General features: G+C 35.6%; 93 protein-coding genes (2 of these 93 cut by a window edge). 53 read left to right on the top strand and 40 right to left on the bottom strand.

Annotated elements, in window-relative coordinates; all coding sequences use genetic code 11:
• The 3 genes from B9Y84_RS10845 to B9Y84_RS10835 form a co-directional block, all read right to left on the bottom strand.
• Positions 1-537 carry the 5' portion of a sterol desaturase family protein gene (locus B9Y84_RS10845; protein WP_085517123.1) on the bottom strand. It extends 90 nt beyond the left edge of the window, so the window shows 537 of its 627 coding nt (coding positions 1-537); its start codon is at positions 535-537; the stop codon falls past the left edge of the window.
• 90 nt (positions 538-627) lie between these two features.
• Positions 628-1,770, bottom strand: coding sequence for an N-acetyl-alpha-D-glucosaminyl L-malate synthase BshA (gene bshA, locus B9Y84_RS10840; RefSeq protein ID WP_085517122.1), 1,143 nt, complete (start codon positions 1,768-1,770; stop codon positions 628-630).
• An 88-nt stretch (positions 1,771-1,858) separates the two neighbouring features.
• Positions 1,859-4,810, bottom strand: coding sequence for a serine hydrolase domain-containing protein (locus B9Y84_RS10835; RefSeq protein ID WP_085517121.1), 2,952 nt, complete (start codon positions 4,808-4,810; stop codon positions 1,859-1,861).
• A gap of 194 nt (positions 4,811-5,004) precedes the next feature.
• Here B9Y84_RS10835 and B9Y84_RS10830 point away from each other — a divergent pair, with 194 nt between their 5' ends.
• The 4 genes from B9Y84_RS10830 to B9Y84_RS10815 all read left to right on the top strand — a co-directional run bounded on the left by B9Y84_RS10830 (position 5,005) and on the right by B9Y84_RS10815 (position 9,029).
• Positions 5,005-5,328: a hypothetical protein gene (locus tag B9Y84_RS10830; protein WP_139828009.1), complete on the top strand. Its 324-nt coding sequence runs from the start codon at positions 5,005-5,007 to the stop codon at positions 5,326-5,328.
• Positions 5,329-5,413: 85 nt separating this feature from the next.
• Positions 5,414-7,261, top strand: a complete 1,848-nt coding sequence (mutL, locus tag B9Y84_RS10825; protein ID WP_085517119.1) for a DNA mismatch repair endonuclease MutL — start codon at positions 5,414-5,416, stop codon at positions 7,259-7,261.
• 140 nt (positions 7,262-7,401) lie between these two features.
• Positions 7,402-8,118: a rhomboid family intramembrane serine protease gene (locus tag B9Y84_RS10820; RefSeq protein WP_317043238.1), complete on the top strand. Its 717-nt coding sequence runs from the start codon at positions 7,402-7,404 to the stop codon at positions 8,116-8,118.
• Positions 8,119-8,123: 5 nt separating this feature from the next.
• Positions 8,124-9,029 carry a rhomboid family protein gene (locus B9Y84_RS10815; protein WP_085517117.1) on the top strand — a complete coding sequence of 302 codons (906 nt, stop codon included), beginning with the start codon at positions 8,124-8,126 and terminating at the stop codon, positions 9,027-9,029.
• Between the two features lie 176 nt (positions 9,030-9,205).
• Here B9Y84_RS10815 and B9Y84_RS10810 read toward each other — a convergent pair whose 3' ends face one another.
• From B9Y84_RS10810 to B9Y84_RS10795, 4 genes are all read right to left on the bottom strand, one after another.
• The gene (locus B9Y84_RS10810) at positions 9,206-10,030 is read right to left on the bottom strand and encodes an anti-sigma factor (protein WP_085517116.1); all 825 of its coding nucleotides are present in this window, start codon (positions 10,028-10,030) and stop codon (positions 9,206-9,208) included.
• A complete protein-coding gene (locus tag B9Y84_RS10805; RefSeq protein WP_262494120.1) occupies positions 10,027-10,494 on the bottom strand; it encodes an RNA polymerase sigma factor in 468 nt (155 codons plus the stop codon). Before B9Y84_RS10805 ends, B9Y84_RS10810 begins: the two co-directional genes overlap by 4 nt.
• Positions 10,495-10,733: 239 nt before the next feature.
• The gene (lpdA, locus tag B9Y84_RS10800) at positions 10,734-12,125 is read right to left on the bottom strand and encodes a dihydrolipoyl dehydrogenase (RefSeq protein ID WP_085517114.1); all 1,392 of its coding nucleotides are present in this window, start codon (positions 12,123-12,125) and stop codon (positions 10,734-10,736) included.
• Positions 12,126-12,187: 62 nt separating this feature from the next.
• Positions 12,188-13,351, bottom strand: a complete 1,164-nt coding sequence (locus B9Y84_RS10795; protein ID WP_085517113.1) for a hypothetical protein — start codon at positions 13,349-13,351, stop codon at positions 12,188-12,190.
• Between the two features lie 60 nt (positions 13,352-13,411).
• Here B9Y84_RS10795 and fabG point away from each other — a divergent pair, with 60 nt between their 5' ends.
• The 3 genes from fabG to B9Y84_RS10780 all read left to right on the top strand — a co-directional run bounded on the left by fabG (position 13,412) and on the right by B9Y84_RS10780 (position 17,011).
• Positions 13,412-14,164, top strand: a complete 753-nt coding sequence (fabG, locus tag B9Y84_RS10790) for a 3-oxoacyl-[acyl-carrier-protein] reductase (protein WP_085517112.1) — start codon at positions 13,412-13,414, stop codon at positions 14,162-14,164.
• A 262-nt stretch (positions 14,165-14,426) separates the two neighbouring features.
• The gene (locus B9Y84_RS10785) at positions 14,427-14,921 is read left to right on the top strand and encodes a hypothetical protein (protein WP_085517111.1); all 495 of its coding nucleotides are present in this window, start codon (positions 14,427-14,429) and stop codon (positions 14,919-14,921) included.
• Positions 14,922-14,968: 47 nt separating this feature from the next.
• Positions 14,969-17,011, top strand: a complete 2,043-nt coding sequence (locus tag B9Y84_RS10780) for a CHU_0125 family OmpA-like outer membrane integrity protein (RefSeq protein WP_085517110.1) — start codon at positions 14,969-14,971, stop codon at positions 17,009-17,011.
• A gap of 324 nt (positions 17,012-17,335) precedes the next feature.
• Here B9Y84_RS10780 and B9Y84_RS10775 read toward each other — a convergent pair whose 3' ends face one another.
• A complete protein-coding gene (locus B9Y84_RS10775; protein WP_176223773.1) occupies positions 17,336-18,454 on the bottom strand; it encodes a T9SS type A sorting domain-containing protein in 1,119 nt (372 codons plus the stop codon).
• A 283-nt stretch (positions 18,455-18,737) separates the two neighbouring features.
• Here B9Y84_RS10775 and B9Y84_RS10770 point away from each other — a divergent pair, with 283 nt between their 5' ends.
• From B9Y84_RS10770 to B9Y84_RS10675, 20 genes are all read left to right on the top strand, one after another.
• On the top strand, positions 18,738-19,523 hold the full coding sequence (locus B9Y84_RS10770) for an enoyl-CoA hydratase/isomerase family protein (protein WP_085517108.1): 786 nt from the start codon (positions 18,738-18,740) through the stop codon (positions 19,521-19,523).
• Positions 19,524-19,671: 148 nt separating this feature from the next.
• Positions 19,672-21,150: a lipopolysaccharide biosynthesis protein gene (locus tag B9Y84_RS10765; protein WP_085517107.1), complete on the top strand. Its 1,479-nt coding sequence runs from the start codon at positions 19,672-19,674 to the stop codon at positions 21,148-21,150.
• Between the two features lie 25 nt (positions 21,151-21,175).
• On the top strand, positions 21,176-21,607 hold the full coding sequence (dut, locus tag B9Y84_RS10760; protein WP_085517106.1) for a dUTP diphosphatase: 432 nt from the start codon (positions 21,176-21,178) through the stop codon (positions 21,605-21,607).
• A gap of 187 nt (positions 21,608-21,794) precedes the next feature.
• Positions 21,795-22,805, top strand: coding sequence for a sugar phosphate nucleotidyltransferase (locus tag B9Y84_RS10755; RefSeq protein WP_085517105.1), 1,011 nt, complete (start codon positions 21,795-21,797; stop codon positions 22,803-22,805).
• A gap of 59 nt (positions 22,806-22,864) precedes the next feature.
• Positions 22,865-24,571: a tetratricopeptide repeat protein gene (locus tag B9Y84_RS10750; RefSeq protein ID WP_085517104.1), complete on the top strand. Its 1,707-nt coding sequence runs from the start codon at positions 22,865-22,867 to the stop codon at positions 24,569-24,571.
• Positions 24,555-25,301 (top strand): lipoprotein insertase outer membrane protein LolB1, encoded by a 747-nt coding sequence (locus tag B9Y84_RS10745; RefSeq protein WP_085517103.1) that lies wholly within the window; start codon positions 24,555-24,557, stop codon positions 25,299-25,301. The genes B9Y84_RS10750 and B9Y84_RS10745 overlap by 17 nt, the downstream gene beginning before the upstream one ends.
• Positions 25,291-26,496 (top strand): murein hydrolase activator EnvC family protein, encoded by a 1,206-nt coding sequence (locus B9Y84_RS10740; protein WP_085517102.1) that lies wholly within the window; start codon positions 25,291-25,293, stop codon positions 26,494-26,496. The genes B9Y84_RS10745 and B9Y84_RS10740 overlap by 11 nt, the downstream gene beginning before the upstream one ends.
• A 139-nt stretch (positions 26,497-26,635) precedes the next feature.
• The gene (locus B9Y84_RS10735) at positions 26,636-26,878 is read left to right on the top strand and encodes a Sec-independent protein translocase subunit TatA/TatB (RefSeq protein WP_013455447.1); all 243 of its coding nucleotides are present in this window, start codon (positions 26,636-26,638) and stop codon (positions 26,876-26,878) included.
• Between the two features lie 2 nt (positions 26,879-26,880).
• Positions 26,881-28,305: an Asp-tRNA(Asn)/Glu-tRNA(Gln) amidotransferase subunit GatA gene (gene gatA / locus B9Y84_RS10730; RefSeq protein ID WP_085517101.1), complete on the top strand. Its 1,425-nt coding sequence runs from the start codon at positions 26,881-26,883 to the stop codon at positions 28,303-28,305.
• A gap of 18 nt (positions 28,306-28,323) precedes the next feature.
• Entirely contained in the window at positions 28,324-29,808 is a 1,485-nt protein-coding gene (locus B9Y84_RS10725; protein ID WP_085517100.1) for a lytic transglycosylase domain-containing protein, read from the top strand.
• Positions 29,809-29,818: 10 nt separating this feature from the next.
• Positions 29,819-30,925, top strand: coding sequence for a DUF4837 family protein (locus B9Y84_RS10720; RefSeq protein ID WP_176223772.1), 1,107 nt, complete (start codon positions 29,819-29,821; stop codon positions 30,923-30,925).
• A gap of 135 nt (positions 30,926-31,060) precedes the next feature.
• Positions 31,061-33,340 (top strand): NADP-dependent malic enzyme, encoded by a 2,280-nt coding sequence (locus tag B9Y84_RS10715; RefSeq protein ID WP_085517508.1) that lies wholly within the window; start codon positions 31,061-31,063, stop codon positions 33,338-33,340.
• Positions 33,337-33,930 (top strand): Holliday junction branch migration protein RuvA, encoded by a 594-nt coding sequence (gene ruvA / locus B9Y84_RS10710; protein WP_085517098.1) that lies wholly within the window; start codon positions 33,337-33,339, stop codon positions 33,928-33,930. Before B9Y84_RS10715 ends, ruvA begins: the two co-directional genes overlap by 4 nt.
• 121 nt (positions 33,931-34,051) lie before the next feature.
• Positions 34,052-41,092: a T9SS outer membrane translocon Sov/SprA gene (gene sov, locus B9Y84_RS10705; protein WP_245830851.1), complete on the top strand. Its 7,041-nt coding sequence runs from the start codon at positions 34,052-34,054 to the stop codon at positions 41,090-41,092.
• Positions 41,093-41,166: 74 nt separating this feature from the next.
• The gene (gene gcvH, locus B9Y84_RS10700; RefSeq protein ID WP_085517096.1) at positions 41,167-41,547 is read left to right on the top strand and encodes a glycine cleavage system protein GcvH; all 381 of its coding nucleotides are present in this window, start codon (positions 41,167-41,169) and stop codon (positions 41,545-41,547) included.
• A gap of 41 nt (positions 41,548-41,588) precedes the next feature.
• Positions 41,589-41,921, top strand: a complete 333-nt coding sequence (locus B9Y84_RS10695; RefSeq protein ID WP_085517506.1) for a VanZ family protein — start codon at positions 41,589-41,591, stop codon at positions 41,919-41,921.
• An 84-nt stretch (positions 41,922-42,005) separates the two neighbouring features.
• Positions 42,006-42,686 carry an energy transducer TonB gene (locus B9Y84_RS10690; RefSeq protein WP_085517095.1) on the top strand — a complete coding sequence of 227 codons (681 nt, stop codon included), beginning with the start codon at positions 42,006-42,008 and terminating at the stop codon, positions 42,684-42,686.
• Between the two features lie 158 nt (positions 42,687-42,844).
• Positions 42,845-44,173 carry a DNA recombination protein RmuC gene (gene rmuC, locus B9Y84_RS10685; RefSeq protein WP_085517094.1) on the top strand — a complete coding sequence of 443 codons (1,329 nt, stop codon included), beginning with the start codon at positions 42,845-42,847 and terminating at the stop codon, positions 44,171-44,173.
• A 29-nt stretch (positions 44,174-44,202) separates the two neighbouring features.
• Positions 44,203-44,982, top strand: a complete 780-nt coding sequence (locus B9Y84_RS10680; protein ID WP_085517093.1) for a peptidase associated/transthyretin-like domain-containing protein — start codon at positions 44,203-44,205, stop codon at positions 44,980-44,982.
• A 76-nt stretch (positions 44,983-45,058) separates the two neighbouring features.
• Positions 45,059-45,817 (top strand): carboxypeptidase-like regulatory domain-containing protein, encoded by a 759-nt coding sequence (locus tag B9Y84_RS10675; protein ID WP_085517092.1) that lies wholly within the window; start codon positions 45,059-45,061, stop codon positions 45,815-45,817.
• Between the two features lie 30 nt (positions 45,818-45,847).
• Here the strand turns inward: B9Y84_RS10675 and B9Y84_RS10670 are convergent, their stop codons facing one another.
• The 4 genes from B9Y84_RS10670 to recQ all read right to left on the bottom strand — a co-directional run bounded on the left by B9Y84_RS10670 (position 45,848) and on the right by recQ (position 51,346).
• Positions 45,848-46,318, bottom strand: a complete 471-nt coding sequence (locus tag B9Y84_RS10670; RefSeq protein WP_085517091.1) for a gliding motility lipoprotein GldH — start codon at positions 46,316-46,318, stop codon at positions 45,848-45,850.
• Complete coding sequence (locus B9Y84_RS10665; RefSeq protein WP_085517090.1) at positions 46,315-47,559, bottom strand: PSP1 domain-containing protein; 1,245 nt, start codon at positions 47,557-47,559, stop codon at positions 46,315-46,317. The genes B9Y84_RS10670 and B9Y84_RS10665 overlap by 4 nt, the downstream gene beginning before the upstream one ends.
• Before the next feature lie 220 nt (positions 47,560-47,779).
• Positions 47,780-49,069 (bottom strand): phosphoribosylamine--glycine ligase, encoded by a 1,290-nt coding sequence (gene purD / locus B9Y84_RS10660; RefSeq protein ID WP_085517089.1) that lies wholly within the window; start codon positions 49,067-49,069, stop codon positions 47,780-47,782.
• 99 nt (positions 49,070-49,168) lie between these two features.
• Positions 49,169-51,346, bottom strand: a complete 2,178-nt coding sequence (gene recQ, locus B9Y84_RS10655; protein ID WP_085517088.1) for a DNA helicase RecQ — start codon at positions 51,344-51,346, stop codon at positions 49,169-49,171.
• A 398-nt stretch (positions 51,347-51,744) separates the two neighbouring features.
• Here recQ and B9Y84_RS10650 point away from each other — a divergent pair, with 398 nt between their 5' ends.
• Positions 51,745-52,818 (top strand): mannose-1-phosphate guanylyltransferase, encoded by a 1,074-nt coding sequence (locus tag B9Y84_RS10650; RefSeq protein WP_085517087.1) that lies wholly within the window; start codon positions 51,745-51,747, stop codon positions 52,816-52,818.
• Positions 52,819-53,131: 313 nt separating this feature from the next.
• Here B9Y84_RS10650 and B9Y84_RS10645 read toward each other — a convergent pair whose 3' ends face one another.
• On the bottom strand, positions 53,132-53,860 hold the full coding sequence (locus B9Y84_RS10645) for a VIT1/CCC1 transporter family protein (RefSeq protein WP_085517086.1): 729 nt from the start codon (positions 53,858-53,860) through the stop codon (positions 53,132-53,134).
• Between the two features lie 379 nt (positions 53,861-54,239).
• On the opposite strand from B9Y84_RS10645, the gene B9Y84_RS10640 reads away from it, so the two are divergent.
• The 4 genes from B9Y84_RS10640 (at position 54,240) to queG (ending at position 58,911) form a co-directional block, all read left to right on the top strand.
• Positions 54,240-54,629, top strand: coding sequence for a BlaI/MecI/CopY family transcriptional regulator (locus tag B9Y84_RS10640; RefSeq protein ID WP_085517085.1), 390 nt, complete (start codon positions 54,240-54,242; stop codon positions 54,627-54,629).
• On the top strand, positions 54,626-56,776 hold the full coding sequence (locus B9Y84_RS10635) for a M56 family metallopeptidase (protein ID WP_085517084.1): 2,151 nt from the start codon (positions 54,626-54,628) through the stop codon (positions 56,774-56,776). The genes B9Y84_RS10640 and B9Y84_RS10635 overlap by 4 nt, the downstream gene beginning before the upstream one ends.
• A 177-nt stretch (positions 56,777-56,953) precedes the next feature.
• Positions 56,954-57,982 (top strand): Holliday junction branch migration DNA helicase RuvB, encoded by a 1,029-nt coding sequence (gene ruvB / locus B9Y84_RS10630; protein WP_085517083.1) that lies wholly within the window; start codon positions 56,954-56,956, stop codon positions 57,980-57,982.
• The gene (gene queG, locus B9Y84_RS10625) at positions 57,982-58,911 is read left to right on the top strand and encodes a tRNA epoxyqueuosine(34) reductase QueG (protein WP_085517082.1); all 930 of its coding nucleotides are present in this window, start codon (positions 57,982-57,984) and stop codon (positions 58,909-58,911) included. The genes ruvB and queG overlap by 1 nt, the downstream gene beginning before the upstream one ends.
• A gap of 1 nt (position 58,912) precedes the next feature.
• On the opposite strand, the gene B9Y84_RS10620 is transcribed toward queG, so the two are convergent.
• Positions 58,913-59,518 (bottom strand): hypothetical protein, encoded by a 606-nt coding sequence (locus B9Y84_RS10620; protein WP_085517081.1) that lies wholly within the window; start codon positions 59,516-59,518, stop codon positions 58,913-58,915.
• Between the two features lie 285 nt (positions 59,519-59,803).
• The gene (locus B9Y84_RS10615; RefSeq protein WP_085517080.1) at positions 59,804-60,994 is read right to left on the bottom strand and encodes an exo-beta-N-acetylmuramidase NamZ family protein; all 1,191 of its coding nucleotides are present in this window, start codon (positions 60,992-60,994) and stop codon (positions 59,804-59,806) included.
• Between the two features lie 22 nt (positions 60,995-61,016).
• On the opposite strand from B9Y84_RS10615, the gene B9Y84_RS10610 reads away from it, so the two are divergent.
• Positions 61,017-62,234, top strand: a complete 1,218-nt coding sequence (locus tag B9Y84_RS10610) for an ABC transporter permease (protein WP_085517079.1) — start codon at positions 61,017-61,019, stop codon at positions 62,232-62,234.
• A 324-nt stretch (positions 62,235-62,558) separates the two neighbouring features.
• Positions 62,559-66,860, top strand: coding sequence for a DNA polymerase III subunit alpha (dnaE, locus tag B9Y84_RS10605; RefSeq protein ID WP_085517078.1), 4,302 nt, complete (start codon positions 62,559-62,561; stop codon positions 66,858-66,860).
• Here dnaE and B9Y84_RS10600 read toward each other — a convergent pair.
• The gene (locus tag B9Y84_RS10600) at positions 66,857-67,489 is read right to left on the bottom strand and encodes a hypothetical protein (RefSeq protein WP_085517077.1); all 633 of its coding nucleotides are present in this window, start codon (positions 67,487-67,489) and stop codon (positions 66,857-66,859) included. The genes dnaE and B9Y84_RS10600 overlap by 4 nt on opposite strands.
• A gap of 143 nt (positions 67,490-67,632) precedes the next feature.
• Entirely contained in the window at positions 67,633-68,025 is a 393-nt protein-coding gene (locus B9Y84_RS10595; protein WP_176223770.1) for an Hsp20 family protein, read from the bottom strand.
• A gap of 191 nt (positions 68,026-68,216) precedes the next feature.
• Between B9Y84_RS10595 and B9Y84_RS10590 the strand changes: the two genes are divergently transcribed.
• From B9Y84_RS10590 to B9Y84_RS10570, 5 genes are read left to right on the top strand one after another with little or no spacing between them, the layout of a single operon-like run.
• The gene (locus B9Y84_RS10590) at positions 68,217-68,906 is read left to right on the top strand and encodes a glycosyltransferase family 2 protein (RefSeq protein WP_085517075.1); all 690 of its coding nucleotides are present in this window, start codon (positions 68,217-68,219) and stop codon (positions 68,904-68,906) included.
• Positions 68,907-68,908: 2 nt separating this feature from the next.
• The gene (locus tag B9Y84_RS10585) at positions 68,909-70,384 is read left to right on the top strand and encodes a cellulose synthase family protein (RefSeq protein ID WP_085517074.1); all 1,476 of its coding nucleotides are present in this window, start codon (positions 68,909-68,911) and stop codon (positions 70,382-70,384) included.
• A 1-nt stretch (position 70,385) separates the two neighbouring features.
• Positions 70,386-71,684 (top strand): MptA/MptB family glycosyltransferase, encoded by a 1,299-nt coding sequence (locus B9Y84_RS10580; protein WP_085517073.1) that lies wholly within the window; start codon positions 70,386-70,388, stop codon positions 71,682-71,684.
• 16 nt (positions 71,685-71,700) lie between these two features.
• A complete protein-coding gene (locus B9Y84_RS10575; RefSeq protein ID WP_245830850.1) occupies positions 71,701-72,186 on the top strand; it encodes a rhodanese-like domain-containing protein in 486 nt (161 codons plus the stop codon).
• Entirely contained in the window at positions 72,179-72,802 is a 624-nt protein-coding gene (locus B9Y84_RS10570; protein WP_085517071.1) for a TIGR04282 family arsenosugar biosynthesis glycosyltransferase, read from the top strand. The genes B9Y84_RS10575 and B9Y84_RS10570 overlap by 8 nt, the downstream gene beginning before the upstream one ends.
• 88 nt (positions 72,803-72,890) lie before the next feature.
• Here the strand turns inward: B9Y84_RS10570 and tsf are convergent, their stop codons facing one another.
• From tsf to rfaD, 7 genes are all read right to left on the bottom strand, one after another.
• Complete coding sequence (tsf, locus tag B9Y84_RS10565) at positions 72,891-73,721, bottom strand: translation elongation factor Ts (RefSeq protein ID WP_085517070.1); 831 nt, start codon at positions 73,719-73,721, stop codon at positions 72,891-72,893.
• A gap of 120 nt (positions 73,722-73,841) precedes the next feature.
• On the bottom strand, positions 73,842-74,636 hold the full coding sequence (gene rpsB, locus B9Y84_RS10560; protein ID WP_085517069.1) for a 30S ribosomal protein S2: 795 nt from the start codon (positions 74,634-74,636) through the stop codon (positions 73,842-73,844).
• Positions 74,637-74,669: 33 nt separating this feature from the next.
• Positions 74,670-75,056, bottom strand: coding sequence for a 30S ribosomal protein S9 (gene rpsI / locus B9Y84_RS10555; RefSeq protein ID WP_085517068.1), 387 nt, complete (start codon positions 75,054-75,056; stop codon positions 74,670-74,672).
• An 11-nt stretch (positions 75,057-75,067) separates the two neighbouring features.
• Positions 75,068-75,511, bottom strand: coding sequence for a 50S ribosomal protein L13 (gene rplM / locus B9Y84_RS10550; protein WP_013455484.1), 444 nt, complete (start codon positions 75,509-75,511; stop codon positions 75,068-75,070).
• 382 nt (positions 75,512-75,893) lie between these two features.
• Positions 75,894-77,048 (bottom strand): BamA/TamA family outer membrane protein, encoded by a 1,155-nt coding sequence (locus B9Y84_RS10545; RefSeq protein ID WP_085517067.1) that lies wholly within the window; start codon positions 77,046-77,048, stop codon positions 75,894-75,896.
• A gap of 123 nt (positions 77,049-77,171) precedes the next feature.
• Positions 77,172-77,993 (bottom strand): mechanosensitive ion channel family protein, encoded by an 822-nt coding sequence (locus tag B9Y84_RS10540; RefSeq protein WP_085517066.1) that lies wholly within the window; start codon positions 77,991-77,993, stop codon positions 77,172-77,174.
• Positions 77,994-78,073: 80 nt separating this feature from the next.
• A complete protein-coding gene (rfaD, locus tag B9Y84_RS10535) occupies positions 78,074-79,027 on the bottom strand; it encodes an ADP-glyceromanno-heptose 6-epimerase (RefSeq protein ID WP_085517065.1) in 954 nt (317 codons plus the stop codon).
• Positions 79,028-79,118: 91 nt separating this feature from the next.
• On the opposite strand from rfaD, the gene B9Y84_RS10530 reads away from it, so the two are divergent.
• The 3 genes from B9Y84_RS10530 (at position 79,119) to B9Y84_RS10520 (ending at position 81,329) form a co-directional block, all read left to right on the top strand.
• On the top strand, positions 79,119-79,535 hold the full coding sequence (locus B9Y84_RS10530) for a 6-pyruvoyl trahydropterin synthase family protein (protein WP_085517064.1): 417 nt from the start codon (positions 79,119-79,121) through the stop codon (positions 79,533-79,535).
• Between the two features lie 100 nt (positions 79,536-79,635).
• Complete coding sequence (gene dnaX, locus B9Y84_RS10525) at positions 79,636-80,745, top strand: DNA polymerase III subunit gamma/tau (protein WP_085517063.1); 1,110 nt, start codon at positions 79,636-79,638, stop codon at positions 80,743-80,745.
• Positions 80,746-80,942: 197 nt separating this feature from the next.
• The gene (locus tag B9Y84_RS10520) at positions 80,943-81,329 is read left to right on the top strand and encodes a hypothetical protein (RefSeq protein ID WP_085517062.1); all 387 of its coding nucleotides are present in this window, start codon (positions 80,943-80,945) and stop codon (positions 81,327-81,329) included.
• Here the strand turns inward: B9Y84_RS10520 and B9Y84_RS10515 are convergent.
• From B9Y84_RS10515 to B9Y84_RS10490, 6 genes are all read right to left on the bottom strand, one after another.
• A complete protein-coding gene (locus B9Y84_RS10515; RefSeq protein WP_139828007.1) occupies positions 81,323-82,096 on the bottom strand; it encodes a CPBP family intramembrane glutamic endopeptidase in 774 nt (257 codons plus the stop codon). The two genes, B9Y84_RS10520 and B9Y84_RS10515, sit on opposite strands and share 7 nt — an antisense overlap.
• Before the next feature lie 162 nt (positions 82,097-82,258).
• Entirely contained in the window at positions 82,259-83,155 is an 897-nt protein-coding gene (locus B9Y84_RS10510) for a DUF3078 domain-containing protein (protein WP_085517060.1), read from the bottom strand.
• A gap of 32 nt (positions 83,156-83,187) precedes the next feature.
• Entirely contained in the window at positions 83,188-83,604 is a 417-nt protein-coding gene (locus B9Y84_RS10505; protein ID WP_085517059.1) for a response regulator, read from the bottom strand.
• 168 nt (positions 83,605-83,772) lie between these two features.
• A complete protein-coding gene (locus tag B9Y84_RS10500; protein ID WP_085517058.1) occupies positions 83,773-85,815 on the bottom strand; it encodes a lytic transglycosylase domain-containing protein in 2,043 nt (680 codons plus the stop codon).
• Entirely contained in the window at positions 85,812-86,456 is a 645-nt protein-coding gene (locus B9Y84_RS10495; protein ID WP_085517057.1) for an O-methyltransferase, read from the bottom strand. The genes B9Y84_RS10500 and B9Y84_RS10495 overlap by 4 nt, the downstream gene beginning before the upstream one ends.
• A gap of 2 nt (positions 86,457-86,458) precedes the next feature.
• A complete protein-coding gene (locus tag B9Y84_RS10490) occupies positions 86,459-87,697 on the bottom strand; it encodes a M16 family metallopeptidase (protein WP_085517056.1) in 1,239 nt (412 codons plus the stop codon).
• Between the two features lie 120 nt (positions 87,698-87,817).
• On the opposite strand from B9Y84_RS10490, the gene B9Y84_RS10485 reads away from it, so the two are divergent.
• Entirely contained in the window at positions 87,818-88,951 is a 1,134-nt protein-coding gene (locus B9Y84_RS10485; RefSeq protein ID WP_085517055.1) for a glycosyltransferase family 4 protein, read from the top strand.
• 163 nt (positions 88,952-89,114) lie between these two features.
• Here B9Y84_RS10485 and B9Y84_RS10480 read toward each other — a convergent pair whose 3' ends face one another.
• From B9Y84_RS10480 to B9Y84_RS10470, 3 genes are read right to left on the bottom strand one after another with little or no spacing between them, the layout of a single operon-like run.
• Positions 89,115-90,110, bottom strand: a complete 996-nt coding sequence (locus tag B9Y84_RS10480) for a polysaccharide deacetylase family protein (protein WP_085517054.1) — start codon at positions 90,108-90,110, stop codon at positions 89,115-89,117.
• 2 nt (positions 90,111-90,112) lie between these two features.
• The gene (locus B9Y84_RS10475) at positions 90,113-91,318 is read right to left on the bottom strand and encodes a glycosyltransferase (protein WP_085517053.1); all 1,206 of its coding nucleotides are present in this window, start codon (positions 91,316-91,318) and stop codon (positions 90,113-90,115) included.
• 18 nt (positions 91,319-91,336) lie between these two features.
• Entirely contained in the window at positions 91,337-93,760 is a 2,424-nt protein-coding gene (locus B9Y84_RS10470; RefSeq protein WP_085517052.1) for a glycoside hydrolase family 31 protein, read from the bottom strand.
• A gap of 329 nt (positions 93,761-94,089) precedes the next feature.
• Between B9Y84_RS10470 and B9Y84_RS10465 the strand changes: the two genes are divergently transcribed.
• The gene (locus B9Y84_RS10465; protein WP_085517051.1) at positions 94,090-95,913 is read left to right on the top strand and encodes a glycosyltransferase; all 1,824 of its coding nucleotides are present in this window, start codon (positions 94,090-94,092) and stop codon (positions 95,911-95,913) included.
• Positions 95,914-95,931: 18 nt separating this feature from the next.
• On the top strand, positions 95,932-97,437 hold the full coding sequence (locus B9Y84_RS10460; RefSeq protein WP_085517050.1) for a DUF4301 family protein: 1,506 nt from the start codon (positions 95,932-95,934) through the stop codon (positions 97,435-97,437).
• 41 nt (positions 97,438-97,478) lie between these two features.
• Here the strand turns inward: B9Y84_RS10460 and B9Y84_RS10455 are convergent, their stop codons facing one another.
• Positions 97,479-98,717 carry a BaiN/RdsA family NAD(P)/FAD-dependent oxidoreductase gene (locus B9Y84_RS10455; RefSeq protein WP_085517049.1) on the bottom strand — a complete coding sequence of 413 codons (1,239 nt, stop codon included), beginning with the start codon at positions 98,715-98,717 and terminating at the stop codon, positions 97,479-97,481.
• A gap of 6 nt (positions 98,718-98,723) precedes the next feature.
• Complete coding sequence (gene pgi, locus B9Y84_RS10450; RefSeq protein ID WP_085517048.1) at positions 98,724-100,376, bottom strand: glucose-6-phosphate isomerase; 1,653 nt, start codon at positions 100,374-100,376, stop codon at positions 98,724-98,726.
• A 646-nt stretch (positions 100,377-101,022) separates the two neighbouring features.
• Between pgi and B9Y84_RS10445 the strand changes: the two genes are divergently transcribed.
• The 5 genes from B9Y84_RS10445 to B9Y84_RS10425 all read left to right on the top strand — a co-directional run bounded on the left by B9Y84_RS10445 (position 101,023) and on the right by B9Y84_RS10425 (position 106,249).
• Positions 101,023-101,724 (top strand): 3'-5' exonuclease, encoded by a 702-nt coding sequence (locus B9Y84_RS10445; RefSeq protein ID WP_085517047.1) that lies wholly within the window; start codon positions 101,023-101,025, stop codon positions 101,722-101,724.
• 58 nt (positions 101,725-101,782) lie between these two features.
• The gene (gene rnr / locus B9Y84_RS10440) at positions 101,783-103,966 is read left to right on the top strand and encodes a ribonuclease R (RefSeq protein WP_085517046.1); all 2,184 of its coding nucleotides are present in this window, start codon (positions 101,783-101,785) and stop codon (positions 103,964-103,966) included.
• 118 nt (positions 103,967-104,084) lie between these two features.
• Entirely contained in the window at positions 104,085-105,182 is a 1,098-nt protein-coding gene (gene hisB, locus B9Y84_RS10435) for a bifunctional histidinol-phosphatase/imidazoleglycerol-phosphate dehydratase HisB (RefSeq protein WP_085517045.1), read from the top strand.
• Between the two features lie 399 nt (positions 105,183-105,581).
• A complete protein-coding gene (locus B9Y84_RS10430; protein ID WP_085517044.1) occupies positions 105,582-105,839 on the top strand; it encodes a DUF6364 family protein in 258 nt (85 codons plus the stop codon).
• Entirely contained in the window at positions 105,836-106,249 is a 414-nt protein-coding gene (locus B9Y84_RS10425) for a type II toxin-antitoxin system VapC family toxin (RefSeq protein WP_085517043.1), read from the top strand. Before B9Y84_RS10430 ends, B9Y84_RS10425 begins: the two co-directional genes overlap by 4 nt.
• On the opposite strand, the gene B9Y84_RS10420 is transcribed toward B9Y84_RS10425, so the two are convergent.
• The 5 genes from B9Y84_RS10420 to B9Y84_RS10400 all read right to left on the bottom strand — a co-directional run bounded on the left by B9Y84_RS10420 (position 106,250) and on the right by B9Y84_RS10400 (position 113,370).
• Positions 106,250-108,430 (bottom strand): GAF domain-containing protein, encoded by a 2,181-nt coding sequence (locus tag B9Y84_RS10420; RefSeq protein ID WP_085517042.1) that lies wholly within the window; start codon positions 108,428-108,430, stop codon positions 106,250-106,252.
• A 149-nt stretch (positions 108,431-108,579) separates the two neighbouring features.
• Positions 108,580-108,948: a CoA-binding protein gene (locus B9Y84_RS10415; protein WP_085517041.1), complete on the bottom strand. Its 369-nt coding sequence runs from the start codon at positions 108,946-108,948 to the stop codon at positions 108,580-108,582.
• Positions 108,945-110,519, bottom strand: coding sequence for an NAD(P)/FAD-dependent oxidoreductase (locus B9Y84_RS10410; protein WP_085517040.1), 1,575 nt, complete (start codon positions 110,517-110,519; stop codon positions 108,945-108,947). Before B9Y84_RS10410 ends, B9Y84_RS10415 begins: the two co-directional genes overlap by 4 nt.
• 18 nt (positions 110,520-110,537) lie before the next feature.
• Positions 110,538-112,373, bottom strand: a complete 1,836-nt coding sequence (locus B9Y84_RS10405; RefSeq protein WP_085517039.1) for a toxin-antitoxin system YwqK family antitoxin — start codon at positions 112,371-112,373, stop codon at positions 110,538-110,540.
• Between the two features lies 1 nt (position 112,374).
• Positions 112,375-113,370, bottom strand: a complete 996-nt coding sequence (locus tag B9Y84_RS10400; protein ID WP_085517038.1) for a tryptophan 2,3-dioxygenase family protein — start codon at positions 113,368-113,370, stop codon at positions 112,375-112,377.
• Between the two features lie 222 nt (positions 113,371-113,592).
• Here B9Y84_RS10400 and B9Y84_RS10395 point away from each other — a divergent pair, with 222 nt between their 5' ends.
• From B9Y84_RS10395 to B9Y84_RS10385, 3 genes are all read left to right on the top strand, one after another.
• Positions 113,593-114,780, top strand: coding sequence for an acyl-CoA dehydrogenase family protein (locus tag B9Y84_RS10395; protein ID WP_085517037.1), 1,188 nt, complete (start codon positions 113,593-113,595; stop codon positions 114,778-114,780).
• A 26-nt stretch (positions 114,781-114,806) separates the two neighbouring features.
• Positions 114,807-115,094, top strand: a complete 288-nt coding sequence (locus B9Y84_RS10390; RefSeq protein WP_085517036.1) for a sll1863 family stress response protein — start codon at positions 114,807-114,809, stop codon at positions 115,092-115,094.
• 187 nt (positions 115,095-115,281) lie between these two features.
• On the top strand, positions 115,282-115,343 hold the 5' end (the start) of the coding sequence (locus B9Y84_RS10385) for a mechanosensitive ion channel family protein (protein ID WP_085517035.1). 1,015 nt of this gene lie beyond the right edge of the window; only the first 62 of its 1,077 coding nucleotides appear in the window; the start codon lies at positions 115,282-115,284; the stop codon falls past the right edge of the window.

Raw genomic sequence — 115,343 nt, 5'->3', positions numbered from 1 at the left:
GATGCTATGATATATCCATAACCATTTCAGAAAGTTTTTCGGTGGCTGATAGGCGTGAATAGCATAGTGAACAAAAGCATAAACTAAATATCCAATTAAGAATCCAGGTACAAGAGCAAAGGCATATTCTTGAAGGAATAGCCAAAATACTCCAAAAATTATACTGCTGATTAAAATAGCACCAGCGGGAGGCATCACAATTCTGTCTTTGTCTTTTGGATATTCATGATGAATACCATGAAAGGTGTAGGTTACCCATCTCTTCCATTTTTTATCGTCATCCATATGGAAAATGTAGCGATGTATGAAATATTCGCCCAAGGTCCAACTAAAGAAACCCAAAGTAAACAGAATTGTAAAAGTTGTAACCTCAAGATTAAATTGAGTAAAAGCAAGATAAGCAAGGTAGGTTGAAATAATTGCTAAAATGCTTAGAGGTACTGAAAAATGACTCCTTGTTAATTTTTCTAGTATCGGGTTCTCAAATAGTTTTTTCGTACCCGATCTTTTAACGTCTTTTTCGTGTGTTATATCCATAATCAATAAAAGTGACAATTTTAAAAAGTTGTTCTTCGATTAACTATGGCTTTTTAACGACTACTTACTGGATTTGTTCAACGAATTCTATTATGATGCTCTTTCAGCTAATTCTTTTTTCAGAATTTTATCATAGAAATTCTCATACAAAGGTAGAATATTTGTAATGTCAAACTTCTTTGCTCTTTCCAATGCAGCAGTTTTAAACCGATCTAAATTCTCATCAGCTAAAATATACAAAGCTTTCTCAGTCATGTCTTTAACATCTCCTACATTGCAAGTAAATCCTGTTTCCCCGTCTATGTTTAACTCAGGAATTCCGCCAGCATTAGAAGAAAGAACCGGAACTTCACACGACATGGCTTCCAGCGCAGCCAAGCCAAAGCTCTCTTTTTCGGAAGGCATCAAAAATAAATCACTCACAGATAATACTTCTTCTACTGCTTCCATTTTCCCTAAAAAACGGATGTCTTCGCATGTACCTAATTCACGACAGAGCTTTTCCATTTTTATTCTCTCTGGACCGTCTCCCACTAATAAGAGTTTGGCTGGGATTATTTTGCGAACGTTATTGAAGACATGAATAACATCTTCCACTCGTTTCACTTTTCTAAAATTGGATGTATGTACTAATAACTTTTCTCCATTGGGACAAATAGCGGTCTTGAAATGTTCTTTCTTCTGTCTTTTAAATCTGTTGAGATCTATGAAATTAGGAATTACCTCTATATGTTGATAGATATCAAAGTGCTCTAAAGTATCTTTCTTCAAATCTTCTGATACTGCAGTAACGCCATCTGATTTATTAATACTGAATGTGACCACTGGTTCGTAGGAGGGGTCTTTTCCTACCAAGGTTATATCAGTCCCGTGCAAGGTAGTTACGACTGGAATATTTATGTTTTTTTCTTTCAGTATCTGTTTTGCCATATAGGCAGCTGAAGCATGTGGAATTGCATAATGTACATGCAATAAATCCAATTTTTCATGCTGAGCAACATCGACCATTTTGCTGGCTAAAGCCAACTCATAGGGTGGGTATTGAAACAATGGATAGGTTCTAATATCTACCTCGTGATAAAAAAGATTTTCATTGAAAAAATCCAAGCGGGTAGGCTGTGAATAGGTGATAAAATGTACATTATGACCATTCTTAGCTAGTGCTTTCCCCAATTCTGTAGCTACAACACCGCTTCCACCAAAAGTTGGATAGCAAACAATACCTATATTCATTTATTTGTTATTAAATAGTAATTTTATTATTAGATGGATTTTAAAACGTAATGGTCTGTCGTAATGTTTAAAAAATTGGATTGGCTTGTTAATTCACATAATCTTCTTGCTTTGATTCGTATTCGAAAATAGATTGATAAATGAGGTCCATTATTCTTGTACGTATATTAGAAGAGATCAATTTTCGATTGCCGGCATCTGGATAAACTCGATTGGAAAGGAAAATATAAACTAGCCCAAATTCTGGATCAGCCCAGGCGGCTGTGCCAGTAAATCCTGTATGACCAAAAGTTAAAGGAGAGGCGTAGTGAGAGGTCGGAGAGGGTCCATCTTTTTCTACAGGTTTGTCCCAACCTAGTCCTCGCCTATTTTCATCAAATTGCTTTCTGGTAAAGTAAGGAACGGTTCCTTTGCTAAAGTATCTGACACCTCCGTAAGTACCATCCCATAAGTTCATTTGCATTAAGATGGCTAAATCTTTGGCGTTACTGAACAAACCGGCATGGCCTGCAACTCCACCTACCATAGCAGCACCTTGATCATGGACCCAGCCTTTGATGAGATCATTTCTAAATACTAAATCATTTTCTGTTGGGGCAATTTGATTTTCAGGAAATCTGCACAAAGGAAGAAAACCCATCGTGCTCATGCCCATAGGTTTATAGAAGTTCTCATTTAAAAACTCTTCATAACTCATATTCATCATGCGCTCGCTTATTTTTTGCATGATGTAATAGCCCATATCAGAATAGCGATAACTATAATTTTTTTGCCACCTAGGCTTCTCCAACAATTCCGAATCGATCACCCACTGCCAGATTGAATCTCCCAATACTTGATGACCATAAAGGCCTGAGGCTAATTGATTGGGATAGAGAGATGCTTCATGATTTTGGTATAAGGGTGTTTTCAGGCCAAACATGTCATGTGTTTGTCTCCAAAATGGAACATAAGGAATTAGGCCTGCTTGGTGAGTCAAAATATTACGTAAAGTCATATTTTGTTTATTACTTTTCTTAAGCTCAGGGAGATAATTACTGATTTTTTTGTCCAAATCAATAATTCCTCTATCGTACAAAAACATAATACTTTGCAATGTAGCTGTGACTTTGGTAATGGAAGCAAGGTCATAGATGGTTTCATCTTCAACTTTAGAGTACTTGTGGTAAGTCTGATAACCAAAGTTTTTTTCGTAAACGATTTGCCCATCTTTAGCAACCAATATTTGACCACCAGGAGTGGCTTCCGTGTTAATAGCTTCTTCTGCAATAGCATCAATTTCAGCTAATATTTTAGGATCCATACCGACATCAAGAGGATTGCTGTAACCAAATCTATTTAAAGTTTTGGTGGTGATTCCAGTGCCAACCTTCATCTCCTTTGCTACAGAAACAGGTAATTTACCTTTTGTTGGTTTTGCTCCAAAGATCATTTGAGGGGCTAGTTTTTGAGTGATATCATTGTCTTCATACATCATCAGAATATGAGAAAATGATTGCAAATATTTTAAACTGTAAGCGTTACCAAAAACTGTTAGAATGACATTTGCTTGTTCAGAAAGATTTTGCAGAAACAGCAAGTCTTCCGATTTTAAACCAAATCTTTTAGAGGCAGAGTTATTCATTCCATGCAAGCCTACTATGACGGTTTCATATTGCTTTAACTGATTCATAAGTTGACTATAGTCGCCGAGATCCATATTTTGCTTAGGGAGATTATAGTGAGTGAAGTCAGCGTATTTATCTAAATACTGCTGGAAAATGCTATTTTGATCTCCTCTTAATGAGAGAGAAGCAAAATTGGTGGTGTCTAGGATATGGATCGGCAAAAAATCCTGACCATTTTTCGCTAATGTAGCCGCTTCTGAGTATAGTTTTTCATTTAAAATCTGAGCTTTAGTCGAATTAAGTTTTTGATGGATATTCTCAGCATTTAAATTTTCAAATCCTTTATGCAGCCCTAATTTATACTTGGCATGCAGAATCTTTTTCACGCTTTCTTCTAACCTTTCTTCAGCTATTTCTTTATTCTTAATAGCTTCTTTTATCATTTTGATGGCGTTTGGGACATTCATTGGGAAAAGTAAAACATCATTTCCCGCTTTAAATGCTAATAAATCAGTTTCTCCCGGGGCATAAAAATCACTGACACCTTTCATATTTAAGGCGTCAGTAAATATCAACCCATCAAAGCCCAGTTCTTCTTTTAGGAGATTTGTTACCACATTTTTCGATAAAGTAGTAGCCTTATTGGGAGTATCGTCATAAGCAGGAATATGCAGATGGGCAACCATCATACTATTGACCTCATTTTCAATTAACTTTTTGAAGGGATATAGTTCTATTTCGTCTAGCCTTTCTGTACTGTGATTAATAACAGGTAAAGTCATGTGGGAATCAGAATCAGTATCCCCATGCCCTGGGAAGTGTTTTGCATTTGCTAAAAGGCCATTGTCTTGCATTCCTTTCATATAGGCCACGCCTTTTTGTGCTACATTTTCTTTATCCTCTCCAAACGAACGATATCCAATCACAGGGTTTTTAATGTTGTTATTGACATCAACTACAGGCGCGAAATTCACGTGAACGCCAATCAATTTTGCTTGACGAGCAATCTCAGCGCCTAGTTGATAGATGTAATTATTATCTTGGATAGCCCCTAAAGTCATTTGTTTAGGAAAGTTCATGGTGCTGTCCAGACGCATGCCTAAACCCCACTCTGCATCCATCCCTATCCATAAAGGGATCTTTGATTTAGCTTGCAGCTCATTAGTTATATTGATTTCCCTGCCAGGCCCACCTTGGAAAAATATCAAACCACCAATGTGATAATTTTCTATCAAAAGGGATAAGTTTTCAGTATGCTGTTGATCTTTATTGGAATAGGCGGCCACCATAAAAAGCTGTCCAATTTTCTCTTCCTGACTCATTTCATTATAGGTTTTATTAACCCATTGCGGAAAGGACCTTTCTTGTCCAAGCGAAATGACATTTATTGAAAAAATAAGGAGATTTGTTATGAATAAAACTTTTTTGAACATGTGGCAGTTTTGAATTTATGATAAAAGCTAAATTAACATTAAGTTTGTTTCTAAGAAAAATGAATGCTGTAAGTTTGAATATAACTGCTAATTTGTTAAATTAATTTGAAACCATATCAACAGTTCTCAATTTAAACTTACATAACGAGATGTTCGTTCTTTTATTCATCAATTTTAAATAAGTGACTATGAAAATGCCATCTATATTTAGAATACCAGGCCATCAAAGGTTTGAAATTCAACCAAGATATTACGATCCTGTAAAAGAGGATATGGAAAAAAGAACCAATAGGATTAAGCAGGAATTGAAAAATGAAAGAAACGGAGTAAATGCTGAAAGCATCAGAGAGGCATATAAAACCAGAAGAATTTCAAATCGCTCTGCAGATTTATTTCAGTTTTTAATGATTTTGATTGTGGGCTTATCCATCGGGGGATATTTAATGTACGGAGCAAATGTTTATTTTGCTTTGCTATTGCTGGTTCCTTTATATATTTTCTTGAGGAGAAGAAAATAATATTTAATTCAAGTTTGCTTAATATCTGCTGATGCTTTTGAAAGCATTTTCGAATTCAAATTTTGGAATCTATAGTTTTAATTAAATGTTCGATATAATACAGTTATTGCCTGATGCAATTGCTAATCAAATTGCTGCAGGAGAGGTAGTCCAAAGACCTGCTTCTGTAGTGAAGGAATTACTAGAGAATTCTATTGATGCAGGGAGCAGTAAAATAAAATTAGTGGTAAAAGATGCTGGAAAGCAATTGATTCAAGTGATTGATGATGGTTTAGGGATGTCAGAAACAGATGCTAGAATGTGTTTTGAACGGCATGCTACTTCTAAAATCAGAAAATCAGATGACTTATTTGCTTTAAAGACTATGGGTTTCAGGGGTGAAGCTATGGCTTCAATTGCAGCGGTTGCTCAAGTAGAGCTTAAAACCAAAACTGCTGATGCAGAGCTAGGCGTCTTGCTTCAAGTAGAGGCCTCAGAAGTTAAAACGCAATCGCACACTGCACATACTGGTGGAACTACTATTTCAGTTAAGAATCTTTTTTATAACGTACCGGCAAGGCGTAATTTCCTAAAATCAAATCCGGTGGAGATGCGTCATATCATTGACGAATTCCATAGAATAGCTCTAGCTAATCCCCACGTGGCTTTTAGTCTGCATCAAAATGATATGGATGTATATCAATTGAATGCAGGAAAGTTGAGTCAACGGATAGTAGGTTTGTTTGGGAAGAATTATCAAGAACAGTTAGTGGCTTGCGAAGAAACCACTGATCAATTAAAAATATACGGTTACATTGGAAAGCCGGAATTTGCTAAGAAAACGCGTGGAGAACAGTTTTTCTTTGTAAACAATCGTTACATCAAAAGCGGCTATTTGCATCATGCCGTGGTGAATGGATTTGAAGGTTTATTAGCCAAGGAAGCTCATCCTTTTTACGTTTTGTGCCTAGAAATAGATCCCAAAAGAATTGATGTAAATGTTCATCCCACTAAAACGGAAATTAAGTTTGATGACGAGCGAATGGTTTATGGTATCTTAGCTGCGGCAATTCGTCAAGCACTAGGCGCCCACAATGTAGCACCAGCATTGGATTTTGATAGTGATGTAAATTTCAGTTTTAATGCGCCTAAACGAAATAGAGTTGATGAATTCTCGACAAAAGCTGCTAACTATCAAAAGTTCAGACAACCGAAAGATAATGATGGAGAATGGGATAAGATTTTGTCTAATTTTCAAGAGTTAAGCGATAAAATAAGCAGTGAGGAAGATAAGGAGGCATTCATTGATGATACGCAGCAGTCAATGACCTTTGGAAGTGCAATCAATGAGACAAGTCAAAGTTCCTCTGCACCAAATGAGCGTGTAGAAGCAAAAACAAGTATTTTCCAGATTCATCAAAAGTATATTGCCACTCAAGTTAAGTCAGGCTTAATGCTAGTTGATCAACAAGCAGCCCATGAAAGGATCTTATTTGAGAAGTTCAATCGTCATTTGCAAAATAGTGACGGGAGTTCTCAACAATTTCTGTTTCCTGAGCAAGTACAGTTATCAGCTCCAGACTACGCATTAGTGATGGATATGGAGGAGGAATTGAAAGCATTAGGCTTCGTGATATCATCTTTCGGCAAAGATACAGTGGTGATTAATGGGGCGCCCACAGAATTAACTGATACTTCAGTGAAATCCGTTTTTGAGGGGCTTATAGATCAATTTAAACATAATAAAAATGTTTTAAGTGTATCTAAAAATGAAAATATTGCTCGTTCTTTGGCAAAAAGATCAGCTATTAGGGCAGGGCATAAATTGAACGGAGAAGAAATGAATGCACTAATTGATAAATTGTTTGCTTGTCAAAATCCCAATTACGCGCCCTCCGGTAATTCAACTTTTATTATTTTTGACCTCAATAGAATCGCAAGCTTTTTTAATTAGATAGGTTTTATTAGCCTTCTCAGCAGGTATTATACTTATTATTTAAATTTATAGATTAAAGATTTATGTTCGCCAGACTTACACCAGTAGTTAAAAACCTATTAATAATAAATATAGCTTTATTGCTTATTCCCTCATTCATGAATTTTGAATTGGCTCAATATTTTGGGTTACGCTATATCTTTGCAGATTCCTTCCAACCTTTTCAATTCATCACCTATATGTTTTTACATTCAGGTTTTGGTCATTTGCTAGGGAATATGTTTGCCCTATTCATTTTTGGACCGATGTTAGAGCGATTCTGGGGGTCGAAAAGATTCTTTATATTCTACATGGTAACAGGTGTGGGTGCTGGAATTCTTTATGGGGTTGTGAATTTCATTGAAATGCAACAATTAGAAAGCGCTGCAGAACAATACATTGAGAATCCGAATTATGAAAGCTTTGTTTCTTTCATCCAAGAAAATGCGAACTATGCCTACAGGCAATGGTATGATTTTATTGATGCATACGGAGAAAATCCTGGGAGTCAGCAATACATTGATGGAAGTATTCAGAGGGTAAAAGAAGTGGTGCGTTTTCAAGGAAACGTTCCTTTAATTGGAGCTTCCGGTGCAGTATTCGGAATTTTATTTGCATTCGGTTTCCTGTTTCCTAATACGGAATTATTTTTACTATTCCCACCCATTCCCATCAAAGCTAAATACCTTGTAACCTTCTACGGATTATATGAGTTATATGCAGGCATACAGAATGTTCCGGGAGATAATGTCGCACATTATGCCCATTTGGGAGGGATGTTAATAGCATTTATTCTGTTAAAGATTTGGCAGAAGAATAATAGAAGATTTTATTAAAGAAGATGGCAGGATTTTTCGATGAGTTAAAACAAAATTTTAAAAGACCTAATAATGCATTGAACCAGTTGATTATTATCAATGCTGTGGTTTTTGTAGGCTTGGGTTTATTAGCCTTGATAGGTAAATTTTCTGGAGTAGAAGGTTTATATGCTATAGTGGATGCCCAATTCACGATTCCGCCCGATTTGGAGCGATTTATTTATAGACCGTGGACAATAATAACGTATACCTTTTCTCATGCAGGCTTCTTTCATATTTTAATGAATATGTTGGTTCTTTATTGGTTTGGTATGTTAATATCCCAATATTTAGGAAGTGCTAAATTGGTTAACTTATACGTGCTGGGAGGCTTAGCTGGAGCAGTAGTATTTATATTAGCGTATAATTTGATTCCTTTTTTAGCGGATAGAACTACTAATGGTATGGTTGGAGCATCCGCTGCAGTTTATGCAGTAGCTACCGCTTCTGCAACCTTACTACCCGACCACAGATTTCATTTGATTTTCATTGGTCCAGTGAAGATTAAATATATTGTGGCAGTCTATATAATTTTATCCCTTTTGAATTCAGCAGGTCCTAATGCAGGTGGTAATTTAGCCCATTTGGGAGGCGCAGGTATTGGTTTTTTATATATCCGGGGTTTACAGGCAGGTACAGACTTCGGCCTCTGGATTCAAAGAACATTAGGTTTTATTCAAAGTATTTTTAGATCTAAACCTAAGATTAAAGTTACGTACAAAAAGAAACAAACTGCTGGAGCAAGTCATAGCAGTAGTAAATCCTCATCAGCATCTTCAGTCACTGAGCAAGAAGAAATTGATAGAATCTTGGATAAAATCTCTGAGAAGGGTTATGAGAGCTTAAGCAAGGATGAAAAGCAAAAGCTTTTTAATGCAAGTAAGAAGTGATTTGTAATTAATAATTACGAATTAGTAATTAGGACATTCCAATTTATAGAAAGCTTTTGTCGTTTATGATTAGCTCGTACTTAAATTTATAATTTAAAAAAGACTGATAAATTTAAAATGGAAGACAATGTCTGATAAAACTGCCACTTCGTAATTCTTAATTTCCAAATTAGTAATTAAATCTGCCCGATCACATACATTTTTTCCATGGTGGGATTCTCGCTTCCGCCTCTCGGTTCTAGCGTAACAGCGAAGGCTGAGGCCTCGTCTGTAGCTTTCATTTTCAATAAGCTTGTCATATCACCAGCTACATCAAATACTCCCATATCTACCGGTTTTCCATCTACTATTGCCCATAGCTGGTATTGATTGTCTATCTGATTAGATGGCATCTTTTTAGCATTCAAGAAGACCTCATTCGTTTTTTTATTCCAATGTACAAATGCCTGAGCCTCTGGTGCTATGTCTAAACCCTTCATCGGCACAGTTTCTATACCAGGCTGTCTGAGAATTTCTACATTCTGTGCATACTGATCCATTTGGTTTTTTACCACATTGTATTGCTGAGCCATGGTTTGGTTTTGAGCCATAATATTGGATAACTTTGCTTCTGTTTCTTGCCATTGATTATAATAATAGGCACTTAACACTATTCCAATTGTAGCTATTACACTAGCTGCTGCTGAAAGATATGGATATATAGAAAAGGATTTTGTTTCCTTCTTAATTTCTTTTTCAATCAGTTGATTAGAATCAACTTTATCAGATTCTATGTCTATACCCAATTCTTCAAAAAGGGTGTTTTTAGATAGGGCAGGAGGTGTAATGCTTCCTTTCTGACCTAAAGCAAATAATGTTTCTTCGGCCTCGTCTAATGCTTTTCTTACTTCCTCATGCTCATCAGCATACTGCAGTAATTGCTTTGTTTCAGCTTCGTTAAGCTGTCCCATAACAAAAGCTTCTATTACTCCTGACGATATGTATGCTTCTATTTTACTCACAATAACAATTCTCTTAATGTACGCATAGCTGTTCTGGCGCGTGTCTTGACAGTTCCCAAAGGGATATCAAATTCTTCGGCAATTTCAGTTTGCGTATAGCCTTTAAAATACATTTGATCAATTACAAATCTAAGTTCACCTGAAAGTTTATCTAAAACTTTTTCTAAACCTATACCATCTATTGATAGCTCAGTAGAATTTGCATTGTCAATGGTATGTACGTTGTCTGAGACTGAATCGGTTTTCCCTGTTTTCTTTATTTCTTTGGATCTAAGCTTGTCAATGGAAGCATTTCTACTAATATTGACCAGCCAAGTATATAAACGCCCTTTTTCTGCATTGTAGGCGTGAATATTTTTCCAAGCTTTTATAAAAACATCATGTAATACTTCTTGAGCAACCTCATCTGATTTAACTATTCTCACAATAACTCCATAGATAGCAGCACTGTAATTATCGTACAGATATTCAAAAGCATTAGCTTTTTGAGCTTTGAGTTCTTTTATGAGAACCTCTTCTGATATTTTTATTGCCTGTGCTATAGTCTTAAATTTCGTTTGCTAAATAAATGATATTAAATCAATAAAAAAAGCTGCTAAGTAAATTCAACTAATTAAATCTGCTTAACAGCTTTTTGTTTTATTTTCTGAAGATTTTTATCCCCTGCACTGTGTCAAGCTGAGGCTTGTGACATAAAATACCACTAAATATGAATCACTTCATCGTAAGCGGCAGCTGCAGCTTCCATAATAGCTTCACTCATTGTTGGGTGAGGATGAACTGTTTTGATTAGTTCATGACCAGTGGTTTCCAGTTTTCGTACTGCCACGATTTCAGCTATCATTTCTGTTACGTTAGCACCTATCATATGGGCTCCTAATAGCTCTCCATATTTTGCATCGAAAACTAATTTCACAAAACCATCCTTAGCACCGGCAGCACTCGCTTTTCCTGAAGCTGAAAATGGAAATTTACCCACTTTCAAGTCGTAACCGGCTTCTTTAGCTTGCTTTTCAGTATATCCAACGGATGCAATCTCAGGGCTGCAATAAGTACAACCAGGTATGTTTTTATAATCCAAAGGCTCAGGGTTCTCACCAGCGATTTTTTCGACACAAATAATACCTTCAGCTGAAGCAACATGAGCTAATGCAGGGCCGTGCACAATATCACCAATTGCATAAACGCCATCAACATTAGTCTTGTAAAAATCATCTACTAATATTTTACCTTTATCGGTTGAAACGCCAACATCTTCTAGACCAATTCCTTCTAAGTTGGTAGCAATACCCACTGCTGATAGTACTATATCACAATCTAATTTCTCCTCACCCTTCTTAGTTTTTACTGTTACTTTGCAACCACTGCCTTTGGTGTCAACAGAAGTTACTTCAGCGCTAGTCATGATATTGATGCCAGCTTTTTTATAGGTTTTGGCCAATGCTTTAGAAACTTCTTCGTCTTCAACAGGGACAATTCTATCCATATATTCAACGATTGTCACTTCAGTACCGATGGCATTATATAGATAGGCAAACTCAACTCCGATAGCACCTGAGCCTACCACTACCATTTTCTTTGGTTGCTTTTCAAGGCTCATTCCTTTTCTATATTCAATTACTTTTTTACCATCAATCGGAAGGTTTGGCAATTCCTTAGCTCTTCCTCCTGTGGCTATTATAACACTGTCAGCAGAATATTCGGTTTTTTTACCATCATGTTCTACCTCTACTTTTTTACCTGATTTTAATTTACCAAAACCATCAATTACGTCAATTTTGTTTTTCTTCATCAAGAATTGAACACCTTTGCTCATGCCATTCGCTACATCACGGCTTCTTTTAATCATATTGGTGAAATCAACTTTAGCATCTTTTACAGTGATCCCGTAATCTTCAGCATGGCTGATGTATTCAAATACGTTGGCGCTTTTGATAAGTGCTTTAGTAGGGATACATCCCCAGTTCAAGCATATGCCGCCTAAACTTTCTTTTTCAACTATAGCTACTTTTTTGCCTAATTGAGAGGCACGGATTGCGGCTACATAACCACCCGGACCAGAGCCCACTACTATAATGTCATATTTTGATGCCATAATATCTATTTATTAAATTTTGGATTCGTTTCGATTCGTTGACAAATTTAATGGAAAACGGTCTAGAAAAAAATTTTAGCTGACTTAGGATTGTGAATACTTCTATAATTCCACTGAGCTACATTTTGTACCGTTCTGGCAATGTTATACAATAAAAGTAAAGCCAAAAGTGTAGAAATTATTATTTTGATTCGTTTCGAATGGAATTTAGACAAAGCTTCTTTGGATAGTAGGACTATCTGTAAAATTATAAATGGAAAAACAGGGGCTAAAAACCTCCCTGTTTCACTTGTTTCAAATTTAGGCATAGCCATAAAAAAAATAATATAGCTCGAAAAAATTATCAATGGGAAGGTTTTTGGATTGCGAACAAAAACCAGCGTTAAAATAGTGAGTCCAAAAGTTAGTAGTATCCACGGGGGAGTGTCTGCTTGGATTGGAATGAAGAACCTTATGATTTCTACAGAGTATGTTTCTAGATTGGGAATAAAGTCAACTATGAAGTGGCGATCTGAGAAATCGTAATCTTCTGTTTGATGTATTTTATGGTAGCTGTTCCATACAATGTTTGGAGCCACAATCAGAAGATTAATCAAAGCCGATGTAAATAAAAATTTCCAATTTCGATCTTTTAGAAAAATAACAAAACAATAAAGGGAGAGTCCGAATATTATAAAGACGCCTGCATTTCTCTGCAAGCACATTAAAGTCAATAATATAGAAGAGATTAGCAAATTATAATTTTTGTTCTTGGCTTGGCTCCATTTCTCGTAATAGAATAAGCCTGAAAAAAGTAAGAAAGTAAAAATTGTCTCAGACCATAGGAAACTGCTTATCAAATATGGATACACACTTAGAATGAAGATTGCTAAGCTGATGATTACTAGGTGTTTTGGGTATAAGTGTTTGAAAAACAGGTAGATAAAGAACAAAGAGGACAGGAAGCAGATAACATGAATTATATGGTAAGTTGTTTCATTGAAAAAGCTCAAAACAATTGGAAATAGTGGAGGCCAAAAGACATAAGCACCCCCATCCCATGCGAGAAAAACTTTTTCAGATTGAAAACTCCTCGAGGCAGCCCAATAGTGAAAGGAATCTGAAGTCCATATTAGACCACCAAAAGTACTATAAACATGAATGCCAAATGCAAGCAGTAATAGCCCGCCAACAATTTGCCATTCATATTGATCAGTGATAGTTTTTGCTTCTATTTTACCTTTCATTTTCTAAATTAGCTTATTCCTTGTAATTTTAGGCTTTTTAGAATCAACTACAAACCCATTATGACAAAACTATTAGAAGGAAAGACTGCACTCATCACAGGTGCTTCAAAAGGAATAGGCAAGGCCATTGCTCAAAAATATGCTGAACAAGGCGCTAATGTAGCTTTTACTTTTTTATCAAGTGTAGAAAAAGGTCAAGCGCTAGAAAAGGAATTATCTGATGCGTATGGAGTAAAAGTGAAAGGCTATCGTTCTGATGCCTCAGATTTCAAAGCTGCTGAAGAATTGATAGCCGAAGTAGTTTCAGATTTCGGAAGCTTAGATGTTTTGGTGAATAATGCGGGCATCACTAAAGATAATTTGTTGATGCGTATGACGGAAGAAATGTGGGATGATGTCATCAATATTAATTTGAAATCATGCTTTAATACAGTAAAAGCTGCAAATCGTACCTTTATGAAGCAGAAGAGTGGTTCAATCATTAATATGACCTCCGTTGTAGGGATAAAAGGTAATCCAGGTCAGGCAAATTATTCAGCTTCAAAAGCAGGTATTATCGGTTTTACCAAATCTGTTGCACTGGAATTAGGGTCTAGAAATATACGATCAAATGCTGTAGCACCTGGATTTATTGAGACTGAAATGACAGATGCCTTGGATGAGAAGACAGTTCAAGGATGGAGAGATGCAATTCCATTGAAAAGAGGCGGTACACCGGAAGATGTTGCTGATCTATGTGTATTCCTGGGTTCTGATATGTCTTCTTATATAACAGGACAAGTATTTCAAGTGGATGGAGGGATGTTAACTTAATTCTTGTTTAACAACTTCAATATACCTGCTAGGATTCTTTACTTAAATTATTGAGACAATTGGTCTTGATCAAAATGTAACTGGGTAGCTCCTGGCAGGTTTGAACTCCACTAGCATCTGCAAGTGAGTAAATTGTATTGTAAATTGTCCTTTACTTTCCTGCGAACTTATTAACTTTCGCATCCGTTTAGCAGAGAAAATAATTAGGCGTTTTGAGTTGAAGCGCTGCATAGGCAATTACTTCTTTTTTAATACTAAAATTATGTATACTAATTTTAAAGATCTTGATGCAAGTTCTAGACTTTGGGTTTATCAAGCCAATAGAGCTTTTAATGAAAATGAAAAGCAATTTATTTTAGAAAATGGAAAATCCTTTGTAGAGACATGGACAGCTCACAATAAAGAGCTCAACGCATCCATAGAAATAAGATATGATCAATTTATCATTTTGGCAGTAGATGAAACAAATGCTTCTGCTACAGGATGTTCAATTGATAAGTCGGTTCATTTTATTAAAGCATTAGAAAATGAGCTGAAAATTAACTTACTTGAGAAAAGTAAAGTTGCTTTCTTAAAAAATGACGAAGTGATTTTAGAAAGTTTGTCGTCCATTAAAAGCAAAGTGGAGTCAGACGAAATCTCGGCTGATCTATTAACTTTTAATAATATGGTTTCTGATAAAAATCAATTTGAATCAAATTGGTTGATACCGGCTAGTGAAAGCTGGATGGGGAGATTTTTTAAAACAAAAGTATGATCTTACTATTTTTTTCGTTTTAGTACTTAGATTTTAAATCTGAATCATTGAAAAATTTATCATTAATAATAATTGGTTTCCTTCTCTTGTTCAATTCATGTTCTGTTTACAAAAAAGCAGAAAAGAAATTTGAGAAAGGGGAGTTTAACTCCGCAATCAATTTTTACAAGCAAGCAGTAGAGAAAAATGATAATGCCGCTCAAGCATTATTTTATACTGCTGAGTCTTACCGTCTTTCTAATCGCTTGGAAATAGCAGCACCTTATTACGAAGCTGCTATTGAATCTGGTTATCAGGAGGATGAAGTTTTTTACAATTATGCTTTAGCCCTAAAGGCAAATTCAGATTATAAAAATGCCAAAGAAGTTCTTGAGAGCTACCTACTGAAAGCTAATAATCCAGAGATAAAGCGTTTGGCTGAATTTCAGCTAAAGAATTTATATAACATTGACGAAATTCTTGAAGATCAGACTTTTTATACGGTAAAGAACTTAAAAGATATTAATACATCTGCTGCAGAATATGCTCCTTTCTTTCATGATGGTGAGCTGTATTTTACCTCAACTCGTGATGAGGATGGAAGGGTCTACAAAGCGACAGGAGATAATTTTTCTGATATTTATAAAGTTGATTCGAAAGGTGCAAATGTTGATACCACAGAGATTGAGAAACTCCCTTCTATTATAAACTGGACCGATGCAAATGAAGGTTCCGTAGCAATTGATGGTAGAGGTAGGACCATGGTTTTTGCCAGAGGAAATACGGGGAAAAGAAAAGGCCTAAATGATGTTAACTTATACATAACCCGATATAGAAATGGTAATTGGTCCGAACCGGAATTGATGAGGATTAATGACCCAAATGCATGGAATTCTACTCCTGCATTTAGTGAAGATGGGCGGACCTTGTATTTCTCTTCAACGCGAGAAGGAGGTTTTGGAGGAGTTGATTTATATTCTGCAACCGTTAATAGTAGAGGGCAATGGGGAAATGTAAGAAATTTAGGAGATAAAATTAATACTCCTGAAGATGAAATGTTTCCGTCTGCTTCTCAAGATGGAAAACTGTACTTTTCTTCAAACGGACACCCCGGATTAGGGAAACTTGATATCTTTGTTGCTGAACGAAAGGGAGGAGATATTACCATTTCTCATTTGGGCAAACCTATGAATTCCAATAAAGATGATTTTGCGGTTTTTATGTATTCTCCTGACCGTGGGTTCTTTTCTAGCGACCGGCCTGGTGGTGAAGGGCGGGATGATATTTATACGTTTAAAAATGAGGATCCAAATTTAAAAATTGTAAACTATTTCTTGGCAGGTGTTACCACCACAAATAATTCCAATGATGAAGAAGTAATTTTGCCAGGTGCAAATGTCAGAATTTTTTCTCAGGATAGTGTTTTGCTAGGCGAGATTTTGACAGGGCAAGACGGTAAGTTTAACTTTCGTGTTTCTGAGGAAGAAGACTATTTTATCATTGCAGAGAAAGATAATTACTTCACCACAAGAAAGACTTTCTCCACCAAAGGTAAATCATTAGATAAGTCTAAGCTAGATGCACTTATTACTAACAAAGTATTTGAAACGGAGATTTTGCTAGAAGAAATTATTTTAGACAAAGCATTTGAACTTGAAAATATTTACTATGACTTTGATTCCGCAAATATTCGTGCAGATGCGGCTATTGAGCTTGATAAATTGGTGACTATCCTCGAAGACAATCCACCGATTAAAATAGAATTAAGTTCTCATACTGATGCCAGAGGAGATGCAGCTTATAATCAAGAATTATCAAAAAGAAGAGCAGAGTCAGCCGTTGCTTATATTATTTCTCAAGGAATTGATCCATCCAGAATTAGAGCTAGGGGTTACGGGGAGAGTCAATTGATTATTCAAGACGCAAAGACCGAAGAGGAACACGAAACCAACCGTAGAACAGAATTCAAAGTAACTGAATACGATAAAGAAATAGCTAGAAGGATTAGAGAGCAAGAAGAAGCTCAATTTAAAAAAGGCACAGTAGAAGTAGAAATTAAAGAGGAGAAAGAAGTACCAGAAGCCTCAACGGATGAGTTTGATTTTAATTAAAGCCACCTGACCCCCAAAGGGGGAATTTTCTCACAGATTATACTTATTTATTTTAATGTGATACAGAATATTCCTGAGTCACATTATTTTGCTCTTTTCATTTGAAAGTAAAGATGCTGTGTCATTTTACTGGTCCGCGAAATCCATGCGTGTTCCCCCTTTGGGGGTTAGGGGGCTAAAAAAAGCCCCACATTTCTGCGAGGCTAGCCCTATTGTTGCATGATGATGAATTTTAATTATTTAAGTCGAGCTCCTTCAGTTTCATATTAAGCAGCACTAGTATTTCCGCGACCATTCCCCGCCAGTTGGTGGCGGACTAGGGGGCTACTGAACTATCACTCTAATATTCTCTTGCAAGCCATTATGGTTTACCCTCAAAATATACATGCCAGACTTCAGTTTCTGATTGACTTGGAGAGTTCCATTTGTATCAAAATTTCTAAATTCTTGGACTTTAATACCGTTTAGATCGAATAAACCAATATAAGCCAGATCCTCTCTAAATTCAGTTGGTACTTGAATTTTTAAATTAGAAACATTTTTTATTGGATTAGGTGAAACTGCAAGTTTCCCTTCAAAACCAACTTCAATTTTTACAACAGGTGAATATTCAAATGAAGCATCAATATCTACAGCTTTCAATCTGTAATAGATTATGCCAAACGCAGTATTTCTGTCAGTGAAATCATAATGCACATCCGAATTACTTTCACCTATGCCCTGTACCAAGCCAATCTGCTTCCATTTATTTTGATCTAGAGAACGTTCAACCTCAAAGTGGGAAAAGTTTTCTTCCTTGGCTGTAACCCAATTTAGATCTATATTTTGCTTTGATTTTGAAGCATTGAAGGATTTTAGTTCGATTGGTAAAGTAGCATTTGTCACTCCTAATTCATTAACAAGGTAATCTGCCAATGCCTGATCATTATCAACCATATCTTGAGCATTTCCTGGAGTAGTTCCTGCATAATTACTTCCACCACCTGTGCCTAGATTATTTGTTCCTAGAATATAAAAATCACCGCTATTTGAAATATTGGTATTGTTACCGGTAGATGCGGAACCAACTACTACCAATTTACCACTAGACGAAACATTTATATTGTTATTCGATTCCAAGTCGCCAAGCACAATTAATATACTTGAACCTCGAATGGTTAGAACAGTGTTGTTTTTGAAAATAAGATCACCTGTAACTATCAAAGTATCAGTGTCATCTGTACTATTATTTAGAGTAATGTTTACGTTTTGGTCAAAATCAAGATTACCAGTTCTAGTCACAGTACCGTTAATGGTAAGGTTGATGTTTTTAAGGCCAGAGGTTCCTGGTGCATTGCTTCCATTCCAAGTTGAATTGGCTGTCCAAGCTCCAGATTGCTCATCAAAACTTGATTGGCTGAAAGCCGGAAAGCTTATCAATAATAAAAATAAAATCTTTTTCATAATCATTAAATTAGATATGCAAATATACGAGATATTCGTATCGCTAGATGTTATTCAATCAGGGAAAACCCTATTTTTCTTACATGTTATGCCTATTATACGATCACTCAATGGTTTTTGGGTGTCAAGCATTCATGGCTTCCGTTAAATCGCTGGATTTGGTCGATAAAGCTTCTCAGAACTGAGTTTTAGTTATATGGATGTTATCATTAAAACAAATAGCCCTTTGTGATTGGCTCTGCATGCGCTATATTTGCAAGCTAAAAGAAACTAGAATTCATTTATGGCTGATTTTGAAAACCTACAACTGGCGAATGATAATGGTGTTTTAACCGTCACCATCAACAGAGCCGAAAAACTAAATGCCTTAAATATCGCCACTATAGAAGAATTGCGTGAAGCTTTCCAAGATATTTATGATAATCCTGAAGTAAAGTCTGTCATCATCACAGGTGCTGGTGAAAAGGCTTTCGTGGCTGGAGCGGATATTTCTGAAATATCAGAACTCAATGAAATGAATGGCAGGAAGTTTTCTGAAAATGGTCAGGAAGTTTTTGAAATGATTGAAAAATGCCACAAACCTGTATTAGCAGCAGTCAATGGCTTTGCTTTAGGAGGAGGTTGCGAACTAGCTATGGCTTGTCATATGCGAATAGCGACTCCAAACGCAAAATTTGGTCAACCGGAAGTGAACTTGGGTATTATCCCGGGTTATGGCGGAACGCAAAGATTGACGCAATTAATAGGAAAAGGAAAAGCCTTGGAATTAATGATGACGGCTGATTTTATAGGAGCTGAAGAGGCGAAAAGTCTTGGTTTAGTGAATCATATAGCCGAAAATCGAGAAGAATTGATGACTTTAGCGAATTCTATCCTAAGCAAAATCAACAGTAAAGCACCCTTAGCAATTGGGATGGTCATCGATAGCGTAAATGCGTATTACACAGGCGAAGAAAATGGCTATCAAACGGAAGCCAACAGCTTTGCAGCATGTTGCAAATCGGAAGATTTTAAAGAAGGTACCAAAGCCTTTTTAGAAAAAAGAGCTGCTGAGTTTAAAGGAGAGTGATTAATTAATAATTAGTAATTTTTTAATTAGTAATTATAAAGAATATGGTAAATAGGGAGTTAAATTATCGTTTTGGTAGTCATCTCCCTATTTTTAATCTCTGTCTCTCAACTTCCTTCTTCCAACTTCAAGCTTCCAACTTCGCTCCATGAACCCACTAAAAAAATTAGCATCTGAAGCCGGTTTATATGGATTGCCAAGCATTTTGGGCAGATTGCTAAACTATTTGTTGGTTACTCTTCATACAGCCGTCTTTATTCCCGAACAGTTTGGAAGTATAGGTCAATTATATGCTTACGCTGCTTTTTTAAATATCATTTACACCTATGGCATGGAAACGGCTTATTTCCGTTTTACCACCAAAGAAAAGTCTGAAAATTATTATGAATCTGCTTTTTCTTCAATTCTTTTAACCTCTATCATATTTAGTGGCGGTATTTTTATTTTAGCCGAAGAAATCATAGAGATTCTTGAATTATCTGTTGAAACATACATTGTCCGCTACCTTGCTGTCATCTTTTTTGTTGATGCTATAGTGGCAATTCCGCTTGCAAAACTCCGATTAGCACACAAAGCAAAAAAGTTTGCAGTTACCAGAATGAGCAGTATTGTATTTAGTATATTGTTCAATTTACTATTTCTTGTACTTTTCCCTTTTTTGGCAAAAGCGGGCATTATGGATTGGGATACCCAAAAACCATACGATATAGGTTATGTCTTTTTAGCCAATCTATTAGGCAATGCCTCAATGGTATTGATTTTATATAAAGAAATATTCTTTTCCAGGATACGACTTGATTGGACTAAGACTAAAAGGATGTTGATTTATGCTTATCCAATTCTCCTGATGGGTTTAGCTGGAATGGCAGTTGATCAATTGGATAAAGTGATTTTTGAATATCTATTGCCTTCAAACTTTTATACAGACACTACTGCAAAAGCGGCTTTAGGTATTTATTTTGCGACTTTCAAGTTAAGTGTATTTATGGCTTTGGCTATTCAGGCCTTCCGTTATGCAGGTGAACCATTCTTTTTTAGTCAGGCAGAAGATAAGAAAGCTCCAGAGCTGTTTGCAAAAGTACTTTATTATTTTGTTGCTTTATGTTTATTGATTTGGGTAGGAGTAAGTCTCAATGCAGATTTAATAGGTCGAATATTTTTGAGGGGTGAGGCATACAGAGAAGCATTGTTTTTGGTACCAATTCTATTATTAGGTAAATTATTTTTCGGGATTTATATCAACCTTAGTATTTGGTTTAAAATAACGGATAAAACGTATTATGGTGTTTACATCAGTTTGGTAGGTGGCGGGGTCGCATTGTTTGGGAATATTTTGCTGATTCCTGTTTTAGGTTATACAGGTGCTGCTTTAACTTCAGTCTTAGCTTATTTCAGTATGATGATTTATTGCTATTTTGCTGGTCAAAGACATTTTTATATCCCATATCCTACTGGTAAAATATTCTTAAATGTACTGATAGCGGGAACCTTAATTACTGTATTCTTCTACCTCAAACCAACATCAAACATTTGGAACTACACCTTGGGAATCGTCATTAGTCTTCTGTATGCTGGCTTAATGTTTTTATATGAGCGGAAAAGGATTTTTTCCGATAAATTAAAATGATACTTTTGAGTTTGAAAAATAAATTATGCAAGTTAAAGTTATAAATAAGTCAAAGAATGAATTACCAGCTTATCAAACGGATGGTGCCGCAGGCTTGGATTTAAGAGCAGATTTACCTGATCCCATTAATTTGAAGCCAATGGAACGAATCTTAGTCCCAACCGGCTTATTTTTGGAATTACCTCTTGGTTATGAAGCTCAAATTCGGCCAAGAAGTGGATTGGCTTTTAAACACGGAATTACGGTTTTGAATAGTCCTGGCACAATTGATGCTGATTACAGAGGAGAGATTAAGATTTTATTAGTGAATTTGTCCGATAAGCCTTTTTTAATTGAATCAAGTGAAAGAGTTGCGCAGATGGTAATTTCCAAACATGAACAGATAGAATGGAAAACAGTGGGACGCTTGGAAGATTCTGAGCGAAGTGCTGGTGGTTTTGGGAGTACGGGGAAATAGAGCCCCCTAACACCCAAAGGGGGAAAGTCGCATGGATGTAATGAAGTAGAAATCTTAAATAAATCCTTGCTTTTTGTAGTAACTTATGGCGAAAATTTAAATAGATAAAAGGTCAAATTAAAAAACTAATGTTCCTCCGTGAATATTTTCCCTTAGGGGGATAGGGGGCTATAAAAATATAAATATTATGAATATCATCATTCCAATGGCAGGCATGGGTAAACGCATGCGTCCACATACATTAACAGTACCGAAACCATTAGTCCCCATAGCAGGAAAACCAATTGTCCAACGATTAGTAGAGGACATCGCAAAAGTTTGCGGCAGTGATGTAGATCAAATTGGATTTATTATCAAGTCTTCTTTTGGAAAAGAAATTGAAAGCAGTTTGTTGAAAATTGCGGAATCTGTTGGAGCCAAAGGTTCAATTCATTATCAGGAAGAAGCATTAGGTACTGCTCACGCGATAATGTGCGCTAAAAATCTATTGGATGGAAATACTGTAGTAGCTTTTGCAGATACTCTTTTTAAGGCCGATTTCAAATTAGATACTTCAGAAGAAGGTATTATCTGGACACAAAAAGTGGATGATCCTTCTGCTTTTGGTGTGGTGAAAGTGAATGATGAAAATATTATTACTGATTTCATAGAAAAGCCGAAAACACCGGTCTCTAACTTAGCTATTATTGGTATTTACTATTTCCAAAAAGGCGAGGATTTAAGAAAGGAACTTCAATATCTTTTAGATCATGATATAAAGGATGCGGGTGGAGAATTCCAAATCACAGTGGCACTCGAGAATATGAAAGCGAAGGGCGTAAAATTACGACCTGGGACGGTTACAGAATGGTTGGACTGTGGGAATAAAGATGCTACAGTGTATACAAATCAACGATATCTGGAGTTTTTAAAAGGGCAAGAACTAATTAGCAAATCTGCAAAAATAGAGAATACTGTTATTATACCGCCAGTTTATTTGGGTGAAAATGTTAGTGTTAAGAACTCTGTGATAGGTCCACACGTTTCCATTGGAGAAGAAACAGAGGTCGAAAATAGCAGAATAAGTAATAGTATTATTCAAACAAATTCCGTGATATCTGAAGCACAAATTAAAAACAGTATGTTAGGAAATTTTGTATTGTATGAAGGTTCAGCTAAAGATTTGAGTATAGGTGATTATAATAAGGTGACAGAATAATAGTGAGAAGCGATTTGAACAACATTTTTAAAATAATTTTAATATCCTGTTTCTTCTGGATGCAAGGGGTTTTGCTTATTGCACAGACGCCTGAAACTCCTATGCAAGAGGATATTTTGCCTGATGCAGATCCTTTGAAGGTTGATCGTTTTAATGTAGAGTTCTTATTAGTCGAGGGGATGCATTTCCTAGCTATTGATAATCAGGCTAAAGCATTAGATAGTTTTATCAAGGCACACCAAATAATGCCTGAAAATGCTGCTGTAAATTTTAAAATAGCGAAGATTCTGCATCAAAGCTCCGATTCTGATCAAGCCCTGTTTTACATCAGTAAAGCCACAGAAAAAGAAAAGGAAAATTATTATTATCAAGCGCTAAAAGCAGAGATTTTAACAGATAAAGGTGACCTAAAGAACGCAATTTCCACTTATGAAGATCTGTATCGTTTTTCTGAGGACGCACCAGATGACTACCTGCTAGAACTGGCAGCCTTATATCTTTATAGCGATAATCCAGATATGGCTTTAGAAACGTACGATAGAATTGAAAAAAGATTAGGAATACTAGAGGAGGTTAGCACTCAAAAGCAGAAAATATATTTAAAGCAAAATAAGCTGAAAGAAGCAATAGCGGAGGGCAAAAGATTAGTAGAGGCTTATCCTAAAATAAGTGAATATGCCGTTTCAGTAGCTCAAATATTAGTTTCAAATAATAAAAATGAAGAGGCTCTTAATTACTTGAAAAATTATTTAGAAGAGCATCCTAACCAAGCTTTGGTTGAAATGGAGTTAGCCAAATTGTATAGACAATCCAATGAGACTATCCTTGCCTTAAAGCATTTTGAGAAAGCTTTTCAATCCGAGGAAATCCCGCTCGAAGCCAAGTTGAATAATTTTGTAGCCCTTATTCAAAAACTTTCGCAAGGAGATGAAGTAGAAAAACTCAAAGCCTTGGGAAGCAGTATTTTAGAAATTCATTCCACTGATGCCAATGCCTTTGCTGCTAATGGTGATTTGTACTTTGCACTTAATCAAAAAGATAGCGCTAAATATTTTTATGAAAAGGCAGTGACGTTGAATGGAGATAATCTTCAACTCTGGCAAAACTTATTGTCCCTTGAGATGGAAAATAAAAAGTATAAAAAGGTGGTTAAGTATGCTGATGAGGCTATTTCCTATTTCCCTAATCAGCCAGTACTTTATTTGTACGCAGGTTCCGCTCATTTTGCAATGAATGATTTTAAGAAGGCGATTATGTTTTGGAAGCAAGGCAAATCTATAGTTTACGGAAATGATAGAATGAAAAGTAGTTTTGCAGCGCAATTAGCAGATGCCTATCATGCTGATAAGCAATATGAAGAAGCTTTTAGAACCTACGAAGAAGCTATAAAATCTAATCCTTTAAATTATTTTGCCATTAATAACTACGCATATTATTTGTCATTGCAAAAGAGGGATTTAGAACGAGCGAAGGAATTGTCTTCTAAAATGGTAAAAGCTAATCCAGATAATGCTACTTTTTTAGATACTTACGGGTGGGTGTTGTTCCAGAAGGAAGAATATCAGGAAGCGCTAAAGTATTTAGAGAAGGCGGTTCAAAATCAATCGTCTGCTACCATAATAGAGCATTATGCTGATGCCCTATACAAAACGGGTCAGAAAGAAAAAGCATTAGAACAGTGGAAGAAGGCTAAGTCTTTAGGAGGAGCTTCTGAATTAATTGATAAAAAAATATCCGAAAAAAAATATTATGATGCGTCTATTTAGTGTGTTGATTTGTTGTGTAGTGTTGATTTTCTCTTCATGTGGTAAGAAATTACTACCTACCTCTAGTATAGAGGAAGAATACGCTCTAGAGAAATTTGATTTTGAATATTTGCAAGCTAAGTCAAAAATTCGATTCAGCTCATCGGATCGAAATTTAAGTTCTAGTGCGAGTATTCGGATGAAGAAGGACAGTGTAATATGGATTTCTGTTTCGCCAGTTTTTGGTATTGAAGCAGCAAGAGGTTATATTAGTCAAGACACTATTGTTTTTATGGATAGAGTGAATAAGGACGTTTATAGGTACAATTACGAGTCTTTAAGTAATGCGCTCAATTTTGAAATAGATTTCCAAATGGTTCAATCAATTATTTTGGGGAATCAAGTTTTTGATTTCCAGCGAGAAGATAATTTCTCTAAGAGATCAGGTGAACTTAAAATTGATCAAAAAAGGGGTAGATTTGAATTGGAAACATTTGCTTCTTCTAAAAACAGGAAAGTGAAAAATGTTAAAGTTCGTGAAATCCCTGATGGAAATAGAATGGAAATTATTTTTTCAGAGTTTAACATAGTGGCAAGTCAAGCATTTCCTTTTAGAACCAATGTTGAAATTCTTTCAAAAGGGACTAAAGGAGAAGAATCTACACAGATAGAAATTAATCATTCGAAAGTTGAAGTAGGCGATAGCCCAATGTCTTTCCCTTTTAGCGTACCGGGTAAGTATGAGAATTAGTATTTTTCATATAAGTCTATTTTTTTTCTTGTTCGCACTGGGACACTTGGCTAGTGCCCAGAAATCAAGAGAAGAACTCGAGAAAGAAAAAAAGGAAAATCTCGAAAAAATTAGTCAAGCTGAAAAGATTCTCAATCAAACAACGTCCAAAAAGAGGGCAACAATCGGTCAATTGAATGCGCTAAATTATAAAATTGATGCCCAGCAGTCCTTAACAAACTCTATTTCAAATGAGCTTAACTTGTTAAATCAAAAGTTGAATGAGATTGGCAGCATCATTAATTCTATGGAAAGCGACCTAGATAAAATGAAAACAGAGTACGCCAGCATGATTTATGCTACTCAAAAAAGCAATCAATCATTAAGTAAACTAGCCTATATTTTTGCTTCAGCATCTTTTTATGAGATGTTCATGAGACTTAAATATATGGAGTATTATGGAAAAATGCGGAGGCAGCAAGCTGCTCAAATTGAGATTATAAGAGATTTATTGATCGGCCAAAAAGAAAGCGTAGAAAAGGTGAGGATGGAAAAAAGCACTTTGTTGCAAGAACAAATTTTCCGGAATAGAGAGTTAAATAAATTGAAACAGCAGCAGAGTAGCCTGGTTGCAGAGCTGAATACAAGGGAAAAACAGGTCAAAAGTGAAATCGAAGACAGAAAAAAAGCTGTTGATAATTTAGAGAAAATTATAGCGGAATTAATAAAGAAAGAAATAGAGAAAAGTTCAAAAGGGACTTCTTCTACTAAATTTGCGCTTACTCCTGAAGCAAAAGAGCTATCTGATTCCTTTGCTGGTAACAGAAATAAATTATTCTGGCCTGTGAATTCTGGTTTCATTTCTCAAAAATTCGGGACGCATCCCCATCCTGTTTATAAAAATATTCAAGTTAATAATGATGGTATCGATATTCAAACCAATGAAAATGAAGCTATAAGAGCAGTTTTTGCAGGAGAAGTTAGAAATGTTGCTTTCATACCGGGCATGAATAACGTAGTGATGGTGCAACATGGTGAATATTTCACTGTTTACGCCAGACTTAAAGATGTCAAGGTTAAGAAAGGAGATAAAATAACTGCTAAGGAGACTTTGGGTATAGTGTATACAGATAATGATGGTACCTCAGAAATCCAATTTCAAGTTTGGAAAAATAACCAGAAGCTGAATCCTGAGCAGTGGCTGTTTAAGAAGTAATTAATTTTTGCTGCAGTTAACTGAACTATTTCTATTATCTTAACCTTTCTCATAATAGGTATTTAATTTTTTGATCAGTGATTGCTTAGGCAATCAAATATTATTTAACTTTACAATCACATTTATAATACAATAAGCAATGAACACAGTATTTGCATTTTTAGGAGGATTAGGAGGATGGGAAATTCTTCTGATCATGTTAGTGATTTTAATATTTTTTGGTGCTAAAAGAATTCCGGATCTAGCAAGAGGTTTAGGTAAAGGCATCAGAGAATTTAAAGATGCTACCACAGAAATTAAAGATAATATAGAAGATGGAGGGACAAAGAACACAACCTCTAAAACAGATAGCACTGAAAGTAGCAATACTAAAGACCAATAAAATTGGAGTCCTATCACAGTCTAAAACAACTTCAGCATCAGTTGAAGCAAGAGAAGTATACCCTAAAGTCAGTTGTTGAGCATTATTTAAAGCAAATTAATGAACAGAAGCATCTTAATGTATTTTTAGATGTTTACGAAACTGAAGCTTTAATCAAAGCCGAGAATCTTCAAGAGAAGTTAGAAGCTGGAAAGCCATTAGGTAAACTTTTCGGCTTAGTGATAGGCATCAAAGATGTTTTGGTGCAAAAAGGTCGAGAAGTCAGGTCTGCTTCTCGAATATTAGAAGGTTTCGAATCCCAATTTTCAGGAACTGCAGTTCAAAGATTGTTAGATGAAGATGCTATTATCATTGGAGCTCAAAATTGTGATGAATTTGCAATGGGCTCTTCTAATGAGAATTCTGCTTATGGACCTACTTTAAATGCTACCGATAATTCAAGGGTGCCAGGGGGCTCATCAGGAGCATCGGCAGTAGCAGTTCAAGCAGGACTTTGTATGGCTTCTTTGGGAACTGATACAGGTGGTTCCGTTAGACAGCCTGCCGCTTTTTGTGGTGTAGTAGGTATCAAACCTACTTATTCCAGAGTTTCTCGATATGGATTAATAGCTTTTGCTTCCTCCTTTGATTGCATCGGAGTATTTTCCACTGTCATTGAAGATAATGCTCTTATTTTGGAAGTGATAGCCGGGCATGATGACTATGATAGCACCGTTTCCACAGAAGAAGTCCCACTTTATGCAGAAAGCCTTCAAGTCAACAAAAAAATGAAGGTTGCATACATTAAGGAGACATTAGAAAATGAGGCTTTACAAACAGAAATCAAAGAGGCTACAGTATCAAAATTAGAATGGTTGAAAGGGCAAGGTCATCAAGTTGAAGAGGTTAGATTTCCTCATTTAGATTACGTATTGCCTACTTATTACATTCTCACAACTGCAGAAGCAAGTACTAACTTATCGCGTTTTGATGGTGTGCGCTATGGATACAGAGCACCTGAAGCTTATAATATGGAAAGTATGTATAAGCTTTCGCGCACCAATGGTTTTGGAGAAGAAGTGAAACGCAGAATTATGCTGGGCACATTCGTCCTTTCAGCGAGCTATTTTGATGCCTACTATACCAAAGCACAAAAAGTACGAAGGATCATTAGAGATGAAACTCGCAATATGTTGTCGAAATATGATTTCATTGTGATGCCTACTACACCAAGCACTGCATTTCCATTAGGTGGCAAAAGAGATAATCCCGCTGAAATGTACTTAGAAGACATTTTTACCGTTCAAGCTAATGTGAGTGGTATTCCGGCAATTTCAATTCCAAATGGCACAGATGCGCAAAATTTGCCGATTGGCTTACAAATTATGACTGATGTATTCAAAGAGAGCGAATTATATGCATTTGCAGACTATTTGATGAAAGCATAATGATTATATTTACTAATTATGAGAACGATATTGAAAATCATTTTGACTTTAGGATTGTATTGGGTTTGTGCTATTTCACCTATACATGCTCAAGAAATTGATTCTCTACCTGAAACCGTTTCACCTGATACTTTTTCGATCAGCTTGCCAAGAGGCTTTAACTTTTTTGCAAAAGATACCACAGAACTGGAATTGGTTCGTTTTTCTCATCAGTATGAATTTATTCCCGAATATGAGGAGGAAACAATTAAACAAAGATTATCTCAAATAGAGAATGAAATTCCACTGACCTATAATCCGATTGTCAATTCATTTATCAGCTATTTTACGGTTACAGATAGAGATTATACTAGGAAAGTTGCAAGATTGCAGACGAAATATTTCCCTATGATAGAGCGATATTTGAAAAAGTATAATTTGCCAGATGAGTTGAAATATTTAGCAATCGTAGAGTCAGGACTAAATCCAAAGGCAAAGTCTCCGGCAGGTGCTGTGGGATTATGGCAATTTATGCCCCTTACGGGAAGAGTAGACTATGGGCTATCAGAAAACTGGTATCTAGATGAAAAAATGGATATGGAGAAATCTACTGATGCGGCATGCCGGTATTTGACCTTTCTCTACAAATATTTTTACAATGATTGGCCCTTAGCTTTAGCAGCATACAATACAGGCCCAGGCAACGTCCGAAAAGCGATCAGAAGAAGTGGATATAAAAAGAATTTCTGGGAAATTTATCCTTATCTATACAGAGAAACAAGGTCTTATGTGCCTCAATTTATTGCTATTATGTATAGTATGAATTATTTAGAAGAGCATAATTTCTTTATAGAAGAATTTGAGTATATGCCTGATTATGAAATGGTTTCTATCAATAGCTTTTTAAGTTTGCCATTATTTGCTGAACATTCCGGAATTTGTTTGGAGACTTTAAATGATTTAAATCCCGAGCTTAAACGTGGTGTTGTATCTGATAATCATCATATGTATCAATTAAGAATTCCTGCTGATCAGAAGGATTTCATTTCCGAAAATATGGATGAAATTATGCGATTTGCTAGTCAAGGAGAGGAACATTTTAATAGGTTAGCTAAAAATGAGGTAGGTAGTACCTACGGAAGGCAAAAGTTGACTTACAAAGTGAGGTCGGGTGATGTACTAGGTAAAATAGCAGAGACTTACAAAGTTAGAATTGCGGATTTAAAGCAATGGAATAATATTAGTGGAACTGTGATTAGGGTTGGACAACCATTAAATATTTGGATAGCAGATGATTTTTATGATGATGTAAATAAAAAACTTACAGCTATAAGTCAGCAGGGTGTATCTAACCAGAATGTGGCATTGAAAACAGGTGAGTATAGAGTTCAGAATGGGGATACGCTTTGGGAAATCTCCCGAAAATTTGAAGGCTTAACGGTAGAAAAGTTGAAAAAATTAAATAATTTGGAGGGAAATGGAATAAAACCAGGTCAGATTCTGAAAATTAATGAAAATTCATAAAACTAACACAATGTTAAAATTCAATAAATTATACATTTTATCGATATTTATATGCGTCTCTATTTTTTCAGTTTCGTGTGAGGATGAACGAAAAGGAGGAGATCAAGCGAAAGATTCAAATGCTAATTTGCAACAAGCGAGGGGCGAATCGGGAGAAGTTATTTTGGTCATTCCTCCTAGTCTGTGGGAAAGCGAACTGGGAAATTTACTAAGAGAAGTTTTTACTTCTAACGTAAAAGTACTCCCTCAAGATGAAAGATTATATGATTTAAAGCCTGTAGACCCCAGTAAATTTAATAGTATATTTAAAGCATCCCAGAACCTGATGTTCGTTGCGACTTTAGATAATCAAAAACCAGAGGGAAAATACATGAAGAGATATTTCACTGAGAATTCCCTAAATCAAATTGAGAAAAATCCAAGTTTGTTTTCCTTCAATCAAGAGGATGTTTATGCAAAAGGCCAAGAAGTACTTTACCTTTTTGGAAGAAATGAAGAAGAGTTAATTAAGAATATTCAAGAAAATAGATCTGGAATTAAGGAGTTTTTCAATGATAAAGAAGCTGAGCGACTTGTCTCATCATTCAAAAAAAGTGCTCAAAAAGGCATTATGAATTACATTCAAGATTCATTGAATCTGGAGCTAGTAGTGCCTTATGGATATGAAATTGCAGTAAAAGAAGATAACTTTCTTTGGTTAAGGGAATTAGATTCCAAGGAAGAGTATAATCTTTGGATTGTTAAGATGCCTTACAAAGATGAATCAGTATTCAATCCTGAAAATATTAAGGAGCTCAGGAATTCATTAGGTGAGAGATATATCACGGATAAAGATGTTGCAGATTTGCATTTAACTAGCCAAGATGAAAAGGAATTCGTCATTGATACAATAAATTTAAATAGCCAATACGCGCTGCAAATTAAAGGACTTTGGAAGTACTCCGATAATTCTAGAGGAGGCGCATTTGTAAGTTATCTTTTTGCAAATGAAGAAGCTGGTGATTTGTATTATGTTGAGGGATATTTAGATGCGCCCGGTGAAGCAAAGCGTGAACCTATGCGCAGACTGAAAGCTATTTTAGGAACTGCCAAGCTTCCTAAAAATATTAATGACTAGACATTAAAAAAACAACTTTTGCCTGTTGTTTACTCTAGTCTTTTCTAAATTTACCCTTATATTAAAATTTTTTCAAGCGAGAGAATTGTAGCAATTGTCTCGTTGATGCTATTCATAAATTTTTACAGAGTTATTATGCCAAAAAAAGTTCGCAGACAAGATGCATTAAATTATCATATGCAAGGCACCCCAGGGAAAATTGAGGTGGTGCCCACTAAAATGTTAAGCTCTCAATCGGACTTGGCATTAGCCTATTCTCCAGGAGTAGCAGAGCCTTGTAAAGAGATTGAAAAAGATAAAGAGAATGCCTATAAATACACAGCTAAAGGAAATTTGGTTGGAGTTATTTCTAATGGTACGGCTGTTTTGGGACTAGGAGATATTGGGCCAGATGCATCCAAACCAGTTATGGAAGGTAAAGGTGTATTATTCAAAAAATTTGCAGGAATTGATGTTTTCGATATAGAAATACAAGAGAAGGATCCTAAGAAACTGATCGAAATCATTAAATCACTTGAGCCAACTTTTGGAGGGATTAACTTAGAAGATATCAAGGCACCAGAATGTTTTGAAGTGGAAACCGCATTGAAACAGCAGATGAATATCCCGGTAATGCATGATGATCAACATGGTACGGCTATTATTTCAAGTGCCGCTTTATTGAATGCTCTGGAATTGGTAGATAAAAAGATTGAGGATGTAAAGATTGTAGTACTAGGCGCAGGTGCTGCCGCCATTTCATGTAGTAAGCTTTATAATTCTTTGGGAGCTAAGCTTGAAAACATCTATATGTTTGATAGAAAGGGATTATTGACTAAAGATAGGGATGATTTAAGTGAAACAGGTAGGTTTTTTGCTTCAGCAAATACTGAAATTAAAGACATAATGGATGCCATGAAAGGAGCGGATGTCTTTTTAGGTCTATCTGCTGGAAATGTCATCAATAAGAAACATATAAAAGCTATGGCAGATAACCCAATTGTCTTTGCTTTAGCAAATCCTGACCCTGAGATCCCTTATGCTGAGGCGATGGCAGCGCGAAAGGATATCATTATGGCTACTGGTAGATCCGATCATCCTAATCAAGTTAATAATGTCATAGGATTCCCTTATATCTTTAGAGGTGCGTTAGATGTAAGAGCCACAGCGATTAATGAAGAAATGAAATTAGCAGCTGCTTATGCAATTGCTGAACTAGCTAAGCAGCCCGTTCCCGAATTGATTAATAAAGCTTACGATGATCAAAAAATTGTTTTTGGTAGAGAATACCTAATTCCGAAACCTCTTGATCCTCGCTTAATTACAACGATTTCACCTGCTGTTGCAAATGCTGCAATGAAATCAGGTGTGGCCAAAACTAATATCAGGGATTGGGCACAATATGATGTTGATCTTCAAAAAAGAATTGGTGTAGATCAGAAATTGATGAATAGAATACTCACCAAAGCCAAGAAAGATCCTAAAAGAGTGGTGTTTTCAGAAGCAGACAATGCTAATATTCTGAAGGCTGTTCAAATGGTTATTGATGAGGGAATTGCTGTGCCGATTTTGTTAGGCAACAGAGAAAAAATAGAAGCACTGATTGAAACGCACCAATTGGATTTAGGTGGTGTAGACATAATTGATAACTTCCTTGATGATCAAAAGCGGAACGATTTTGGGAAAGTGCTCTATGAGAAAAGAAAAAGAAAGGGAGTTACGCAATATGAGGCAGTAAAATTAATGCGTGATCGGAATTACTTTGGCAGTATGATGGTAGAACTAGGGGAAGCTGATGCCATGATTTCCGGTCTTACAAAGGACTACCCTAAAACTATTCGACCTGCATTAGAAATTATTGGAGCAGAAGAAGGTAAGAGAGTTGCAGGGATGTATATCTTATTGACTAAAAAAGGCACTTTCTTTTTCTCGGACACTACGGTTAATACTAATCCAACCGTTGATGAATTAGTTGAAATTATTGGACTAACTGCAAGAGGAGCTAAAGTTTTTGGATTCGAACCAAGAATGGCCGTGCTATCCTATTCTAATTTTGGTAGCAGTAAAGGTGAAATTCCTGAAAAGACTGCAAAAGCCAGGCAAATAGCTAAAGAGCGATGGCCAGATCTAATTATAGATGGAGATATTCAAGCAAACATTGCTGTTAATGAAGAGCTATTAAAAGAAACATATCCTTTTAGTGAGTTAGCTGAAAAAGGAGCCAATACTTTTATATTTCCAAATTTATCATCCGGTAATATTGCCTATAAATTATTAATGGAACTGGGAAATGCTGAGGCAATAGGACCAATATTATTGGGTATGAATAAACCAGTGCATATTTTACAACTAGGTAGTTCTATTAGAGAAATAGTTAATATGGTAGCCATTTCTGTCGTAGATGCCCAAAATCATCAGATCCAGTCAAATTTATGATTTCTTATTTAAAAGGATTTTTAGTTGAACTAGAGCCTACTCACCTCATCATAGAAGTTGGGGGAGTAGGGTATCATGTCAATATTCCCTTATCCACTTTTGATGCTTTTAAAAGTCAGAAGGAGATTAAAGTTTTGACTCATTTTCACGTCAAAGAAGATGCCCAAACACTATACGGGTTTTATTTGCCTGAGGAGAGAACAGTATTTTTAGATTTAGTAGGAATTTCTGGAATTGGCCCTTCAACTGCAATTGGAATGTTATCTGCTATGAATCCCCATGAAATTAAATCGGCAATAGTAGCTGAAAACGTAAAGCAAATTCAATCGATTAAAGGAATTGGAGGAAAAACAGCTCAAAGGGTTATTTTAGAGCTTAAAGATAAGTATAAAAAAGAAGGATTAATTTCAGAATCTAGCCAATCTTCTGTAGTTTCAAACAATAGCCTACGAAACGAAGCGTTATCTGCTTTGATAAATTTGGGGTTTGCTAAAAATTCTGCTGAGAAGGTTATTGATAAGATATTGCAAGCTAATCAAGAAAATATTACTTTAGAGCAATTAATTAAGCAAGCCTTGAAATCAGCCTAAACTAAATTGTATTTTGCAAAGTAGAAGCTTTCAACTTCTTTTACGGGTAGTTTTTATTTTTTCCCTTTCTATTGGGGGGCATCAAAACCTATTCTCAAAAAGTAACGAGAATGTTTTTGAAATGTTTCAGCAAGTTCAGCAATCTCAGGATACCGTCAAATCAAAAACAGATAGTATCAAAGCTGACAGTTTACGAAAATACCAACCCAGCAGAAGACCCACCTATCAGGTTCAAGATAGATATGGCGATCCCTTTTCGAATGATTTAGGTAATAGCCCTTTATTATTGGAAGATCCTGCAGCATTAAATCTTAATGTAGAAATTGATACAGGCTTTAATTATTCCATATATGAAACTATAGGAGATATCGATTTTCGACCTACTTCATCAATGTCATATGATGAATTTTCAAATTACCAAGATGATAGAATTTTAAAGGAATATTGGAGAGAGCGTTCCTTAGGATTAGATGGGGAAAGTGCCGTCAGTGGTCGATCGTTGATTCCTCCTTTATACGTCAGCCCTGTATTTGATCGACTTTTTGGAGGAAGCTTTGTAGAATTAATACCAAACGGATTCATTACCTTAGATTTTGGAGGACGATTTACAAGGAATGAAAACCCCAATCTCCCAGTTCAGCAACAACGCTACTCAAGCTTTGAATTTGATCAGCAAATTAATATGAACGCTGTCGGTAAGGTCGGAGAAAAACTTGCAGTTACTGCTAATTTTGCTAATAATAATTCTTTTGATTTTCAGAACGATTTGAAAGTAGAATACACTGGTTATGAAGAAGAGATACTAAAGAAAATCGAAATTGGTAATGTAAGTATGCCAGTTAATAATTCCTTGATGTCAGGTGCACAAAACCTTTTTGGTGTGAAAACGCAAATGCAGTTTGGTCATTTATTTGTCACCAGTGTAGCTTCTACTCAAAGGGGAAAAGCAGAAAGCGTAAAAGTAGAAGGAGGCTCTCAAAGGCAGGAGTTTGAAGTAAGATCCTCTGATTATGATGAAAATAGGCATTTCTTTTTAGGTCACTTTTTTAGAAATAATTATGAGAGATGGTTGAATGGGCTTCCTCGAGTTAATTCTAGTTTAGATATAAGAAGAGTTGAGGTTTACATCTTAAATAGGACTGCAAATACCCAAAATTTACGATCAATAGCTGCTTTTATGGATTTAGGAGAAGCTAATCCTAACAATATCAATCAAAGTCAATTTTTAGAATCTGGTGTTTCTAATAATAATCCCACAGATAACGATGCTAACAGCTTGTGGGGTGAAATTAACAATTACAATAAGAATTACGATGTTTTCCTTAATTCACTAGAAACTTCTAGTCCATCCTTGTCTCGCACAGTTGATTATGAAATTATTAATGTTGCAAGGAAGCTAGATGCAACAGAGTATAATTTTAATAAAGAATTGGGCTATGTTTCGTTAAGGAGACAGCTTCAGAATGATGAGATGTTAGCAGTAGCATATGAATATACTTATAATGGTCAACGTTATCAAGTGGGTGAAATGGCAGAAAACTATGGTAGTAGATCTGATGATGCCGTTGTTTTGTTAAAGTTGCTAAGGCCTTCGAAGATTAACGTTGATGTTCCAACTTGGGATTTGATGATGAAGAATATTTATAATCTTCAGGGAAATCAGATTAGTCAGGAAGGTTTTCAATTAAGAATAATCTACAGAGATGATAGAACAGGCCAGGATAACCCAAGTTTGCATGAGAGTTCATTACGAGACATTCCTTTGCTTCGAGTATTTAACCTGGATAGCTTAAATCAAAATAATGATCCGCAACCAGATGGAAACTTTGATTATATCAATGGACTTACGATTAATCAGCAGGAAGGTAAAATCATATTTCCCGTATTAGAGCCATTTGGAAGCAGTTTAGATCAGCAATTTAGACCAGATGAGCAGACTTTTAAAAGTAAATATGTTTTTAATACTTTGTATGAATCAACCAAGAATGATGCACAACAGCTCACTTCTAAGGATAAATTCTTTATAAAAGGTCAATATGAAAGCGGATCATCTACTGAAATCGCATTGCCTGGTTTAAATATTGCAGAAAACTCAGTAAGGGTTAGTGCTGGCGGAACTCCTCTTCAAGAAGGGATTGATTACAGAGTAGATTATAATCTAGGAAGAGTGATTATTTTGAATGACGGAATTTTGAGTTCAGGTAGAGATCTAGATATAGATTTTGAAACTGAAGACATGTTCAATTTTCAGTCTAAAACATTGATTGGAACTAGGTTTGATTACGTTGTTAGCGATAAAATTAATATTGGAGCCACAGTGCTTCGCCATACACAACGGCCTTTAGGGGTCTCACGATATACGATTGGCTCTGAACCTTCGAGCAACACAAAATGGGGACTTGATTTAAATTATAGTGATGAAGTGCCGTTTTTAACGAAGATGGTTGATTTGATTCCATTTATTGATACCAAAGCCCCATCTTCCCTAACCCTGAGAGGAGAATTTGCTCAGTTAATACCTGGTACGAGTAGTCAAGTAGACGGGCAAGGAACGGCTTATTTAGATGACTTTGAACAATCGGTTACGGTGAATAATCTAGGTAGTGATTTTGTTAGTTGGAGTTTGGCATCCCCTCCAAAGACCGAAGACAATCGGTTCATGGGACAGGGAAAGTATGGTGAAAATAAAAAGCGAGCCAAATTAGCATGGTACAATATTGATAATACAATTTATCAAACTACAGGTCAAAATCTACCGGAAATTTCTGAGTCAGCAAAGCAAAATCACTACGGTAGAAGTGTTGCTATTCAAGAAATTTATAAAAATCGGGATAGAAATATTGGTATAAATCTTCAACAAACATTTGACATGGCTTACTTTCCAGAGGAAAGAGGGATGTATAACTTTAACAGTGACTTGACTTCCGATGGTTTGTTAAAGACTCCAAGACAAAATTGGGGTGGAATTACCCGTGCTATCACTTCTGAGGTCGATTTTGATAAAAATAATATTGAGTATATAGAGTTTTGGTTACTAGATCCGTTCATTGAAACAGAACGAGGAGTTGTAGATGATGGCTCGGAAGATGCTACTAATAATACCACAGGGGGGAAGCTTTTCTTTAATCTAGGCAGTGTCTCAGAAGATATTTTGCCTGATAATAAGCTAGCTTATGAAAATGGGTTGCCTGCCAATTATGATAATGCAGCAGAAGTAGATATTACGGATCAAGGGCGAGTCCCTTCAAATTCTCCTATAACAGATGTATTTTCAACTGATCCTAGTGCAAGAGCTAATCAAGACGTAGGACTGGATGGAATTAGAAACGATTTGGAAGGTGAATTCTATAGCGATTTTGTAAACGAAATAAATTCAAGTGCTGCTATCTCTCAAGAGGCAAAAGATAGAATATTGAGCGATGTAGCAGCCGATAACTTCAGGTATTTTCTTGGAGACGAATTTGATGAGCGAGAAGCTCCTATCATAGAACGCTATAAAAACTTTAGTAATATGGAGGGGAACACTCCGGCAGAATCAGGTGGAGAGAATTTTAATCCTTCTGGAAGCAGATATCCTGATTCGGAGGATTTGAATAACGATAAAACAGTATCAACCTTAGAGGAGTATTATGAATATGAGGTACCTTTGACAACCAGTAACCTGAATGTATCTAGCAATCCCTATATAGTGGATGAGGTAACTGCTTCCGGTGAAAATGAAAATGTAAAATGGTATTTATTTCGAATTCCGGTAAGAAATCCGACAAGAACTCAAGGTGATATACAAGGATTTAAAACCATCCGATATGTAAGAACTATTTTGACAGATTTTGAACAGCCGGTAGTTTTAAGAATGGCAGATTTCCGCTTGGTAGGTTCTCAATGGCGTAGATATGATGGATCCCTGTCGAGGACAGGAATAATTGAAACACCTGAACAGAAACCTTCTAACCTGGTGATTTCTGCAGTGAGTATAGAGGCCAATTCAGAAAACGGCCCTGGTAAAGTGCCTTATGTTTTACCACCGGGAATTACGCGGGACCAAGATATAGCAGCGGTAGCCAATCCGGTGCGTCAAAATGAAAAATCTATTCAATTATGTGTAGAAGATTTGGAGGAAGGAAAAGCAGTAGCAGCCTTTAAAAATGTGAATTTCGATTTAGTCAATTATAACACTTTGAAATTGTTTTTACATGCTCAAGGTGCAAATGTCAATGATGATGCGGTGACAGCTTTTGTAAGGCTAGGTACTGATTTTGATGATAATTATTATGAAATTGAAATTCCTCTTAAAATCACACCTTATCAAACTACTGATCCGAGAGATATTTGGCCATTGGAAAATGAAATTGATTTGGATATCAACAGACTTTATGAATTAAAATCAAGAAGAAATCGCGTGTTGGGTAACCAAAATATTCTATTACCTTATTCTGAGCAGTTTGGTAAATATACACTGACTGTGAGGGGGAGACCAGATATGAGTTCTTTACAAACTATGATGGTGGGGATTCGAAATCCGGATGGTGGAACGACACTACCTCAAGATGTTTGCGTTTGGGCTAATGAAATGCGAGTGACCGATTTTGATCAAACCAATGGTTGGGCTGCTAATGCCACAATAAATGCCAAACTAGCTGATTTTGCTAATATTACTATGGGGACTAATTATTCTACAGTTGGCTTTGGTGGAATTGAACAAAATATTGCGCAAAGATCTCGGGAAACTATTCAAGCTTATGATATCTCTGCAAATTTTAGTTTAGGAAAATTTTTTGGGGACGAGTCAGGAATTAAAATCCCAACATATTTAGGCTATCAAACTTTCACATCAACCCCATTTTTTGATCCAAGAGATCCTGATATTCCTCTAGTTGCTGCGTTGCAAAGCTTTGAAACAGTCGAAGAGGCAGAAGCTTACAGAAATTTAGTGATTGATCAGGAAGTAAGAAGAAGTATCAATTTTACAAACGTCAGAAAAGAACGCAAACAGAGCGATAAACTCGTCTTACCTTTTGCTATTTCTAATTTTGATTTTACATATGCGTATAGTGATATTAATAGGAGTAACTTACAAACGGCAGTTTTTGAAACACGGAATTACAAAGGCGCAGTAGGTTACAATTACGGATTTCCTAATGCCAGTATTGCACCTCTTAAGAAAGCTAGTTTTTTAAATTCTCCTTATTTGCAATTAATTCAAGATATTAATATTAATCCTTTGCCTTCAACTTTTGGGGTACGTGCTGATTTGGATAGGAGTTACGTGAAAACTCAGTTGAGAAATGACAGACTGGGAATTGAAGGGATAGAACCTCAATTCCAGAAGGCTTTTACGTTAAATAGGAGTTATAACTTAGATTGGAATTTAACAGAGAATCTAAATGTAAACTATTCTGCAAGAGCATTTTCTATAATTGATGAAGAGGCGGGAGAAATAAATACAGAAGCTAAGAGAGATAGTATATTGACTAATCTTCAGAATTTAGGGAGAATGAAGAATTTTGACCAGAGCGTTGTAACGGGATATCAAATACCTTTAGGAAAGATTCCTTTTACAGATTGGGTTTCTGCTGAGGCTCGTTATAAAGTTGATTTTAACTGGACTTCGGGTTCTTTAAATCAGATTGACACTTTAGGTCACTTGATTCAAAACAGTAGTGAATGGGGATTGAATTCGCGATTGGATATGAATAAGCTCTACAATAAGGTAAAAATTCTGAATAGAATTAATAACCCACCACGACTAAGGGCTAATGAACAAGATACCACCTGGACTCAACCAGGGGCACCGATAGTGAAAGGGTTTCTTAAACTACTCATGTCATTGAAAAACGTCACCGGTAGTTATTCCGAACGGGGAGGTACCTTACTACCAGGTTTTAGAAATAGAGCCTATCTTTTTGGTTTAGATTCCTCTTTAACAGCTCCTGGTCTACCTTTCATTCTAGGAAGTCAAGACCCCAATATTCGATACAGAGCTGCAGAAAACAATTGGTTAGCTAGGTCAAACTCACAATCAAATTTTTATACACAATCCATTACAAAAACGCTTGATCTGAAAGCAACGCTTGAACCAGCAAAAGATTTAAGTATCCAGTTGGATGTTAATAGGACCATAAATGAAAATTATAGTGAGTTATTCAGGTTTAGTGATCAGGAGGATGCTTTTGTAAATCTGACACCAACACGAAGTGGGAATTATATAATGAGCTACAATATGATCAATACATCATTTGTAGCAACTGATGAAAATAATTCTCCTCTATTTGAAGAGGTCCGTCAAAACAGAGAAATACTAAGACAAAGATTATCTGCTAATAATCCGAATGGGGGTGAATATCAAATCAATCACCAAGATGTTTTGATTCCTTCTTTTTTAGCAGCTTACTCAGGGACGTCCCCTAATGAAATTAAAACTAATCCATTTCCGAAATTACCATTACCTAATTGGAGAGTCGATTATAAGGGACTATCTAATATTAAAGCAGTTAAGGAAGTTTTCCCGAGTGTAAGTTTAAGTCACGCCTACGTATCTACTTTGACTATTAATAATTACATTAATAATGCTTTTTACAACGCGGAGAGTCAAATAAACCTGAATAACAACATAGAAAATTATCCATTACCATCCGTTGTTTCTGACAGTGGATTTTACTTGCCAGTTTATACAATAGGTCAAGTGCTAATTTCTGAACGCTTCTCACCCTTGATTGGTGTAAGCTTAAGAAGTTCAGGAAGATTAACTGCAAAATTCGAATACAAAAAGGAAAGGAATGTCGCTCTAAGTACTGAAACATCTCAAATCACAGATCAGAAAAGTAATGATATAGTAATTGATATCGGTTTTACGGACCCAAATTTTACGCTACCCTTCAAAGTAAAAGGAAGGACGGTATCATTAGATAATGACTTAACCATGCAGTTAAGTATAACTGTAAGGGATACAGAAGTGGTTCAACGTACTCTAGACGATGGACGAAATGTTTTGGTGGATGGTACAATAAACTTCCAACTTCGCCCGACAGTAAATTATACAGTTAATGATAGGCTAAACCTGAACTTTTATTTCCAAAGAAACTTCAATGAACCCAGGGTTCAGAACTCATTTCCAACCACAAATACGTCCTTTGGTGTACAAGTTCGCTTTGGATTGCAATAATTATTTTTGCATCCGAAAAAAGAATGTAATTTTGGAGAAATATTAATCAGTAGCCATTTTAAAATTAAATAAGAATGAATATTCCTGACAATTTAAAGTACACCAAAGATCACGAATGGGTGAGGGTAGAAGGTGATGAAGCCTATATCGGTATAACAGATTTTGCACAGCGTGAGCTAGGTGACATCGTCTATGTAGAAGTAGAAACGGTTGATGAAGAAATAGATGAAGGTGAAGTTTTCGGTACGGTAGAGGCTGTGAAAACAGTTTCAGATTTGTTTATGCCGGTGGGAGGAACAGTCTTAGAGTTTAATGAGTCTTTAGAAGATGCACCTGAGTCTGTAAATGATGATCCTTATGATAAAGGATGGATGATAAAACTGAAACTTTCCGACCCTTCATCTGTAGATAAGTTGTTGTCGGCAGAAGAGTATAAAGAATTGATAGGCGAGTAGTAATGTTTCTCAGGTATAATCTGTTTGGAATTATCTGGTTCTTGCTCATTTTACTATTGGGCCTAACGCCAGGTGAATCAATGCCTGTCACAAATGTTTGGGAAATCTTAAGTTTTGATAAAATCGCCCATTTCTTTGTTTTTGCAGTATTGTGCTTCCTTTTTATTCTGGGTTTTTCTAAACAATATACCTTCTTGTTTTTTCGATTTTATGCTGTGCCTTTAGCAATCGGGCTCAGTATAGGATATGGGTTGATCATAGAAATTGGGCAAACCTTTATTCCAGATCGTGGTCTTGAACCACTAGACATTCTTGCAAATACGATTGGAGTTTTTGCAGGATGGTTTGTATTTTATGTGATTTATAAAATTTAAATTCAAATTTTTCAAAAAGATTATAAGTATAATTTGAATTTAATTCATTAAATAATAGTTTTACTATCTAAACGATGTTTAATTATGGAACTTAAAAAGAATCCGAAAGCTGACATCAACAAAAAGTCAACGCTTTTTTTGAACATAGGATTGGTTATATCCATATCCTTGGTGTTTTTTGCTTTTGAGTACAAATTTTATGATGATGGGCCGGCCATGGACTTAGGTACGGTGACTGATGACATGGAGGATATCATGGAGATTCCACCAACGGAGCAACCACCGCCACCGCCACCAAAAGTAAAACTTCCTGAAATCATTGAGATACCTGATGAAGAAGAAATTGAAGAAGATATCGAGCTTGATTTAGATATGGATATGAATCAGGATGATGCAATTGAAGATATAGTCTTTGAAGATGAAGGTGAAGAAGAGGAAGTAGACAAGGTTTTCCAGATTGTAGAGCAACAAGCTGAGCCTTCTGGGGGTATCCAAGCATTCTATGATTATGTTGCTAACCAATTATCCGATAAGTATCCAAGACAAGCACAAAGAATGGGTATAGAAGGGGTAGTTTATGTGCAGTTCGTAATCGAGAGAGATGGTTCCTTAACAGACGTAACTGCTGTTAAAGGTATAGGTGGAGGTTGTGATGAAGTAGCTGTTGAAGTAGTGAAAAACTCTCCTAAATGGACACCAGGTAGACAGAGAGGTAGAGCTGTACGATCTCAAAGGGTAATTCCTATAAGATTCGTATTGAATTAATAGAACTTTTACATATTTACATATACATATGAAAGAAAGCCGGTTTATCCGGCTTTTTTTATGCCCTCTTCAAAATACTTTTCAGGATTTATGGAAATCTATCTTTTTGAATCTTTAATTTTGTTTTTTCTTAAGAGCATCTTTATAATAGTAATATCATGGAAATCATAGCAGTAGTGGTCGGATTAGTAGTTGGAGGTATTTTGGCTTACTTCATTCTTAAATCTCAAAATAGTAATGGAGGAGAATTAGCTGTTTTAAAAGATGAAAAGCAACAGGCTCTAACTGAGCTTAGCGTAGCAAAAAGTCAGAAGGATAGCCTATTAGGAGAGTTAAAAGAAGAAAAAAATGCGCATTCTCAGGAACGAGAAAAGAATGTTCAGTTAAATAGACAATTATCTACCGTTGAGTCTGATTATAAAAACCTTAAAATTAAATTAGAAGAACATAAAACTGAATTAGCAGAATTGCAACAGCAATTTAAAAACGAATTCAAAAATTTGGCTCAAGAGATCTTTGAAGAAAAGAGTAAAAAATTCACAGAACAGAATAAAACAAATATTGGGGAATTGCTAAATCCGCTACGGGAAAAGATAGATAAATTTGAAGAAAAAGTAGAGAAAAGCAATAAAGAAAATCTAATTTGGAATAGCGCATTAAAGGAGCAGATCACTTCCTTGAAAGAATTAAATCTTCAAATAACAAAAGAAGCCGAGAACTTAACAAGAGCTCTAAAAGGGGATTCTAAATCACAAGGAAATTGGGGGGAGATGCAGTTAGAAGCCATCTTAGAAAAGGTAGGGTTGCAAAAGGGAGTACATTACGAGAAGGAGAAAAATTATAAGAATGAGGAGGGAGATAACCAGCGACTAGATTACATCATCAAAATGCCAGATGATAAATATTTAGTTTTAGATTCAAAGGTTTCTTTAACTGCATATAGCAATTACTTTGATGCTGAAGATGATGAAAAGCAAAGTCGCTTTCTAAAGAATCATCTTGATAGTATTTATTCCCACATAAAAACATTGGGAGATAAAAACTACCAGAATCTTTATGATATTAATCAACCGGATTACGTATTAATGTTTATTGCAAATGAGCCTGCATTAACAATTGCGCTGAAAGAAGATCAAAGTTTGTATGAGAAAGCACTGGATAAAAATATAGTATTGGTTTCTACAACCACCCTGATGGCTACTCTTAGGACGATTTCCTATATTTGGAAACAAGATTTACAAAATAAAAATGCGATTGAAATTGCAACTCAGGCAGGGGCTCTTTATGATAAATTCACCAATTTCACAGATGATTTGCTTAAGGTTGGTAATAATCTTAAAACTACGCAAAATAGTTATTCAGATGCAATGAAGAAGCTTTATGACGGTAAGGGCAACCTAGTAAGAAGGACTGAGATCCTTAGAGAACTGGGGGCTAAAACCACCAAAAATATTGATAAGAGATTGTTAGATAGGTCAGCTGAGTAATATTGAAAAAGTAAGTACGTTTGTTTTAAATGCGTATTTATTATCTGTCAACCTTATTATTGATTATTCATTTTTCTTCCTTCTGTCAAAATCATATTGAAGGTGTAGTTTATTCTTCTGAGAATTATAAGCCAATTGCTGGAGCGCATCTATTAAATGTTGCGAATGATGAGGTAGATTTTAGCTCCGAGGAAGGGAAGTTTAGAATATTAGGTAAAGTTGGCGACACTTTGAGAATTACTTTTGTAGGGTTTAAATCAGAGTTTAGAATTATTGAGAAGATAGATTTTCAATCTATTTTATTAACTCCTGAAATAATTCAATTGGATGAAATACAGGTTTATAATTTACCTAAGGATGAACATGAGTTTAAGAGAGAAGTAGTTAAGATGGGAGTGCTTGAAATTGATTCCTTTATTCCGTTTGGAGTAACTCCTGGTAAACCAAAAGGGGAAATACCAAAATTGTATGAGAGGGGAACAAATTTGAAATTTGGAGCTAATGAAAAGTTTTGGCCTACATTAACTCTTCCGATGTCCTATTTTACTAAGAAGTTTAGTAAAAGACATAAAGCAAAACGTGATTATTATGAAGTGAAAGCAGCAAAGGATCAGCAGATCTTAAGCAGCAAAAAGTTCAATAAAGCAATAGTGACCAAACTAACTGGATTCAAAGGTGAAGAATTAATGAAATTTATGAGTTTTATGAAGCTAACTAGTGATTACATAGCCGAATCTACAGATTATGAAATAGCCAAAAAGATAATAGATTTGCATAAAAAGTATAGCGTAAAGTCAGAAATGGAATGAACTTAAACTAAGTTTTTGACATTTCTTAAATAATTCTATATACTAACAATTCGAATTTGAACGTTTTTACTGTAATATGAAGACATTTCTCTTATTCATATTTTTAATTTTCTCCACCTTTGGTTTGCATGCTCAAAGCCTAAAAGGTGAAGTCACTTCCAGCGAAGATGGATTGCCGATAGATGGAGTGCATTTGGTGAATACAACAGCAAATAATATGGCTGTTTCTGATGAGAATGGTCGCTTTATGCTGGTTGCCAATAAAGGAGATACCATAATTGCTTCCAATATTAATTTTAATACCAAGCAGTTCGTTATCAATGATGAACAGTTTTTGAGTCTCACTTTAAATCCTGCTATGATTCAACTAGATGAAGTTAGAGTGAGTAATATGCCTGATACTGAAGCTGAATTCCGAAAAAAAATTATTGACATGGGAGAGGTTGAAAATGAAACTTTTGTTCCTTTTGGAATGACCCCAAACAAATCACAAGGGAGTATTCCTAAAAACTATGATCCTGATTATACTAAATCATTAGCTTATGCCATTAATAAACCAGTTTCATTTATTGTAAAGAAGCTTAGTAAGAAGCACAAAAATAAAGTGAAATATTATCAGACGGTAGCTAATCAGGGGAACGTAATCGCCAACAATAAAAAGTATAATTCGGAAATTGTTACTGAGTTGACTGGTTTGAAAGGAGATGATTTAGTTCATTTTATGCAGTATTTGGATCTTGATCCAGCTTTTATCAAAAGATCTAGCGAATATGAAATTGCTGCCAGAATTTTGAAAGGATATGAAACTTTCAAATCTGAAAACCAAAAAGGTTAGTACTAAACGATTGCGAAACCTATGCTGACTTTATTGCTCCTTGATTTGCTCAATTCGAATTCCAGCAGAAATCATTCCTTCTAGTTCCATTTCTCTCATATATTGCTTTAGTTCTATCGTATATTTTCCTTTTGCTGGAAAAAACATAGAATCAACCAGTGACAGTTGATGAGCATAAATATCACTTTGCTTGTTTCCATAAGGTTTTCCTGTTTTAGCTTCAAACAACTTAATATTTAATAATTTATCTTCCATCACATAAGTAGAATCTCGCACTTGGTATTTTATATATAAATTTCTATAAGGATAATCCATAGTGTTTCTGAGATTCAATTTAATTTGATAGGGTAGCTCAATGCTGTCGATTTCTATATTAAATTCAGCGGATTCTTCCATATTCCAGCTCCGATCTTGGAAATCATAATTATCCTCAAAGTACCGTTCTTCAGTGCAGCTACTAATAAAGAACATCAGAAAAATTACACTACATACTACCCTCATTGATCTTTCTTATTATTTGGATTGCTTTTATTTTTATTAAACCTTTTTTTATTTTTTGGCTTCTTAGCGTTGCCCTGTGGCTTTCCTTTATTTTCGGGATTCGGTACTTTGTCCGCTTTTATTTTTTTTGGATTGAATTTACCGCTCTTTTTCTTTTTCTTATTCGGTTTAGAAAACTTGCGATCTAACTTTATAAGATCACTATTAATCTGGACTGAATCTTCAATTTCGAGCACATCTTCCATTAAAGTATCAGGCTTTTCACCTTGCTTATTTAGCGCTATTATTTCAGCAACTCTTTCCACTTTAACAGGATGCCAGATGTTGTCTTCTGAATAGCTAAACCACATTATTTTTCGGAAAATATCAGTTTTTTGTAAAGCTAAACTTCCTTTTTTGGTCTGAATAGGCTTTTCAACATCAGGAATTCCACTTAATGCTTCCATATAAGTGTCCAATTCGTAATTTAAACAGCATTTCAATCTCCCGCACTGGCCTGAAAGCTTGCTAGGGTTTAAGGATAAATTTTGATATCGAGCTGCACTAGTGGAAACACTTTTGAAATCAGTTAACCAGGTGCTACAGCATAATTCTCTTCCGCAGCTACCGATTCCACCAATTCTCCCAGCTTCCTGTCTGAGCGATATTTGGCGCATTTCAACTCTTATTTTGAATTCTCCTGCCAGTTTCTTAATCAATTCACGAAAATCTACTCGTTCCTCTGCAGAGTAATAGAAAGTAGCTTTTGAATTATCAGCTTGAAACTCAACATCCGAAAGCTTCATCTTTAATTTAAGCTCCTGAATGACTTCCCTCGCTCGATACATGGTCGGCATCTCCCTGTTTTGAACTTCATGCCATTTTTCGAGGTCCTTATCTGTTGCGATACGATATACGGCCTTTATTTCATCGTCATTCTTAATTTTTTTCTTTTGCATTTGCAAACGAACTAATTCTCCTTGCATTGAAATATATCCAATATGATGGCCATTAGGCACATCTACCACAACAGCATCTCCAGTAACTAAATCAAGATTATGAATATTTCTAAAAAACTCCTTTCTTCCTCCTTTAAATTTAATTTCTACTATATCGAAATTATCATAATTTGGGAAATCCATATTTGACAACCAGTCGAAAGAATTCATTTTATTGCATCCACCTGTGCTACAACCACCATTGTTTTGACAACCTGTCGTAGTCCCCTCTTTATTTTTAGTTCCGCATGATGAGCATCCCATAGTATATCTTATTTAAAGCCGTACTTATTTACAGCATTTTACAATTGATTTAAATGAATACCAATGCCCCAAAAGAAAAGTAGGGGGATATTCACTTGATCTTATTTTCGCAAGAATTGCAAGCCTGCCACTTTTAACTTTCTATCGCTAGAAGAGATGCCATTATAGGTCTAATGAGCCCCTGGCTATAAAGCGAACTTGAATTCCAACATTAATTTGGTCACTGACTATCTAAAGCCAATAAATCTTGGCCAATATCTTTTCTATAATAGAGATCCTCCCAGCATACCTTGTTCGCTCCTGCATAAGCATTTTTCAAGGCCATGTCTAATGTGTCTCCCATTCCTGTAATAGCTAACACTCTGCCTCCGGCCGTTATTACTTCATTATTTTCATCTGCAGTTCCTGCGTGATATATTTTCGCATGTACTACATCGTCTAGGCCTTTGATAATTTTCCCTTTTTCGTACTTTTCGGGATAGCCACCTGCTACCAAAACAATCGTAGCTGCAGTTTGATCGCTAATTATAAAGTCCTCCTGTTTTAGACTTTTTGTACTCATACTTTTAAAAATAGATAAAAGATCACTTTTGAGTCTTGGTAATACTACTTGTGTTTCAGGATCTCCCATTCTCACGTTGTATTCAATGACATAAGGCTCTCCGGCAACATTCATCAAACCTATGAAAATAAAACCCTGGTAATCTATTTTATCAGTTTGTAGGCCTTTAATAGTAGGTTTAATAACCTTAGCCTCTACTTTTTCCATGAAACGAGCATCAGCAAATTTCACAGGAGAAACTGCTCCCATGCCGCCAGTATTTAATCCCGTATCTCCTTCACCTATTCTTTTATAATCCTTTGCTGCTGGTAATATTTTATAATTTTTTCCATCAGTTAAGACAAAAACAGATAATTCAATTCCAGATAAAAACTCTTCTATTACTACTTTTTCACTAGCAGCTCCAAATTTCTCATCTTGAAGCATTTCAGTTAGGCTCTGCTCTGCAGTTCGTAAATTCTCACAAATAACAACTCCTTTACCACCTGCCAGACCATCTGCTTTTAATACATAAGGAGGGGTCAGCGTTTTGAGGTAGGATAAACCTTCTTTTAAGGTAGATTTGGTAAAGGTGGAGTAAGCTGCTGTGGGAATATTATGTCGGTGCATAAAACTCTTAGCAAATTCTTTACTGCCTTCCAATTGAGCACCTACTTTTCCTGGGCCAATGATCTGTATTTGATTTAATTTGGAATCTGTAGCAAAAAAGTCTCTAATTCCTGCTACGAGGGGTGCTTCCGGCCCAACGACAATCATTTCAATAGTGTTTTTTAAACAGAAATCAGCTATGCTTTTGAAATCGGTAGGCGATATATTTACGTTTTTAGCTATCTTAGCTGTTCCTGCATTTCCAGGAGCAACAAATAGGTTTTCGCAATTAGGACTTTCTAATATTTTTTCTGAAAAAACATACTCTCTGCCTCCAGAGCCTAGTATTAATATATTCATTTAATTTAGTCAATTTGATTCATTTCCTTTTGAGAAAATGCAGTTTATATAAAGTAAAATTAATGAAAATAATGACTGCGATTAAAGCAGTCATCAGAATTAGTTTGCATAGGTCGATAAAAACTTAATCCGCATAAGTCGTAAGTCTTCTTCACTAAATTCCTCTTCAAATTCATCCATTGCATCATCTATGCTATCAGATTCTGCTGAAAGAAAGTAATCCATAATTTCTTCCTGCTTTTCATCATCGATAATTTGATTCAAGTAGTAATTCAGGTTCAATCTTGTTCCAGAATAGCAAATATGCTCTATTTCATCAATTAATTCTTCAAATGAAATATCCTTCATTTCAGCAATTTCTTCCAAGTCAATTTTCTTGTCCACTTGTTGGATGATGAAAATTTTCATTTTGGATTTGTTGACAGATGATTTCACCATTACATCAGCAGCAGTAATAATATCATTTTCATCAACATACTCCTTAATCAACTCCATGAAAGGCTTTCCAAACTTCTGTACTTTTCCTAGCCCCACTCCGTTAACAGCGGCCATTTCCTCATTTGTTGTTGGGTAGGTGGTGGCCATTTCCTCTAGTGAAGGATCCTGAAAAATAACGTAGGGTGGTAAGTTTTTTGATTTAGCAACCTTTTTCCGTAAGGCCTTAAGCTGTGAATAAAGGGTTTCATCAAACGCTTTAGCAGAGACGGAATCTTTTTCTATCTGATCTTCATCCCCATCATCCGTATAAATGTGATTAACAGTAAACTGAATATCAGTCGGTTTTTTTAGAAACGCTTCTCCAGCATCATTAATTTTTAGAACGCCAATATTCTCGATATCTTTTGATAGATACCCATATAGCATTGTTTGTCGAATGACTGATTTCCAAAACTCAGGATCTTGATCCGCTCCCACGCCATGTACATCCAACTTATTGTGGTCATAGCTGGTCACATACTGATCTTTCGACCCTCTAATCACGTTTACCAAATGGTTTATCCCAAATCTTTGCTTTGTAAGTTTAACAGTCTTTAACACTGTTATCATTTCGTCTTTGGCTTCAAATTTTTCTTTCGGATGCTTGCAATTATCACATTTCCCACAATAATCGTCAAATTCTTCACCAAAATAATGAAGTAATTGTTTTCTTCTGCAGACGGAAGATTCTGCGTAAGAAGACATTTCTTCTAACAGGAGCTTAGCGTTCTCCTTTTCCGTAACAGGCTTATCTTTATTAAATTTCTCAAGTTTAAGAATGTCGTTATAGCTGTAAAACATTAAACAATCTCCCACTAATCCATCTCTTCCAGCTCTTCCTGTTTCTTGGTAGTAGCCTTCAACAGATTTCGGAGTGTCATAATGAATTACAAACCGAACATCTGGTTTATCTATTCCCATACCAAAGGCAATAGTCGCAACAATGATATCAGTATCTTCATTTAAGAAGTCATCTTGATTCTTCATGCGAGTAGCACTTTCTAAACCAGCGTGATAAGGAGCTGCATTAAAACCATTTACATTCAAGAATTCAGCAATTTCCTCTACTTTTTTTCTGCTCAAACAGTAGATTACACCACATTTTCCTTTTCTTTCGTTCAAAAATCGGATGAGCTGTTTCTTGGCCTGATTTTTTGGTCGAACTTCGTAATAAAGATTTTCTCTATTAAAAGAGGATTTAAATACGTTAGCCTCTTCCATATTCAGGTTTTTCTGAATATCTAGTTGCACCTTTGGTGTCGCGGTGGCCGTAAGTGCTATAATAGGTATATTGGATATTTGCTGTAATATAGATTTTATTCGCCTATATTCTGGTCGGAAATCATGACCCCATTCTGAAATGCAATGTGCTTCATCTATTGCAGCAAATGAGATATTAGCTTGTTTTAAGAATTCAACATTTTCCTCTTTTGTCAGAGACTCAGGGGCTACGTAGAGAAGCTTTAAGTTGCCACTCATGACTTCTTTTTTTACCCGTTTGGTTTCTGTTTTAGTTAATGTTGAATTTAAAAAGGCAGCATTTACTCCTAGTGCCACTAACGTATCCACTTGGTTTTTCATTAAAGCAATCAAAGGAGATACGACCAATGCAGTCCCCTCTCTTGAAATTGCAGGTAACTGGTAACAAAGGGATTTTCCAGCGCCCGTAGGCATGATCACAAAGGTATTTTTACCGTTTATTAGGTTTTGCATAATCAATTCTTGATTTCCTCTGAATTGATTATATCCAAATACCTCTTTTAATTTATCTTTTAAAGTAGCTTCTTGCTCTTCTATCATCACGTTAGCACAAATTGCTTAATTATAAACTTATTTATTCAATCTCATGTCAAATTTAATGGCTATTCATGAGATACTTTGAATTTAGTAAAAAATATTAAAAGGATTGTCCTAAAATCTTTATTTATATAATGTATTTAGTGTAAGAATATTATCGTTTAAGTGTAATTTCTATTAGAGACGAGTGGTATTTATTTAGCAGGGTATTTTTTGCTAGAGCTGAATATGCAATTATGTTTTCCAGTCCAGCATTAATTTTGCATTTTTGAACCCTGAAATTCCCTGTATAACTTTTGTATGAAGGGGGGCGTTAATTATTGAATATATTCTTTACATACTATTAAAGAGGATTTTTTTAATTCGAGCTTTTTTTTAAAGTGCTCGGAACCGTAAAACTTATGAATCAAAATAACTATGTGATAATCATGGCTGGAGGAACGGGTACTCGTCTCTGGCCAGTTAGTACTTCCAAAAGACCCAAACAATTTCATGATTTATTAGGCTTAGGCAAATCCTTGCTGCAAATGACCTATGAAAGGTTTCTGGCAAAATTCCCTAAAGAAAACATTTATATAGTTACAAATAAGGAATATGAAGGCTTGATTGAAGAGCAAATTGAAGGAATTGACAGTCAGCAATTGCTTCTAGAACCTTACAAGCGGAATACTGCACCATGCATAGCATATGCAGCCTACAAGATTGCTAGTAAGAATCCTGAAGCCTCTATGGTAATTGCACCCGCAGATCATTTAATCCTTAAAGAGGATATTTTCCATCAGTCCATTGCAGTGGCTCTAGACAGTGCTTCTAAAAAAGACCAATTGATAACTTTAGGTATGCATCCTAATAGGCCTGAAACGGGCTATGGATATATTCAATATATTCCTGATTCTGCTACCATTAAAAAAGTGAAAACTTTTACTGAGAAACCAGAGATTGGATTAGCACAAAAATTTATTGAAAGTGGAGATTTTGTTTGGAATGCAGGTATTTTTATTTGGTCAGCCAAAAGCATTATTAAAGCTTATGAAGAGTATCTGCCAGATTTAGCAGAAATATTTGCAGATGGAAAGTCTCAATATTTTAGTGTAAATGAAAATCTATTTGTGAATAAAGCTTATACTCAATGTGTTAATATTTCCATTGATTTTGGCATAATGGAAAAGGCTGAAAATGTTTTTGTCTTATTAACCGATATAGGCTGGTCAGATTTAGGAAACTGGGAAAGTTTGCATGAAATAAGGGAGAAGGATGATCAAGATAATGTTTTACCTAAAAATGTCATGAGTTTTAATGCAACAGGAAATATCGTAACTACTGATAAGAGTGATTTAGTTGTTATTCAAGATTTACATGATTTTCTGGTAGCCGAGCAAGATGGTGTTATTTTAATTTGTAGGAAAAATGCTGAGAAAGAAATAAAAGAAATTGTAAATGTGGTAAAAGCTGAAAAAGGAGATAGTTTCGTATAAACTCCTTTTGTAAGCTCACTTTACAGAAGTACATGACTGCACATTAAGGATGCTAGCGCATTTTTTAAGGGAGCTTTTATTTCCGTGTATTCCACTTTGGGAAGTTATTATTCCTGATCGTACTCATCTTCATAGCAAACTTTGCTTTTAAAGTAGATTGAAAGCGCATCTGCATCAGAGCTGTGTATCATTAATGATTTACTTTTTAGCAGTAGAATAGCAGCTCAATTTCCTTCCAAACGGGTTTTGAAATAAGGAATTGGTTGAAATATGTTTACTGCTTTCTTATATTTCACCGAAATGTTCATGTTTTTTATTTAATAATTTGTTCCAGAAAATCTCCTACGAAGTAAGCTACAACAGCAGCTAAACTGCCTAAAAGTAAAGTTTCTGAGACTCCTTTTATTATTGAATTATTGGTTACTTTAGATTTGAGAAAGCCAATGATAATAAAACCAATTCCTGTCAAAATACTAGACCAAAGGAATTTATGAGTGATTTCAATTCTGATGTAGTCGGCAACAAAAACCAATAACGGAATTAGCCCAATAACCACAAAAGAAATGAAAGTAAATAATCCTGTTTGAAATGGAGATTTATCTTCTTCTATTAGACCCAGTTCGTCTTTCATCATTACATCTACCCAGCGATCTTTATCTTTGGTAATGACTCCCACTACCTGGCTTAACAGAGGTTCTTCAAATCCCTTTTCTATATAAATCTCTCTTATTTCCTGTTTTTCGGTTTCGGGCATATTATCAATTTCCCAATATTCAATAGCCTTTTGTTTTTCAAAATGCTGCTTTTCAGATTTGGCAGACATGTAGGCTCCTATTGACATGGAAAAGCCATCTGCAAACAAATTTGCAAAGCCTAAAATGATGATCACTGAATTATCTAATCCTGCACCCACAGCACCTGCTACTACTGCGAATGTAGTAATACTGCCATCAATGCCTCCGTAAACGAATTCAGACAGGTAATTTTGATGTCTACCCAAAAAGCTACTTCCCTGATGTATAAATTCTTCTTTATTTTCCATAATTACCACAATATAATTTTTTAAGTTTAAAGAAGATACTGCTAACTACTGAAGTTTGTAAAGAAGAAGGCGGGTTTTTATTCCCGCCTTTCTATTTTAAGCAAAATTTAATAGTAGGACGATAATGACCATTCCGACAATGATCCCAATTACAACAGGCCAGTTGACTTCATCCTCGTTGGGAGGAGAAACGATTTTTTGATTTGTAGTTTTCATTTTGTGTAAAATTGCAGAAAGTGCTGCAACAAGACTATCTACGGTATTCGATTAAGAAAGTAAGTCAGTTTCATAAAATTATTTTTATTGTTACGACATTTGTCGTGAAAGTATTTGGATATTACGACAGTTGTCGTTTACTTAGTGTAAAATTAGAAATGAAATGAGCAATCAAAAGCAAAAACCATCAGAGGCAGAGCTCGAAATTCTTCAAGAGTTGTGGGATAAACCAGGTTTGACCGTTACTGACATTCACCAAAAATTGGAAGCAAAAAAACAGGTAGGCTACACCACCACTTTGAAGCAAATGCAACGGATGCACGATAAGGGAATGTTAAGTAGGAAAAAGGAGGGGAAGCTTTTCATATATTTTGCTGAGCTTGATGAACAGCTTATCAAAAATTCGATCTTTAGTAAGCTATCAGAGACTTTATTTAAGGGTTCTGCCAAAGACATGATGATGCATCTATTGGGAAATCAAGAAACCACAGAAGAAGAGCTGCGCGAATTAAGGCAGTGGATTGAAGCAAAAGAGAAGGGAGGTTCAAAATGATGAATGTCTTGCAGTCTTCGATCATCCAAGTATTCGGTATTTGGGTTGCAGTCAGCTTTTTAAGTGGACTGCTGATTTTTCTGATCTTAAAGGTTTTTGACACTATTTTCTCAAATCAATCTTCAGCTGATAAGTATCAAAAAAGTATAGCAGCCGTTTTGTTCTTCTTTTTCTTGAATATGGTAGGTACTTTTTATGTTCAAGAGTACGCTCTTCAGGAAGAAAGGCAAAAGGTAAATATCGAAGAATTGGTTAAAACTGCTGACGATTTTAGTGCTGAAGCTTCAGTCTTAGAAACTAATCATGATCTATTTTTTTCTGGTCCTGAAGGGAGTGAGAGTTTCAATAGTGGATCATTGTTAAAATATTTAGGAGTTTTTTGGATGATTGGTGCTTTAGTTTTTACGATAAAAATGATGGGAGGCTATTTTTATACTCGATCTCTGATCATTTCCTCTCAACAAACTATACCTGAAAATTGGAGTCATTTTATTATTGAGGAGCTTGAAAAACTAGAAATCAAATGCAATGTGAAAGTATTTGAGAGCCATAGAATCTACACTGCTTTTACTTTTGGATTCTTAAAACCAATGATTGTTCTACCAATTGGTTTTTTTACTAGTATTCCAACTGAGCAAATAGAAGCTGTTTTATTGCATGAATTGTATCATATAAAGCACAAAGACTATCTGGTTAATATAATGACCATGTCTTTTGAGATAATATTCTTTTATCACCCTGTAATGTGGTGGCTTTCAAAAAACATCCGAAGAGAACGAGAAAATAGATGTGATGACCAAGTCACACAATTAGCGGATAAGAAGGTTTATGCACATGCATTGCTAAATATGGAGAGTTATAGGCAGTCGATGAGCTATGCTATTCCTTTTTCAAATAAACCATCAAACCTTAAAATGAGAATTATGAGAATTTTTGAACAGAAACCTGAAAAAAATATAGGTTTAAAGCCTTTCTTAAGCCTTTTGGTGATAGTTGTGTTTTTAATGAGCTTCACTTTTTACAAACTAGAAGACCCGAAACCACTATCTAAATCATTAGAAAAAAAGGAATTGAAAGAAAATGAGAAAGACACTCAGAACTTGAAAAAACCAAATGAGGATGTATTATTTAAGTCAGAAAATAGTCGATTAGGAGTAGTCTTAGAAATGACGCAAAACACGCTTATTGCAAAAACAGATAATACAAATGTGAAATTATATCTGGATGAAGAACGTCAATCTTTAAATGAGCGACTCCCATTTGGAGAAAATAAAATGGCTACCATGTTTGAGATCAATGAGGGTGCATCATATCATTTCTTTACAAGAAAATATTTTGACACTCATGATAGAGAGCAGTGGACCAAGGAAAATGAATATCGCAATACTTATGTATTCGACTATGCTACAGAGTTTTTCACATTCAAACCTGCTAAAAATTTTGATTCTAAACCAGATCAAATAGATAAAGCAACGATTGATGTCTTAACAAAAGATGATACTAGAAGGTCAAAAATTATTGCAAAGACTGAGCAAAAGGTGGCAGATCTATCTGAAATTGACATTCCTAAGCCAGATAAACTTGTTTTTAAAGATCAGAAAAGGCAAGCCCAGGATACGAGTAGTTTAGAACTTTTGAAGAACCTTCTTCAAAAATTTGAAGCAAAAGGAAATTCTGATGTAAAAGTAAAGATTGATGGTAAGTTACTTGAGAAAAATATCAGCATTGAAAATGCTTTGGGTGTACGGCAGATTGACAATATAAAAATAGTAATGCCTTCAAAGAATGCGAAACCTGCAGAGATTGATATTATCACAAACGAAATAGTGGGGGCACAAGTTGGAGAGGTTCTAAAGGAGAGTGAATCCATAGTCATTGACATCAGATATGAAACTAATGAAGGTGACTTTTCAGGTCAAATGGAAATGAATTTCGAAAAGGAAGATGTATTGGATGTCCTTAATTTTACAAATGAATCTATATTATTCGTCATTGCAGGTGAGGTTAAAGAGTTAGGTTACCGACCCAAGGATATCGAACCAAATAGTATTGATCACATAGTTGTATTAAAAGATAAAAAAGCAATTGGTAAATATGGAGATATAGCTAAAAATGGAGTTATTGAAATTTACCTTAAGCAAGAGTAAGAACCGTTAAGCTATCAACCCTTAAATGACTTGTCTTTGGCAGGTCATTTTTTTTATCTGGATGATTTTCTAGAAGAACGGATGCAGATCAAAGATGAATACTGTCATAAAAGTCAAGAATGAATATCCCTTCGAAATCCTCATTTTTGATTAACTTGCCACAAATAATCAGATGATATGAGAGAAGATTTCCTAACTGGAGATGAGGAACATTTGAATCCTGAAGAGCGAGAGTTTGAAAAAGCCCTTCGCCCCCTTTCTTTTGGCGACTTTACTGGCCAGCAAAAGACAGTTGATAATATTCAGGTTTTTGTTCTTGCAGCTAAAAAAAGGTCTGAACCTTTGGATCACGTCTTATTGCACGGCCCTCCTGGCTTAGGTAAAACTACGCTTTCCCATATAATTGCGAATGAATTAGGATCAAGTTTAAAAGTTACTTCTGGTCCAGTTTTAGATAAACCTGGTGATTTAGCAGGCTTATTAACGAATCTGGAAGAAGGTGATGTGTTGTTTATAGATGAAATCCATCGATTAAATGCAGTGGTAGAGGAATATCTTTATTCCGCCATGGAGGATTTCAGAATTGACATTATGCTAGACAGTGGTCCAAATGCTAGATCAGTTCAAATAAGTTTGAGTCCATTTACTTTAATTGGAGCAACTACTCGTTCGGGCTTGCTAACCTCACCTTTAAGAGCTCGTTTCGGTATTAATGCCCGTTTGGAATATTATGATGCTGAACTGTTAAAGAAAATTCTAAAACGTTCGGCAGCTATTTTAAATACTCCAATGGAAGAAGATGCTGCTTACGAAATAGCTCGAAGAAGCAGGGGGACTCCAAGAATTGCGAATACTCTTTTAAGGAGAACTCGTGATTTTGCTGAGATAAAAGGAGATGGCACTATCACTAAAGCTATAGCAGAAATTGCTTTAAATGCATTGGATGTTGACCAACACGGACTGGATGAAATGGATAATCGTATTCTGACCACCATTATTGATAAATTCAAAGGTGGTCCGGTTGGATTGGGTACCATAGCCACCGCAGTAGGAGAAGAGGCTGACACCATTGAAGAAGTTTATGAGCCTTTTTTAATCAAAGAAGGCTATTTGAAAAGAACGGCTAGGGGTCGTCAGGCCACCGAATTGGCTTATAAGCATTTAGGGAATGTACCACCTGCACAATTAGGTTCTTTATTTGATTAATGTCCTTCAGGAAAGAAAAAAATACCAAGATTATCAAATCCATAGCTGCTGAATTGGGCTTCGACTTCTGTGGTGTGTCCAAAGCTGGATTTTTAGAAGAGGAAGCCCCAAAGCTGGAAAACTGGCTCAAAAAAGGCTACCATGGTAAAATGCAGTACATGGAAAACCACTTTGATAAAAGACTAGATCCCACAAAACTTGTTGAAGGCGCAAAATCGGTAGTTTCTTTAATGTACAATTATTATCCTGAGCAAGATATTGCCAAAAGCGACTCCTATAAACTTGCCAAATATGCTTATGGAAAGGATTATCATTTTGTCGTAAAAGATAAGTTGAAAGATTTTATGTCCCGTATCCATGAAGAAATAGGAGAGGTGGACGGAAGAGTTTTTGTAGACTCAGCACCAGTGATGGAAAGACAATGGGCAGCTAAAAGTGGTTTGGGCTGGTTGGGTAAAAACAGTTTGTTATTAAATAAGCAAAGAGGTAGTTTTTATTTTTTGGCTGAGCTAATCATTGATTTAGACCTGCAGGAAGATGGTCCAATGCAAGATTATTGTGGGACCTGCACGAAGTGTATTGATGCCTGTCCGACTGATGCTATTGTGGGAGATACAATTGTAGATGCTTCCAAATGTATTTCCTATTTAACGATTGAATTGAAAGATGATTTGCCCAAAGAATTTTCCGATAAAATGGAGAGTTGGGTTTTTGGCTGTGATATTTGCCAAGATGTTTGTCCTTGGAATCGTTTTTCAAGACCTCATAAAGAAAAAGCCTTTCAGCCTCATCCCCTTTTAAAGGAAATGGACAAAAATGATTGGAAAGAGATGACCAAAGAAGTGTTCAATGAGGTTTTTAGAAAATCGGCAGTGAAGCGTACCAAATACACTGGACTAATGCGGAATATAGATTATATAAACTCCTAACTTAAGGTTGAAAAATAGCAGGGATCACATTATCCAAGTCTTCAGAATTCATAGCATATTGTATGTAATCTGGTAAGTCTTTTAAAGGCATCATCAACAATCCAACTTTTTCACTATCTGCATATTCATGATAATCAGCAACAGAATGGAGATGCAATTTGATAAACCCGAGCGGTTGAAAAAATCTTTTTGTCAAACTTACTAATTTGTGCTCTTTTAATCTGTTATTCTTGCTCAGAGCATATGGTGAAATGATTGTGGCTGGAATAATGGTTTTTGGTAAAAATGGTTGGACTACTTTAAATGAGCTTTCGAAATTTTCATGACCTGTGAATTTTATTAAGACTTGTTCTTGGATAGGATGTTCACTATGATAAAATAACACCGGTCTATCAAATTTAGCCAAGCTCTTCAAGAAATTCCCTAAATCAATTTTAAAATTAGGTTCTTTTAATTTTGATAGCGGTAAAACCAATTGTTTGCGGTTTTCATGCCTGGATAAGCAACTATTGCAGATTCCATTTTTACAAGAGTAAAATGATTTAGCTGGTATCCAATCATTCGCTTGAATACTAGAGTTCTTATTTTCTAATGTTTTCGCTTCCATCTTCCCGATTGTTTTTTACAAAATTGACAAAATTACAACGGAAGTGTACTGAGATTAATAAGGAGCTAACATGATTAAAGTCAGGGTTTTTTGGCGATAGTCTAGAATCTAGAGTAAAGAACCTAGATAAAAATTGACAATAAACGGTTGAAAAAAACTTCGAGATGCTACCTTCATAATTTCAATTAAGCATTTCATTGTTATTTCCGGTCTGACCTGCGGTACTGACCTTTTCATCCAACATCCTTCAATTCCCCCATTTGGGGGTTAGGGGGCTCATGAGGATTAAGGGGCTTCATAAATCAAATATTTTTCTCTCATCTTTTTATATTCTTCCAATCCAGGCTGCCAGCTCATTCTGATTTCTTCTTCAGAAAATCCTGCTTCAATCTGCTGGCGTAGTGATTCAGTTCCTGCTAATTTGCTTAGGAAACTATTGAAGTATTCGTCCTTATCGGGAAATGCTTTATAAAAATCAATCAAGTATTTTATTGAAATCCCCTCCTTAAAATCTTTTGTTTCAAAATTAATCCCAAAACATTTTTCATCCTCAAAAGGTGGGTTCGCACTGCTTCCTGGCATACTGACAGGTGTAAAAGTATGTCCGAACTCTACTAATTCAGGATGGCCAATTTGTTGAAATGGCTTTTTAGTGCCTCTGCCGACACTAATCACAGAACCTTCAAACAAACACAAAGAAGGATAGAGTGCAATGCTTAGATCATTTGGTAGATTTGGAGAGGGTTTTATTGGCAGAGAATAAGGGTCGCTGTGACTGTAATTTTTATTCTTAATGATTTTCAATTCGCATTGCAATTCATTTTTCAACCATTTTTGACCATTGATCATTTGTGCAAGCTCAGCTACAGTTAATCCATGCAAAATTGGGATTGGATGCATTCCTACAAATGACTGATGTTCCATTTCCAATATAGGGCCGTCCACATACATGCCATTGGGATTAGGTCTATCCAAAATCAATAAAGGAATATTATTTTCTGCACAAGCCTCCATTACATAATGCATGGTGCTGATGTAAGTATAAAATCTAGCACCAACATCCTGAATATCAAAAACTAGGATATCTATGTCTTCTAGTTGCTGTCTAGTGGGCTTTTTATTTTTTCCATAAAGAGAAACAATAGACAAGCCTGTTTTTTTATCAATACCTGAGTCAACTGTGGCCCCAGCGTCAGCCTCACCTCTAAAACCATGCTCTGGTGCAAAGACTTTTGCTATATTTATTTTATGTGATCTTAAGGTGTCAACTAAATGCGTTCCGCCAATCGTGGAGGTCTGATTGACTACCATTCCGACTGATTTTCCTGTCAAATAGGGTAGATATTCTTCAGTTTGGGATGCGGCAGGTAAAATGGTGTTCTTTTGAGCTACGCAAGCATTTATTAAAATCACAAAAAATAGACCGCAAAGCGGAATGAGTTTGCTAATGAAATTGTAATTTGCAGTTTGAATCATAAATCAAAAATAAAGTTAATTCTTGAATCTACCTGATTTTATAGCGAAACGAACAATTAATTCTAAAACCGGTCAATTTTCTGGCAGCATTTTTAAGATTGCTATCAGTAGTATTGCGATTGGCTTAGCAATCATGTTAGTTGCCTTGTTAATTTTGGGGGGATTTCAGAAAACCATCAAAGATAAGGTCTACAGTTTTGCGGGGCATATGCAAGTGACGAAATATACCTTAAGCAATTCTTTTGATGAATCCCCTATTTCAACCGAAACTAGTTTCTTTCAAAATCATCGAGATTTTAGTTTCGTTGAGCATGTTCAAGGCGTGGCCTATAAAGCAGGATTGTTAAAAACAGAAGAAGCGGTGGAAGGCGTAGTGATTAAAGGAATAGGTTCTGATTATGATACTGCAAATTTTGCTTCTAATTTAATAAAGGGAAGGTTTCCAAACGTTGATTCTGAAAATTATACTACGGAAGTTATCATTAGCAAAGAGATTGCTCAGTTGCTGAGGCTTGAATTACTTGATAAAGTGATCATGTATTTTGTGCAAAATCCTCCTCGGTACAGGCAATTGGAAATTGTAGGTATTTATGAAACCGGATTGGAAGATTTTGACGATAGAATCATTATTGGAGATATCAAAATGATTCAAAGATTGAATGATTGGAATGAAGATCAGGTAGGTGGTTATGAGGTTTTTATAAATGATGAATTGGATGAGGAAGAGGCAGAATCCATTGTATTTGATAAGGTAGAAGCCGATCAATTTGTGAATCTTACTAGTCAGAAATATCCTCAATATTTCGAATGGCTAGAGTTGTTAAATCAGAATGTGAGATTGTTTTTAGCTTTGATTTTGTTTGTCGCCTGCTTTAATATGGTAGCGGTGATATTTATCCTAACTATGGAAAGAACTCCCATGATCGGGATGTTGAAGTCTATGGGAGCAAATAATAAATTGATAAGAAATATTTTCTTAATGAGTGGTTTGCGTTTGACTTTTAAAGGTCTGCTATATGGTAATGTTGTGGCAATTGGATTTGCAGCCATGCAGTATTACTTCCAAATCATTCCGCTTGATCAAGAAAATTATTATATGAGTTTTGTACCGATTCTGTGGGATTTTAAAATGATTATTGGTTTGAATTTATTGGTTTTAGTAGTCGTTTTGATCTCTCTTTTCCTGCCTGTTTGGTTCATAGCTCGTATGAAACCGATTAAGGCTATTCGATTTGATTGATTGATTTTATGCTTTCCTTTTATTAGCTTATCTGGCTGAGAATCGGTTTTTTTAATAATTTCTCACTGACCATAATTTAGATCTTAAGTACTTTATCTTCTATGGTTTGCTTTTTAAAAGCATGGAAATGTGATTTAAAGTTCGACAAACTTCCTACTTCCATCTTCCAATTCCTTATTTGTACAAGCTGCCAAAATATAATCTAATTACCATAATGAACCTTTACTTCATAACTTCCGAAAAATCTATTTTTTGTCTTCCGATTCTTGCCGCCTTTCACTAATTTCAAACTCTAAAAATGACCATCCTCTCAGCAACAGTTATATGTACTTAATTTACGATACCGAGACCACCGGACTACCAAAGAATTACAACGCACCCTTAAGTGATGCAGACAATTGGCCTCGTTGTGTCCAAATAGCTTGGCAATTGCATGGAGCAAATGGGGAGCTTTTGGATGCACAAAATCATATCATCCAGCCGGAAGGATACGACATTCCTTATAATGCGGAGAAAGTTCATGGTATTTCAACCGAACGCGCCCAAAGAGAAGGTAAACCGCTGACTGAGGTTTTGGAAGCCTTCAAGACTATTTTAGAGAAAACCGATGTAGTCGTTGGACATAATATCAGCTTTGATGTATCCATAATGGGAGCCGAAATGCTACGTAAAGAGCTTTCAGTGGAAGTGTTAACTGAAAAGCCCATTATTGATACCAAAGATGAAGGAACTGATTTCTGTAAAATCCCAGGGGGTAGAGGGGGAAGATATAAGTGGCCAACATTAACTGAATTGCATAAGAAGCTTTTTGGTCAAGATTTTGCCGATGCTCATGATGCTGCTTATGATGTAGATGCCACTGCCAAATGTTTCTTTGGTTTAATCTCAGAAAATGTAGTTAAACCATTGGGTAACACACCCATTGAAGCGATTCAATATGAACCTCCAAAATTAGATGTAGCTAATTTTGCTAGTAGTTCGAAATCAGAAGAAAAAGCTGCAGCTGATGCCTTGAAGCAAGCTAAAAATGCGGATATATCAGAATTATCGGATACATCATTTGTGCACCTTCATTGCCATACTCAATTCTCTATTTTACAGTCGACCACTGAAATTCCATCAATGGTCAATAAGGCCAAGGAATTGGGCATGCCTGCTATTGCCATGACTGATCATGGGAATATGATGGGGGCCTACAACTTTGTACGGGATGCAAATAAGGCGGGTATCAAGCCGATTGTAGGTTGCGAGTTTTTTTTAACACAAGATCGAAATAATAAGAAAAATAAAGATGACGGTTTTCAAACTGTCTTATTAGCTAAAAATAAAGCCGGTTACCATAATTTGGCAAAGCTTTCGTCTATCGCCTTTGTAGAAGGTTTTTATTATGTCCCTCGAATTGACAGAGAATCCTTGGTGCAATACAAAGAAAATATTATTGCTACCACTGGTGGTTTATGGGGAGAGATTCCCTTTTTAATTCTGAATGCAGGGGAAAGTCAAGCAGAAGAAGCTTTCCTTTGGTGGAAAGAACAATTTGGTGAAGATTTTTACATTGAATTAAACCAGCATGGAGTTCCTGAAGAGCAAAAAGTAAATGAGGTACTGTTGAAATTTGCCAAGAAATACGATGTGAAATATTTCGCAGCCAATAACACTTATTACACCAATAAAGAGGATGCCGAAGCACAGGATATTTTACTTTGTGTAAAAGACGGTGAAACCACGGGTGAGCAAGGAAAGCTCAAAAAATATGTAGGAAAAAGAGGGAGAGAATATCGTTTTGGCTTACCTAATGACGAGTTCTACATTAAGTCTCCTGACGAGATGAAAAAGCTTTTTGCTGATTATCCCGAAGCTATTACTTGTACAGCTGAAATTGCGGAAAAAATAGAAGGTTTTGAATTAGCACGTGATGTTCTTTTACCAAAATATGATATTCCACAGGAATTTATCGATCCAAAAGATGCCGAAGATGGGGGCAACAGAGGAGAAAACGCATATTTAAAGCATATTACATTTGAGGGTGCTAAAAGGCGTTACTCTGAAATTACAGCTGAAATCCAAGAGAGACTCGATTTCGAACTTGAGACCATTGAAAGAACAGGTTATCCTGGGTACTTCTTGATTGTTCAGGATTTCACCACGGCTGCCAGAGAAATGGGAGTTTCTGTTGGTCCTGGAAGAGGTTCAGCAGCAGGCTCTGCTGTAGCCTATTGTACCGGAATTACCAATATTGATCCCGTTAAATATGATTTACTATTTGAGCGTTTCTTGAATCCTGATAGGGTATCATTGCCCGATATTGATATTGACTTTGACGATCACGGTAGGCAAAAAGTGATTGATTATGTAATTGAGAAATATGGAGCAAATCAGGTGGCTCAGATTACCACTTATGGTACCATGGCAGCAAAATCGGCCATCAGGGATACTGCCAGAGTTATGGAATTGCCCTTGATGGATGCCGATAGAATAGCCAAACTGGTACCGGACATTAAGCTCAAGGCATTATTTGATTTGGCTTCAGATAAAAAGAAATTATCAGCCAAGCTTAAGAATAATGGTGAGGCCATTAGTAAGGCTGAAGAGTTATTGAATTTGGCGAAGGCTAATGATGCTTCTGCTAAAGTAATCAATCAAGCCAGAGTTTTGGAAGGTTCCGTTAGAAATACAGGTATTCATGCTTGTGGGGTGATTATCACGCCAGACGACATCACTAAATTCGTACCTGTGGCTTTAGCTAAGGATTCGAATATGTATTGCACGCAGTTTGACAATGCGGTGGTGGAAAATGCAGGTCTTCTAAAGATGGACTTTTTGGGCTTAAAAACTTTGACCCTTATCAAAGATGCAGTTCGAATTGTAGAGGAAAGACATGGTGTTAAGCTTGATCCAGATGAATTTCAAATAGATGATCCTAAGACTTATGAGCTTTTTCAAAGGGGAGAAACCGTAGGTATCTTTCAGTACGAATCTGCGGGAATGCAAAAGTATTTGCGTGATTTGAAGCCTACAGAATTTTCTGATTTGATCGCAATGAATGCTTTGTACCGACCAGGGCCTTTAGAATACATTCCCAATTTCGTGAAACGAAAAAACGGATTAGAAGAAATCAGTTATGACCTCCCCGAAATGGAGGAATACCTCAAAGAGACTTACGGAATTACGGTTTATCAGGAGCAGGTGATGTTGCTTTCTCAGAAATTAGCTGGCTTTACGAAGGGTGAAGCTGATGTCTTGCGTAAAGCAATGGGAAAGAAAATCTTTGCCTTACTGGAAGAGCTAAAACCAAAATTCATTAATCAGGGAGCAGAAAAAGGACATCCAAAAGATGTACTTGAGAAGATATGGAAAGATTGGGAAGCCTTTGCTGCCTACGCATTCAATAAATCTCACTCAACTTGCTACGCTTGGGTAGCTTATCAAACAGCCTATTTAAAGGCTCATTATCCTGCTGAGTACATGGCGTCTGTATTGAGTAACAATATGGGGCAAATCACGGATGTTACTTTCTTCATGGAAGAATGTAAACGAGCGGGCATAGAAGTTTTAGGACCAGATGTCAATGAATCAAATCCTGGCTTTACGGTAAATGAAAATGGACAGATTCGTTTTGGTTTAGCAGCGATTAAAGGAGCTGGCTCCGCGGCAGTGGAGAGTATTATCCAAGAACGAAAAGGAAATGGACAGTACAAGGATATCTTTGATTTCGCAGAGCGAATTCCATTAAAGAGTGTTAATAAAAAGACCTTTGAATCGCTGGCAATGGCTGGTGGATTTGACTGTTTTAAGGAATATCACAGGAAGCAGTTTTTGGTTTCCGATAATGGAGAAGGTACTTTAATTGAGAAGATCATTAAATATGCTCAAAAGCTCCAACATGAGAAGGACAGTGCACAAACCTCTTTATTTGGAGGAGAGGGCGGAGTAGCTATTCCACCACCAAGAGTGATGGAAATGGAGCCCTATTCCGAATTAGAGAAGCTTAATATTGAAAAGGAGGTAGTAGGACTATTTATTTCTGGTCATCCATTGGATGAATATAGATTTGAAATGGAAAGCTTCTGTAATACTCAAGTATCGGAATTAAACGATCTGGAAAGCTTAGCTTCTAAAAATGAGGTGAAAGTGGGAGGTATTGTTACGGCAATTGCGCATAGACAAACAAAAACGGGTAAGCCATTTGGAACCTTAACCTTGGAGGACTATGGCGGTTCTTTTACCTTCTTTATGTTTGGGGATGATTATTTGGCTAATAAGCAATTTTATGAAAATGGCTGGTTTATTTTTATTTCAGGCAGAGTAGGCAAAAAACCATGGGGTGATCAAGCACTTGAATTCAAAATTAGTAAGGTCGAGTTACTTTCAGAATTAAGGGATAAAAGAACCAAAAGTTTGGCTATCAGCATAGATTTGAATGCCATTACCGAAGATTTAATTGTCGAATTGGATAATTTATGCCAGACCTTCAAAGGAGAATGTGAGGTGAAATTGGAGCTTCAAGATAAAGTGAATGGATATAAAGTTGAGACTAAATCAAGAAAATATAAAGTGAATCCTAGCAATGAATTGATAGAAGGATTGAATAGAATTCCAGATTTGAATTATAGGATTTTGACTTAATGCTCTATTGGAGCCTTCAAATCTTTAATAAGTTGAGTAAAATTTGTTCTCAATTGAAAAGTGAGTGTAGTAAGACTAGTAGGATTATTGTTATATTCTTGAAAATCAGTTCTTAAACCAAAGGAAGTGTGTTCAAATACCATAAACTCTAAATTGAGTCCGACAGCCTTTCCAAAGCTTATGCCCGAAAAGCCTACTTTTCTATAGGATTTGAAATCTTCAAGAGGTGTTTCTGGAGGTTGATTTGAACCTAATAAATACATTACTTCATCTGAGTAACGATATGAAATTCCAGCATGAGGTGTTAATGTGATAGGACCAATCTTAATTCTAATATTGGCGTCCAATTGCATTATTAAATTATAGGAATGCTGATCCAGATATAAGTCCTCAGTTTTGAAATACTTCTGGTTGTTTGCATGTATAAAGCTCATATGAGTACTAGCATACAAGAATTTCCAGACACTTTGGTCGATTCCTACGTAATGATGCTGCCCCATTAAAAAGTCGTGCCCACCCATTCCTGTGCCAGCATAGTAAGAGATGGGGAATTTTTGTTCTTGTTCCTGCGCAAATGGTACGAATGAGTAAAGTAAAAAGGCTAATAGGGCAAGGTATTTAGTATGCATAGTTTTGGTTCTTTTATGCCTAAGACATTAATTGTTATTAAAACTAAGAAAATAAGAGTGTAAAAAAAATCCTCTCCAGTATAAGGAAGAGGATTTTGGTACTATTGCAATTCAATGCAGAAATAGATTTTCTACACGCAGGTTTATGATTGTTTGATATTAATTTCTTTTTTACTACTTGTGCTGTTTTTTCCTATGGGTACAAATATTTCTAGTTTATTGTCGCGATACACAGCTTCCACATCATTCGTATTAGCAAAAGCTGGTAGTTGCACCTTTCTGAAAAAAAGTGGAATCATTACTCCATGGTTTTCAGCAGGATGATTTATCGTAGCGAATACCTGTAAGGAATTCTGCTCTGATATTACCTTAAATTGTTTAGCTTCAATGCTTGGTGCGTTCAATTCAATCAAGAAACCATCTGTTTGGTTTTCAATTTTGAAATCAACTTTAGCAACACCTCCTGCTAAGGTATTTAATTGGTCACCTTGAAATAATAAATTTCTTAATACGTCTCTATTTTTTAGTAAATTCATAGTATTGAATTTTTTTAATCGATGTATCAACATCAAAACTTATTCCAAAAGAAAATGTTTGCAAAATCAAGTCAGAATGACATTGTTTGATTTTCGGTACATGACAATTTTTCCATCGTAATAGTGAAATTTGTCTATGCTGAGACATATTAAAAGTAGCGAATTCGTACTTTTGCAGTCTAATAAAGCAAATGAATTCAAAAATAGTAGTCATCATTCCCGCCTTTAATGAAGAAAATGCCGTAGGTAAGGTAGTGAAGGCTATTCCTAAGCACTTGGTAGATGAAATCATTGTTGTGAATAACAATTCCACAGACCGAACAAGGGAGGCAGCAGAGCAGGAGGGAGCCATTGTTTTAGATCAGCCGACTAAAGGATATGGAAATGCTTGTTTAAAGGGGATAGAATATGTACAGTCCAAAGAGCAGAAACCAGATATTATTGTTTTTTTAGATGCAGATTATTCAGATTATCCGGAGCAATTACCGGAGTTGGTAAAACCTGTAGTAGATGATGGTGTGGATTTGGTGATAGGTTCGCGAGCTTTAGGCCAAAGAGAAGGAGGAAGTATGACTATTCCGCAAGTTTTTGGAAACTGGTTAGCTACTAGGTTGATCAGACTTTTTTATGGATATAAATTCACTGATTTAGGGCCTTTTAGAGCGATTCGGTGGAACCGATTGGTGGAACTAGATATGTCGGATAAAACCTTTGGCTGGACGGTAGAAATGCAAGTGAAAGCAGCCAAAAAGAAGTTTAATTGCACAGAAGTACCCATGCAGTATAGGAACCGAATCGGAAAATCGAAGGTTTCTGGAACAGTATACGGAACAGTAATGGCAGGATATAAAATTTTATATACCATTTTTAAATATTTGTGATCATGATTTGGGAGTGGATTATTATTGGACTTTACGGACTTAGCTTATTGTTTATATTCTTTTTTAGTTTAGGGCAATTACACCTTACCTATCATTATTTGAAAGCTAAGAGACTTCAAAAAAATCAATCGATTCAAACACCAGAAATGAAGGGAGATTTCCCTAAAGTTTGTGTGCAATTGCCGGTTTTTAATGAAAAGTACGTAGTCAATAGATTGGTAGATTCAGTATGTAATTTAGATTATCCATCTGATAAATTGGAGATCCAACTGTTAGATGATTCTAATGACGAAACGACTGAATTGCTGGAAGCTAAAGTACAATCTTGGAAGTCTCAAGGAATCAATATAGCCCTGATCAGAAGGCCAGAAAGAGTTGATTTTAAAGCGGGCGCTTTGAAATACGGAATGGGAATAACCGATGCAGAGTTTATTGCAATTTTCGATGCTGATTTTCTACCGCAACCCCATTTCTTGAAAGCGACTATTCCTCATTTTCAAAATGAGAAGATAGGAGTCGTTCAAACTCGATGGGGGCATGTTAATAAAGACTATTCCTTGCTTACTAGGTTGCAAGCCTTTGGTTTGGATGCCCATTTCACAGTGGAGCAAGTAGGGAGGAATACTGCTGGATCGTACATAAATTTTAATGGAACAGGCGGTGTTTGGCGAAAAAAGACCATAGAAGATGCAGGTGGATGGTCAGCGGATACTTTAACTGAAGACCTTGATTTGAGCTACCGTTCTCAACTGAAGGGCTGGGAATTTCTATATAGAGAAGATGTTGAATCACCTGCGGAATTGCCTATTATAATGCCTGCAATTAAATCCCAACAGTTTAGATGGAATAAAGGTGGGGCAGAAACTGCCAGGAAAAACTTCTTAAAAGTATTACGAGCACCAATTGGGCTTGCCAATAAGCTTCATGCATTTTTTCATTTATTCAATAGCTCTATTTTCATTGCAATTTTAATAACAGCTGTACTTAGCGTTCCAATGCTTTGGATCAAAAGTATTCATCCTGAGTTAAAGCTGTTATTTCAAGTGGGAAGTGTGTTTCTATTAGGTTTTTTCTCTATTGCTATCTTTTATTGGGTTGCGAATAAGCATTTGATGAAAGGAAGGGCTCATGGTAGGTATTTTTTCAAAACTTTCCCCTTGTTCATTACTGTTTCGATGGGCTTGTCTCTGCATAATGCGCTAGCAGTAGCCGAAGGTTTGCTCGGCTTTAAGTCAGCTTTTATCAGAACCCCCAAGTTCAATATTTCTGAAAGTAATAAAAGTTGGAAAGATAATAAGTACATAAAGCTCCAATTTAGCTGGCTAAGTGTTATAGAAATGCTATTAGCCTTATATTTTGCTTTTGCTATCTTTCTAGGAGTTTCCTTAGGTGATTACGGTTTAATCATCTTCCATTTGATGTTAATGCTGGGGTTTCTCATGGTGTTTTATCACTCTGTTAAACCGCAACTCAAATAAGTTGAAAGGTTCTCTGAAGTATATTGCGCTGCTGATATTGGGTATAGTACTCATCAGTATCAGTTACTTCACTTTTCGATATGAGAGTCTGATCTTGAGTACTCAATATGTAGGGCTGTTCGCTCTACATCTATTCTTAGCTTATCGCAGAAAAGACTTCTCCTTAAAGGAAATAATTGCTTTTGGGATTTTGCTAAGGGCGCTTTTATTAATTCTAAGCCCCAATTTATCAGAAGATGTCTATCGTTTTCTATGGGATGGTAAATTATGGTGGGAAGGAATAGATGCTTATGCCTTCATGCCTTCCGAATTGATAAAGGCCAAGGCTTTGAATCCTGAATTGTTCTCGAAGCTCAATTCACCTGATTACTACAGTATTTATCCACCAATTAATCAGTTCTTGTTTTTGATAGCAGGAGTTTTTGAAAATGTCAATGCTGGGATTATCACAATTAGAGTTTTTGTGATTCTAGCAGAATTTGGTGTATTGATACTGCTTCCAAAAGTGTTGATCCAATATCAGAAGGACCCTAAACTCTTGATTTATTATGCTTTTAATCCTTTAGTGCTATTAGAATTAACCGGAAATCTGCATTTCGAAGTTTTTGTTATATTCTTTTTGATGTTGGCAATCTATGAATTCGATAGAGGAAATCGAACTAAATCAGCACTAGCCACCGGTTTAGCTATTAGTTTTAAACTTGTACCGATGATTCTGCTAGCAAGTTTTTTCAAGAAGCTGTCTTTAAGAAGATATTTGACATTCAGTACTGTTGCTGTTTTGATCGCGATTATCAGTTTTATCCCCTTCATGTTTTCAGATGCTGTAAAAGGAATTTTGAACAGCACTTCATTATATTTCCAGAACTTTGAATTTAATGCCAGTATTTATTACCTGATTCGGAAAATAGGGTATGGAGTGAAAGGTTATAATATTATTGCAACTGCAGGACCACTCATGGGTGTTTTATCATTTTCAGCAATGGTGCTTTTTAATATTTCAGCCCCCTCAAAAATGAAATTACCAGAAAGAATGATGTGGACCTATCTCATTTACTTCTTTTTTGCTACTACTGTTCATCCGTGGTATGTATTGCCTATTTTGGTTTTGGGGATATTAAGTGAATATAAATTTCCTGTGTTATGGTCTTTTACAATTTTCTTCACCTATTGGGGCTATAGCGTTTCAGGATATCAAGAATATTTAGGAATAGTTGCGGTAGAATACATCTCTTTGGGAGCTTTTATCGTATTTGAATTGATACAGAGAACAAAAAATAATAAGGGACTTTATGCTTAAAATTTGGCTAAATATCATGTTAATATCATTTCTACAATCTTTCATGGCTTGTGGTCAGCAGACTTACGACCAGAAACTGCAATCACTTTATAGCAATACCGTACCTCTTGTTCAGGCTAAAGAAGTTAAAGAAAAACTTAATCAAGAGGATGTGGTTATTTTAGATATTCGATCAGCAAAAGAATATAGTGTTAGTCATTTACCTTACGCTAAATTTATTGATTACGACCGATTTGATATTAGTCAAGTACAAGATATTCCAAAAGATAAGGAAGTGGTAGTTTATTGCTCAGTAGGTTATAGGAGCGAGAAGATAGGAGAGAAACTCAAGAAGGCAGGATTTGGAAATGTAAGTAATATGTATGGTGGTATTTTCCAGTGGAAGAATGAAGATTTTGATGTAGTTAACCAACAAGGAGAAATTACCGATAGTGTGCATACTTACAATAAACGATGGAGCAAATGGTTGGAAGAAGGTAAAGGAATTAAAGTTTATGAATAAGAAGCGTTTACTCATTATTTTCGTCAAAAATCCTGAATTGGGTAAGTGCAAAACCAGACTGGCAGCCACCATTGGTGATGAAAAGGCACTTACTTTTTATAAGAATATGCTTCAGAGTACTAAAGAAATTGCAGAAAAAGTGGAAGCAGATAAAGCAATCTACTATTCGTCATTTATAGATGAAGATGATTTATGGCCAAATCAAGCACCTTTTTATAAGCGATTACAAAATCAAGATCCTGATTTAGGTGCTAAAATGCAATCTGCTTTTTCAGAAGCATTTGACACAGGATATGAATCTGTTTGTGTTATCGGTAGTGATTGTTATGCGTTGGATGAGAAAGTTATAGCAGAGGCTTTTAAGACATTGGAAAGTAAAGGTGCCGTTTTAGGTCCAAGCAATGATGGAGGATATTATTTATTGGGAATGAATCAATTATATACCCAGCTCTTTGAACAGAAGGAATGGAGTACTGAAAGTGTTGCCCCAGATACAATTCAAGATTTCAAGAGCCTCAATGTGAAATATTATTTACTTGAACAGTTAACAGATATTGATAATGAGGAGGATTTGAAATCAATCCCTGATACTGTTGTAAAGCAACTTCTGAAATAGTTACTAAACACAAAAAAAGCCTTTGAACATATCATCCAAAGGCTTTATCTATTGTCTTGAATCTTAAATCCAGATTCTAGAATCTATCTTATCCAATTGCTACTCTCTTGAATTCAGTAACAGTCATTCCTTTGTTAACTGAATCTAAATATTGAGCGATAGAAGTTTTGTTATCTTTTACGAAAGCTTGAGGTAATAAAGTGCTTTCTTTGAAGAATTTGTTCAATTTACCTTGAGCAATTTTCTCCAACATTTCTTCTGGCTTCCCTTCCTGACGAGCAGTTTCTTTTCCTATTTCGATTTCTTTCTCTACTACAGAAGAATCCACACCATCTTTGTCAACAGCTACTGGATTCATCGCAGCAATCTGCATTGCTACATCTCTACCAGCTTCCTTAACATCAACTCCGCCGGTATTTTTCAAAGCAACTAATACGCCTAATTTTGCTCCAGCGTGAACATAAGAAACAACCTTTTCACCTTCCAAAGTTTCGTAGTGGCTGATTTCGATTTTTTCACCGATTTTACCGACCATTTCTATAACCTTGTCACCAATGGTGATATCTTCATAAGGAATGGCCTTAAGTGCGTCCATATCAGCTGGCTTTTCTGTTGCAACTTTTTCTATGATGTCTTGACCAAATTTTTGAAAGTCTTCATTCTTAGAAACAAAGTCAGTTTCACAAGTTAAAGAAATTAAGAAAGCTTGGGTTTCATCATCATTGGTTTTAATGAATACATTACCTTCTGTAGTTTCTCTATCTGCTCTTTTCTCAGATAATTTCTGTCCCTTTTTTCTTAAAAACTCAATGGCTTTGTCAAAATCACCATCAGCTTCAGTTAATGCCTTTTTGCAATCCATCATGCCGGCACCTGTTATTTCTCTAAGCTTTTTTACTTCTTGTGCTGTAATAGCCATGCTTATTTGATTTTAAGTTTTAAATATTGTATTGTGAATGGGTTTAAATAAAAAAATGAACACCGAAACTAGCCCGATGTTCAATTTTTTGAAAGTATTCAATATTGTTCATTAAAGAATTTATTCAGCAGATTTTTCCGAAGACTCTTCTTTCTTAGATTCTTCTTTTGCGTCTACTGCTTTTTTCTCTTCTTCAGCCTGCTTCATTTTCGCATCATCTTTCTCTGCCTTTCTTTCCATCAATCCTTCTTCAATTGCTTTACCGAAAGATTTTAAGATTAAGCTGATTGATTTCCATGCATCATCATTAGCAGGAATTGGATAATCAACTTGAGTAGGGTCAGAGTTAGTATCCACCATTGCGAAAACTGGGATATTTAATTTCTGAGCTTCTTTGATTGCAATGTGCTCTCTTTTAATATCGATAACAAAAAGTGCAGAAGGAAGCCTGTTCAAGTCAGCGATACCGCCTAAAACTCTCTCCATTTTTTCTTTCTCTCTTTGAATCATCAATCTTTCTCTTTTTGCAAGATTAAGATATGACTCTTCTTTTTGCATCTTATCGATGTTAGCCAATTTTTTCAATGACTTTCTGATAGTTGCAAAGTTGGTCATCATTCCACCTTGCCATCTATCTACTACGTAAGGCATATTTAATCTTTTTGCCTCTTCCATCACAATGTCTTGTGCTTGTTTTTTCGTAGCAACGAATAAAACCTTTTTACCAGAACGAACATGGTTCTTGATAGCATGACATGCTTCATCTAGAGCAGCCAAGGTTTTATTCAAATCAATAATGTGGATGCCATTACGCTCCATGAAAATGTAAGGAGCCATTTTTGGATCCCACTTTCTTGTTAAGTGTCCGAAATGGACACCAGCTTCAAGTAAGTCGTTGTACTCAAGCTTAGCCATAAGTGTTTAAATTTATATATTGTAAATAAAAAATTAACGTTTTGAGAACTGGAATGCTCTTCTCGCTTTTCTACGTCCGTATTTCTTACGTTCAACCATTCTTGGGTCTCTAGTAAGGAATCCTTCTGCTTTCAATGCTGGTCTATGTTCCGGATCAAGTTCGCAAAGAGCACGAGCAATTGCTAAACGTACTGCTTCAGCTTGACCTGCAACTCCACCACCATCAACGTTTACCTTAAGGTCAAAAGAACCCTCAGTTTTTGTTGTAGCAAATGGTTGGTTTACGATTGCTTGAAGAATTTCAGTTGGGAAATAATCCTTAACGTCTTTTGTATTAACGGTAATAGCACCTTTGCCTGACTGCATGTACAATCTAGCAACAGATGTTTTTCTTCTACCAATGGTGTTTATAATTTCCATCTATTGATTTTTTAGATTTCTTTAACTTTAGGTTTTTGTGCTTCATGACCGTGTTCTGTTCCTTCATATACATAAAGGTTTCTGAACAAGTCTCTGCCCAATCTGTTTTTCGGCAACATGCCTCGTATAGCTCTTTCTACTAATAAAGTAGAAGATTTTGCTTTCAACTGACGAGGGGTGATTTCACGCTGACCACCAGGATATCCTGTGTAGTGCTGGTAAACTCTATCATCCCATTTCTTTCCAGTCATAAGGATTTTGTCTGCATTGATAACAATAACGTTATCTCCACAGTCCACATTAGGCGTAAAACTTGGTTTATTTTTACCACGAAGAATTTTGGCTACATCGCTGGCAAATCTACCTAATACTTTTCCTGCAGCATCTACTACAACCCAGTCTTTTTCAACTGTTGCTTTATTTGCCGAGATGGTTTTGTAACTAAGCGTATCCACTATTTTTTCTTTTTGTTAGTTCTTAACTCCTTATTAATTAGCTTTTTACAGATAGTAAACATTTATGATCGGGCGAACTATCCGCTAAAAGGGACACAAAGATAGATGCTTATTAATTGAAAAACAACACCCTAGCAAAAAAATCCTGCTGATTTGCCGATTGTTTGGACAATATTTTCACGCTACTGTTATGATGATTCAAAATTAACTGGCATTCTACCGTAAATGCAATTTGGCATGGGAAGATTTTTCATGTCTGGATTATCTAAAATATCAGATTATTGATTTTAGGACAGGCATTTTATTTTTTGAATAGTTGAAGTTACCTCATTTTCTGTTTCTTAATGGCATAAACATTTAACTATTAAAAGGTATGCGTGTCTCAAAAGGATTCCCCTATAAATAAATAGTAGCCCGGTCCTTCATTTGTGAATGCTATATCCAATCTGGTGTAAATGTCTTTTTTTGGAAAAAGCAGAAAACGAATGCCCGCACCTCCAGATACCACAATATTAGAGAGGTCAAAACTTCTTATTTCTGGAAATACTTTTCCTGCACCCGCAAAGATTGCAGCTCCAATTCGATCTGTAAAACTAAATGGAATTGGCAGGAAACGATACTCGATCTGAGCAGCTAATTGATTTCGGTCTCTATATCTTCCGTAATAGTACCCACGCATAATGCTTTCTCCTCCTAACAGTGCCAATTGATTAAATGGAACATTTCCTGAATTAAATTGTCCCAGCAGTTGAGCTGCGAAGACATTATTTTTTCCTACCGACCGATAAAGTCTTGTGTCAGAGACTACTGAGGTGAAATCATAGGAGCTTCCCCAGCTTTGGTTATAGTGAAGTAATGCCAATTCCGAAAAGAATCCTTTCCGCACATTAAGAACGTTATGTCGATTATCATGCACTAGGCCGATTCCAAAGCCTAAATTCGTTGATCCTTGATTTCCTAGTGGCAAAGGTAGCTGTTCGATATTGCTATCTTCGGCAGCAACAAAGTCTACTGAACTCAGGTGCTGAAAATCCATTTCCAAACCAACAAATAAATTCTTTTTGACTTTACGGAGAAGTCGTTCTTTGATAAATATTTGATTGGCATCTACTCTGGCTATGTATTTTTCTGGAGAATTAATACCAATGCCGTGATAGAAAAGCGGAAAGCTTTGAAAACGAAGGCGACCTAAAAGGAACCATTTATCTTGATCAGAATATATAGCATGATCAAACCACAAGCCATATTGATTTTCTAAGGTGAAAAAGGTAAAACCGTTGACTTCACTTAAACGATTCGTTGTATCTTGTTTAGCATAAAAGACAAGCAGCGAGCTTAATCCAAATTCCCAGCTGGTTTCAGGAGCATAAGCAACTGTAGGGTAGATTAAAAATTGCGGCTTTGATATATCACTAGTGTCATTTACTATGCTATTAATATATTTTTTTACGAAATTTTGAGAATAGGCGATTTCTGTAATTAGAAGTAGTGTAGTGATGAATATTGCTTTGGAAAGGAAGTTCTTTAGTTTATTCACGAGCTGTCATTTATTATTTCTCAAAAGAACGATATTAGATTCATTAGTTGTTTATTTTTCTATTTTTTTTGCAAAAAAAAGCCCTCGATTAGTCGAAGGCTCCATTTACATTATTTGTGAGCTCTATTTCGTTTTCATATGTACATCCCTTTGAGGAAATGGAATTTCAATTCCAGCTTTCATAAATGCTACATTTAATTCTTCTAAATTATCGAAGTATACTGGCCACAGATTCTCAGTATCTGTCCAAACGCGCACACTTAAATCCAAAGAGCTATCGCCAAAGTTGGTAAATTTCACAGCTGGTTCCGGATCAGCATGAATTCTTTCATCTCTAGATACAACATCTAAAATGATCTCTCTGACCTTGGAAATGTCAGAGCCATACGCTACTCCTACTTTAAGTTCAGCTCTCCGAGTGTCTTTCAAAGTCGTGTTGGTCACATCTGCGTTAGCTAAGGCTCCATTTGGCATCACTATAACCTGATTATCAAATGTCCTGACATAAGTATGAAGAATATCGATTTTTTCTACTACTCCAAAGTACCCCTTAGCTTCAATGATATCATCAACTCTGAACGGTTTGGTGACTAAAATGAGTATACCTCCTGCAAAGTTGGATAAACTACCTTGCAAGGCTAAACCAATTGCTAAACCGGCAGCACCTAATACTCCAAGTAGAGCAGCAATCTTTATATTAATGCTTTGCGCGATTACTAATACCAGTGCAATGTACAGAACAAACCTAAAGAATGACCCTAGGAATGAGACGAGCGACACATCTAATTCAGATTTTTTGAAGGCTTTGTTTAGACCTTTCATGATATAACTAATAGCGATTCTACCTACAATGAATATGAGAATCACCTTAATTAAACTGATTCCTATTTCAAATGCGTAGGACTGAATTTTATCTAGTAATTCTGGATCTAATTGTTCAAACATATTTTTTGGATTTGGTAAATTAATAGTTCAAATGTGAAATTAAATGTTGTAACATACGATAATTAATCGTATATATTTCTTTATAGTTTCATTTCTTGCATGTAAGCATCTACTCCAGATTCTAGATCTGTAAATTCATGCGGATACCCTATCGATTTTAATTTCTCCATTTTTGCCTCTGTAAAGTACTGATATTTGTCTCTTATATCTTCGGGAGTATCAATAAAGCTAATATCCTCTTTTTTATTCATCGATCTGAAAACGGCTTTAACTAAGTCTAAGAAAGTACGAGCCTTTCCGCTGCCCAGATTGTAAATTCCTGAATTTTTTCTATGATGCATTAACCAAATCATAACATTTACCACATCGTATACAAAAACGAAGTCTCTCATTTGCTCCCCATCTTTGAAATCGGGATTGTGAGATCTGAATAATTTCATCTTTCCAGTATCAGATATTTGCTTGTAGGCATGTAATATCACACTAGCCATTCTGCCTTTATGATATTCTCTGGGGCCATAAACGTTAAAAAATTTCAACCCAGTCCAAAAGAAGGGCTTTTTATCTTGTTTCAGTGCCCATTTGTCAAATTCATTTTTCGAGATTCCATAAGGATTCAAAGGTTTCAGTTCTGAAATTTTATTTTCATCATCTTCATAACCAAATTCACCTAGCCCATAGGTTGCAGCAGAGCTAGCGTAAATAAGTGGGATCTGCATATCAATACATTTTTCCCACATTTTTTTAGTGTATTCGGTGTTGAGTTTGTTTAATAGATCAACATCAAATTCAGCTGTATCTGTTCGAGCCCCTAGGTGGAAAATAAATTCAACTTCTTTCTCATTTTGCTTGTCTAACCATTCAAAAAATTGTTCTCGCTCGATTTTTTTTTGAATTTTTAAGTCTTCCAGATTTTTATTTTTTTCAGGATTATCAAATCTATCTACTGCAATTATGTGGTTAAAACCTTCAGAATTGAGTTTTTTGATGAGATTTGATGCAATAAATCCTGCGGCTCCAGTAACTATTATCATAAAAAGTATGTTTTTGTAATAAGCTCTTTAAGCAAAACTATTTATTATAAATGAATAAACGTATATTTGCACCCTAAAAATTAAGATTGACATGGTTTACGTTAATCGTAAAGAACATTTTAACGCAGCGCACAAGCTTTTTAATCCTAACTGGAGCAGGGAGAAGAATGAAGAAGTTTTTGGTCCATGCGCCAATGAAAATTGGCATGGTCACAATTTTGAGCTCATTGTAACAGTAAAAGGAGAGCCTGATCCTGACACAGGATTCGTAGTTGATTTAAAAAAGCTAAGTAATTTAATCAAGTCTGAAGTCATTGACAAGGTGGATCATAAAAACCTTAATATGGACGTCCCTTTCTTGGAAGGTAAAATGGCCAGTTGCGAAATAATTATTGCTGAATTTTGGAAAATATTGGAGCCAAAGGTGAAGGACCTTCAGGAGGGTTCAAGTCTTCATAAATTGACGCTCTACGAAACACCTAGAAATTTCGTGGAATTTTATGGTTGAGATTCTGTTACAGATTTCAACTCAGAAAAATCTTGAAAAAAAAGTATAATTATCCTTATTTCATATCCTAAAATCAAAAGGGTATTTATAAATTGCGCTAATGGAAAATTTTGTTGTATCAGCAAGGAAATATAGACCAAAAGGTTTTGATGAAGTAGTAGGTCAAAAACACATCACCACTACCTTAAAGAACGCAATAGACAATGATCACTTAGCGCAATCATTATTGTTTTGCGGGCCTAGAGGAGTAGGGAAGACCACCTGCGCCAGAATTTTGGCTAGACTGATCAATGATTTTGAGGTAGATAATATGGAGGGCTCTTCTTCATTAAATATCTACGAATTAGATGCAGCGTCAAATAACTCTGTGGATGACGTTCGTAATCTTATTGACAAAGTCAGAGTACCTCCTCAGCACGGGAAATACAAAGTCTACATTATTGATGAGGTTCACATGCTTTCCAACGCAGCTTTTAATGCGTTTTTGAAAACACTTGAGGAGCCTCCTTCTTATGCTATTTTCATTTTAGCCACTACAGAAAAACATAAAGTAATACCCACTATTCTGTCAAGATGTCAAATTTATGACTTTAACAGAATTAAAGTTTCTGATATTTCAGACCATTTAAAAGATATTGCAGACAGGGAAGGAATTGAAGCGGAAGAAGCTGCACTGCATTTGATAGCTCAAAAAGCTGATGGCGCCTTACGTGATGCGCTGTCCATTTTCGATTTGATCGTTACTTTTTCTACTGACAATAAAATCACTTATCAAGCTACAATAGATAATCTTCATATTTTAGATTACGATTATTATTTTAAAGTAACAGATGCCTTAAACCATGAAAAAATACCTGAAGCGTTATTACTGTTCGATGAGATTCTAAAAAAAGGCTTTGATGGTCATAACTTCATAAATGGACTTGCTGCTCATTTAAGAGATTTATTGGTTTGTAAAGATGAGTCTACTTTACAACTTTTAGAAGTTTCAGAACAAGTGAAGGCTCAGTACAAACAACAAGCTCAAGAAGTATCTCCTTCTTTTATCCTATCTGGTTTGCAGGTTTTAAATCAAACGGACCAATCATATAAGGGTAGTAAAAACCAACGACTTGCAGTGGAATTAGCTTTAATGAAGCTGGCAAAAATTAATAATGCAGTTGATTTAGCAAAACAACAAGATGCAGTTTTAAAAAAAAAAGTGAGCTAGAGGACTCTTCTAGCAATATTAATAGTTCAGAATCAGCCAATAATAAAAACAAATCTTTAGCTGAGCAGATTTCAGAGAAGGCTACTCAAAAGAAGCCGTTAAAATCTTCGCCTTCAATTCCAAAACCTGGAGAGAAAATCAAGTCCAGTGATAGTAAAAATTTAGTAGAAGAAACGCCTGAAGAAACTATTCAAAAATTGGATGAGGACATTCACGATGAAGATTCAAAAGAACTCAATGAAGGTGAAGTAAAGTTGATAATTTTAGAATTCATCAAACAGAATAATATTGGCCCTGTAATTGCAAACTCATTGAAAAGCGCTGTGCAATTAGAAGGGGAGATGATCACTATTGAATTGACAAATCCGGTTGAGGTTGATGGAATTGAAAAAATAAGAGCTGATTTATTGGGATTTATTAGGAAGAGATTTCAAAATAAGGGAATTCAATTGCAGCACCATGTCAATATTGAAAAGGCTGCAGAAAGACCTTATACTCCTAAAGAAAAGTTTGAGGCCATGTTGAAAGAAAATCCTTTGTTGGGAAAGTTAAGAGATACTTTTGGACTCGATACTGATTATTGATCTTCAATTATTTCTTTCAGATGGTATTTTAAAACAGAGTCACTGTTAATCTGTAAATTTTTTATATTGAATTCAATATTGAAGAATTTACGGTTCTGCTTTTGGCTTACCGTGTCCCAGTCCATTTGTTTAGCTATTTGATTGAATTGAGCATATTCTATTTCGATTTCAGAGATAAAGTCGAAGTCTCTATTAATGTCAACTACTTTTTGGTTGCCAAACCGGTTCTCAGCCACTTCTATTTTCAATCTATAATGTTCATTATCGATCATCACTTTTTCTTCTAAATTGATAAATAATGCTAATATCATTAAGATTGAATTAAAGATAGCATGGTGCAAAAAGCCCCAGAAGAAGCCAATTTTCATTCTTAAATAGGCTAGGACTGTTCCTCCGATAATTTGAGGCAAAACTAAAATGGGGGATAACAGAAGAATGCTGAGTGATTCGTTTTTATAGTTGGTTATATGGACTAAGGCAAAAGCAATAATAAAAAGGTAAAAAAATAATGAATAATTCTTAAACCAAAATCTCTTTACGGACTCTTTTCCTACTACAACACCTACCAACTTGAATAGATAGTTTCTTTTGTAGTTTAGGGGAAGGCGAAAAATGATTTCTTCAATAAGTGGACCTACTATTCCTCCCAAAAGAATTAGACCCATAATCCCAAATTGATTGCTTAGGTCTGCAAGGGCATGATCATCTAAATCTATAGCAGTGATTTCTTGGATTAGCTGTATTAGTAAAATAGCAGGAAGAATCATCAAAAAATCGATTATAATAAAAATGAACAGGGTTTGCCATTTTTTATTAAGTTGAGATTTTTTATGATTCGGATTTGGATTTGGTTCTTTTAGAAAGTTAAGGTAATCCTTAAAGTGGGTTTTTAGTAGGTTGAACAAATTAATTCTGTATTAAAAAGTTATTTATATTTTTATGTTTAAGCCAATATTCATCACGCTTTTAAATTGTATACCTGCAACACTTCTAGTTTCTCCAGTTGCTTCATTGATAATAATTTCTTTCGACTTTATATCGTCATCATAGATTAATTGAGTACTGTAGCTTGCTGATAGGAATTCATTGATTTTGAAATTTAGTGCAGTTTCCCAATTGATGTCAATATTACCTAATTTTTCATAATCAGAAAACAGGTTTAGGTTTGTAGATAAGTTTACATTCTCCCAGAGGTCTTTTTGAAAAGAGGAAGAAAAGTTTACACCCGCTTGAAATCTATAGGTATCACCTGCATCAACTCCATAAGCTCCTGCATTAGACAGACTGTCGTCTGTTACAATGGTTGTTTTTGATGAGAGAGGAGATAGAGTCGCTGTGAAAATTTCTTTATATCGATAAGTAAGTCCAATATTGGCTAATAAAAATCCAGGTGCCATGAAACGTGAAATAACTTCATTCTCTTCATCCAGCCCTTGGTCGAATTGCGTCCTAAAATCTACAATAGCTGAAATAAAGATTCTTTTTTTAAGTTGTCGGCTGTATCTTGAAGCTAAAATAATATTGTCATCAGTTTTGATGAAGGGATTATCTCCGTCTCCTTGTCTTAATAACCCATATGCCATATCTAATCTATTATCCCAAGCGTTTTTCCCTTTCGCATATTTGAGATTGAAATTAGTTAAACCTCCAATTGAAATGGAGCTTTGACCTCCACCGTTCCAATTAGTTAAATCAACTTGAGAGAAATTCAAATTGAGAACGGCACCCTTGTGCCAGTAGGTGGTGTCAGATTGAATGCTGTCAGTTTGAGCAAAGGCTGTTGTAGCAACAAATAAAACTAAAAGCAACGATTGAATTATCTTCATAGAATAAAGATATAGTTAAAAGAATTGATTATTTAGTACAGATCAAGAGAACGAATTTCATTCAAAGCATTCTCAGTCAGGGGTTTGGTAATGAATTTTATAACGTGATCATTATTTACAATCTTATCAATATCTCTTTTATTATCAGAACTTGATAAAATAATAACTTTGCATTTGTCCTTTACGATATCTGAAAACTTCTCAAATTCGTATAGAAATACAAATCCATCAACAATTGGCATATTAATGTCTAGAAAAATGATATTAGGAAGTTTATCAGCATCATCTTTATGCTGTTCCAGATACTCTAAAGCACTTTTACCTGAATTTTTGATTTCGACATACTTTGCGAACTCAGTTATTTCTATAATACGCTTGCTAATGAAATTATCAGTATCATTATCATCGACAAGCATCACTAAATCAACAGTTTTTGTAGCTGTTACCATGAAATTTACCCTTGTAATCTATTGATTAACTTTCTCTGTTTAGAGATATTTCTAAACATAAGTAAAGTTTTTTTTAATTAAAACATAAATCTACCGAAATGCTAAATTTTTTCGATAGATGTCACAAATGTACGGTATTGTTAGCAAGAATTTATCTATTGACTGTATTTATTTCTGCTTAATTAGAATTAATTCTCCTTGCTTTAAGCTGTAATCCTCCTTATTATTCCATTCCATTAGTTCTTTCAAGCTGACGTTATATTTCTTTGCCAATGCATACATGGTGTCACCAGAGGTGACTCTGTGTTCTATGTTTTTTTGAATGACTTGCTCAGCTGGATTTACGGTTGCACTAGAATTAATCTCCTGTTTTTCTGGAATTGAATTTTCTTTAGAATATCCGTTTTTATTCACCTTTATTACTTGCCCTATTGATAAAGTATCTCTTATTCCTAAATCATTAACATTTAATAAAGTGGAAATCTTCATGTTGAATCGGTTAGCTATTGCAAAAAAGGTATCTCCTTTTTTGATAGAATAGTCTATGAATTCTTTTTCATCAAATTGAGGGAACTCATCATTTTCTATTTGTGTATCAGTTTCTTCCTGAACTGAAGAGCTTATTTTTCCGGTTTTAATAAGAGAAGAGTCTTGGGCTACATTTAATTCCTTTTTGGAAGTAAGAAGGCTATCGTGCTCTTTATCTGGAGCATTACTAATATTTTTACCTTGCTCAAAATCTAAATCAGTTGAATCGGTTGAAATGGAAATGTTATCATTGGCTAGACTATCATTCAGAACTTTAGGTGATTCAGATTGATATTCCTGACCAGCAATTTCTCCTGTTTGCTCCTTGTTTTCAACTTTAGGGTTTCTTTTGTCCGTCTCTTCTTTAGTCGGATAGTTAGGAGAATTCCTATATTCAACAGGAACATTGGACGGTCGATTGTGGCGCAACCATAGAACTCGCCCTGTTTTAGGTTGTTGAGGAGGTTCCATCCTGTTTTTTCTGTAGAGCTTCTTCAATTTTAGTCCGTATTTCTGGCTGATCTCCCACATATTCTCATTTTTGCCCACCGTATGATAGTAAAACTTAGCCCTGTTTCTTTTTCTTTTTAAATAATATATTTTCCCTGTATTTAATCCTTCTCTAATTTTTAGGTCATTCCATTTTCTAAATTTGTATTCATCTACTCCCGCTGATGCAGCTAACTTTTCGACAGTATATCCAGCTGGGGCATAAATGCCATCTAATCCATTGATTTCCACTTCATGCGGTATTGAACGATCAGACTTGCTAGGGTACTGATCTACCAAAGGGAAATTTTGCTGCAATGAGTCATCAATATTTCCTGGTAAATTCTCTAAATCGGTTTTCTTTTGATTCTGTAGCTTTTCAATTTTTTCTAAATTACTTAGCGGTACAATAACCGTGTAGTTTTTGTCATTAGGAATTTTACCTCTCCTTATCCATTTATTATATTCTTCTAACAGCTCAACAGAAACGTTTTCTTCTTTGGAAATATCTTTCAAAGTGGTTCCTTTTGCATTTTCAATTTCTTTTAAATAGTAGGGAGGTTTTGAAGTGCCTAGAGTGTTTTCAAAAGCGATTTTATGAGCAAGAAATTTTTTCAAATACCAATATGTATCACTGGTTATTTTTAATTTACTGTTGCCAAAATTGCGCTCATCAATCACATCCGCTGCGCCACCTCTTCCTCTTTGATAGGCAATTAAAGCATAAGCCCAGTTATCAAAGTATTTATTATGATCTTTTAGATAATTTGCTGCAGCACGACTAGATGAAACAATATTCATCCGTTCATCAACATTCCGGTCAATTCTTAAATCATTTTCCAATCCTGAAATTTCCTTAAACTGCCAAAACCCCACTGCATTGCTACTCGAAACTGCATCCGAAACCAGTGCACTTTCTTGAATCACCAAATATTTAAAGTCTTCTGGTAACCCTTCCTCTTTAAATATTCTTTCAATTATAGGCATATACATATCTACACGTTCCAATTTCTTCTGGAAGTATTTTTCACTACGAGTCAATGCATCGACATCAGCCTGTATATCTCTTATGGCCCCTGATGTCAGTCTAAAGTCCATATTAGCAAATTCTATACGTGCAGGAACTTGTTGTGCCCACAACTCAGTAGAGAGAAAAGAAATAGCTGCTATTAAAAGAGGAAGTTTTATTTTCATTTTTTTCTTAAAATCATTAATCCATCTCGGATTGGAAATAATACGTTTTGAACCCTGTCATCGTGATGCACAAATTCGTTGAATTCGAGCATACTAGCCGTGTCTTTATCTAGTTTTTTTCTATTTTTCTCTAGTACTTTTCCACTCCATAATACATTATCCACCAAAATATATCCACCACTTCTGACCTGTTTTATACAAAGTTTATAGTAGTTCAAATAATTTGATTTATCTGCATCAATAAAGACCATATCCCAATTTTTATCTAGTGTGGGAATTATCTCTAGGGCCTTTCCTATTTTCATCTCAATTCTACTGGAAAATTCAGAAGACTTGAAATAACCTTGCACTCTTTCTGCTAATTCTTCATTTACATCTAAGGTGATGAGATGTCCATTTTCTCTTAAGCCTTCTGCCATGCAGAGTGCTGAATAACCGGTATAGGTACCGATTTCTAAAATATTTTCTGGCTGAATCATGTGAGATAGCATGGAAAGAACTCTACCTTGTAAATGTCCGCTCAACATTCTTGGCTTTAACACTTCCGTATGGGTTTCTCTATTGATGTTATAGAGCAGTTCGTTCTCAGGCTCTGTATGGGCATCAATATATTTTTCTAAATCAGGATCTAAAAATTCCATAATTATCTTCTTTTTGCTTTGTAAGTTAAGATACTCAATCGATCATCATTAAAAATCTCATTGGCCGTATCTTGTAAATCTTTAGCACTGATCTGTTTTATTTGAGCAAATAAATCGTCTAATGATTCGATTTTATCCTTATCCAACAAGCTTCTGCCTAGCATTAACATATAACTCATATTGTTTTCTTCGGCCATTGCTAATTGGCCCATCAACTGTTGTTTTGCAACATGCAATTGTAAACTTCCCAAAGACTTATCTTGCAACTTCTTGAGTTCCTTCTTTACCAACATTATGCTTTTCGGAAGCTGTCCAGGATCTGTTCCGAAAAATATACTAAAAAGGGCAGTATCGGTAAATGGGTGATAACCCGCATCAATAGCGTACACAAATCCGTATTTTTCTCGCAAAGCCATGTTTAACCGACTGTTCATACCTGGCCCTCCTAAAATGTTAACCAACATGAAAAAGGCTAGCCGTTTAGGATGATGAATTGGGTAGGCGGTAGTTCCAATAGCACATTGGGATTGAGAAATTTCTTTATTGAAATTTAATGTTTTAGGCTGATAAATCTCAAAAAGAACTCTTTCTCTTTTTCTTTTATGATGAGTAATGGGCTCTAAATATTTTTTAACATAACGCTCTAGTTTTTTGTCAGAAATATCTCCAACTATAGAAAAAACGGTACGTTCAGTATCCAAATTTTCTTCTAAAAAATCTAAAAAATGATTTCGAGTAAAGCTTTTGAGACTTTCTTCAGTTCCTAAGATATTGTTTCCAAGTGGGTGGTCTGAGAAAATCACCTCATCAAATTGATCTTGAATATCGTCCTCAGGTGAATCTTTATACATCGCCATTTCCTCAAGAATGACCTGTCGTTCTTTTTCAATTTGTCTTTCTGGAAAAATGGATTGGAATGTGATATCTACCAATAAATCCATTGCTTTATCTAGGTATTGCTCTAAAACAGAAGCGTGGAAGAAGATTTTTTCTTTGGTAGTATAAGCATTCAATTCACCACCTACTGAGTCTAATCTATTGAGAATGTGGAAAGCTTTACGTTTTTTGGTGCCTTTGAAAGCCATATGTTCCCAAAAATGGGCAATGCCTACTTGATGTGGTTTTTCATCACGACTTCCAATGTCCAAAGCGAATCCGCAATGCACGATTTTGGAGTTACTTACTGGCTGATGGATTACTCTGATCCCGTTTTCTAATGTCTTTACTTTAAATTGATTCATTCATTCCCCGCTTGAGTGCAAAACTACAAATTATCTTTCTTTTTAAAGAAGTAATGGGTACCACAAAAGAAATTTATTTAGTTTTGGGTAGATACTTATTCACTGATTTAATTTTTTAATATGCATATAGCTTTTGAAGCCAAACGTGCTTTCAATAATTTTACAGGATTAGGCAACTATAGCCGATTTGTGATTTCGGCTTTAAAAGAGCATTACCCTGCTGACCAGTATTCACTTTTTACACCAAAAACATCAAAACGTGAAGAAGCAGCTCTTTTCTATAAAGAAAATAAGGATGTGACAATTTTGCCCTCAGGTCTTTGGAAAGTAGGTTCGATGAAAAGTGGATGGCGATCTCGGAAAATAGGTAAGCTAGCAGTTAAGCAAAAGGCAGATGTTTTCCATGGGTTGAGTAATGAATTGCCAAGTGGATTGAATAGCAAAACAAAGAAAATTGTTACTATACATGATTTAATCTTTTTACGCTACCCTGATTTTTATCCATTTTTAGACAGAAAGATATATAAAAGGAAATTTAAATCAGCTTGTAAAAGAGCAGATCAGATTATTGCTATAAGTGAGCAGACAAAGGAAGATATCGTTGAATTTTTGGGCATTGATTCATCCAAAATTAATGTTATATATCAGGGAGTACACCCTATCTATAAACAAGATTTGAAAACGAGAAGACTACTATACTTATTAGATCAGTATAGTTTGCATCAACCTTATTTTTTGTATGTAGGCTCAATTGAAGATAGGAAAAATGCCAAGGATTTGGTTCAGGCTTTTAAATTGGTTCTGGATCAAGTTAAACATGATCTATTGCTTCTGATTGTGGGTAAGAAGACGGATTATCAAAGAGAAGTAGAAAAGGAAATTAAGAGGCTAAAGCTTGATCAAAGCGTTAGAATTTACAACAATATTCCCTTTACAGAATTGCCGTATTTGTATAAAGGAGCAGTCGCTTCTGTCTACCCATCAAGTTTTGAAGGCTTTGGTATTCCTGTTTTGGAGTCCCTTGCTGTTGGTACTTCTGTAGTTACGGGCAAGCAATCTGCAATGAAAGAAGCAGGAGGGAAACAAGCTTTATATGCTGATCCAAAAAATCATGAAGAGTTAGCTTCTCAAATGGTGAGATTAGCAGATGATAATGAGTTTAATGAGCAGATGCTAATTGGTTTGGAAGAACATTTGGCAAAGTTTTCATCTGAAAAGATTGCAGGTGATATAATGAAACTGTATCAGAAATAGGTAGCTTCATTTTTTCCCCACAAAAAGGGGGCATGGAACTAAGTTAATAGAAGAGATCATAAATAGGGTGTTTCCAAAAAAAGCGATTCAATATTCTTACCATCTGCCGAAGCAGAATTACTTATTTACAATTTACAACCTAAAACTTAGTACTAATTTCTAGTTACTTATACCTCAAACTAATATCTGTCAACCAATTCATGCTGCTAATAAAATGGTCATAGCCTTCTTCTTTGCTAGTTTGATTGATTTGCAAAAGGTGTTCGGGTTGGCATAAAAGCATTAATAGCTTGAAGTCTTCAGCCGATAATTTGTCATGAAATTGCTTAACCAAATCAGCTCCTTGCTTCAATAATGCCTTTTGTAGTGGATTATTGGTGTAATCAGGAATTTTATGTTCCCATGAAGGAGAGCTTAAAGGTAAACTCACAGCATAGACAGAGTGCTCAACTGAACTGTCCATCATGAATAATTCTTGAATTTGTTTCTCATTGGAAACTGATTTATCTATGAAGTCTGAGTTATAAGCACTTCCATAACCATTAACCAGGCTAATTTGGAAATTATCTGGACCATCGCCATTTGATAATAAAATATTGAAGGGCTGAGCAGTATTCGATTTATATACTTGCCCTGAATGTTTCCCCGCTAAATGCCAAGGATTTGCGGTGGCAATGATTCCTTGGTAACCCAATGACTTTACTATTTCGGCCACCTGATCATCATACAAACAAGCAGTATTGATGAAAATACCTGGTTTCTTTTTAAAATATTCCTTCAATCCATTCAAATACAATTCCACCTCTTTTTTAAATAAAAGTGGAGAACATAGATAGCTGAAAGAATGATAAGCGCAGGAGCCGACCAGTTGTATTTTTCCGGAATCTACTTGTTTTTTGATCTCCAACATCAAATTCAGATCCTGCTTTTTGAGAAACTTCAAAAAAGGCAAGCTGAAAAATACCAAAGGAGATTTTTCTTGATCTGCCATTTTTAAAACGGTTTTCAGCTTTGAGTGAATCAGGTCAGCGAAATCATCAACAAAGTCTTGCTGACTTTTATCCTCATCTACAGCTGAAAGATCTTTTCCAATGTCTAAAAATGACAAGCTTTTCACCTCGATGGGATGATTAAAATGTATGATTTGGTAATTATCCATTTTTATACTTGCTTTAAGGCTGATAAAATTTCCGATGAAACATCTTTCCAGTTTCTTTTCTTAACCGATACTGCGTCTTCTTTTGCGACCTTGATCGCTTGCTTTTTGTCTGCCAATATCTCTCGTACAGCGGTCGCATAAGCGTCTACATTTTTTGTAGCAACTGTTTTTGCATTCTTTAAAACATCAGCCACACCGCAATTTTTGGACAGAACTAAGGGAACTTCTAAACCTACGGCCTCCAAAGCTGATAAGCCAAAGGGTTCTGATAATGAAGGCATTACCATAACTTGGGAAGCTTTCATGACTGCAAAAATATCCTCCTGTGGCAAGTGACCGGTAAAATGTATCTTATCCATCAGCCCTTTTTCAGTAGCGGAAGCAATCATTTCTTCCATTAATTCACCCTGCCCGCAAACTACAAACCGAAGCTTATCCTCTTTTTTCACTAGAGTTTCTGCAATTTCAATAAAAGTCATAGCACCTTTTTGCTGACTTAATCTTCCGCAAAAAAGGACAATATCTTCTTTGAAAGGAGCTTTGTAATCAGATGGATTTAATTCCGCTAGTCCGTGATGGATTACTTTAATTTTGGAAGCTGAAATACCATATTCTTTGACCATAATATTTTTATGGTATTCACTAACAGCTATCACTAAATCAGCTTTTTGCATACCGTCTTTTTCTAAGTCAAATAACCAAGAATTGCTCTTTTTTCCGCTTCGATCATAGTCCAAAGCATGGATGTGTAAAACGAAAGGTTTTTTCCTCAACTCTTTTAATTTCTTTGCTGCAGGGATGGCGGTCCAATCATGGGCATAGATAATATCAAAATCTAAATTTCTGCTTTTGGAGATGATTTTTTGACTGAAGTCTTCTAATGCTTCCTGCACAGATACTTCAATGGTATCATTATGACGCTCTTCAATTTCTATACTTCCTGCATAAAAATACGGGTTGAGTCCGCTTTTAACAGATAGGTGAACCAAATCGGCATTTAATTGCTGTTTATTGGTGAGCTTTTGCCAATTAATTGTTTCAATTCTGCTTTGCTCAGTTTCCTGTTCTGCTAATTCATTTGCGCTGTCGACCGAGAATAATTTCAAATGCACGTTTTCAGCTAAATGTTGGGCAATATGATAGCATGCGATTCCCAATCCGCTGTTCTGTGGGCTTGGTTTTCCTGGTCCGATCATCAATACTTCCATGAGCAATTTTTTATAAGGTTACTGTTTTACGATTTCAATGGCAGTAAATTCTTTACCGACAATAAAAGTTGACGTTTGATCTATATTAATGGTATTGCCGTCTACTATTACTTTGTATGGATCTTCAAAACCATGCAAACACACTTCGAATCCTGTATAACCGGCATCATATTCTGTATCTATTGTATGAAGAATAACTATTCCATTATCAACGGGCTTTTGAGTAAAAGTGTGCAATGTACTGATGCCCAATTCAAAATCTTTTGAAAGCCCATCATCTTCATATAATTCACTTTCCGTTTCACCCAATGCTTTATAAACATGCAGTTTGATGTTTTCGGGAACAAATTCATCCACATACTGCATTTTATCCTGCATAGTGAGAATTGCTCCTGCTTTAATAAACATCGGTATTTGCTCTAAAGGCGTCTCAACATTAATTTCTCTTTTTCCAGACAATAACTCATCTGTCCAGAAATTATACCATTCACCCTCAGGTAAGTACATCATTCTTTGATTCACTTTAGGGGCGGAAACTGGACAAATTAATATGTGTTGTCCAAGTAAAAACTCTTCTTCCCTATCTAAAGTCTCTTTATCATGCTGATAAGCCAAAGATATAGCACGCAACATAGGTTTTGCATATTCTGAATATTGCCAGTAGGTAGTATACAGATAAGGCATAATTTCGTACCTCATTTCGATAAATTTTCTGACAATATTCAAATATTTTTCTTCGAATTGCCAAGGTTCTTTATCGCCATGATCACCGGATGAATGCGTTCTAAAAAATGGATGAAAAGTTGCCATTTGAATCCAGCGTGTATATAATTCACCATCAGGAGCGCCAATGAAACCACCAACGTCAGAGCCTGCAAAGGAAACACCCGATGCACTGAGTCTCTGGCATTGAATGTTGGCAATTTTTAAATGCTCCCATGATGCTAGATTATCGCCTGTCCAAACAGAACTGAATCTTTGAATTCCTGCATATGCGGACCGAGTAATGGTAAAGCTTCTGTTATTGCCCGAAAATTGTTCTAAGCCTTCATAGGTGGCCCTGGCCATTTGCATTCCGTAAACATTATGTCCTTTTCGATGACTACATGGGTGACCGTCATAATCATGTCTTACATCACGTGGAAATGTACCTTCTTCAAATACAGCCGGTTCGTTCATGTCATTCCATACTCCAGCCACACCATCTTGAATAAGACCTCCGAATAATCCTGACCACCATTTCCTTGCAGCAGGATTTGTAAAGTCTGGGAAATGACACGGTCCAGGCCAAACGCTGCCCTTAAATCTAGCGCCATCCATTCTTTGGCAGAAATAATTATGATGAACCCCTTGCTGAAAGACCGTGTAAAGTGGATCGATCTTAATACCTGGATCTACGATAACTATGGTTTTGAAGCCATCTTCCTTCAAATCAGCGATCATTTGTTTAGGGTTTGGAAACCTTTCATTATTCCATGTAAAGATTCTGTAGCCATCCATGTAATCAATATCTAAATGAATAACATCACATGGAATTTTCTTGTCTCGGAAATTTTTAGCTAATTCTCGAACTGTTTTTTCAGGATAATAGCTCCATTTACTTTGATGATAGCCTAAGGCCCATTTTGGTGGGAGCGGGGATCTTCCCGTGAGTTCTGTATAATCTTGCACCACATTTTCAAGCTTAGGTCCATAAATGAAGTAATAGCGCATTTCACCACCTTGCGCCCAGAAACTCAGCGCCTCTTTTCTTTCCTGTCCAAAATCAAAGAAAGTTCTAAAAGAGTTGTCTAAGAAAATACCATAGCCTTCTCCATCGTTTAAACCCATGAAAAACGGTATGTTTTTGTAAACAGGATCTGTTTCGTTGCCATATCCGTAGCAATCAGTACCCCACAATTCTCTGCGAGTTCCGTTTAAGTTTAAGCTTCCAGTTTTATCGCCAAGACCATAATATTTATTGGTTTTTGAAGATTTTAAGGTAGAAATGACCACGTGCCCTCCAAATCTTCTTTCGTCTTTCCAATGATATCCTTTTTCATCTTCGATGAGAATTTTACCATTATTATCAAGGATTTTAATAGTCGCATCTGACTTTTTAATGGCGCACTGCAGTAAATCAGTTTTGATTATCAATGCTTCTTCGGTTGTTTCGAAATGATAATGCGTATTTCCAGATTCGAATTCTGGATCAATGGCATAAGAAAAATCATCCTCGAAATACCCGTCATTAGCATAGCGGAATTTTAGAATTTTCTCACTTATGATGCTTAATTCCAAAGTAGAATGTTGAGCATAAATCTTTACTCTACCTTTCTTTTGTTTCCAGCTAATAATTCCACCCGGGTAGAATTCTTCCTCCTTCTGCTCCTGAAATTTCTCTATATAGTTTCCCTCGAAATCCTTTTCAGACTCTTGGGTTTTATCTTTATTTTCTTCCATTTTAACCTATTAATATTTAGCGATTTATCGCCACATTATTTACAAAATTAACTACTTATTGTAGTTAATACACTAAGTATTTCTTTATTTTTTTTAAATTAAAGTTTTATAAGTCTACGCTCAAATTTTTTAAAGAAAATCCGGTAAATTTTAACGTATTCTGACATTATTTGGGAATATTCTCATAAATTAAAAAGAGTGTATTGAACAATTGCTCAAAAGGATTGATTGCTCAAGATGAAATCAGCTTTAAAAAGATGATATTTAGTGTGATTTAATATTGATAGTCTTATATAAAAGCTATCGCAACTATTGTGAAAGGAACTATTATGAAGGAAAGTCAAACGATTGATAATGAAAAACATATTTTAACTGAGGTTGCCTGGGAAGTTTGCAATCAAGTAGGAGGTATTTATACGGTGATTCGCTCCAAAGTACCTACTATGGTGAAAAATTGGGGTAAAAATTATTTTCTAATGGGACCCTACGCTCCTAAAGAAGCAGCCACAGATTTTGAAGAAGCAGAATTCGGTCATAATGTAATAGATGAAACCTTGCGGATATGTAGGGAAAAAGGGTTGAATATAAAGAGTGGCTATTGGTTAGTTTCAGGAAGGCCCCAAACCTTATTATTTGACCATAAATCTTCATTTCATCATTTGGGTGATATTAAATATTATTATTGGCAGAATCATGGTATAGACTTCAAAAATCATGATCCGCTGATGGATGAGGTTTTGGCTTTCGGATATATGGTGCATATTTTTCTATCAGAAATGACTCGTGTGGCCATCGATAAAAAAATTAAGCCTTTATCGCATTTTCATGAATGGATGGCAGGTTCTGCAATTCCTAATTTACGAAGAGATCAAGTTCCTTTGCAAACTGTATTTACGACTCATGCCACACTACTAGGTAGATATTTAGCTATGAATGATCCGCAATTTTATGATCATCTGCCATTTATGGATTGGCATAAAGAGGCTGTTCATTTTAATGTAGAAGCAAATGTGAAGTTAGAAAGGGCTTGTGTACATGGGGCACATGTTTTTACTACGGTAAGTGAGGTGACTGGGAAGGAATGTTTTCACTTGCTTGGAAGAAGTCCTGATAAAATATTACCCAATGGTTTGAATATCGAGAGGTTTTCTGTATTGCATGAGGTTCAAAATTTGCATCATAAATATAAGCTTTTACTTGAACAGTTTATAATGGGGCACTTTTTCAAAAGTTATTCATTTGATTTGAACAAAACCCTATATTTTTTTACATCAGGAAGGTTTGAGTATTCCAATAAGGGCTACGATTTAACATTGGAAGCATTAGCGCGCTTAAATCATAGGTTGAAACAAGCCAAATCTCCTTTGACGGTGGTCATGTTTTTTATTACACGCCAGCCGGTCCAATCTATCAATCCTGATGTTTTAAATGCAAGAGCGATGTTGGATAAAATCAATACCAATTCAAATGCTATAGTGGAACAGATTAAGAATAGATTATATCGTCAGGCCGCATCTAGTATAGGAGATCATAAACTACCGAATTTAAATGACATGGTAGATGACTACTGGAAACTACGACATAGAAGAGCTATACAGGCTTGGAAGTCAGGTGGTTTGCCTCCTGTTGTAACGCATAATTTAGTAGATGATGACAATGATGCAATTCTGAATTTCTTAAGAACAGCAAACCTTGTCAACCAGGAATCCGATAAAGTTAAAGTAGTCTATCATCCTGATTTCATTTCTTCTACCAATCCTTTATTTGGGATGGAGTATGATGATTTTGTAAGGGCTTGTCATTTAGGAGTTTTTCCAAGTTACTATGAGCCCTGGGGTTACACACCTTTGGAGTCTTTGGCAAGAGGAGTGGCGTCAGTGACTTCTGATTTATCAGGATTCGGTGATTATATGAAAAATGTGAGTATTGGAGATAGAAAACACGGAATGTTTATAGTAAAAAGAACCAATAAAAATTTTGATGAAGCTGCTGAAGAACTGACTAATGTGATGTGGGATTTTACTCAAATCACAAGTAGAGAAAGAATTGACATGCGAAATATGTCAGAGGATTTATCAGAAGTTTTTGATTGGAAGAATTTATATGAAGCCTATGAAAAAAGTTATAAAATGGCTTTAGAAACTTATTTTTAAACCTAACAACCCGATAAAATGGATAATAGATTAAAAGATGATATTCAGAAGGCAGGAAAATCAGTGGAGTTGGTAGAGCAGCAATTATTAAGATTTAAAAAAGGATTTCCTTATTTGCCAATTGATAGACCAGCAACGGTAGGGGATGGTTTGATTCAATTATCTGAAAAAAGTAAGGATGAATTTATAGCTTTTTATGAAAAGCAATCTCACGATTACAGTATGACTAAATTTGTACCAGCCAGTGGTGCCGCTAGTCGTATGTTCAAAAATTTGTATTCCTTTCTTGAAGAAGATGAATCCAAGGCTGAACAAGATGATTTTCTAAAATCTTTCTTTGAGAACATTCACAAATTTGCTTTTTCTGATGCTTTGGATAAAAAAATGCAGGAGAAGGGAAATGGATTAGATGAAGCTTTAAAGAATAAAGAGTTTCATGCAATAGTAAAAGCTCTGTTACTGGAGGAAGGATTAAACTATGGTAATTTACCAAAAGGATTATTGGATTTTCATGATTATAAATCGGGAATCAAAACTCCTGTTGGAGAGCACTTTACTGAAGGGGAAAATTACGCGCGAGGTGCTCAAGGAAAAGTACGATTACATTTTACAGTCTCACCAGAGCACCAAAAGCTGTTTCAAGAACATGCTGAATCTGTCAGAAAAGGCTTTAATCAGTTTGAAATCACATTTTCCCAACAAAAGCCAGAAACTGATACTATAGCAGTAAATCCTGATAATACTCCTTTTTACAATGTCGATGGCAGTATTTTATTTCGCCCAGCTGGTCATGGTGCTTTATTAGAAAATCTGAATGATTTAGATAATGATATAGTTTTTATTAAGAATATTGATAATGTGGTGCCAGACCATTTAAAATTGAACACAATACATTATAAAAAAGCCTTAGCAGGATTATTAATGAGTGTTCAAAGTAAATTATTCGGATATCAGAATCAGTTGGAAAGAAATATCAATGAGCTAGAATTACTGGAGATCGAGAATTTTGCAAGAAAAGACTTGTTTGTGGTATTTAAGGACGACTATGCCCAATTAGAATTTTCAGAGAAAGTGGGCTACCTGCAGTATCTATTGCACCGACCTATCCGAGTATGTGGAATGGTCAAGAATACTGGAGAGCCAGGCGGAGGGCCCTTCTGGGTAAAAGAAGAGGATGGTTCATTAAACCTGCAAATAGCAGAAACTTCTCAAATAGACCCTGATGATAAAAATGCACAAAAAGCATTGCAAAGTGCTACGCACTTTAATCCAGTTGATTTAGTTTGTGGTATTAAAGATTTACATGGAAGAAAATTTGATCTGATCAAATACAGAAACCCAGAAACAGGATTCATAACCAGCAAATCCAAAGATGGCAAGGAATTAAAAGCTTTGGAACTTCCAGGCTTGTGGAATGGCGCTATGTCAGATTGGATCACACTTTTTGTAGAAGTGCCATTGTCAACATTTAACCCTGTAAAGACAGTTAATGATTTACTAAGGGCAGAGCATCAAGCAGGGTGATTTTTGAAAATAGCTCTTAAGAATAATAGAAAGCCTTTTGATTAATTTTGAAGGGCTTTTTCATTTTCTAAAATCCCCTCCGAGGCTAACCACGCTGTTGTCCAAGCAGCTTGAAAATTGAATCCGCCTGTAACTCCATCAATATCTAGGATTTCTCCCGCAAAATATAAGCCAGGGTACCTTCTGCTTTCCATAGTTTGCATATTGATATCTCCTAATTTTACTCCGCCAGCGGTAACAAATTCTTCTTTGAAGGTAGTTTTACCAGATGCTTCATAAAGGTCCGCAACCAAGTGGTTAATAAGCTTATTAAATTTCTTTCCTGAAAAATTATTCCAGCGTAATTCTTCATCGATTTCGGATTTTGTCAACAGATAATCCCAAAGTCTTTTCGGTAATTGAAATGGATTACTATTGAATAGCATCTTTTTAGGATTCTGAGATTGAAATTCAATAAGTTTCTGTCGGGCATCTTCTTCACTGTCAATTTTCAACCAATTGACCACTACCGAATATTCATAATTCTTTTCATGTAGCATCCTGGCTCCCCAAGCAGAAAGTTTCAAAACTGCAGGACCACTTAATCCCCAATGTGTGATTAATAAAGGACCTTGATAAGATAGTTTAGTGCCCGCAATTTTTACTTCAACTTCAGAAACTGAAACTCCTGATAAAGCTGTTATACTAGAAGCTGGTAAATTGAATGTAAATAGAGAGGGGACAGGCTCAGTAATACTGTGTCCCAAATCGATTAACCATTGGAAGGCTCCTAATTTATTGTGTCCTCCTGTAGCAACTAAAACTTTATCGCATTCAATATTCTCTGAACCCTTTATATTCAATGAAAATCCTTTTTCAGTTTTACTGATGGATTCTACAGCCACTTTTGTTCTAATTACTACTTTGTGCTTCTTGCATTCATTCAATAAGCAATTGATGATGGTTTGCGAATCATCTGTTACGGGGAAAATTCGGCCATCTGCCTCCGATTTGAGGTTTACGCCTCTGCTTTCAAACCACTGAACTATTTCTTTAGAGCCAAATTCTTCAAACGCTTTTTTGAGTTTTTTGTGGCCTCGTGGGTAGTGTTTGATGAGTTCTTTAGGTTCTTGGCAAACATTGGTCACATTGCACCTTCCACCACCAGATATCTTAACTTTGGAAAGTAGTTTAGACGATTTTTCTAAAACCACCACCTCAGCATCAGGATTTTTAGTCGCTATGCTGATAGCTCCGAAAATGCCTGCTGCGCCAGCTCCTATGATGATGATTTTTCTCAACCTTTATTACCCCTTTCTCATCCTTTTAAACTCATTAATCAAACCATTAGTAGAAGCATCATGTCCAATAACAGGATTGTCATGCTCTAATTCAGGCAGGATTAAACCAGCTAATTGCTTTCCTAGCTCTACTCCCCATTGATCAAAACTAAAGATATTCCAGATGATACCTTGCACGAATATTTTATGTTCGTAAAGCGCAATCAAACTTCCCAAACTCTTAGGGGTGATTTGCTTCATCAATATGGAATTAGTAGGATTATCACCAGTAAAGACTTTAAAAGGCAGTAGTTTCTCGATTTCATCAGAACTTAAACCTTTTTGCTCTAATTCCTGTCTAGCTTCTTTCTCCGTTTTTCCATTCATTAAAGCCTCTGTTTGGGCAAAAAAGTTAGCCAATAGTTTTTGATGATGATCGCCAATCGGATTGTGAGAAATAGCAGGAGCGATAAAATCACATGGAATCATTTTAGTCCCTTGATGAATTAATTGATAAAAAGCATGTTGTCCATTGGTACCAGGTTCTCCCCAAACAATTGGCCCTGTCTGGTAATTAACTGAATTCCCATTTCTATCTACCGACTTCCCATTGCTCTCCATATTTCCTTGTTGAAAGTAAGCAGCAAACCGATGTAAATATTGGTCATATGGTAAAATAGCTTCAGTTTCGGCTCCGTAAAAATTATTATACCATACGCCAATCAAAGCTAAAATTACTGGCGCATTTTCAGATATAGGGGCTTCTTTTAAGTGAATATCCATTTCATGAGCGCCTCTTAGTAATTCTTCAAAGTTATCATACCCAATATTTAATGCAATGGATAAACCAATGGCAGACCAAAGCGAATACCTTCCACCAACCCAATCCCAAAATTCAAACATATTGGCTGGGTCAATCCCAAATTTTTCTACACCCGATTTGTTAGTGCTTAGGGCTACGAAATGTTTTTTAATGGTCTCTTCTGAACCTCCATTTTCCAAAAACCATCTTCTAGCAGTATGGGCATTGGTCATCGTTTCTTGCGTAGTGAATGTTTTGGAAGCAATTAAAAACAATGTTGTTTCAGGATCTATTTTTTGCAAGACCTCTGCTATATGGGTGGCATCAACATTGGACACAAAATAGCTGTCGATTCCCTTAACCTTATACGGTTTTAAAGCTTCGGTCACCATAACTGGTCCTAAGTCAGATCCACCTATACCGATATTGACAATACTTTTGATTTTTTTGTTTGAATATCCTTTCCAGTCACCTGAATGAATTTTTAGGCTGAATGACTCCATTTGTTTTTTCACCTTTTTTACCAACGGCATAACATCCTGACCAGAATCAATGACAGGATTGTCAGAAAAATCTCTTAAAGCAGTATGCAATACCGCTCTTCCTTCAGTTTGATTGATTTTATCACCCTTAAACATAGATTCAATGGCTTCAGGAATTTCCATTTCCACTGCCAAATCCAAAAGTAGACTGAGTGTTTCCTCTGTAATTTTATTCTTTGAAAAATCTATATAAAGTGATTCAGTATTTAAAGTGAATTTATCAAATCTCCCTTTGTCATCTTCAAAAAGTGTTTTGAGATGAATATCCTTAGTATTCTTATAGTGCTCCTGTAGTTTTTTCCAACTTTTGGTTTCAATAGGTGAAATATAGGTCATTGTTATTTAAAGTCTTTGCTTAAAAATAGATGCAAAGTTAAAGCCTATCCTGTAAAAAGATAGTCTTAGTAAGAATTTTGTTGAAATTAGAGACTAGATTTTAGATTCAAGAATCAAGACGGGACACAGTATCTAGTAGCAAGTATTAAGTTACTAGATTTCATAGCTCGAGCTTTAACTACTCATATTTCCCTCATTGGGGAATTCAATGCTACTAAGTTAAGCTGTGCAGTCTCATCTTTTACTATAATCCTAAAAAATAACCTTGGTTATTTTCCTTTGTGTTCTATTGTATCTATTTTGTTAAAAAAAGAATGTGGAAATCTGCACCAACATTAGCAAAGTCCCAACACAGTAGATACAAAAGAAAAAAAAAGTTTTTTCGCTTTAGCGAAAAACTCGATAAGGAAATTTCATTGACTTTATAGCATTGCCGTATTAAGGAGCTTCACCCATCATCCTGCACAACACTCCCAACTTCCTACATCACATCGCTGTAACGAGTTTCCCAGCTCGTTCCTCGTTCCATTTTCCCCACTACATTCTTGAAACATCAAGTCTGAGCTTCAAACTTCCAGCTTCCATACTTCCTTCTGTAAAATATTTTCCATAATTTAAACCGAACTTCAACCAGTAATCAACCAAAATGGCCATACTTTTTATTGATATAGAAACCGTTCCGCAAGCTGAAAACTACAATGACTTGTCCGAAAAAGACCAATTGCTTTGGCAACATAAAGCATCATTTCTAGCCAAAAATGGAGAAACAGCAGAAGAAATTTATTCAAGGGCTGGCATTTATGCTGAATTTGGTAGAATTGTGGTCGTTTCTTTAGGTTGGATGTTTGGTGCTGAGAAAAATAGGCAGTTGAGAGTAACTACTTTAGCGGATGAGGATGAAACAAAATTGCTTAGTAGGCTTATTCCAATCTTGCAAAAAATGGAAGATACAAATTCCATCATTTGCGGACATAACATAAAAGAGTTTGATATTCCGTATATTTGCAGACGGATATTGGTCAATGGTTTAAAACTTCCTTCAATATTGGACGTTTCAACTATGAAACCATGGCAAACTCCTTATTTGGACACATTAGAAATGTGGAAATTCGGAGACCGAAAACATTATACCAAATTAGATTTATTGGCTCATATATTTGATTTACCCACCAGTAAAGACGATATTGATGGAAGTCAAGTATATGAAGTCTATTATAAAGAGGGTGATTTAAAAAGAATTGCCGAATATTGTGAGAAAGATGTAGTGCTCACTTGCCAATTGTACCTAAAAATGAAGGGCCAACCCATCTTGCAAGATGAGCAAATAATTAAAGTTAAGGATGAATGATATTGATTTCTTTATATTCTCTTAATCAGATCCTTTTCAAAACATTTTAAATTTAAACATGAGTAAAAAAAGAAATAAAAAAGGCCCAAAAAAGGCCAAAAGAATAATTAAAAGCATACCAGAACTTAAACAAGAAGTTCTTCAAATTCTAGATTATAATCTTCATAAATCTTTTACGGTTAGAAATATTGCGAAAGCTGTTGGGAGTAATACAGCTGAGGCTAAGCGATTGATCGATAAAGTTTTAGTGGAACTACTGAAAGAAGGTAGAATTGAAAAAGGCTCTCGAGCTACCTACGTCTCCACTAGGGAACCTGAGTTTATCATAGGAAAAGTCGATCATGTAAATCCAAGAATGGCTTTTATCATTTCTGATGACAGAGAGACTGATATCATCGTGAAATCCGATAATCTTAAAGGAGCATTTCATAAGGATACCGTCAAAGTGGTAGTCACTAAAAAGAATAGAGATGGAAGAGAGGAAGGAAAAGTAATTGAAATAGTGGAAAGGGCAAAAACCCAATTTGTGGGGCGAATAGATAAGTCTGTTCGTTATGCATTTATGATTCCTGACAGCCGATACATCCATACCGATTTCTTCATCAATAACGATAAATTGGGAGGAGCCCAGCATCAAGATAAAGTAATTGCCGAAATCAAAAGCTGGGGAGATATAAACAGAAAGCCTGAAGCCAAAGTGATTAAGGTATTAGGGAAAGCAGGGGAGAACGAGGCGGAAATCCATTCAATCATGGCGGAATTTGAGTTGCCAATGGAATTTCCTGAGGCTGTGGTAAGAGAGTCTGAAAAGATAAGTGACCAATTGCCAGACAAGGAAATTTCGAAGCGAAGGGATATGCGCAGTACCACCACTTTCACCATCGACCCTGAAGATGCGAAAGATTTTGATGATGCCATTTCCTTTAAGAAATTAGATAATGGTCATTTCGAAATCGGAATTCATATTGCTGATGTGACCTATTATGTTCAGCCAGGCACACTTCTGGAAGAGGAAGCTTATTTTAGAGCCACTTCTGTGTATTTGGTGGATAGAACGATCCCTATGTTGCCTGAAAGGCTATCTAACGGACTTTGTTCATTAAGACCCAATGAAGATAAATTTACTTTTTCAGCTGTTTTTGAATTGGATGAAAACGGAACAATTCATAATGAATGGTTTGGCAGAACTATTACACATTCGGATCGAAGGTTTACTTATGAGGATGCTCAAGCCGTATTGGAGACAGGAATTGGGGATCATGCAGAAGAATTAACCACACTCAATGCGATAGCAAAAAAATTGAAAGATACTCGTTTCAAACATGGAGCTATTGCTTTTGAATCGGTGGAAGTAAAATTCAAGCTGGACGAAAAAGGAAAGCCTTTAGGCGTCATTCCAAAAGTTAGAAAGGATGCCCATAAACTAGTGGAGGAGTATATGCTACTGGCTAATAGAAAAGTGGCTGAATTTATTGCTACCAAAAAGAAAGGTGATCAAAAACTAACTTTTGTATATCGACAGCACGATTATCCTGATCCAGAAAAGCTCAGTACGTTCTCTATTTTTGCCAAAAGATTTGGTCACGAATTAGAAATTGAAGAGAAGGCAGTAGCCAAGTCTTTGAACTCCTTGATGAACGAAATACAAGGTAAACCCGAGCAAAATGTCTTGGAAAGTTTGGCAATACGTTCAATGGCTAAAGCTAAATATACCACAAAGAGTTCATTTCATTTTGGCTTAGCTTTTCAATATTATACCCATTTTACTTCTCCTATTAGAAGGTATCCTGATGTGATGGTCCATAGATTATTACAACATTATTTAGACCAAGGAAAATCTGTTAATGCAGAAGAGTTCGAAAGTAAATGTTTGCATTCATCTGAAATGGAGAAAAGAGCTTCGGATGCAGAAAGGGCTTCAATCAAGTACAAACAAGTTGAATTTATGGCCTCTGTTGAAGATAAGGCATTTGATGGCTTGGTAACTGGTGTTACGGAATGGGGGATCTTTGTAGAAATCATAGAAACTAAATGCGAAGGTATGGTTCGATTAGTAGATATGACTGATGATTATTATGAATTTGATGAAAAGAACTACAGAATTATTGGGCAAAACAACAAACGAATGATTACGCTTGGAGACCCCTGTACAGTTCGCGTTAAAGCAACAGATATCGATAAGAGGACTATCGATTTGGAGTTTTGTGAGAAGGAAAAGATCCATGATGATATTCTAAAATAGAATTTAAGCAGGTGTAATTCGTATTTTAAGAGAAGAAATATTTGAGGTACTCAGATATTTCTTTTTTTGTTTTAAATCAAATTCAATTCACTAGTTTTGCATTTTTAATTACTATCAAATGAAAAAGAAAGTATTATTTATAGATAGAGATGGCACTATAATCCAGGAGCCACCCATTGATTTTCAGGTAGATTCTTTAGAAAAATTAGAGTTTCTTCCTTATGCGGTAAGTGCTTTGCAATTTATAGCTCAAAATTCGGATTATGAGCTAGTAATGGTAACGAATCAAGACGGTTTGGGAACAGAATCCTATCCGGAAGATACTTTCTGGCCGGCACATAATAAGATGCTGAAGCAATTGGAGATAGAAGGGGTCATATTTGCAGAGCAGCATATCGACAGAACTTTTGAAAAGGAAGGCAAGGATACTCGCAAACCAGGCACTGGTCTTCTGCAGAAATATTTCTCTGATGCTTATGATCTATCCAACAGTTATGTCATAGGTGATCGAAAAACTGATGTGCAGTTGGCAGATAATTTAGGAGCAAAGTCGATTTTTATTGGTGATGAATTAGCGGAAGCTACTTTAACCTCCAAAGATTGGAGAGAAATAGCTCGATATTTAGTAATGCCAGCAAGAACGGCTGCTATCTCCCGTAAAACGAACGAGACGAATATTAATATCAATTTAGATCTAGATGGTAGTGGGAAAGCTGAAAATTCAACAGGATTGAAATTCTTTGATCACATGCTGGATCAATTGGGAAAACATGGTGGCTTAGATTTATCCATTCAAGTGGATGGCGATTTAGAAGTGGATGAGCACCATACTATAGAAGATACTGCTTTGGCTTTGGGCGAAGCATTTAAGCAAGCGTTGGGTAATAAGAAGGGAATATATCGCTATGGATTTCTTTTGCCTATGGATGATGCATTGGCACAAGTAGCCATTGACTTCGGTGGCCGACCTTGGATAAATTGGAAAGCTGAGTTTAATAGAGAGATGGTAGGGGATATGCCCACAGAAATGTTTTTCCATTTCTTTAAATCATTCTCGGATGCAGCACAATGCAATTTGGATATTCAGGTGACTGGTGATAATGAACACCATAAGATTGAAGCAATTTTCAAGGGATGGGCTCGAGCTATTAAAATGGCGGTAAGTCGTGATGAGAGTCGCTTGAATGATTTGCCTTCAACTAAAGGGGCTTTGTAATTATAGGAAGAATCCAGTAAATAGTTGTTAAGTCACTAATCGTTGGATATCTACAATCTTGATTCGAGCCGTCATCCCTGCGCAGGGATGACGGCACGGAATTTATTGTGGTGCAATAATTAGCTCAATCTCATCAATATTAAGACAGATAGCTTTCATTCATGATTAAAACAGAATGGGAACGTTCATGATCTTGAAACTAAAGACGACTTGTTCGGAAGAAGTTAACTGTTCAGTGGAATTTATTTCACCACCTATTGATTTAGGCAATATCCACGTTTGGTGACATAATGAACATATACAAAAATCATTGCAGGGTGGATTCAATAGAATTTCAACAATCATTTGTTTTATACGTATAGAAATTATAAGTTAGTGGTATAATAAAATAAAGGGGATATGGACACTAAAGTTACTTTATCTTTTAATGAAGAAATTATTGGCAAGGCAAAGCAATTTGCGGAGCAAAATAATATCAGTTTATCTCGCCTTACGGAGTTTCTTTACAAGCAAATGACCACGGGCGAATATAAATCATTAGATGAATTACCAGTTGCTGATTGGGTGAATCAAGTAGCGGAAGGAAAGGCTGAATATCACACCAAAGCTCGTAAAAGAAAAGATATGAAGGCAGAATATTTATCTTCCAAAAAATGAAAGTCTTTTTGGATGCCAATATTCTTGTGTCTGTTCTCAATAAAGAATATCCTCTTTTTAACTATAGTGCTAGAATCTTAAGTTTAGTAGGTCAATCTAAATTTGAATTTTATACTTCTCCAATTTGTTTAGCTATTGCTTTTTTCTTTGCTTCCAAGAAAGTGAATGAGGAAAAAGCTAAAGAGAAAATCGCCTTCTTATGCCAGCACATTAAAATTGCAGACGCTGATCAAGATGGAGTTAAAAAAGCATTAACTAATAAAAAAATCCATGATTTGGAAGATGGTTTTGAATATTATGCAGCCGAACGAGTTGGGTGCAAAGTTATCCTGACTGAAGATAAAGATGACTTTTACTTTAGTGAAATAGAAGTCTTAAATTCCAGTGAATTTATTGCTCAGAAAGTGTAATTATTTAGCTTGAAACAGATGTTTCAGGACTCTTTTCCCAAACTCTGCATCTTTTTTATTGAAAAGTACTGCATGATAAATTTCTCCTTTATTTTCTATTTGAGTAATCACAAATCTTGAATCAAAAATATTGCCGAATTTGTCCATTATTTTGGCCTCATGTCTTTCAGAAATTCCTGTCAAAATGAAGTTTGGATCATTTTGTAAGCCCTCTATATTCTTCTTTAAGGAGGTCTTGAAAATCAATTCTGGATGGTTTCCTAACAAATCATTTTGATTGTATTGAAGCTCATCCATTAAATAATCATTAGAAGCTTCTATTTGATAATCTTTATTGATAAACAGCATTCCTTCATAAAGTTTTCCTAAAAGACTATTCATCATATTGAGTTGCATGTCTTTGAAATTTATAGTCTCATTTAATGATTTTTGGTTTATGCTCATCTCTTCCTGAGTGGCTTGTAGTTCTTCCATATTTTGACGCATTTCCTCTTCTTGTGCACGCATTTGCTCTGTCATTTCTTGTGATTGCTCTAATAATTTTTGCGTTTGCTCCTGCATTTTTATGGATTCGATTACACTTCCCAATCGGTTGACTAATTCCAGTAAAAATTTTTGTTCATGCTTTTCGAATACTTGAAATGAAGCTAATTCTATTACGCCTACTATCTGATTATCAGTTTTAAGTGGCAAAATCATAATCGATTTTGGAGGCGCATCCCCTAATCCTGATGTGATATTAATATAAGAATTTGGAACTTCAGTCATGTAGATATATTCACCTTCTAGCCACGTTTGTCCGATTAGGCCTTCTCCCTTTTCCACTTTTTTATGGATATATTTCTTTTTATTAAAGGCATAACATGCTTTTAATTCCATATATACTTGTTCTTTTTTATCATGTAGAATAAAGAAAGCTCCCTGATTGGCATTTACATATTTTACGATTTCACGGATTATTGAATCGGCAAATTCACTCAAATCCGCGTTATTACTCTTCATCAAATCGGAAAAATGGCTCAATCCTTCTATAGCCCAATTTCTAACTTTGTCTTGCTTGGCTTTAAGCTCTAGTGATTCATTTTTGTCTTTAATAAGTTTAAGGTTTTCCCTCAAATTTTCGAGCATAAGGCTGAAATTTTCATTCAAACTGCCAATCTCATCTTTTCCATTATAATTCAATTCTTTTCCTGCACTGCTATCACCTGCTAATACTTTCTTTACAATATCGTCCAACTTTATAATCGGTTTGGAAACGGTTTTTCTTAGATAGTAAACTAAAGCAAAAACGGTTATTAATAATAATAAAAGTGTTATTCCGATTACTAAACTAGCAGTCTGTCGCAATGCTTTATTTTGCTCATTGATTTTTTGATATAATAAAGAAATTTTCGGTTCTGTTTCTTTTTTACTTCGGTTAAGTTGTAAGAATTGCCCTGCTTTCTCGTTCAAGCCAATTGCAATTTCAGTTTGAACAATTTTATCGAAGTGATTTTTGTAAGCTTTAATAGCTTCAATGGTTTTTGTTTTATAAACCTCAGTCATGTGGGGAAAATGCTGAACATTTGCATTTTTGATAAATTCAATAAATTCATCGGCAGTATTATGTAATTTATCTGTATATGACATATCTTTTCGCAGTGCGAAATCTTTTTCATGTCTCCTTAGGCTGAAGGCAAATACTTTTTCCTCTGCAGATTCGCATTTTTGAAGATCGTGAACATAACTTCTCATTTCCCCTTCAAGGCCGTGGTCTTTAAAACCACGAACAAAAAGTAATTTTCGCAACTCCTCAAATGATTTTTTGTAGCTGGTAATGGAGATTAGAATTGAACTGAATTCGCTAGACAGGTTTTTATTTTCAATAAATTCAGTTGTGGTTTTATCTTCTAAAGACTTTGCCACTTCATCAATTTTAGTAAGAAACTGTTGGGTAAGGTTACTTTGCCCATCTTCTAAAAAGTCAATTTTTTTCCAGCCAAATATGAGGAAATCTTGCTCGATTTTTTGCGCATTATCAAAACGCATCATGGATTCAGCCACATCAGATTTTATTTGCTGATATTTATCTACTTGACTCCACAGATAGCCTACCACTATTCCTCCGATTAGCATCATGAACAACAATAAAGAAAAGGAAAGAATAAATTTTTTACGAATAGCTAAGTCTCTTATCTTCATTTATTAGAATTTTAAAACGAAGATAGTGGTCAGGGGAAGATAAGCTGTTAAGTATAAAAAAAGGCTTTATTATGATTTAATTACCATTCTAGCTAAAAAATATTGATAATTTAATTTACTAGAAATAGTCTAATTACTTCTCTCTTTAATTAATATACCCCACTTCCTAGCATTACTAAAGTACATGCATATTCTGTTTCTATTCCTCTTTCATTAGCTAAATTTACCAATTCAGGGTTTTCCGTTCCAGGATTGAATATGATTCTTTTGGGATTAAGAGTGAGTAAATAATCATAATATTCAGGTTGATGCCTGGCGCCTAAATAAAGTGTAATAGTGTCAACATCTTTAACTTTTGGAGATTCTCGGATATCCAAAATTTCTTCGCCAAATACTTCTCCTTTTTTTATTCCAACGGGTACAATTTCGTGCCCTGCATTGGTTAATCTATCCGCTGCGAAATATGCATATCTTGATGGATTGGTAGTAGCTCCTATAATGACTGTTTTCTTACTCATTTTTTATTCTGATAAATTTCAACAACTTTTTCTGCACATCTTTCTCCATCCATGGCGGCAGAAACAATTCCACCGGCATAACCCGCTCCTTCTCCACAAGGGAAAAGCCTTTTAGTTTCGGAATGTTCTAACGTTTCTTTGTCTCTAGGGATACGAACAGGAGAGGAGGTTCTGCTCTCAACTCCAACAATAACAGCATCATTTGTGAAATAACCGTTCATTTTTTTACCAAATGCTTTGAAGGCAGTTTTCAATCTTTCTGTTATGAATGGAGGAAGGACTTCATCCATCCGAGCGGAAAATAAGCCAGGTTGATAGGAAGTATCTGGTAGATCATGGCTTATCTTTCCCTGTGTAAAATCAATTAATCTTTGGGCAGGAGCACTTTGGCTATTTCCAGCAATTTTACAGGCATTTTGTTCAATGACTTTTTGTAGTTCTAAGCCTTTTAAAGGACCATATTCTTCAAAATCTTGCATATCCTCCAATTCAATGGCAACCACAATTCCAGAATTAGCAAAGCGCGAATCTCTTCTTGAAGGGCTCATGCCATTGACTACTATTTCTCCGCTTTCAGTGGCTGCTGGAACTATAAATCCACCTGGGCACATGCAAAATGAGAATACACCTCTTTGCTTATTTTCAAAATAGGTTTGATGAACTAGCGCATAGGAGGAGGCGGGCAAATAAGGCCCTCTTTCTTCGCATTTGTATTGAATTTTATCAATGATTTGTTGTGGATGCTCAACACGCACTCCTAAGGCAAAGGGCTTAGCTTCTATGAGAATTTTATTTTCATGCAATAAACGAAAAATATCTCTGGCGGAATGACCTGTGGCCAAAATGAAAGCATCTGCTTTAAATTCATTTCCATTGGCTGTGGTAACGGATTTAAGCTCATGTTCTTCTACCTTAAATCCTGTTACTTTTGTGTCAAAATGCACTTCGCCTCCATGAGCTAAAATACTTTCTCTAATTTCTTGAATGATTTTAGGCAATTTATTGGTGCCAATATGGGGGTGAGCATCTATCATGATGTCGTCCTTAGCGCCATGGGCCACCAAAATTTCCAAAATTCTATAGATATCTCCTCTTTTTTTCGAACGAGTGTAAAGCTTTCCGTCTGAGTATGTACCTGCCCCCCCCTCGCCAAAGCAATAATTGCTTTCAGGATTTACAATATGTTTTTTATTGATGTCGGCTAGGTCCCGCCTTCTGCCTCGAACGTCTTTTCCCCTCTCTAAGATAATGGGTTTCCACCCCAACTCAATAAGTCGAAGCGCTGCAAACAGTCCTGCAGGACCTGCGCCAATAATTATAGCAGATTGTTGCGCATTGTGTACGCTGGGTAGGTTTTTAATTTTATAATTTATCCTGTCTGGCAGTGGATCTCCTTCTGCAATGTCTACTTTGATGCGGACTTTAATTTCTTTGGAGCGAGCATCTATGGATCGTTTGGCAATTCTAAAATCTTGATGAGGTTTTAAACCCAGTTTTTTTTCAATAAGGGCTAAAACTTCTTCTTCGTTGAAAGCCTCTTCTGGCTTTAAAACTACTTCTTTTTCTATCATTATTATTAAATCTTAATACTATGGGTTTAAGGTTTTTACATTTTTCAGCTTAAAAACATAGCCAAATGAAAGCCCTACAATGGGTTGAACTCTGAATGGGTTGTTTATTAAATCATCAAAGATTTCATTTCTTTCTCCCTCGTTTTTTACTGCACCATAAAAGTAATAGTTAAAATTGATACCGAGGTTGATGTCAAAAGTGAAGCCATTATCGTTCAGATTTTGTAGGATCCTGCTACCTACTAATAAACCATAACGGACACCTTGCCCGTTCATTTTTGCCGAAACTACTTCGTTTTGATTATTATCTTCGTAATACTTAAATCTATCTACGTTTGTATAAGAAATGGAGTGGCCAAAATAAGGCATCCCTACTTTAGTGTCTTTATGATAGAATCTTTGTCTGAAACTAAATCCAAAACCTTCGAAAAAATTATCTCCTGCTCTAAGATTAAGGGAATTGGCGAAGAAGGGATTACGAAATGTGTGATATAGTAACTCATAGCCGATTCGCTGTTGGATATTATGCTCTAAAGAAACCTGTAAATCACCAAAAAGCATGTTGAATGGATTAGCTTGAAGTATTAAAGTAGGGAAGTCATTGTTTCTAGATTTGAAATAAGATGAGCTTTTTGATTTATATCGATAGTCAGGCTTATTATATTGTTGATTTTCATTGGTCTTATTATTGGGGTTTTTAGCAGTTCTTAAAAGTGGCTCATAGTCTTCATATATTGGTTTATAGTAACCTGCTACGTCTCCTTCGTGATCATATAGTTCCCAAGTTCCAGTTTTGACTCCATCTTCAATAGTACCCAACATCTTTTTATCACCATTTCGATAAAAACCTGTGAATTGTCCTTTCCCTTTTTGAAAGTCCGCTTCGCCTTCCTTTTCGCCTGATTCATAAAAATATTCCCAACGCCCTTCACTTTTCCCATCGACCACTGCTCCTTTTACCTTCAGTTTACCACTTTCATAAAACTCTTTGTATTCTCCGCTGCCTGCATCATACACCCCTTCTCCTTTTAGTTGACCATCTTCAAAATAGAGTTTCCAATAGCCTTCCTTTTTTCCTTCCCTCTCAGCACCCTCAGCACTTACTTGACCATTCGGATGATAGTAAACCCATTTTCCGTGATTTAAATTATGAAGGTATTTTCCTTCTCCTGAAATATTGCCATCTTCATAAAAGTAAACCCAATTACCTTCCTTAGCCCCTTCAGAATATTGTCCTTTTGATTTTATTGCACCTGATTGATAATAATTCTTCCATAGGCTATCACTCTTTTCATCTTTAATGAAACCTTCTGATCTTAAATTTCCATTAGAATAAAACTCTTTATATACCCCATCACCATTTTTGTAAATCGCTTTTGCTTTTAAATCACCATTTTCTGAATAATAGGTCCATAAACCGCTTTTTAAATCATCAACATATTCCCCATCACTTTTAAGAACTCCTGTTTCGAAAAAATATTTCCAATTTCCTTGTCGTAAGCCTTCATATATTTTTCCCTCCATTCTGAGTTCACCATTCTCAAAATAGTATGACCATAATCCATGATTTGAATTATCTTTCAGCTGTCCTTGCATTTTTAGCTTTCCTGTTTCATAATAATATTTCCATTGGCCGTAGGTTTCATCATTCACATATTGTCCCTTACTTTTCAGCTCGCCTGAAATGTAATACGATTCGTAAGTTCCATATAGAATACTAGGATCTAGATCTTTAACAAAGTATCGTTCTTTGAGATGATTCCGTTCATCGTCATAATAGACTTTTACTTCTTTGCCTTGAGCAGATAATACCACAGGCAATAGAATCAATATGATGCTTAATACAGTTTTCATTTTATTCTTCTCCAAAAACTTCTTTCACAACCCAACCTTTTCCCCAGTCATTTTTTTCTTTATCTGACCATAATTCAGGGAAAAATATACGTTTTTGAAATCTTGGTGGCAAATATTGTTGCCAATTGGTTCCACCGGTGGCTACTACATCTTTATTATTTTGTTGCAAATATCTAACCGCAGACTTATAATGAACTAAAGGCCAAAAAACATTTACATTTAAGTCGAAATTTCTTAAAGCTTCTTTTAATTCAGAACTATTTTTTGATTCTCGATCAAGTTCCAGATACTTTTGATAGATATTTTTTTGTTCAAAACGCTTAATCCAATTTATAAATTCATTTTTGTATTTCTTTTCGAACTGTTCTAGCGTAAGTGTTTTTTGCCCTGTTTCTACTTCTGTAGCTCCTTCTTTCCAGTATATATGCTCATATTTTTCTTCTATCGAGGCATTCAGGCAGTCATTTATTTTTTCTTTTCTTACCAATTGAATCAAAGGCGTAGCAGCAAATTCTATCAATCTGTATTGTGCAGATTGAAAACCACTTGCAGGCAATAATGCCATCCTAAACCTTTGAAATTGTTCCTTTTCCATCCCTTGGACCATAATATCGAAAGAATGTGTTAAAGTTTCGAAATACCGGTTCATTCTTCCTAGCCTCTTAATGAAAAAAGTAACATCTAATTTTTCATTCCAACCTAAATCCTCTCCGTTTTCACCAATAATTTGGCCATTATGTGCAATTTGCTCCATTTCATTTAAACACATCTTGAAATAGAGCTCAGTAATTTGGTGATACATAATAAAGATTTCTTCATCAGGGAAATCAGTCTTAGGCTTTTGCAAAGTCAATAATGTATCAACATTTATGTAATTCCAATAGGTTGTATAATTTGATAAAAGTAAGCCGTCAAGATAAGCTGATAAGTCTTGCCCCATCGACTGATACTTGAGATTCAGTTTTTCTAAACTTTTATTGATGTGTTCTTTGTTCATAGGATAAAATATATTGACTATTGCAAATTTCACCTTTTTTGAAGGTTTCTTGAAAATACTTTTAAATTTGCATCATTCGAATGAGCTTACAAAGCTACAAAAAATAAAAACGACTAATAATGATGAAGTGAGCAGTAAAAATTCAGTGGTGAAAATATAGTGATCACCAATTGAATAGTTATTGCGAATTCCATTTCACACAATAAATTGAAAAATACAGATATGAATAATCAATCAACCGATCGATTTGAGTCACCAGATTTTTACGTACTAGATGGATTGCTTACTGAAGAGCACAAACTAATTCGACAATCTATCAGAGATTTCGTAAAAAAGGAGATCAGCCCGAATATTGAAGAATGGGCTCAGAAAGCCCATTTCCCTTACGAAATCGTGAAGAAATTTGGCGAGGTAGGTGCTTTTGGCCCAACCATCCCCCAAGAATACGGTGGTGGAGGATTAGACTATATTTCTTATGGAATCATAATGCAAGAAATTGAAAGGGGAGATTCTGGCATGCGATCTACCGCTTCTGTTCAAGGTTCCTTGGTGATGTATCCGATATACGCTTTTGGAAATGAAGCTCAACGCAAAAAATATCTACCCAAACTAGCATCTGGGGAGTGGCTAGGAAGTTTTGGGTTAACAGAACCAGATCATGGCTCTAATCCAAGTGGGATGACTACTAACTTTAAAGATAAAGGCGATCACTATCTTTTAAATGGTGCGAAAATGTGGATTTCGAATTCGCCGAAATGTGATGTAGCAGTTGTTTGGGCAAAGGATGAAACGGGAAGAATTCATGGTTTGATAGTAGAAAGAGGAATGGAGGGTTTCACTACTCCTGAAACCCACGGAAAATGGTCATTAAGAGCGAGCACTACTGGAGAACTAGTATTTGATAATGTGAAAGTTCCTAAAGAAAATTTACTAGAAGGTAAATCAGGCTTAGGAGCGCCAATGAAATGTTTAGATTCTGCAAGATTTGGTATTGCTTGGGGTGCTATTGGCGCAGCTATGGACTGCTATGATTCTGCAAGAAGATATTCTTTGGAGCGTATCCAGTTTGGGAAACCGATTGCTTCTTTTCAATTGACACAGAAAAAACTTTCTGAAATGTTAACTGAAATCACCAAGTCTCAATTATTGAATTATAGATTGGCTCAATTGATGGAGGAAGGGAAGGCTACTACTCCTCAGATTTCAATGGCGAAGCGAAATGCAGTAGAAATGGCTCTTAATATAGCGCGCGAAGCCAGACAAATCCACGGCGGCATGGGGATCACAGGAGATTATCCTATGATGCGCCATATGGCAAACCTCGAGTCTGTTGTAACGTATGAAGGAACACATGATATTCATTTGTTAATATTAGGTAAGGAAATTACCGGTATTGCGGCATTTGAATGATTTTTTAATTTAAATTGTATGGATTAATGGGAAAACATGAAGAATTCAAGAACTCTTCCTCGGAGAAAATAAATGAATTGAAAACAGAATTTGAGCTATTAAAAGCTGAAGCAAGAAATTCTCAAGCAGATAGAAAAGAGGAGATTTCAGAAAATTTGGAAAAGTTGGAGAAGCTCCAAAATGAGTTGGAAGAAAAATATAGCAGGGTAGAGAATTTTGGTGATATTGCAGCTCAGGAGCTTAGTGATGCTTTCTTTTCTTCTACGGAAGCTTTTAAAGACATCATACAACAAACAAAAAATAAATTGAAATAAATATTGGAGCCGAGTAAAACTCGGCTTTTTTTAATATTCTAAGATTTCGACATTCCTATAATTTTATAGTTAACTTCAGAGTTGTTTTTCCTCAGGGATTAAAAGATTTCAATTCTAAAAACACTAGTTAACCTCAGGTGAAAGATGGAACGAAAATGTAATTTGCCTAAGAATTTAGAAAAGAAAAATGATTGAGTATTTCAATTCGCTGGGATTAGAACAGCCTTTTTTGCGTCTACTACTGTTTAC

It is taken from the genome of Marivirga sericea, from assembly GCF_900177665.1.
In the GTDB taxonomy this organism is placed as follows: Bacteria; Bacteroidota; Bacteroidia; order Cytophagales; family Cyclobacteriaceae; genus Marivirga; species Marivirga sericea.
This window is presented reverse-complemented; position numbering and strand designations above follow the sequence as displayed.

Bases quoted from the DNA above. Each gene is read 5' to 3' on its own strand.
- bshA (WP_085517122.1), bottom strand. From the start codon at position 1,770: ATGAATATAGGTATTGTTTGCTATCCAACTTTTGGTGGAAGCGGTGTT.
- B9Y84_RS10835 (WP_085517121.1), bottom strand. From the start codon at position 4,810: ATGTTCAAAAAAGTTTTATTCATAACAAATCTCCTTATTTTTTCAATA.
- B9Y84_RS10830 (WP_139828009.1), top strand. From the start codon at position 5,005: ATGCCATCTATATTTAGAATACCAGGCCATCAAAGGTTTGAAATTCAA.
- mutL (WP_085517119.1), top strand. From the start codon at position 5,414: ATGTTCGATATAATACAGTTATTGCCTGATGCAATTGCTAATCAAATT.
- B9Y84_RS10820 (WP_317043238.1), top strand. From the start codon at position 7,402: ATGAATTTTGAATTGGCTCAATATTTTGGGTTACGCTATATCTTTGCA.
- B9Y84_RS10815 (WP_085517117.1), top strand. From the start codon at position 8,124: ATGGCAGGATTTTTCGATGAGTTAAAACAAAATTTTAAAAGACCTAAT.
- lpdA (WP_085517114.1), bottom strand. From the start codon at position 12,125: ATGGCATCAAAATATGACATTATAGTAGTGGGCTCTGGTCCGGGTGGT.
- B9Y84_RS10795 (WP_085517113.1), bottom strand. From the start codon at position 13,351: ATGAAAGGTAAAATAGAAGCAAAAACTATCACTGATCAATATGAATGG.
- fabG (WP_085517112.1), top strand. From the start codon at position 13,412: ATGACAAAACTATTAGAAGGAAAGACTGCACTCATCACAGGTGCTTCA.
- B9Y84_RS10785 (WP_085517111.1), top strand. From the start codon at position 14,427: ATGTATACTAATTTTAAAGATCTTGATGCAAGTTCTAGACTTTGGGTT.
- B9Y84_RS10775 (WP_176223773.1), bottom strand. From the start codon at position 18,454: ATGAAAAAGATTTTATTTTTATTATTGATAAGCTTTCCGGCTTTCAGC.
- B9Y84_RS10770 (WP_085517108.1), top strand. From the start codon at position 18,738: ATGGCTGATTTTGAAAACCTACAACTGGCGAATGATAATGGTGTTTTA.
- B9Y84_RS10765 (WP_085517107.1), top strand. From the start codon at position 19,672: ATGAACCCACTAAAAAAATTAGCATCTGAAGCCGGTTTATATGGATTG.
- dut (WP_085517106.1), top strand. From the start codon at position 21,176: ATGCAAGTTAAAGTTATAAATAAGTCAAAGAATGAATTACCAGCTTAT.
- B9Y84_RS10755 (WP_085517105.1), top strand. From the start codon at position 21,795: ATGAATATCATCATTCCAATGGCAGGCATGGGTAAACGCATGCGTCCA.
- B9Y84_RS10750 (WP_085517104.1), top strand. From the start codon at position 22,865: ATGCAAGGGGTTTTGCTTATTGCACAGACGCCTGAAACTCCTATGCAA.
- B9Y84_RS10745 (WP_085517103.1), top strand. From the start codon at position 24,555: ATGATGCGTCTATTTAGTGTGTTGATTTGTTGTGTAGTGTTGATTTTC.
- B9Y84_RS10740 (WP_085517102.1), top strand. From the start codon at position 25,291: ATGAGAATTAGTATTTTTCATATAAGTCTATTTTTTTTCTTGTTCGCA.
- B9Y84_RS10735 (WP_013455447.1), top strand. From the start codon at position 26,636: ATGAACACAGTATTTGCATTTTTAGGAGGATTAGGAGGATGGGAAATT.
- B9Y84_RS10725 (WP_085517100.1), top strand. From the start codon at position 28,324: ATGAGAACGATATTGAAAATCATTTTGACTTTAGGATTGTATTGGGTT.
- B9Y84_RS10720 (WP_176223772.1), top strand. From the start codon at position 29,819: ATGTTAAAATTCAATAAATTATACATTTTATCGATATTTATATGCGTC.
- B9Y84_RS10715 (WP_085517508.1), top strand. From the start codon at position 31,061: ATGCCAAAAAAAGTTCGCAGACAAGATGCATTAAATTATCATATGCAA.
- ruvA (WP_085517098.1), top strand. From the start codon at position 33,337: ATGATTTCTTATTTAAAAGGATTTTTAGTTGAACTAGAGCCTACTCAC.
- sov (WP_245830851.1), top strand. From the start codon at position 34,052: ATGTTTCAGCAAGTTCAGCAATCTCAGGATACCGTCAAATCAAAAACA.
- gcvH (WP_085517096.1), top strand. From the start codon at position 41,167: ATGAATATTCCTGACAATTTAAAGTACACCAAAGATCACGAATGGGTG.
- B9Y84_RS10690 (WP_085517095.1), top strand. From the start codon at position 42,006: ATGGAACTTAAAAAGAATCCGAAAGCTGACATCAACAAAAAGTCAACG.
- rmuC (WP_085517094.1), top strand. From the start codon at position 42,845: ATGGAAATCATAGCAGTAGTGGTCGGATTAGTAGTTGGAGGTATTTTG.
- B9Y84_RS10680 (WP_085517093.1), top strand. From the start codon at position 44,203: ATGCGTATTTATTATCTGTCAACCTTATTATTGATTATTCATTTTTCT.
- B9Y84_RS10675 (WP_085517092.1), top strand. From the start codon at position 45,059: ATGAAGACATTTCTCTTATTCATATTTTTAATTTTCTCCACCTTTGGT.
- B9Y84_RS10670 (WP_085517091.1), bottom strand. From the start codon at position 46,318: ATGAGGGTAGTATGTAGTGTAATTTTTCTGATGTTCTTTATTAGTAGC.
- B9Y84_RS10665 (WP_085517090.1), bottom strand. From the start codon at position 47,559: ATGGGATGCTCATCATGCGGAACTAAAAATAAAGAGGGGACTACGACA.
- purD (WP_085517089.1), bottom strand. From the start codon at position 49,069: ATGAATATATTAATACTAGGCTCTGGAGGCAGAGAGTATGTTTTTTCA.
- recQ (WP_085517088.1), bottom strand. From the start codon at position 51,346: ATGATAGAAGAGCAAGAAGCTACTTTAAAAGATAAATTAAAAGAGGTA.
- B9Y84_RS10650 (WP_085517087.1), top strand. From the start codon at position 51,745: ATGAATCAAAATAACTATGTGATAATCATGGCTGGAGGAACGGGTACT.
- B9Y84_RS10645 (WP_085517086.1), bottom strand. From the start codon at position 53,860: ATGGAAAATAAAGAAGAATTTATACATCAGGGAAGTAGCTTTTTGGGT.
- B9Y84_RS10640 (WP_085517085.1), top strand. From the start codon at position 54,240: ATGAGCAATCAAAAGCAAAAACCATCAGAGGCAGAGCTCGAAATTCTT.
- B9Y84_RS10635 (WP_085517084.1), top strand. From the start codon at position 54,626: ATGATGAATGTCTTGCAGTCTTCGATCATCCAAGTATTCGGTATTTGG.
- ruvB (WP_085517083.1), top strand. From the start codon at position 56,954: ATGAGAGAAGATTTCCTAACTGGAGATGAGGAACATTTGAATCCTGAA.
- queG (WP_085517082.1), top strand. From the start codon at position 57,982: ATGTCCTTCAGGAAAGAAAAAAATACCAAGATTATCAAATCCATAGCT.
- B9Y84_RS10620 (WP_085517081.1), bottom strand. From the start codon at position 59,518: ATGGAAGCGAAAACATTAGAAAATAAGAACTCTAGTATTCAAGCGAAT.
- B9Y84_RS10615 (WP_085517080.1), bottom strand. From the start codon at position 60,994: ATGATTCAAACTGCAAATTACAATTTCATTAGCAAACTCATTCCGCTT.
- dnaE (WP_085517078.1), top strand. From the start codon at position 62,559: ATGTACTTAATTTACGATACCGAGACCACCGGACTACCAAAGAATTAC.
- B9Y84_RS10600 (WP_085517077.1), bottom strand. From the start codon at position 67,489: ATGCATACTAAATACCTTGCCCTATTAGCCTTTTTACTTTACTCATTC.
- B9Y84_RS10595 (WP_176223770.1), bottom strand. From the start codon at position 68,025: ATGAATTTACTAAAAAATAGAGACGTATTAAGAAATTTATTATTTCAA.
- B9Y84_RS10590 (WP_085517075.1), top strand. From the start codon at position 68,217: ATGAATTCAAAAATAGTAGTCATCATTCCCGCCTTTAATGAAGAAAAT.
- B9Y84_RS10585 (WP_085517074.1), top strand. From the start codon at position 68,909: ATGATTTGGGAGTGGATTATTATTGGACTTTACGGACTTAGCTTATTG.
- B9Y84_RS10575 (WP_245830850.1), top strand. From the start codon at position 71,701: ATGTTAATATCATTTCTACAATCTTTCATGGCTTGTGGTCAGCAGACT.
- B9Y84_RS10570 (WP_085517071.1), top strand. From the start codon at position 72,179: ATGAATAAGAAGCGTTTACTCATTATTTTCGTCAAAAATCCTGAATTG.
- tsf (WP_085517070.1), bottom strand. From the start codon at position 73,721: ATGGCTATTACAGCACAAGAAGTAAAAAAGCTTAGAGAAATAACAGGT.
- rpsB (WP_085517069.1), bottom strand. From the start codon at position 74,636: ATGGCTAAGCTTGAGTACAACGACTTACTTGAAGCTGGTGTCCATTTC.
- rpsI (WP_085517068.1), bottom strand. From the start codon at position 75,056: ATGGAAATTATAAACACCATTGGTAGAAGAAAAACATCTGTTGCTAGA.
- B9Y84_RS10540 (WP_085517066.1), bottom strand. From the start codon at position 77,993: ATGTTTGAACAATTAGATCCAGAATTACTAGATAAAATTCAGTCCTAC.
- rfaD (WP_085517065.1), bottom strand. From the start codon at position 79,027: ATGATAATAGTTACTGGAGCCGCAGGATTTATTGCATCAAATCTCATC.
- B9Y84_RS10530 (WP_085517064.1), top strand. From the start codon at position 79,119: ATGGTTTACGTTAATCGTAAAGAACATTTTAACGCAGCGCACAAGCTT.
- dnaX (WP_085517063.1), top strand. From the start codon at position 79,636: ATGGAAAATTTTGTTGTATCAGCAAGGAAATATAGACCAAAAGGTTTT.
- B9Y84_RS10515 (WP_139828007.1), bottom strand. From the start codon at position 82,096: ATGATTCTTCCTGCTATTTTACTAATACAGCTAATCCAAGAAATCACT.
- B9Y84_RS10510 (WP_085517060.1), bottom strand. From the start codon at position 83,155: ATGAAGATAATTCAATCGTTGCTTTTAGTTTTATTTGTTGCTACAACA.
- B9Y84_RS10505 (WP_085517059.1), bottom strand. From the start codon at position 83,604: ATGGTAACAGCTACAAAAACTGTTGATTTAGTGATGCTTGTCGATGAT.
- B9Y84_RS10500 (WP_085517058.1), bottom strand. From the start codon at position 85,815: ATGAAAATAAAACTTCCTCTTTTAATAGCAGCTATTTCTTTTCTCTCT.
- B9Y84_RS10495 (WP_085517057.1), bottom strand. From the start codon at position 86,456: ATGGAATTTTTAGATCCTGATTTAGAAAAATATATTGATGCCCATACA.
- B9Y84_RS10490 (WP_085517056.1), bottom strand. From the start codon at position 87,697: ATGAATCAATTTAAAGTAAAGACATTAGAAAACGGGATCAGAGTAATC.
- B9Y84_RS10485 (WP_085517055.1), top strand. From the start codon at position 87,818: ATGCATATAGCTTTTGAAGCCAAACGTGCTTTCAATAATTTTACAGGA.
- B9Y84_RS10480 (WP_085517054.1), bottom strand. From the start codon at position 90,110: ATGGATAATTACCAAATCATACATTTTAATCATCCCATCGAGGTGAAA.
- B9Y84_RS10475 (WP_085517053.1), bottom strand. From the start codon at position 91,318: ATGGAAGTATTGATGATCGGACCAGGAAAACCAAGCCCACAGAACAGC.
- B9Y84_RS10470 (WP_085517052.1), bottom strand. From the start codon at position 93,760: ATGGAAGAAAATAAAGATAAAACCCAAGAGTCTGAAAAGGATTTCGAG.
- B9Y84_RS10465 (WP_085517051.1), top strand. From the start codon at position 94,090: ATGAAGGAAAGTCAAACGATTGATAATGAAAAACATATTTTAACTGAG.
- B9Y84_RS10460 (WP_085517050.1), top strand. From the start codon at position 95,932: ATGGATAATAGATTAAAAGATGATATTCAGAAGGCAGGAAAATCAGTG.
- pgi (WP_085517048.1), bottom strand. From the start codon at position 100,376: ATGACCTATATTTCACCTATTGAAACCAAAAGTTGGAAAAAACTACAG.
- B9Y84_RS10445 (WP_085517047.1), top strand. From the start codon at position 101,023: ATGGCCATACTTTTTATTGATATAGAAACCGTTCCGCAAGCTGAAAAC.
- rnr (WP_085517046.1), top strand. From the start codon at position 101,783: ATGAGTAAAAAAAGAAATAAAAAAGGCCCAAAAAAGGCCAAAAGAATA.
- hisB (WP_085517045.1), top strand. From the start codon at position 104,085: ATGAAAAAGAAAGTATTATTTATAGATAGAGATGGCACTATAATCCAG.
- B9Y84_RS10430 (WP_085517044.1), top strand. From the start codon at position 105,582: ATGGACACTAAAGTTACTTTATCTTTTAATGAAGAAATTATTGGCAAG.
- B9Y84_RS10425 (WP_085517043.1), top strand. From the start codon at position 105,836: ATGAAAGTCTTTTTGGATGCCAATATTCTTGTGTCTGTTCTCAATAAA.
- B9Y84_RS10420 (WP_085517042.1), bottom strand. From the start codon at position 108,430: ATGAAGATAAGAGACTTAGCTATTCGTAAAAAATTTATTCTTTCCTTT.
- B9Y84_RS10415 (WP_085517041.1), bottom strand. From the start codon at position 108,948: ATGAGTAAGAAAACAGTCATTATAGGAGCTACTACCAATCCATCAAGA.
- B9Y84_RS10410 (WP_085517040.1), bottom strand. From the start codon at position 110,519: ATGATAGAAAAAGAAGTAGTTTTAAAGCCAGAAGAGGCTTTCAACGAA.
- B9Y84_RS10405 (WP_085517039.1), bottom strand. From the start codon at position 112,373: ATGAAAACTGTATTAAGCATCATATTGATTCTATTGCCTGTGGTATTA.
- B9Y84_RS10400 (WP_085517038.1), bottom strand. From the start codon at position 113,370: ATGAACAAAGAACACATCAATAAAAGTTTAGAAAAACTGAATCTCAAG.
- B9Y84_RS10395 (WP_085517037.1), top strand. From the start codon at position 113,593: ATGAATAATCAATCAACCGATCGATTTGAGTCACCAGATTTTTACGTA.
- B9Y84_RS10390 (WP_085517036.1), top strand. From the start codon at position 114,807: ATGGGAAAACATGAAGAATTCAAGAACTCTTCCTCGGAGAAAATAAAT.